The sequence below is a fragment of the Paenibacillus senegalimassiliensis genome (genome assembly GCF_001486585.1).
GTDB classification, from domain to species: domain Bacteria; phylum Bacillota; class Bacilli; order Paenibacillales; family Paenibacillaceae; genus Fontibacillus; species Fontibacillus senegalimassiliensis.
This window is the reverse complement of sequence record NZ_LN909044.1, coordinates 842,542-924,910: the sequence shown is the minus strand read 5'-3', so window position 1 is coordinate 924,910 and position 82,369 is coordinate 842,542. Positions and strand designations below refer to the sequence as shown.

General features: G+C 48.3%; 78 protein-coding genes, 1 tRNA gene and 1 pseudogene. 55 read left to right on the top strand and 25 right to left on the bottom strand.

All coding sequences use genetic code 11. From position 1 onward, the window contains the following. Positions 1-160 precede the first annotated feature (160 nt). Complete coding sequence (locus tag BN3279_RS10000; protein WP_198343571.1) at positions 161-1,477, top strand: IS4 family transposase; 1,317 nt, start codon at positions 161-163, stop codon at positions 1,475-1,477. A gap of 200 nt (positions 1,478-1,677) precedes the next feature. On the opposite strand, the gene gyrA is transcribed toward BN3279_RS10000, so the two are convergent. Next, positions 1,678-4,188, bottom strand: coding sequence for a DNA gyrase subunit A (gene gyrA / locus BN3279_RS09995; protein ID WP_059050458.1), 2,511 nt, complete (start codon positions 4,186-4,188; stop codon positions 1,678-1,680). Positions 4,189-4,522: 334 nt separating this feature from the next. Here gyrA and BN3279_RS09990 point away from each other — a divergent pair, with 334 nt between their 5' ends. Continuing rightward, on the top strand, positions 4,523-5,308 hold the full coding sequence (locus tag BN3279_RS09990) for a YheC/YheD family protein (RefSeq protein ID WP_059050457.1): 786 nt from the start codon (positions 4,523-4,525) through the stop codon (positions 5,306-5,308). Positions 5,309-5,400: 92 nt separating this feature from the next. Here BN3279_RS09990 and gyrB read toward each other — a convergent pair whose 3' ends face one another. The 9 genes from gyrB to gnd all read right to left on the bottom strand — a co-directional run bounded on the left by gyrB (position 5,401) and on the right by gnd (position 15,963). Beyond that, positions 5,401-7,305, bottom strand: coding sequence for a DNA topoisomerase (ATP-hydrolyzing) subunit B (gyrB, locus tag BN3279_RS09985; protein ID WP_059050456.1), 1,905 nt, complete (start codon positions 7,303-7,305; stop codon positions 5,401-5,403). Positions 7,306-7,368: 63 nt separating this feature from the next. Further along, positions 7,369-7,617 carry an extracellular matrix regulator RemB gene (remB, locus tag BN3279_RS09980; RefSeq protein ID WP_059050455.1) on the bottom strand — a complete coding sequence of 83 codons (249 nt, stop codon included), beginning with the start codon at positions 7,615-7,617 and terminating at the stop codon, positions 7,369-7,371. A gap of 16 nt (positions 7,618-7,633) precedes the next feature. Continuing rightward, entirely contained in the window at positions 7,634-8,746 is a 1,113-nt protein-coding gene (gene recF / locus BN3279_RS09975; protein ID WP_059050454.1) for a DNA replication/repair protein RecF, read from the bottom strand. Between the two features lie 38 nt (positions 8,747-8,784). Further along, positions 8,785-9,000, bottom strand: coding sequence for a S4 domain-containing protein YaaA (gene yaaA / locus BN3279_RS09970; RefSeq protein ID WP_059050453.1), 216 nt, complete (start codon positions 8,998-9,000; stop codon positions 8,785-8,787). 265 nt (positions 9,001-9,265) lie between these two features. Further along, complete coding sequence (gene dnaN / locus BN3279_RS09965; protein ID WP_059050452.1) at positions 9,266-10,408, bottom strand: DNA polymerase III subunit beta; 1,143 nt, start codon at positions 10,406-10,408, stop codon at positions 9,266-9,268. 452 nt (positions 10,409-10,860) lie between these two features. Then, entirely contained in the window at positions 10,861-12,207 is a 1,347-nt protein-coding gene (gene dnaA / locus BN3279_RS09960) for a chromosomal replication initiator protein DnaA (RefSeq protein WP_059050451.1), read from the bottom strand. A gap of 504 nt (positions 12,208-12,711) precedes the next feature. Next, a complete protein-coding gene (gene gntK, locus BN3279_RS09955; protein ID WP_059050520.1) occupies positions 12,712-14,241 on the bottom strand; it encodes a gluconokinase in 1,530 nt (509 codons plus the stop codon). Between the two features lie 32 nt (positions 14,242-14,273). Further along, on the bottom strand, positions 14,274-14,948 hold the full coding sequence (locus BN3279_RS09950; protein ID WP_059050450.1) for a GntR family transcriptional regulator: 675 nt from the start codon (positions 14,946-14,948) through the stop codon (positions 14,274-14,276). Between the two features lie 115 nt (positions 14,949-15,063). Beyond that, a complete protein-coding gene (gene gnd, locus BN3279_RS09945) occupies positions 15,064-15,963 on the bottom strand; it encodes a phosphogluconate dehydrogenase (NAD(+)-dependent, decarboxylating) (RefSeq protein WP_059050449.1) in 900 nt (299 codons plus the stop codon). A 363-nt stretch (positions 15,964-16,326) separates the two neighbouring features. Between gnd and rpmH the strand changes: the two genes are divergently transcribed. The 12 genes from rpmH to BN3279_RS09885 all read left to right on the top strand — a co-directional run bounded on the left by rpmH (position 16,327) and on the right by BN3279_RS09885 (position 28,516). Then, positions 16,327-16,461 (top strand): 50S ribosomal protein L34, encoded by a 135-nt coding sequence (gene rpmH / locus BN3279_RS09940; protein ID WP_009223341.1) that lies wholly within the window; start codon positions 16,327-16,329, stop codon positions 16,459-16,461. 391 nt (positions 16,462-16,852) lie between these two features. Further along, on the top strand, positions 16,853-17,203 hold the full coding sequence (gene rnpA / locus BN3279_RS09935) for a ribonuclease P protein component (protein WP_059050448.1): 351 nt from the start codon (positions 16,853-16,855) through the stop codon (positions 17,201-17,203). Positions 17,204-17,278: 75 nt separating this feature from the next. Then, positions 17,279-18,163, top strand: coding sequence for a YidC/Oxa1 family membrane protein insertase (locus BN3279_RS09930; protein WP_059050447.1), 885 nt, complete (start codon positions 17,279-17,281; stop codon positions 18,161-18,163). Next, on the top strand, positions 18,160-18,879 hold the full coding sequence (gene jag, locus BN3279_RS09925; RefSeq protein WP_059050446.1) for an RNA-binding cell elongation regulator Jag/EloR: 720 nt from the start codon (positions 18,160-18,162) through the stop codon (positions 18,877-18,879). Before BN3279_RS09930 ends, jag begins: the two co-directional genes overlap by 4 nt. Positions 18,880-19,845: 966 nt before the next feature. Continuing rightward, positions 19,846-21,225: a tRNA uridine-5-carboxymethylaminomethyl(34) synthesis GTPase MnmE gene (gene mnmE, locus BN3279_RS09920; RefSeq protein ID WP_059050445.1), complete on the top strand. Its 1,380-nt coding sequence runs from the start codon at positions 19,846-19,848 to the stop codon at positions 21,223-21,225. An 82-nt stretch (positions 21,226-21,307) separates the two neighbouring features. After that, positions 21,308-23,194 carry a tRNA uridine-5-carboxymethylaminomethyl(34) synthesis enzyme MnmG gene (gene mnmG, locus BN3279_RS09915; RefSeq protein WP_059050444.1) on the top strand — a complete coding sequence of 629 codons (1,887 nt, stop codon included), beginning with the start codon at positions 21,308-21,310 and terminating at the stop codon, positions 23,192-23,194. Positions 23,195-23,198: 4 nt separating this feature from the next. Continuing rightward, the gene (gene rsmG, locus BN3279_RS09910; protein WP_059050443.1) at positions 23,199-23,921 is read left to right on the top strand and encodes a 16S rRNA (guanine(527)-N(7))-methyltransferase RsmG; all 723 of its coding nucleotides are present in this window, start codon (positions 23,199-23,201) and stop codon (positions 23,919-23,921) included. 180 nt (positions 23,922-24,101) lie between these two features. Next, the gene (gene noc, locus BN3279_RS09905) at positions 24,102-24,926 is read left to right on the top strand and encodes a nucleoid occlusion protein (RefSeq protein WP_059050442.1); all 825 of its coding nucleotides are present in this window, start codon (positions 24,102-24,104) and stop codon (positions 24,924-24,926) included. Positions 24,927-25,117: 191 nt separating this feature from the next. Beyond that, positions 25,118-25,879 (top strand): ParA family protein, encoded by a 762-nt coding sequence (locus tag BN3279_RS09900; RefSeq protein WP_059050441.1) that lies wholly within the window; start codon positions 25,118-25,120, stop codon positions 25,877-25,879. After that, positions 25,872-26,711 (top strand): ParB/RepB/Spo0J family partition protein, encoded by an 840-nt coding sequence (locus BN3279_RS09895; RefSeq protein WP_059050440.1) that lies wholly within the window; start codon positions 25,872-25,874, stop codon positions 26,709-26,711. Before BN3279_RS09900 ends, BN3279_RS09895 begins: the two co-directional genes overlap by 8 nt. 120 nt (positions 26,712-26,831) lie before the next feature. Next, entirely contained in the window at positions 26,832-27,992 is a 1,161-nt protein-coding gene (locus tag BN3279_RS09890) for an aminotransferase class V-fold PLP-dependent enzyme (protein ID WP_059050439.1), read from the top strand. Between the two features lie 23 nt (positions 27,993-28,015). Then, positions 28,016-28,516 carry a DUF4446 family protein gene (locus BN3279_RS09885; RefSeq protein ID WP_059050438.1) on the top strand — a complete coding sequence of 167 codons (501 nt, stop codon included), beginning with the start codon at positions 28,016-28,018 and terminating at the stop codon, positions 28,514-28,516. Here the strand turns inward: BN3279_RS09885 and yyaC are convergent. Beyond that, positions 28,488-29,096, bottom strand: a complete 609-nt coding sequence (gene yyaC / locus BN3279_RS09880; protein WP_059050437.1) for a spore protease YyaC — start codon at positions 29,094-29,096, stop codon at positions 28,488-28,490. The two genes, BN3279_RS09885 and yyaC, sit on opposite strands and share 29 nt — an antisense overlap. A gap of 167 nt (positions 29,097-29,263) precedes the next feature. Here yyaC and BN3279_RS09875 point away from each other — a divergent pair, with 167 nt between their 5' ends. From BN3279_RS09875 to BN3279_RS09860, 4 genes are all read left to right on the top strand, one after another. After that, positions 29,264-29,497, top strand: coding sequence for a putative Se/S carrier protein (locus BN3279_RS09875; protein ID WP_059050519.1), 234 nt, complete (start codon positions 29,264-29,266; stop codon positions 29,495-29,497). A 132-nt stretch (positions 29,498-29,629) separates the two neighbouring features. After that, the gene (locus BN3279_RS09870) at positions 29,630-30,421 is read left to right on the top strand and encodes a mechanosensitive ion channel family protein (protein WP_232436803.1); all 792 of its coding nucleotides are present in this window, start codon (positions 29,630-29,632) and stop codon (positions 30,419-30,421) included. A gap of 104 nt (positions 30,422-30,525) precedes the next feature. Then, a complete protein-coding gene (locus tag BN3279_RS09865) occupies positions 30,526-30,756 on the top strand; it encodes a DUF951 domain-containing protein (protein ID WP_059050435.1) in 231 nt (76 codons plus the stop codon). Positions 30,757-30,824: 68 nt separating this feature from the next. Continuing rightward, positions 30,825-30,915 (top strand) — tRNA-Ser (locus BN3279_RS09860). 356 nt (positions 30,916-31,271) lie between these two features. Here BN3279_RS09860 and BN3279_RS09855 read toward each other — a convergent pair. Continuing rightward, positions 31,272-31,469: a YjzC family protein gene (locus BN3279_RS09855; RefSeq protein ID WP_059050434.1), complete on the bottom strand. Its 198-nt coding sequence runs from the start codon at positions 31,467-31,469 to the stop codon at positions 31,272-31,274. Positions 31,470-31,744: 275 nt separating this feature from the next. Between BN3279_RS09855 and rpsF the strand changes: the two genes are divergently transcribed. The 25 genes from rpsF to BN3279_RS09730 all read left to right on the top strand — a co-directional run bounded on the left by rpsF (position 31,745) and on the right by BN3279_RS09730 (position 59,782). Continuing rightward, positions 31,745-32,029 carry a 30S ribosomal protein S6 gene (gene rpsF, locus BN3279_RS09850; protein ID WP_059050433.1) on the top strand — a complete coding sequence of 95 codons (285 nt, stop codon included), beginning with the start codon at positions 31,745-31,747 and terminating at the stop codon, positions 32,027-32,029. Between the two features lie 39 nt (positions 32,030-32,068). Next, positions 32,069-32,557, top strand: a complete 489-nt coding sequence (gene ssb / locus BN3279_RS09845) for a single-stranded DNA-binding protein (protein ID WP_059050432.1) — start codon at positions 32,069-32,071, stop codon at positions 32,555-32,557. Positions 32,558-32,578: 21 nt separating this feature from the next. Next, positions 32,579-32,848 carry a 30S ribosomal protein S18 gene (gene rpsR / locus BN3279_RS09840; RefSeq protein WP_018750422.1) on the top strand — a complete coding sequence of 90 codons (270 nt, stop codon included), beginning with the start codon at positions 32,579-32,581 and terminating at the stop codon, positions 32,846-32,848. A gap of 572 nt (positions 32,849-33,420) precedes the next feature. Continuing rightward, positions 33,421-35,178, top strand: a complete 1,758-nt coding sequence (locus BN3279_RS09835) for an ABC transporter substrate-binding protein (protein WP_059050431.1) — start codon at positions 33,421-33,423, stop codon at positions 35,176-35,178. A gap of 81 nt (positions 35,179-35,259) precedes the next feature. Then, on the top strand, positions 35,260-36,222 hold the full coding sequence (locus BN3279_RS09830; RefSeq protein ID WP_059050430.1) for an ABC transporter permease: 963 nt from the start codon (positions 35,260-35,262) through the stop codon (positions 36,220-36,222). Positions 36,223-36,234: 12 nt separating this feature from the next. Then, positions 36,235-37,158 (top strand): oligopeptide ABC transporter permease, encoded by a 924-nt coding sequence (gene opp4C / locus BN3279_RS09825; protein WP_059050429.1) that lies wholly within the window; start codon positions 36,235-36,237, stop codon positions 37,156-37,158. 29 nt (positions 37,159-37,187) lie between these two features. Further along, positions 37,188-38,177 (top strand): ABC transporter ATP-binding protein, encoded by a 990-nt coding sequence (locus tag BN3279_RS09820; RefSeq protein WP_059050428.1) that lies wholly within the window; start codon positions 37,188-37,190, stop codon positions 38,175-38,177. Further along, positions 38,174-39,136: an ABC transporter ATP-binding protein gene (locus tag BN3279_RS09815; RefSeq protein WP_059050427.1), complete on the top strand. Its 963-nt coding sequence runs from the start codon at positions 38,174-38,176 to the stop codon at positions 39,134-39,136. Before BN3279_RS09820 ends, BN3279_RS09815 begins: the two co-directional genes overlap by 4 nt. A gap of 210 nt (positions 39,137-39,346) precedes the next feature. Then, complete coding sequence (locus BN3279_RS09810; protein WP_059050426.1) at positions 39,347-40,441, top strand: LCP family protein; 1,095 nt, start codon at positions 39,347-39,349, stop codon at positions 40,439-40,441. Positions 40,442-40,590: 149 nt separating this feature from the next. Further along, positions 40,591-41,016, top strand: coding sequence for a CBS domain-containing protein (locus tag BN3279_RS09805; protein WP_059050425.1), 426 nt, complete (start codon positions 40,591-40,593; stop codon positions 41,014-41,016). Positions 41,017-41,071: 55 nt separating this feature from the next. Further along, the gene (locus BN3279_RS09800; RefSeq protein WP_059050424.1) at positions 41,072-41,374 is read left to right on the top strand and encodes a MazG-like family protein; all 303 of its coding nucleotides are present in this window, start codon (positions 41,072-41,074) and stop codon (positions 41,372-41,374) included. Positions 41,375-41,380: 6 nt separating this feature from the next. Beyond that, positions 41,381-42,298, top strand: a complete 918-nt coding sequence (locus BN3279_RS09795) for a DUF2232 domain-containing protein (protein WP_059050423.1) — start codon at positions 41,381-41,383, stop codon at positions 42,296-42,298. An 11-nt stretch (positions 42,299-42,309) separates the two neighbouring features. Next, a complete protein-coding gene (locus BN3279_RS09790) occupies positions 42,310-44,286 on the top strand; it encodes a DHH family phosphoesterase (protein ID WP_059050422.1) in 1,977 nt (658 codons plus the stop codon). Beyond that, entirely contained in the window at positions 44,283-44,726 is a 444-nt protein-coding gene (gene rplI / locus BN3279_RS09785; RefSeq protein WP_059050421.1) for a 50S ribosomal protein L9, read from the top strand. The genes BN3279_RS09790 and rplI overlap by 4 nt, the downstream gene beginning before the upstream one ends. A 1-nt stretch (position 44,727) precedes the next feature. Then, positions 44,728-46,092, top strand: a complete 1,365-nt coding sequence (gene dnaB / locus BN3279_RS09780; RefSeq protein ID WP_059050420.1) for a replicative DNA helicase — start codon at positions 44,728-44,730, stop codon at positions 46,090-46,092. A gap of 321 nt (positions 46,093-46,413) precedes the next feature. Beyond that, positions 46,414-48,075, top strand: a complete 1,662-nt coding sequence (locus BN3279_RS09775; RefSeq protein ID WP_059050419.1) for a pyridoxal phosphate-dependent decarboxylase family protein — start codon at positions 46,414-46,416, stop codon at positions 48,073-48,075. A gap of 89 nt (positions 48,076-48,164) precedes the next feature. Continuing rightward, positions 48,165-49,832, top strand: a complete 1,668-nt coding sequence (locus tag BN3279_RS09770; protein WP_059050518.1) for a methyl-accepting chemotaxis protein — start codon at positions 48,165-48,167, stop codon at positions 49,830-49,832. Positions 49,833-50,149: 317 nt separating this feature from the next. After that, positions 50,150-51,436, top strand: coding sequence for an adenylosuccinate synthase (locus tag BN3279_RS09765; protein WP_059050418.1), 1,287 nt, complete (start codon positions 50,150-50,152; stop codon positions 51,434-51,436). A 174-nt stretch (positions 51,437-51,610) separates the two neighbouring features. Beyond that, positions 51,611-52,207, top strand: coding sequence for a hypothetical protein (locus tag BN3279_RS09760; RefSeq protein ID WP_059050417.1), 597 nt, complete (start codon positions 51,611-51,613; stop codon positions 52,205-52,207). A 209-nt stretch (positions 52,208-52,416) separates the two neighbouring features. Next, on the top strand, positions 52,417-53,976 hold the full coding sequence (locus tag BN3279_RS09755) for a M23 family metallopeptidase (RefSeq protein ID WP_059050416.1): 1,560 nt from the start codon (positions 52,417-52,419) through the stop codon (positions 53,974-53,976). 358 nt (positions 53,977-54,334) lie between these two features. After that, entirely contained in the window at positions 54,335-55,051 is a 717-nt protein-coding gene (yycF, locus tag BN3279_RS09750; RefSeq protein WP_059050415.1) for a response regulator YycF, read from the top strand. A 1-nt stretch (position 55,052) separates the two neighbouring features. After that, the gene (walK, locus tag BN3279_RS09745; RefSeq protein ID WP_059050414.1) at positions 55,053-56,879 is read left to right on the top strand and encodes a cell wall metabolism sensor histidine kinase WalK; all 1,827 of its coding nucleotides are present in this window, start codon (positions 55,053-55,055) and stop codon (positions 56,877-56,879) included. Then, entirely contained in the window at positions 56,876-58,189 is a 1,314-nt protein-coding gene (locus BN3279_RS09740) for a YycH family regulatory protein (protein ID WP_059050413.1), read from the top strand. Before walK ends, BN3279_RS09740 begins: the two co-directional genes overlap by 4 nt. Before the next feature lie 27 nt (positions 58,190-58,216). Continuing rightward, on the top strand, positions 58,217-58,966 hold the full coding sequence (gene yycI / locus BN3279_RS09735) for a two-component system regulatory protein YycI (RefSeq protein ID WP_059050412.1): 750 nt from the start codon (positions 58,217-58,219) through the stop codon (positions 58,964-58,966). A gap of 9 nt (positions 58,967-58,975) precedes the next feature. Then, positions 58,976-59,782 (top strand): MBL fold metallo-hydrolase, encoded by an 807-nt coding sequence (locus tag BN3279_RS09730; protein ID WP_059050411.1) that lies wholly within the window; start codon positions 58,976-58,978, stop codon positions 59,780-59,782. A 1-nt stretch (position 59,783) separates the two neighbouring features. Here the strand turns inward: BN3279_RS09730 and BN3279_RS09725 are convergent, their stop codons facing one another. Further along, on the bottom strand, positions 59,784-59,990 hold the full coding sequence (locus tag BN3279_RS09725) for a hypothetical protein (RefSeq protein WP_059050410.1): 207 nt from the start codon (positions 59,988-59,990) through the stop codon (positions 59,784-59,786). Positions 59,991-60,359: 369 nt separating this feature from the next. Here BN3279_RS09725 and BN3279_RS09720 point away from each other — a divergent pair, with 369 nt between their 5' ends. Together BN3279_RS09720 and BN3279_RS23385 are read left to right on the top strand one after the other, a co-directional pair. Next, a complete protein-coding gene (locus BN3279_RS09720; RefSeq protein WP_059050409.1) occupies positions 60,360-61,628 on the top strand; it encodes a S1C family serine protease in 1,269 nt (422 codons plus the stop codon). Between the two features lie 70 nt (positions 61,629-61,698). After that, positions 61,699-61,866 (top strand): CxxH/CxxC protein, encoded by a 168-nt coding sequence (locus BN3279_RS23385; protein WP_082673002.1) that lies wholly within the window; start codon positions 61,699-61,701, stop codon positions 61,864-61,866. A 110-nt stretch (positions 61,867-61,976) separates the two neighbouring features. On the opposite strand, the gene BN3279_RS09715 is transcribed toward BN3279_RS23385, so the two are convergent. Beyond that, positions 61,977-62,687, bottom strand: a complete 711-nt coding sequence (locus BN3279_RS09715; RefSeq protein ID WP_059050408.1) for an SDR family NAD(P)-dependent oxidoreductase — start codon at positions 62,685-62,687, stop codon at positions 61,977-61,979. 102 nt (positions 62,688-62,789) lie between these two features. On the opposite strand from BN3279_RS09715, the gene BN3279_RS09710 reads away from it, so the two are divergent. Then, a complete protein-coding gene (locus tag BN3279_RS09710) occupies positions 62,790-63,149 on the top strand; it encodes a MerR family transcriptional regulator (protein WP_059050407.1) in 360 nt (119 codons plus the stop codon). A gap of 265 nt (positions 63,150-63,414) precedes the next feature. After that, positions 63,415-65,160: an Imm51 family immunity protein gene (locus BN3279_RS09705; RefSeq protein ID WP_316245752.1), complete on the top strand. Its 1,746-nt coding sequence runs from the start codon at positions 63,415-63,417 to the stop codon at positions 65,158-65,160. A 150-nt stretch (positions 65,161-65,310) separates the two neighbouring features. On the opposite strand, the gene BN3279_RS09700 is transcribed toward BN3279_RS09705, so the two are convergent. Further along, positions 65,311-65,865 (bottom strand): hypothetical protein, encoded by a 555-nt coding sequence (locus BN3279_RS09700; protein ID WP_232436802.1) that lies wholly within the window; start codon positions 65,863-65,865, stop codon positions 65,311-65,313. A 262-nt stretch (positions 65,866-66,127) separates the two neighbouring features. Between BN3279_RS09700 and rlmH the strand changes: the two genes are divergently transcribed. Then, on the top strand, positions 66,128-66,607 hold the full coding sequence (gene rlmH, locus BN3279_RS24220) for a 23S rRNA (pseudouridine(1915)-N(3))-methyltransferase RlmH (protein WP_082673001.1): 480 nt from the start codon (positions 66,128-66,130) through the stop codon (positions 66,605-66,607). A 642-nt stretch (positions 66,608-67,249) separates the two neighbouring features. Here the strand turns inward: rlmH and BN3279_RS24215 are convergent. Together BN3279_RS24215 and BN3279_RS09690 are read right to left on the bottom strand one after the other, a co-directional pair. Continuing rightward, a pseudogene (locus BN3279_RS24215) lies at positions 67,250-68,290 on the bottom strand (recombinase family protein); the annotation flags it as partial. 6 nt (positions 68,291-68,296) lie between these two features. Continuing rightward, positions 68,297-68,971, bottom strand: coding sequence for a helix-turn-helix transcriptional regulator (locus BN3279_RS09690; RefSeq protein ID WP_148466824.1), 675 nt, complete (start codon positions 68,969-68,971; stop codon positions 68,297-68,299). A gap of 109 nt (positions 68,972-69,080) precedes the next feature. Between BN3279_RS09690 and BN3279_RS09685 the strand changes: the two genes are divergently transcribed. Continuing rightward, on the top strand, positions 69,081-69,263 hold the full coding sequence (locus tag BN3279_RS09685) for a hypothetical protein (protein WP_059050403.1): 183 nt from the start codon (positions 69,081-69,083) through the stop codon (positions 69,261-69,263). Between the two features lie 69 nt (positions 69,264-69,332). Then, the gene (locus BN3279_RS09680) at positions 69,333-70,412 is read left to right on the top strand and encodes a hypothetical protein (RefSeq protein ID WP_059050402.1); all 1,080 of its coding nucleotides are present in this window, start codon (positions 69,333-69,335) and stop codon (positions 70,410-70,412) included. 302 nt (positions 70,413-70,714) lie between these two features. Here BN3279_RS09680 and radC read toward each other — a convergent pair whose 3' ends face one another. The 5 genes from radC to BN3279_RS09655 form a co-directional block, all read right to left on the bottom strand. Continuing rightward, a complete protein-coding gene (radC, locus tag BN3279_RS09675) occupies positions 70,715-71,332 on the bottom strand; it encodes a RadC family protein (protein WP_059050401.1) in 618 nt (205 codons plus the stop codon). Between the two features lie 110 nt (positions 71,333-71,442). Continuing rightward, positions 71,443-71,622 (bottom strand): hypothetical protein, encoded by a 180-nt coding sequence (locus BN3279_RS09670; RefSeq protein WP_059050400.1) that lies wholly within the window; start codon positions 71,620-71,622, stop codon positions 71,443-71,445. Positions 71,623-71,731: 109 nt separating this feature from the next. Further along, positions 71,732-71,917 carry a hypothetical protein gene (locus BN3279_RS09665; RefSeq protein ID WP_059050399.1) on the bottom strand — a complete coding sequence of 62 codons (186 nt, stop codon included), beginning with the start codon at positions 71,915-71,917 and terminating at the stop codon, positions 71,732-71,734. 30 nt (positions 71,918-71,947) lie between these two features. Beyond that, entirely contained in the window at positions 71,948-72,166 is a 219-nt protein-coding gene (locus BN3279_RS09660; protein WP_059050398.1) for a hypothetical protein, read from the bottom strand. A 326-nt stretch (positions 72,167-72,492) separates the two neighbouring features. Continuing rightward, positions 72,493-72,852: a helix-turn-helix domain-containing protein gene (locus BN3279_RS09655; protein WP_059050397.1), complete on the bottom strand. Its 360-nt coding sequence runs from the start codon at positions 72,850-72,852 to the stop codon at positions 72,493-72,495. Between the two features lie 201 nt (positions 72,853-73,053). Between BN3279_RS09655 and BN3279_RS09650 the strand changes: the two genes are divergently transcribed. The 5 genes from BN3279_RS09650 to BN3279_RS09630 all read left to right on the top strand — a co-directional run bounded on the left by BN3279_RS09650 (position 73,054) and on the right by BN3279_RS09630 (position 80,092). Continuing rightward, a complete protein-coding gene (locus BN3279_RS09650) occupies positions 73,054-74,775 on the top strand; it encodes an S-layer homology domain-containing protein (protein WP_059050396.1) in 1,722 nt (573 codons plus the stop codon). 122 nt (positions 74,776-74,897) lie between these two features. Next, positions 74,898-75,089, top strand: a complete 192-nt coding sequence (locus BN3279_RS09645) for a hypothetical protein (protein WP_059050395.1) — start codon at positions 74,898-74,900, stop codon at positions 75,087-75,089. Positions 75,090-75,145: 56 nt separating this feature from the next. Then, a complete protein-coding gene (locus BN3279_RS09640) occupies positions 75,146-75,787 on the top strand; it encodes an ankyrin repeat domain-containing protein (protein ID WP_059050394.1) in 642 nt (213 codons plus the stop codon). A gap of 744 nt (positions 75,788-76,531) precedes the next feature. Then, the gene (locus BN3279_RS09635; protein WP_059050393.1) at positions 76,532-77,515 is read left to right on the top strand and encodes an AAA family ATPase; all 984 of its coding nucleotides are present in this window, start codon (positions 76,532-76,534) and stop codon (positions 77,513-77,515) included. A gap of 6 nt (positions 77,516-77,521) precedes the next feature. Beyond that, the gene (locus BN3279_RS09630; protein ID WP_059050392.1) at positions 77,522-80,092 is read left to right on the top strand and encodes a S8 family peptidase; all 2,571 of its coding nucleotides are present in this window, start codon (positions 77,522-77,524) and stop codon (positions 80,090-80,092) included. Positions 80,093-80,579: 487 nt separating this feature from the next. On the opposite strand, the gene BN3279_RS09625 is transcribed toward BN3279_RS09630, so the two are convergent. The 3 genes from BN3279_RS09625 to BN3279_RS09615 all read right to left on the bottom strand — a co-directional run bounded on the left by BN3279_RS09625 (position 80,580) and on the right by BN3279_RS09615 (position 82,039). Next, complete coding sequence (locus BN3279_RS09625; RefSeq protein ID WP_059050391.1) at positions 80,580-81,194, bottom strand: type II toxin-antitoxin system PemK/MazF family toxin; 615 nt, start codon at positions 81,192-81,194, stop codon at positions 80,580-80,582. A 130-nt stretch (positions 81,195-81,324) separates the two neighbouring features. Next, positions 81,325-81,726 (bottom strand): 23S rRNA (pseudouridine(1915)-N(3))-methyltransferase RlmH, encoded by a 402-nt coding sequence (locus BN3279_RS09620; protein ID WP_059050390.1) that lies wholly within the window; start codon positions 81,724-81,726, stop codon positions 81,325-81,327. 73 nt (positions 81,727-81,799) lie between these two features. After that, on the bottom strand, positions 81,800-82,039 hold the full coding sequence (locus BN3279_RS09615; protein WP_232436801.1) for a hypothetical protein: 240 nt from the start codon (positions 82,037-82,039) through the stop codon (positions 81,800-81,802). Positions 82,040-82,369: the final 330 nt, after the last annotated feature.

Genomic DNA, 82,369 nt, shown 5'->3' with positions numbered 1-82,369 from the left:
CAATGTCATTAAGTTAAGGAATGAGCCCAGAATCAAGAAAAAGAGCAGGTTATCGAAAAGATAGCCCGCTCTTTTTTTTGCGCCGACAACAAGGAAAAAGGCTTGACAAGTGGTCTGAAATGTGTGGCGAAGCCCCTTGAAAAACGAGGAGGTTTTGTCATTGAAAACATATGCGGACACGCTTAAAAAAACGCTGACCTCCCTGATACAAGAGATGTCAGCGGCACCCGAACCTTATGTTAAACATCCCGGTAAGGACTTTACCCGAACGAAAAAGCTACCGTTTGAAACGGTGATGCAGCTCCTGATTTCCATGGGCGGCAACAGCCTGTACAAGGAACTTTTGGAATTGCAGGGCTATGACGTGAACACGGCGACCACTTCTGCTTTTGTTCAGCAGCGAAATAAGATTCTTCCGTCTGCGGTGGAGGGCTTGTTTCACAAATTTACGCAATCGTACATGGATATCAAGGACTACCGCGGCTATCGATTACTGGCCATTGACGGCTCAGATTTACATATTGCCACGGATCCTTTAGACACGAATACCTACTTTCAAAGCCAGCCGGACACGAAGGGCTATAACCTTCTTCATTTGAACGCAGCTTATGACTTGTGCAACCGACTTTACGTGGATGCGATTGTTCAGCCGCGAAGGTTATGTCATGAAGGGAAGGCACTAGCCGACATGGTGGACCGTTCCTCTATCCAAGGAAAAACCATGGTTATTGCGGATCGGGGTTATGAAAGTTACAACAATTTCGCACATATTGAACGCAAAGGGTGGAACTATGTCATACGAGTAAGGGATTCTAGCGGCATGGTTAGAAGCTTGCCGTTGCCTACAGATGGAGAGTTTGATCTCCCGGTTCACCTGACACTCACCAAAAAACAAACCAACGAGATCAAGGCTCATCCCGAGATATACCGATTCGTCCCTGCTACTTCTACATTTGACTTTTTAGATCTGCGTGAGCACTTGTTTTACCCGATTTCCTTTCGGGTGCTTCGCCTCCACCTGCCTAACGGCGAATACGAAACGGTCATGACGAATCTTTCTGACGCTGACTTTCCGCCAGAGGAGATCAAATCTATCTATAATATGCGATGGGGCATTGAGACCTCGTTCAGGGCATTGAAATATACCGTCGGTTTGACGAACTTTCACGCGAAGAAACGGGAGTTCATCCTCCAAGAGATTTTCGCAAGAATGATCATGTACAACTTTGCTGAAATGATGACCTCGCACGTCTTCATTTCCCAAATGGATAAGCGGCACCCCTACCAAGTCAACTTCACGGTGGCCGTTTACGTTTGTAGACAATTTCTGCGCTCAAGAGATGATGATCCCCCGCCCGATGTTGAAGCACTGATTCGCAAGAACCTTTTGCCGATTCGGTCCCATCGCCCCGGGCAGACGAATACGCGCAAAGTCCGCTCGCAATCAGTCGTTAGCTTCGTTTATAGAGTAGCATAATTCAATAGGGATGAACATTTTTAAAGCGGACATTCCATCCGCTTTGTTTGCTGTACGCATTTCCAATTGTCTGCATAAAAAAACAAACGACACAGGATTTTCCTTATGCCGTTTGTTTCCCCATCACCAATTATCATTTTGTCTCTAGGCTTAACTTAATGACATTGCCGTCACCGGGAGTTCTTGAGTTGAGAGGAAGTTTATTCTTCCCCATCATTCGTTTCTGGACCTTCTACCTCGGCTGAATCTTCCGAGAGAAGCATTTCCTCGTTAAGTTCGTCTTCTTCTTCGCTCTTATCAGAGCGGCAAACGGTGGCTACCGAATCATCCTCGCGGATGTTGATCAGCTTGACGCCTTGCGTATTCCGACCCATGGTGGAGACTCCCTCCATGCTCGTACGAATCAACGTACCACTGGAGGTAATAATCATCAGGTCCTCTTCATCCTTCACAACCTTCAGACTTACTACTGTCCCGTTCTTGTCCGTTACGTTAATCGTCTTGATCCCCTTACCACCACGGGTTTGCTTACGGTATTCCGAGGCCGGAGTCCGCTTGCCGTAGCCCTTGGCAGTTACAATCAATACGTCTTGTTCAGGTACAACAACATCCATGGCAATTAGTTCGTCCTGGTCATCCAGTGTGATACCCTTAACACCAGTAGCCGCTCTACCCATGGAGCGCACGTCGCTCTCCTGGAAGCGAATAGACATCCCTTGAGCCGTGCCCATGATCACTTCCTGCTTGCCATCGGTGAGCTTCACATCAATCAGAGTATCATCGTCCCGTAGATTAACGGCAATCAAGCCGCCCCTGCGAATGTTAATGTAATCCTCGATTGGCGTTTTCTTCACGATGCCTCGCCGCGTAGCGAAGAATAAATATTTATCTTCGTCAAAGCGTTCAACCTCAATGACTGCGTTAACCGTCTCACCCTGCTCAATTTGAATCAGGTTGATAATAGGTGTCCCGCGCGCCGTCCGGCCAAGCTCAGGAATCTCGTAGGCTTTGAGCCTATAGGCCTTCCCACGGTCGGTGAAGAACATCAGATAATGGTGGGAGTTCGTTACGAATAGATGCTCCACAAAGTCATTATCCTTCGTATCCATCCCAACTACCCCACGTCCACCGCGTTTCTGGCTACGATAGGTCGTTACTGGCAAACGTTTGATGTAACCCGTATGCGTAATTGTAATGACCACTTCTTCTTGAGGAATCAAATCCTCATCGAGAATACTCTCTTCACCAACGGTGATTTCTGTACGGCGTGGATTATTATATTTGTCGCGGATCTCCTGCAATTCTTCATCAATGATGCTCAATACCAGATGTTCATTACCCAGGATCTCGTGGTACTCGGCGATTCTTTGTAACAGTTCGTTATATTCGCCTTCAATCTTCTCACGTTCCAAACCGGTCAACCGGCGAAGTCTCATGTCCAGAATAGCCTGGGCTTGTTCATAGCTCAGACCAAAACGGTTGATCAAGCCCTCACGAGCCTCCTCATCCGATTTGGAACCACGAATGAGCGCAATAACTTCGTCGATATAATCCAGCGCAATCCGCAAGCCTTCGAGAATATGAGCTCTGGCTTCGGCTTTCTTCAGGTCGAATTCCGTACGCCGGCGCACAACTTCAATCTGATGTTGCAAATAATGGCTAAGTGCTTCCTTGAGCGTCAGAATCTTCGGCTCATTGTTCACGATAGCCAGCATATTAATACCGAACGTGCTTTGCAGCGCCGTATGCTTGTACAAGTTGTTCAGCACCACGCTTGGATTCACGTCACGGCGAAGCTCAATGACCACGCGCATCCCGGTACGGTCAGATTCATCGCGCAAATCGGTAATCCCGTCGATTCTCTTCTCCCGTACCAGCTCGGCGATTTTCTCCACCAAGCGGGCTTTGTTAACTTGATAAGGCAGTTCCTCAACCACGATCCGCGCTTTGTTGTTATGCTCCTCGATGTTGGTTCTTGCCCGCATCGTCACAGAGCCGCGTCCTGTCGTATAAGCCTGACGGATACCAGACCGTCCCAAAATATAACCTGCAGTTGGGAAATCCGGACCTTTGATATAATCCATCAATTCCAGCGAGCTGATGTCCGGGTTCTTAATAATCGCTTGAACCCCTTCAACAACCTCACCCAGGTTATGCGGCGGAATATTAGTGGCCATCCCAACCGCTATCCCTGATACCCCGTTGACCAGCAGGTTAGGGAACCGGGAAGGCAAGACAACAGGCTCATGCTCTTCGCCATCATAGTTAGGCATGAAATCAACAGTTTCCTTGTTGATATCACGCAGCATTTCCATCGCAATCTTGGACAGCCGTGCTTCCGTATAACGCATGGCCGCAGCCATGTCGCCGTCAATGGAACCAAAGTTGCCATGACCGTCGACAAGCATATACCGCATTGAGAAGTCCTGAGCCATCCGTACCATTGTCTCATAAACAGCCGAGTCCCCGTGGGGATGGTACTTACCAATGACCTCACCAACGATTCTCGCCGATTTCTTGAACGGCTTATCGGGATGCATACCAAGTTCGTTCATAGCAAACAAAATACGGCGGTGTACCGGCTTCAGACCGTCCCGTACATCCGGCAACGCGCGGCTGACAATAATGCTCATAGCGTAATCCATAAAGGATTCGCGCATTTCCACATTAATGTCCCGATCTATGATTTGAGAGAATTTTTCTTCCGCCATGCTGGACCTCCTTCAATATCTATCCACGTGCCTCACTAGGGAAAAAGCCTGAAAAACCGCCACTTATATATATTTCTTTCACATAATGAGCTCAATTAAACCTGGCCGTTTTCCAGAGCACCATCCATATAGACAGCAAAAAATAGGGATGTGTCCACTCCCATCGATACGTGCGTTCATACACTACGGATATAGGCATTTTCTTTGAAATGCCGAAAAATCTTATAAAATCCCCATATCTTATTATTATACCATTGTTTATCTCTTCTGTCCTATGTTTTTCGCATGGAGAAACAGGGGCAAAAACACCATTCAAGAAAGGATGGAACCTATTTTGACGATTCAACGCATTGCGAGCAAATGGGAGAAAACCAAGGTCATTTACCGGCAAGAGTCGCTCCGTGCCTATATCCCCGATACCCGCAAATACTCTCTGGAGCAGCTCCGAAGTATGCTGGATACTTACGGCTACGTCTTCATCAAGCCCGACCACGGCACTTACGGCAACGGGGTCATGAGCATTGAGCAGTGGACCGATGATCTGGCCCCGGATAACCCGGTCCAATACAAGCTACGGTTCGGCATCGAGAGTAGGTTATTTGAGACCGTAGATGAACTCTATGCTGCTTTAAACGAAAAAATAGAAACCCGTCCTTATCTGATCCAGAAGGGTATTCATTTACTCACCCATCGGCGTCGCAGATTTGATATCCGTGCTCTGGTGCAGCAAACGCCGAACAAAAATTGGGAGACAACCGGTATTATTGGCCGGATTGCCGCCCAGCAGAAGGTCATTACTAACTATCACGGTGGCGGAGATGTCATGCTGATCGAGGATTTACTTGGTCCTTATATGGGGCCACGTGAATTTGCCCAGAAATACAAAGAAATCAAAATTCTGGGTGTCCAGGTGGCACGACAAATGACTCATAAGTTCCCCAAATTAAAAGAGATCGGTCTGGACATCGCCATCGATGAACAACATCAGCTTTGGATTCTGGAAGTGAATACAAAGCCTGCCCTCTTCCCCTTCAAGCTGCTTCACTCCAAGGAGGTCTATCAGAAAATACGCCGTTATGCCGTCGCTTACGGACGCTTGAAGGCCAAGAGCATAAAATAACAAAAGGCTGCGCCAAGCACCGGGCAACAAGGCCCTGCTTGGAACAGCCTTTCTCTTCTGCATGGCGTGGTATGAAATACCCCGGAATCAGATTAAATATCGAGATTTTTTACATGTCTTGCATGCTCATGGATGAAGTCACGCCGAGGTTCAACGTTATCCCCCATCAGGACATCAAAGATGGCATCAGCCTGAATGGCATCGGCAATCGATACCTGCTGCATAGTTCGACTTTCCGGGTCCATGGTCGTATCCCATAGCTGCTCCGGATTCATCTCGCCCAAACCTTTATAGCGCTGTACGTTTACTTTCACGCCTTCCCCAAATTCAGCGATAATATCATCGCGTTCCTTCTCGGAACCGGCATAGCGAACGACTTTGTTTCGCTCAATCTTGAACAGTGGTGGCTGAGCGATGTAGACGTAACCCGCTTCGATAATTCTCCGCATGTAACGGAAGAAGAAGGTCAACAGCAGCGTACGAATATGTGCACCGTCGACGTCGGCATCGGTCATAATGATGACCTTATGATAACGGGCCTTCGCAATATCGAATTCTTCACCAATCCCCGTACCCAGCGCCGTAATAATAGCTCGGATCTCGGCATTGCCGAGAATACGGTCGAGCCGTGCCTTCTCAACGTTCAGGATCTTCCCGCGCAGCGGAAGAATCGCTTGGAAGTGACGGTCACGCCCTTGCTTGGCGGATCCCCCTGCGGAGTCCCCTTCGACGATGTACAGCTCACTGATTGAGGCGTCCTTCGAAGAACAGTCTGCCAGCTTACCTGGCAGCGAGCTGACCTCCAGCGCACTCTTCCGCCGTGTCAGTTCCCGAGCCTTACGAGCGGCTTCTCTGGCTCGTGAGGCTTGCAAGGACTTCTCCAGCACCCGCCGCGCTACAGACGGGTTCTCCTCCATGAATTCCTGCAGCTTCTCGGCAAACAGGGAATCGACAATCCCGCGCACCTCACTGTTACCGAGCTTGGTTTTTGTTTGTCCTTCGAACTGAGGCTCTGGAATCTTCACGGAGATGATCGCGGTTAAGCCTTCCCGCACATCATCGCCGGTCAAGTTAGAGTCACTATCCTTGATCATGCCGCTTTTGCGGGCGTAGTCGTTAATGATCCGGGTTAAGGCACTCTTGAAGCCCGATTCATGCGTTCCGCCTTCATGCGTATGAATGTTGTTAGCGAAGGAAAATATATTCTCCGTATAGCTGTCATTGTATTGCAGCGAGATTTCTACCTGGATCATTTCTCGCTGGCCTTCCACGTAAATCGGAGTCTCGTGAAGCACCTCACGATTCTGATTCAAATATTTCACGTACTCCATGATGCCGCCCTCGTAATGGAACGACTCCCCGGTATCGGTCCGCTCATCAAGCAGGGACAAATTAATGCCCTTGTTCAAGAAAGCCAGTTCGCGAATCCGGGTCAGCAACGTGTTGTATTCATATTCGGTCGTTTCCGTGAAGATCTCTGCATCCGGCCAGAATGTCACGGTTGTTCCCGATTCCTCGGAGGTGCCAACAACCTTCAGGTCATACTGCGGTATACCCCGGCGATATTCCTGTTGATAGATCTGACCTTCCCGCTTGACCTGAATAATTAATTTCTCGGACAAAGCGTTAACTACCGAAACGCCTACCCCGTGAAGCCCACCAGATACTTTATATCCGCCGCCACCGAATTTACCTCCGGCATGAAGTACCGTCATGACGACTTCAACCGTTGACTTCTGCAGCTTCTCATTCATGCCGACCGGAATGCCCCGGCCATTATCGATAACCGTGACACTGTTATCCTGATGAACAATGACGTCGATTTTGTTGGCGTAACCGGCTAATGCCTCATCGATACTATTGTCCACGACCTCCCATACCAGGTGATGCAGACCGCGGGAGCTGGTTGAGCCGATGTACATTCCGGGCCGTTTACGTACCGCTTCCAGGCCTTCAAGCACCTGTATATTACTCTCGTCATATGTTTGTTCATTCATTGACAATGCCTTCACCTACTTCTCCATAATCAAACTGTTCAAGTGCGGAACATCTATGCAAGGCTATACCGCCAAGATCACATTCGCTTTCTTCTTGAGCGTCGCAGAGGAAATGGGTGAGTAATAAATCTCATCCTGTGTGACCACAATCGACTTGGCTTCCTCTTCGCCGATACGCACCACATTTTTCTCTTTCAGCGCATGCTGGATAAATTGCTTGGATATCTTGGAAGATTTCTCAATCGTAATATCAAAGATGGCGACCAATTCCGAAGATAAAATAACCTTCTCACCGCCCAAATGAATATACATGTTATCCCTCCGCCTATTAGACTTTGACTTGACCTTCCTGAACATGAAAAATGCTGGCGTCCTGTAGCCGGCCGGCATTAATGCTTTCGAGCCCTGTCGCCGTTATGAACGTCTGCACTTTGCTCTGAAAAGTCTCAATCAGTTGGGTTTGACGATAGGGGTCCAGTTCAGACAACACATCGTCCAGCAGCAAAATGGGATATTCTCCGATCTCTTCATGAATGAGCTCAATCTCCGCCAGCTTCAAAGATAATGCCGTCGTTCGCTGTTGTCCCTGGGAGCCGTATACCTGCGCTTCGTTCCCGTTGATATCAAAAGACATATCATCGCGATGCGGCCCGCACAACGTCATGCCCCGGCGGATTTCCTGATCCTTCATTTGTGATAACTTTATCATAAATTGCTCCAATAGGACAGCTTCATCTTCCTCACCAGCTTCGCCAAACGAAGGAAGGTAGGATAATTTCAGCGTTTCACCGCCCCCGGTGATGCCTTCATGAATGTGCTCGGCCCATTTTTGCAGTTTTCTTATAAATTGTTTCCTTTTTTTGACGATTTTAACACCATGCTCTGCCAATTGCTCATTCCAGATCTCCAACATGGCAGTAAGCTCAGGACCCGCATTCCAGGCTTGCTTCAGCAAATTGTTGCGCTGTAGCAGCACCTTCTGGTATTGCTGTAGATGGTAAAGGTAGCTTGGCTGCACCTGACCAATCTCCATATCGAGAAAACGGCGCCTGATGCCAGGTGTTCCCTTCACAATCTCCAGATCCTCAGGAGCGAACATCACGACGTTCATGGCTCCGATAAAATCACTCAGCTTACGCTGCTCAAGGCCATTAATCTTGGCCTTTTTGCCTTGGGTAGTCAACCGCAGTTCCAACTGAACGGTACCATACTTCTTCTCAACCTCGGCGGTGACTACCGCATGATCCTGATCGAAGTTGATCAGTTCTTTGTCTTTCCCCGTCCGATGGGACTTCGTCAAAGCCATGACAAACAAGGCCTCCAGCAGATTGGTTTTGCCTTGGGCATTACGTCCAATCAACAGGTTGACCGCGCCAAAGGAGCCTAGCGAAAGCGTGTCGTAATTGCGGTAGTTTTGCAGCGTTAATTGTTTTACAAACACGTTCTTTCAAGCCCCCTCATCATTCTGCCCACGAAGCTTTATTCCGCTGTCACCTGAAATGAGCCGCAGCCTTCCACCTCAACGATATCGCCCGCGTATAGCTTCCGCCCACGGCGTTCCTCGGGTTCCTGGTTGACCTTGACTGCACCTTCTTGCAGCATCGCTTTGGCCATGCCGCCTGTGGAGACGCAATCGGCCAGCTTCAAGAAAGAATCCAGTTTAATATATTCGCTCGAAATCGAGATTTTTTTCATGACGACTGATGTTCCTTTCGCAAAAAAATACTAATAGTGCTAGTGCGAGTTCAAAAAATCGGGTTTTTAGGACCAAGAAGGTTGGATGAAGCCAGGGACTGAGTAGCGGAGCGTAGACAGATCTACGTGAGCAACTAAAATGTTTCTGAAGGAAACATGCTACGGAAGCCTACGCTTGGCCCGGCTGAATTCAAGATTCGATGTCGAATTTCCTTCTCGAACTGCTTCGTTCTGGGAAGACGATTTTTTGAACTACCTCTAACCTTTAGTTCGTTGTCCGGTAAGGCAGAATCAAATACAAACTTTGGCTATCATCCACCGGTTTGATAATAATCGGACTCATAGCTCCAGTAAAGCCGATATGCAGTTGCTCACTTTCTACCACTTTCAGCACGTCCAGCATATATTTGGAGTTAAAGGAAATACGTAGCGGTTCTCCTGTGAACTTGGCAACATCCAATTGCTCTGTTACTTTCCCCAGTTCAGATGAGCTGGAGGAGATTTCGATGGTGCCATCCTCCATCGTTTGCAGGCGGACAATATTCGTCTTCTCCTCACGAGACAGCAAATAAGCGCGGTCGATGGAATCACTCAGCTTCTTCGTGTCCAGAACGAGTTCTGTTTTGTAAGTTGTCGGAATAATCTTGGAGGTATCGGGATAAGTTCCGTCCAAAATACGGGTGTAGAACAGCACACGGTCAATCTTAAACAACACCTGGTTGTCAGCAACCACGATTTCTACGCGCGTATTTTGCTCGGGAATGATTTTGCTCAGCTCATTCAGCGTTTTACCGGCGATGACAATATTGCTGAAACGAACGCCTTCGGCATCATCAAGTCCAGCAATGCGGCTGGCCAGACGGTGGCGGTCCGTTGCTACAAATTTGAATTGATTATCAGCCAAATTCCAAAGTACCCCGGTCAAAATAGGGGATGTCTCGTTCGTGGAGATAGAAAAGCCCGTTTGGCGAATCATGTTCTTCAGCAGGTCCCCGGGAATCGATACAATTTGGTTCTCTTCAATGCTTGGCAGCACAGGGAATTCCTCGGGATCAAGGCCCACCATCTGAATATCCGTCGAACCTGAGCGAATAAAGGTTTGAAATCCTTCTTTCACTTCCATCTCAATCTCTGGCGAAGGCAACTTCTTGATAATTTCGACAAAGAATTTGGCTGGCAGAACAACGCTACCCGGACGTTCAACCTGAACGATCTGCTTCTCCTGATCCTCAGCCGGAATATAGGCCTGGATGGAGATATCCGTATCGCTGGCGGTTAACGTCATACCTTGAAAATTAACATCTAGCTTAATCCCGGTCAGAATCGGAATCGTTGTACGGCTGGAAATGGCTTTGGCCACATGTTGGATGGATTCGTTCAGATCATGTTTCAGAATACGGATTTTCATAAATTCAACTCCTAAAAGTTTTATGAAGCATAAGCTTCTAAAGAGAATGACTTCGCAATAAAACTTACTTCGTAAGCATAAACTCAGTTTTATGAAGCATGGACTTCTTAGAGAATAACCTCGCAATAAACTACTTCGTAAGCATAACTCTACTGGTATGAAGCATATCTTCTAGAGAAAAGCTTCGGAATAAAAGATTGCCGTGATGCATAGCTTAATTCTATGTATCATCCGTCAGCAGGAAGCCTTGACTTCTTCTTGGTGGCAGGCAAGCACTTCGGGATTTGAAGTTGGGACCGAAAGTGTTTTGCGCTGCGTTATTAAGGATGTGTATATCTTTATATATTTTTAGAAGAAGTAGTAGGGGCCCTGAATATGTGGATAACAACAGAATGAATATGAAATGAAGCCTATCCACATGTGCATATCATGTGCATAGGCTTACCCCTTATTCAGGTCGCACTTTTTATTTTTTCGGTAATATTGTTCACGATTTTGAATAGCTCCTGATCAATCTTGAGCTGTTGGGTTATTTTCTCATGGGCATGGATGACGGTGGTGTGGTCTCGTCCGCCAAAAGCATCGCCGATCTTAGGCAGCGAGAAGTCGGTAAGTTCCCGGGCCAGGTACATAGCGATTTGCCTCGGGAAGGCGATGGCCTTCGTTCGTTTGCGCGCCTTGAAGTCATCGAGCTTCAAGTTATAGTAATCTCCAACCCGCTGCTGAATGTCCTGAATCGTGATCATCTTCGGACGACTGGAAGGAATGATGTCCTTGAGCGCTTCCGCGGCCAGATGGCTTGTCACATCTTGATTGATCAGCGAGGAGTAGGCAACAACGCGAATCAGCGCGCCTTCAAGCTCACGAATGTTGGTATCAATCTGGTTAGCGATATACATCATCGCTTCGTTCGGAATGTCCAGATTCTCGGCCTTGGCCTTCTTACGCAAGATCGCGATCCGCGTCTCCAGATCAGGGGGCTGGATATCGGTTATCAATCCCCATTCAAACCTGGAACGAAGCCGTTCTTCGAGCGTTGGAATTTCTTTTGGCGGGCGATCACTGGAAATAATAATCTGCTTGCGCTCTTCATGAAGGGCGTTGAAGGTATGGAAAAATTCCTCTTGCGTCGATTCCTTACCCGCCAAAAATTGAATATCGTCAATGAGCAGAATATCGATGTTACGGTATTTATTGCGGAAACTTTCCGCGCGGTTGTCCCGGATGGAGTTAATGAATTCGTTCGTAAATTTCTCGGAGGAAATATAGACGACCTTGCTGCTAGGGCTATGTTCCAAAATATAATGGCCAATGGCATGCATTAGATGCGTCTTGCCAAGTCCCACGCCGCCGTAGAGGAACAGTGGGTTATAGGCCCGCGCCGGTGCTTCGGCTACCGCCAGGGAAGCGGCATGGGCAAAACGGTTGCCAGAACCTATGACGAACGTATCAAAGGTGTATTTCGGATTCAGCATATGGGAAACGCTTTCCTCGATGGGGACGGGAGCGGGAGGCTCCTTCACCACCTGGGTTAGCTCCGGTGGGGCTGATTCTTCAATCACAAATGTTACATCCACCTGCTTGCCCAAATACTCCAGAACAGTAGTTGCGACGAGCTTGGTATAGCGGCTCTCCAGCCATTCTACGGCGAAGGTAGTTGGCGCGGAGATGATAATGGATTGATCCGTCAGCGATACGATTTTGGTTGCTTTAAACCAGGTATCGAAGCTGGGTTTGCTCAGTTTGGTATTGATAATAGATAAGATATGTTGCCATATTTCAGAAGTATGGCTGTCCACAGACTGTCACTCCTTTTAAATCTTCCAATTGTGGCTGAAGGCCATACAGAAAGAGGTCGAGAAAACATAAATAAAGGGGAAGTTTATCCCCAATGTTAAGTAGAATATAATGATTATAAACATGTAGAAAGTAAAAATTGTTCACAATGTTATCCACAGCCTGTTAATAATTTAGCAGGCAAACATAGATATTCACAACGAAAACAATATAATCATAGCAAAAGAAGCCCTGTTTTTCAATGTGCTCCACGCTTTTATCCACAAATTCAATAACTTGTGCATAATTTTCATTCACACCACTACATATTGTTTATAAATTGTTTAGAATTCGACAGGATGCAAGAAATTCAGAAAAAATTATACACAAGTTAATAAACAAGGAACGCGAAATATGTTGCTAGCAAATCGACCTTCCTAGTCGAATTGTAGTCAAAATAGAGTCGAAAATTCGGCCAAAAAAAATCTGTACTCAATTTGAGTACAGATTTTTTTCATAGAATTACGCTAATTTGAACTTATTTGACGCTGGAAAGCTGCTATTGCTTCGTATTCATCCTCTAATTTGGCAGATATGCGGGTGAAAATCGGCATCAACTGCTTATAAACTGCAGCATGCTCAGGTATTGGCTCATGCCGGTGCGTACCGCCTACCATTTCTTTGACGGCATCGAGCGATTCGATTTCGCCCAAGGCGTATAGACCAAGAACAACAGCTCCCAGGCAAGAGCTTTCATAACTCTCGGGAATTACGACTTCTTGATCAAAAATATCGGCCATCATTTGCCGCCAGAGTGGAGAACGGGCAAAACCGCCTGTAGCTTGAATTTTACGAGGCCGCCCGATCTGACCCTCAATAGCGATCAGTACGGAGTAGAGGTTATACAGAATTCCCTCCAGCACGGCGCGAATCATATGTTCTCGCTGATGATGCAACGTGAGTCCGAAGAAGGAGCCGCGAGCATTAGCGTTCCATAGAGGAGCCCGCTCTCCGGTCAGATACGGATGGAAAATCAAACCATCAGCCCCCGGCTGAACCCGCTCGGCAATTTGCGTCAGCAGATCATAGGGACTTAGGCCCAGGCGTTTGGCTGTCTCAGATTCGGCCGCCGCAAATTCATCCCGCAGCCAACGGAAGATGACGCCCCCATTGTTGACCGGTCCTCCAATGACCCAATGCTTATCCGTGAGCGCATAGCAGAATATCCGTCCTTCCGGGTCCGTTTGCGGCCGATCTACGACGGTACGGATGGCTCCACTGGTGCCGATAGTGACGGCAACGACGCCGGGATCTATCGCATCTACTCCGAGGTTGGATAACACACCATCGCTTGCACCTATAATGAAGCGAGTCGAGGGGAGGAGGCCCATCGTCTCGGCATAAACCGAGGCTACACCTTGCAACACATGGGTCGTCGGGACAATCCGGGAGAGGTGATCGGGCGTAATGCCAGCCAGCTCAAGAGCCTGCTCATCCCAATCCAGCTTCTCCAAATTGAACAGTCCGGTAGCTGAAGCTACAGAATAATCAATCACATATTGTCCGAACAGCTTATGGAATACATATTCTTTAATAGAAATAAATTTATCTGCTTGATTAAAAACATCCGTCTGCTCATGGCGTAGCCAAAGCAACTTGGTTAGCGGAGACATGGGATGTATGGGCGTACCGGTACGGCGATAAAGCTCGTGTCCACCTAGCTCTTTTTTTAACTTGTCGGCCCAGGCCGCACTACGATTATCCGCCCAGGTGAGGCAATTCATAAGTGGTTCACCTTCGGCATTGACCGGAATAATGCTATGCATAGCCGAACTGAAGGAGACTAACCCAATCTGCTCAGGTGCAATGCCACTCGATCGGGTGACCTGCCCAATGGCAGAAAGGACGGCCTCAAAAATTTCATCCGGATCTTGCTCCGCTACGAAAGGGGAAGGCGTGTAGAGCGGGTATTCCTGGTTGGCTGTAGCCAAGGGTTGCCCACTGCGTTCAAACAGGACGGCCTTCGTGCTAGTCGTGCCGATATCGAGACCGATCATATAGTTCAGCAACTTCAAATTCTCCTCTCTATCTATTCGTGAGGCATGCTCGAGTGCAGGGTTTCAAAGGAATCGGAGAAATATTCCTCGACATTGCGCTGAATTAACTCGCTATCCCGCGATTCTAGTCCTTGCAGCAGCTTGCGGTGCTTATCGACTACGTAACTAATTTTATCTTCATTTTGAGAAAGGATATTTTGGGTTGTTACGAGCATCACGGTCATCACAATTTGCCGAATACTGGTCCATAAATGCAGGATGCGCGTGTGCTTGGCTCCGTTAATGATGATTTCGTGGAAGCTGATATCCTGATAGGCAAACTCAACGACATCAAGATGCTTGCCGGCCAGTTCCATTTTGTCGATGCTTTGGGCCAGGGGAGCTATCAGTTCCTCCGGATGGGCCGCCAGATGCTTCCAAGCAAAGCTTTCAATCAAATAGCGCACATCATACAGTTCCTTCACATCGTTTAAACTGAGGCCATTCACCACGGCTCCCATACGTTGCAGGGTAATCAGTCCTTCACCGGAGAGCGTCTTGAGCGCTTCGCGGACCGGAGAACGGCTGGTGCCGAAGTCTCCAGCGATACGATTCTCTGACAACACCTCGCCAGGTTTGAGCGTACCGTTAATAATGCGCAGCCTGAGCTCAGCAGCGATGGACTCGCCGAGAGAACTGCCTGTTAACCACGTAGAAGGGTAATGCATGCTTTTTTGACTCCTATCCGGGAAACGAACCCACTATATTCATCCGTTATTGGGACTTAAATACCTTGATCATAGCACGAAATTCCCGGGATTGGGAAACCAGGCCGCTGGAGTATTAGTCCACGGTCTCGACGGCATGACCTCCAAATTCATTGCGCAAGGCAGCGACAACTTTACCGTGAAAAGTGTCCTCCTGGAGCGAACGATAGCGCATAAAGAGCGACATGGCGATGACCGGGGTATTAGCTTGCAAATCAAGGGCAGTTTCCACCGTCCATTTGCCTTCACCAGAGGAATTCATGACCCCGCGTAGCTTATCCAGCTTCGGGTCCTTGGAGAAGGCGCTTTGCGCAAGCTCCATCAGCCAACTGCGAATCACAGAGCCATGGGACCAGACCCCAGCCACTTGTTCGAAGTCGTAGTTATACGGACTTTTATCCAATAGCTCGAAGCCTTCCGCAATCGCCTGCATCATGCCGTATTCGATGCCGTTGTGCACCATTTTCAGAAAATGTCCGCTGCCCGCAGGGCCGGTGTACATATATCCGCTCTGAACAGCGATGTCCTGCAGAATGGGTTCAATATAATGAAAGGCGGTCTCGTCTCCACCAACCATGAAGCATCCGCCTTGCTCAGCACCCTCTACACCCCCGGAAGTCCCTATATCCATAAAATGAAGCTGATGCGCGGCCAGTTGCTGGGCGAGTTCTTGCGAATGCTGGTAATGAGAGTTACCTCCATCAATAATGATATCGCCCGCACCCAGCAGGGGGGTAAGTGATTCTACGACGGTGCGTAGAGGCGCGCCAGCGGGAACCATCACCCAGATCACTCGCGGCGTTTCCAGAGAGCGAACCAATTCCTCCAGACTAGTAGCGGGGAGGGCTCCTTTGGCGGCGGCCAAGCTCACCGACGACTCATTGGTGTCGTAGGCGACGACTTCATGTTGATGCTCCAACAGGTTGATGACCAGATGCAAACCCATTTTTCCGAGTCCAATCATACCTAATTTCATATAAATCCACCCCTTAATTTCAAACTGGTATACTTGTATACAACTTATTATCTTCAATAATACTCTATCTGAGGACACAAGGAAAGGCTAAAAAACTTTTCCACATGTGCATAACTCTATGCGCCGGGAAAGGGGAGAATGGGCTGTGGAAAACTAAATTTGTGAATTAACCCTGTGGATTGTGTATAATTAAGAAATATCGGTGACGGCATGGAGAGAAGGCCGGAAGTTAGGTTGACTTTTCATAGCTGGTATGATTAAATGTAAAAAGGCATTTTCTGTGGATATGAAAATGGTAAACATAGACGCTGGTTATGAGTTATTATTAAAGTTTAGATGATTTCCTGTGAGGGGGTGCAATAGATGAAACCGACTTTCAAACCAAATGTGAGCAAACGTAAAAAGGTTCACGGTTTCCGTAAAAGAATGAGCACGAAAAACGGCCGCAAGGTTCTCGCTGCTCGTCGTCTCAAAGGCAGAAAAGTTCTGAGTGCGTAAAGCGTGCGTAAAGACCACCGCGGTGGTCTTTTTTTTGTATTAAGCGATAGGTTGCTGCGATAGTTGGTCTATACTATAAACTGCGAGTTCAAAAAGTTGGGTTTACAGGACCGAGGCCTATGCTTTCGATGTGCGTTTTTTCAAAACGCTTGAGTTGGATGAAGCCAGGGACTGAGTAGCGGAGCTACACGTTTTCGGAGAAAACGACTTCGGAAGCATGGCTACGTGAGCAACTCAAATGTTTCTGAAGGAAACATACTACGGAAGCATATGCTAGGCCCGGCTGAATTCAAGATTCGATGTCGAATCTGCTCCTTGAACAACTCCGTTCTGGGAAGACGACTTTTTGAACAACCTCTATAACAGTAGCCGCGAATCAAGGAGATTATTTGTGCATAAACAACTTCGTTTGAGAAACCGTGCCGACTTCAACCGCATTTACCGGTTCGGCAAATCCTTCGCTAATCGCCAACTTGTTGTGTATTGGTCCAATAAATCGGATATTGAACGTTTTCGACTGGGGGTCTCAGCCAGTAAAAAAATCGGAAACGCTGTCGTGCGCAACCGGATGCGACGAATGTTGAAGGAAATTGTCCGGCTGCATGAGGCCGAGATTCGGGACCATGTCGATCTGATCTTGATCGTGCGTGCCGGAGCTGTTGGAATGGACTACAAAGACCTGGAAAAAAGCGTGCTTCATGTGTTGCGCAAAGCCATGCTGCTGCGGCCTTCCGGGCGTTAAGCAGCTTTGTTTCCTTGTCCCTTTAAATATGTTATGATTTACGTTGAACGGATAGGTTAAGAGAGGGGTTTTGAAGTGTCGCGATTGATGACTAACCGAAGAAGATGGCTTCTTCTCCTTCTGGCAGTCGGGCTGATTACTGTGCTTGCCGGCTGCGGAACACAAAATGCTCATTTAGCAACCACGACTGAAGACATGAAAGCAGGTTCGTGGTGGACCGCGAATGTGGTCTACTATTTCTCGTATGCGCTTGATACATTTGCCGAGTGGTTCAATGGCGAATATGGCCTTGCGATTTTAATTCTGGTGTTGATTGTCCGGACATTGATTTTACCGCTGACACTGAAGCAGGTGAAGAGCTCCAAGGCAATGCAGGCGATTCAGCCGCAATTGCAGAAGATTCGGGAGACATATAAGGATAATCCAGAGCAGCAGCAACAGGAAACGATGAAGCTGTTCCAGGAGCATAAGGTCAATCCAATGGCCGGTTGTTTCCCTCTGATTATTCAAATGCCAGTGTTCATTGCGTTATATAACTCCATATTTTACAACTCTGCCATTCGGGAGCATTCCTTCCTGTGGCTGCAGTTAGGTGAACCGGACAAGCTGTTTATTTTGCCGGCCATCGCTGCGATTACGACATTCATCCAAACGAAGATGATGTCGAACGTCAACCCTGCAGGTATGCAAGGGCCAATGGCGTTTATGATGTGGGTATATCCTGTTTTGATTTTTGTAATGGCCTATAACTTCGCTGCCGCATTGCCGTTGTATTGGGTATTCAGTAACTTGTACACGATTGGGCAGAACTTCTTCATCTATCGTAAGAAGGACCCGGTTGTCGCTGTGGCGGGAGTCGAGTCGGTTACTTCCTCTTCTAATAAGAAGCGTGGCGGTTCCAATCTAAAAGCCGGCCATCCCGGTGGCAGAGGTGCCAAGGAGGCAAAAAAATCGAAATGAATAAAATTGTGACGTCGGGAAAAACCGTTGAAGATGCTGTAAGACAAGGATTGGCCAAGCTCGGCACCACCGAGGATCAAGTCGCCGTGAATGTGTTGGAGCAGCCATCAAAAGGATTCCTGGGTCTGATCGGGGTCAAGGCAGCAAAGGTAGAGCTCACTTTGTTGGAACCTGCCCGAACGGTACCCTCTTCGCAAGGGAGTGATTCTAAGCTCCGTGTGCCTGAATCTGTACATCAGCAGGAGAAGACATTCGGTGATAAGAACCCCTATGAGGAAGCGGCGTCATTCGTACGGGACGTCGGCGAGAATATGGGCCTCGACGTGAAAGTCGAGATCGTCCAGGGCAAAGATAATACCGTACTGAACATTTCGGGACATGATTTGGGATTAATGATCGGGCGAAGAGGACAAACCCTCGATGCCCTGCAATACTTGGCGAATATTATCGCTAACCGTTATTCTGATAGCTTTATCCGTATTATCCTTGATGCCGAGAACTTCCGGGAGCGCCGGAAGAAGACGCTGGAGGAGCTTGCCGACAGATTGGCCGGGCGGGTTGTTCGCACACGCAAAGAAGTTACGCTGGAGCCAATGTCGCCGCAGGAGCGCAAAGTGATTCATTCCCAGCTTCAGGATCATCCGGAGGTCAAGACTTATAGCAAAGGCGATGAGCCTAACCGGCGAGTGGTGATTGCACTGAAGCACGGCAGATGAATGTGACGCAATGACGTTTGCTCGGCGTAAGCCGGGTGGGGGTCGTTGCGTTTATTTTATCTCAACCCTCCCCACCCCTCCCTTACTGTAAGGGAGGGCGCCCGAGGGCTTGCTGCCCTCTGGGCTCCCGCAAACTGGAGTAACGTGGGAGGGAGTGAGGCGCTCCTGCTCGCTGTCCCCTTTGGGGATGCGCTTTACTTTGGTGCATGGAACGCTTTTCCCCCTTCGGGTACGTCTTACTTTTGGCTCACCCGGGTTACCTGGCAAGGATGGTGGAGGCACTACTGCTTTCGGCGCTGCTTTGGATTTGGTGAGTAAGGAGTCGGCTTTTCGCCCTTTGGGGCCCGCCTTTACTGTGGTGACATTTTGTGGGTGCAGTCAGGTAAGAGGAGTAATGAGCGTTGTTAGAGCGTTGGGAGTGGCTGACGAGCAAGGAGGCGCTGTCCCTGCGGGATGCGCTAGGTGTGGAGCAGAGCGTGTGGGTGAACGCGGTGGAGCGGGAGTAATGAGCGTTGTTAGAGCGTTGGGAGTGGCTGACGAGTAAGGAGCGCTGTCCCTGCGGGATGCGCTAGGTGTGGAGCAGAGCGTGTGGGTGAATGCAGGGGAGCGGGAGTAATGAGATTGTATAGAGTGTTGGGAGTGGCTGACGAGTAAGAGCGCTGTCCCTGCGGGATGCGCTAGGCCGTAGAGCAGAGCGTGTAGGTGAACGCAGGGGAGCGAGCGTAGGAGATGCTTGAGCAGGTGTGCTCGGGGTGAGTGAGATGGATTAGTGGAGCGGGGCGTATGAATCTGGAGAAACGGAAGTGTTCGCCTTTGCCATGGGATTGTACCCTTGTAGTGTGCTATCAATTCAGACAATCCCATGGCAACAGCGATCGGAGGATCATACGACTTGCGGAACGGCTCCATTCACGAATTTGTATTGCTGCAACGATATTTACAACGAGAACTAGTGAGGTGAAATAGATGCTAACCGATACGATTGCGGCCATTTCCACGGCCGTGGGTGAGAGTGGGATTGCGGTGATTCGCGTGAGCGGGCCAGAGGCGGTTGACGAGGTGGGACGTTTGTTCCGCAGCAAGACGGCGTTGCCGGAGTCGGCGAGCCATACGGTACATTATGGCTTTATTGTTGATCCGGCCACGGAGGAGAAGCTGGAAGAGGTACTGGTGACGGTGTTCCGCGCGCCGCGATCGTTCACGACGGAGGATGTCGTGGAGGTGAGCACGCACGGCGGGATTATCTCGGTCAAGCGCGTGATGGATTTGCTGCTACAGCAGCGGGGGATTCGATTGGCGGAGCCGGGGGAATTCACGAAGCGCGCGTTCTTGAACGGGCGAATCGATCTGTCGCAGGCGGAGGCGGTCATCGACCTGATCCGCTCAAAGTCGGATCGGGCTTTCTCGGTGGCGCTGAAGCAGGTCGGTGGGGAGCTGTCGCGCAAGGTGTCTGAGCTGCGTTATACGTTGGTGGAGACGCTGGCGCATATTGAGGTCAACATCGATTATCCAGAGCATGATGTAGAGTCGATGACGATGGAGTTCATCAAGCAGAAATGCGCGGCGGTGTCGGAAGGCATTGATGTGCTGTTGAAAACGGCCAATCAAGGCAAGATTTTGAGAGAAGGTATTACGACGGCAATTGTAGGTCGTCCGAATGTAGGTAAGTCCTCGTTGATGAATGCGTTAGCCCGGGAGAATAAGGCGATTGTGACCGATATTCCAGGAACGACGCGGGATGTCATTGAGGAATATGTAACGATTAATCAAATTCCGCTCAAGCTGCTGGATACGGCCGGGATTCGTGAGACGATGGATGTGGTCGAGCAAATTGGGGTGGAGCGCTCCAGAGAAGCGTTCAGTGACGCGGATCTGATTCTGCTGGTGCTAAGCGGGGCGGAGCCGCTGCATGAGGATGAGATTGCCCTGATGGAGCAACTGAAGGGCAGAACGGCAATTGTTTTGCTGAATAAGATGGATTTACCGCAACAGTTGGATCGAGAGGTGGTACGGCGTTATTTTTCCGAGGAATCGGTGGTTGAGCTATCGGTGAAGACGGAACAAGGGCTGGATCATCTGGAGGAGGCCATTGCTACCTTGTTCTTCGGCGGGCAGTTGGAGTCAAATGATTTGACGTATGTCACGAATGTGCGGCATATTGCACTGTTCAAGCAGGCCAAGCAGTCGCTTGCTGATGCATATGAAGCGGCGGATAGCGGGATTCCTATTGATATATTGCAGATTGATGTAAGGCTCGCGTGGGAGCAATTGGGCGAAGTCATTGGTGATTCGGCACCGGATGCGCTGATTGACCAGATTTTTTCGCAATTTTGCTTGGGGAAATAATTGGAGGACGTATCATCGGAACCGGTTCATGGTATGATGTTACGGACAGAATGTGCAAGGGTAGGGCAAAGGGGGTAGATGGATGAGTTACGATGCTGGAAACTATGATGTAATCGTGGTCGGAGCAGGGCATGCAGGCTGTGAGGCGGCTTTGGCTGCTGCGCGGATGGGCTGTCGTACGCTGATGGTCACGATTAATTTGGATATGATTGCTTTTATGCCTTGTAACCCTTCAATAGGGGGGCCAGCCAAGGGCCATGTGGTGCGCGAGGTGGATGCCTTGGGCGGCGAGATGGGACGTAACATTGATAAGACGTTCATTCAAATGCGGATGCTGAATACCGGGAAAGGTCCGGCTGTTCATGCGCTGCGGGCGCAGGCGGATAAATTCCTGTATCAGCATACGATGAAGGAAACGATGGAGAAGGAATCCAACCTGACAATGCATCAGGGTATGGTGGAAGAATTGATCGTTGAGGAAGGTCGCTGCGTGGGTGTGGTGACGAAGACAGGAGCAGCCTACCGGGCTGATGCAGTGGTGCTGACGACCGGAACCTATCTGCGCGGCAAGATCATTATGGGTGAGCTGATGTATGAAAGTGGGCCTAATAACCAACAGCCTTCGGTGCGTTTGTCGCAGAATTTGAAGGAGCTTGGATTGGAATTGGTTCGCTTCAAGACAGGTACTCCGCCGCGGGTGCATAAGGATACGATTGATTTCTCGCAAACGGAAATTCAGCCGGGCGATGCGAAGCCGAAGTTCTTCTCATATGAGACGAAGTCTTCGGATAATGAGCAATTGCCATGCTGGTTGACTTATACGTCGGAGGATACCCACCGGATTATTAACGAGAACTTGCACCGTGCTCCAATGTTCTCGGGGGTTATTGAAGGGACGGGACCACGTTACTGTCCATCCATCGAGGACAAAATTGTTCGCTTTAGCGATAAGCCAAAGCATCAGATTTTCCTGGAGCCTGAGGGGAAGAATACGTCGGAATATTATGTGCAGGGCTTCTCTACCAGTATGCCGGAAGAGGTTCAGTTGAAGATGCTTCGTTCCGTGCCAGGTCTGCAAAATGTACAAATGATGCGCACCGGGTACGCCATCGAGTATGATGCGGTGGTTCCTACACAGCTGTGGCCTTCGCTGGAAACCAAGCGGTTGTCCGGCCTGTTCACAGCAGGACAGATCAACGGTACATCCGGTTATGAGGAAGCGGCGGGACAAGGTATTATGGCCGGTATTAATGCGGCACGTAAGGTACAAGGGAAGGAACCCGTAATTCTGGACCGCTCTCAGGGATATATCGGCGTGCTGATTGACGACTTGGTCACCAAAGGAACCAACGAGCCGTACCGACTTCTGACTTCCCGGGCAGAATATCGTCTATTGCTTCGTCATGATAATGCCGATTTGCGCTTAACGCCAATAGGTCATGAGATTGGCTTAATTTCTGAGGAACGCTACGCCCGCTTTATGGACAAAAAACATAAGGTAGAGCAGGAAATCGAACGCTTACGCGTGACGAAGGTACGTCCTTCAGAAATTAATGCGCTGCTGGAGTCGGTGGGCTCGGCGCCCATTCAGGATGGAAGCAATCTGTTAACGATCTTGCGCCGTCCGGAAGTTAGTTATGAAGGGATTAGTCAGGTCTCTCCTTCTGAGATTGAACTGGATGAGGACATGCAGGAGCAAGTTGAAATCCAGATCAAATATGCGGGTTATATAGAAAAGCAGTTACTGCATGTTGAAAAATTACAAAAAATGGAAAAGAAAAAAATACCTGAACGAATCAATTATGATGATATTCAAGGTTTGGCCATCGAGGCGCGTCAAAAACTGGCGAAAATCCGTCCAATCTCCATTGGGCAAGCTTCGCGGATTTCCGGAGTAACGCCTGCGGATATTTCCATTTTGCTTGTTTATCTGGAGCACTATAACAGGGTTACAGCGGCAGGAGGGTAAGAAGGTGGATTCTGTTCAATCCCAATTTTGCGCCCTGCTGCAAGAGCATGGAATAGAGCTTTCAGCGAGGCAACTACAGCAATTTGAGCGATACTATGAGGAGCTAGTCTCCTGGAATGAGAAGATGAATTTAACGGGCATTACGGACCGCGAGCAGGTATATATCAAGCATTTCTACGATTCGTTAAGTCTGGCATTTCATGTGTCGATAGATAAGATATCTTCCGTGGCCGATATTGGTTCAGGGGCGGGTTTTCCCGGCATTCCCTTAAAAATTTGTTATCCTCATTTGCAACTAACTATTGTAGATTCGCTGAATAAGCGAATACAGTTCTTGCAGCATGTGGTGGATGAACTAGGACTTGAGAACGTACAACTGCTCCATGGTCGTGCTGAGGATTTAGCTCGTCAGGCAGGACTGCGTGATTCCTTCGATTTGGTGACGGCTCGTGCTGTAGCCCGGATGGCCATATTGAATGAATTTTGCCTACCTTTCGTCAAGCCAGGTGGAATGTTTGTGGCGATGAAGGGGAGTGATCCCAAGGACGAGCTGCAAGAGGCGGCCTTTAGCTTATCTGAGCTGAAGGGGAAATGTGTAAAGACACCGCAATTTGTACTCCCTTTGGAGCAATCAGAACGGCATTTAGTTATTGTAAATAAGGTGGCAGCGACGCCTAAGAAATATCCCCGCAAGGCTGGTACACCTGCAAAAACACCATTAATATAGTGGATGTGAAGACATCCCCCTTAGCAAATTGTTCCACGTGAAACATGGGCTAAGGGGGATTCAACATTTAGCAAAATAAGATCATAGGATTATAGAGAAAAAAGTGGTAGAATAGATATATCTGGGATATCCGTAAGGCTTGTCCTTATGTCACTATGAAACTAGGTGGTAATTGACGGAATGAAAGAACAATTTTCTAAATTGTTCGGTTTAGCCGAACGAAGCAGCGGAGATGAAGTAAGACAAATTCCGGTGGGGGAAATTGTCGGTAGTCCTTATCAGCCGCGGACCATTTTTGACGACGATAAGATTGAGGAGCTTTGTCAAACTATTCGTACGCACGGTGTCATCCAGCCTATTGTAGTACGTTTTCGAAATGATAAGTATGAGATTATTGCTGGTGAACGTCGTTGGCGCGCGGTAAAGAAGCTAGGACTTGAATCCATTCCTGCCATTTTGCGTGATTTCAATGATTCGCAAGCAGCTTCAATCGCATTAATTGAGAATCTACAGCGAGAGGGATTGACCTCCATCGAAGAGGCTGTGGCTTATCAGAACTTGATTGATCTTCATCAATTAACTCAGGAGAGCCTCGCTCAGCGTTTGGGGAAAAGCCAATCTACGATTGCGAATAAAATCAGGTTGTTGCAGCTTCCTGAGGGTGTGAAGACGGCGCTAATGGAACGGAAAATTACAGAGCGTCACGCACGTGCCTTGTTATCGCTAGATACGGAAGAATTGCAATTGAAGGTGCTCGGTGAAATTGTTAGCAAAGAGCTTAATGTGAAGCAGGCGGAAGCACGGATTGCTTTCTACAAGGAAGTAGCCAAGAATAAGAAGTCTCCTTCCAAACGGATTTCCTTTACGAAAGATGTTCGGCTGGCATTAAACACAATTCGTCAATCGATTGATATGGTAACCGGTTCGGGCCTGCAAATCAAGACGGAAGAGAAAGACCACGAGGATCATTACGAGATCGTGATTCAAATTCCAAAACGTTCATAGTATGGATGCGCTGACCCTGACCGCCAGGTTTGCAGGTCAGCTTCTTTTTCGGCTATACGAAGATATTGAACGCGCAATCGACCGTCAGGTGATTCACCATGGATTGCTATTGGTCTTTTTGTAGCGGCAGCTTAGATTACAACCTTGAAGTTCTACAAAGAGATTCTTCTATTATATTGAGGTGAACTGGATTGACTAAAATTATAGCGATAGCTAACCAAAAGGGCGGCGTCGGTAAAACGACGACTTCCGTCAATTTGGGAGCAGGGCTCGCGGCAATTGGAAAAAAAGTGCTGCTTATCGATATTGACCCCCAGGGGAATACGACAAGTGGTGTTGGCATTAATAAAGCAGATGTAGCAAATTGTATTTATGATGTACTCATTAATGAAGTCAATCCGCGGGATGCCATCGCGCCTACGGAAATTGAGAACCTACATATTATTCCAGCCACCATTCAATTGGCAGGTGCGGAAATTGAGCTGGTTCCCACGATTTCTCGTGAAGTAAGATTGAAAAAATCACTGCAACCGATCCGTCACCTCTATGACTATATTTTGATCGATTGCCCACCATCTCTCGGAATTCTAACGATCAATTCATTGACTGCGGCAGATTCGGTGCTGATTCCTATCCAATGTGAATATTATGCCTTGGAAGGGTTAAGCCAATTATTGAATACGGTTCGCTTGGTACAGAAGCACTTAAATACTTCTTTGCAAATTGAAGGGGTGTTGCTGACCATGTTTGATGCCAGAACAAATTTGGGTATTCAGGTCATTGAAGAGGTTAAAAAGTATTTCCAACAGAAGGTTTATAGAACGGTTATTCCACGTAATGTGCGGCTTAGTGAAGCGCCATCCCATGGTCAATCTATCATTACTTACGATCCTCGCTCTAAGGGCGCGGAAGTTTATTTAGAGTTGGCAAAGGAAGTGGTCTCTTATGAATAAGCGGTTGGGTAAGGGATTAGATGCCTTAATTCCGGCATTGTCAATCCAGGATGATGATAAAGTGGTTGAGATACCACTGAATCAACTTCGGGCTAATCCGTATCAGCCACGTAAAACCTTTGATGAAGAGGCCATTCGAGAGTTGGCTGAATCGATTCGGCAACATGGGGTTATTCAACCTATCATTGTTCGCAGTGTGCTAAAGGGTTATGAAATCATAGCTGGTGAACGCCGATTCCGGGCTTCTCAATATTGTGGCAATGCAACCATACCTGCTGTCGTTCGTTCCTTCTCGGATCAGCAAGTCATGGAGATTGCCCTGATTGAGAACTTGCAACGTGAGAACCTGAATGCGATGGAGGTTGCCGTAGCTTATCAGGGGCTGATGGATCAATTTCAATTAACTCAGGAAGAATTATCCATGAAGGTGGGGAAATCACGATCTCATATCGCTAACTTCTTACGGTTGCTTTCGCTTCCGGAAGAAGTAAAGGAATATGTTTCACGTGGAACATTATCTATGGGACATGCTCGTGCCTTGGTTGGGTTAAAGGATGCTACCATGATCAAGCAGTTGGCACAACAGTGTATTGATCACGAATGGAGCGTTCGTGAACTTGAGGATGCAGTGCAGCAGATTGATCGCAAGAAAAAGGAAAAACCAAAAAGCACCAATAAAAAACGGGACCCTTATATCGAAGAGGTTGAAGAAAGTTTGCGTGAGCGATATAAAACAACCGTTAAGATTAAAGCGAATAAAGAAAAGGGCAAGATTGAAATCAACTATTACAGCCAACAGGATTTACAACGGCTGCTGGATATGCTGAACTAGGAACTTTCAATAAGAGAAGATCATGACATACCTTTCTTCCAGAGAAGAGGGGTATGTCATTTCTTGGTCTTAACGAGTATTGACTCAATATCGGGATGGATTGTCAGAGAGGAGCTTGTCATGCAAAACCATATTTATTTGGATCATGCAGCTACGTCGTGGCCAAAGCCTCCTGGTGTGGGAGCGGCCGTGCTGGAAGCCATTGATGGTGCCTCAGCTAATGCAGGACGTGGTAATCATGGGATGGCGTTGCAAGCGGGGAGAGCACTGTACAGAACGAGAGTTGCACTTGCTCGGCTATTTCATATTTCCAACCCCAATGATATCTCATTTACCTCTAATACGACGGCGGCACTGAATTTGGCTATTAAGGGTTGGCTTAAGCCGGGTGATCACGTTATTGCGACGATGGTCGAGCATAACTCAGTCAGGCGCCCTTTGGAGTTCTTAAAGCGAACCATCGGTATTGAAGTAGACTATGCTGAAGTCGATCAAGACGGGCAGTTGAAGCTGGAACAAATGAAGAAACTTTTTCGTACTCATACACGTTTAGTTGTATGTTCTCATAGCTCTAATCTGCTGGGAAGTATTTTGCCCGTACAAGAGATCGCTAGTCTGGCTCATCAGCATGGTGCTATCATGCTGGTGGATGCAGCTCAAACTGCGGGAGGATATCCCATCAACGTTCAGGAGATGGGGATTGATATGCTGGCTTTTCCTGGGCATAAGGGGCTACTGGGTCCACAAGGAACAGGAGGGTTATATATTAGCCCTCAGCTTCATCTGGAACCGCTGCTGCATGGAGGAACAGGCAGCCAATCCGAAGCAACAGAGCAACCGGAGGTGCGTCCAGACCGTTATGAAGCGGGAACGGCGAATACACCTGGTATTGCTGGATTGGGAGCAGGAGTGGCTTATGTCCTGGAGCAGGGGGTTGAACAGATCTATCGGCATGAGTGGGAGCTGACACAATACCTGATGGGGGCTCTGGAACAAATGCCGGGGATTAGAATTTTGGGACCCGCGAAGGGGCAACCTCGCACAGGGATTGTATCGTTCAACCTGGATCAGCGGGATGCTTCGGAGCTTGCCTTCAAGCTGGATCAAGAGTATGGAATTGCAGTACGTGCAGGGTATCATTGTACACCGCTTGGACACGAGACCGCAGGGACGTTGGATGGTGGCGCCGTACGTGCTAGCGTAGGGTATGCAACAACCAGACAAGAGATTGAAGCTCTGATTCATGCACTGACAACTATAAGCCAAGGGAACGGAAATTAGGCACAGAGGAGAAGACGAATAGCATGCAGGAATGGAATGATCTCATCTTTGAGCAGCTAGTCTGGATTGTTGGAGGAATTGCGGTACTAATGATCGGACTAATGATCTGGAATTTGGTTCAAGGCAGCAAGCTGCGCAAGATGAAGAAGAGATACGAACTGATGATGCAAGGCACCGGAATAGATCATCTGGAAGATGTGCTGATTGATCTCAAAATGCAGCAGGGCAAGATGGAGGATGTTCAGGAGGCAATAAATCGTAATCTGGCATCAGTCCAAGCCAAATTGCCTTTGCAGAAGGCGAATATTGGTATTAAGCGCTATAACGCATTTGGAGAAACGGGTAACGATTTAAGCTTCTCGATTGCAATCATTAACGAGCTTCAGGATGGAGTAGTGGTAACGGGAATCTATAATCGGGATGGCTCCTTCGTTTATGCCAAAGGGTTGGAACATGGAGAGTCTACCCACGCGTTGTCACCGGAAGAACGAGAGGCTATTGCCCTGGCCGGGACAAAGCAATAAACCCCCGATTCCATTCTTTGATGGCACTATGTAAGCTTGTGGAAATAATTTCTGAAAGCCGCATAACGAGACTTAATCGGGTATTCTGTAACACAAAGTATTCCATAAAACCGCCTACATTGACAATTCCTGTAAGATGGATATCGCCAACCGGCGGTAATTGTTTATTTACACCTGCACCTGGACGGAGGGGGCCTTGTACGACTTGAATGGAACCTATGCTGGCCGTTTGACCCAAGCAGGCATCAATACTAATAATGAACGGTTGCTTATAGGAATGCTGGATATGTTCCAGTGTTTCTTTTAAATTCATGGCATGAACCGGTTCTTCCAGAGTACCGTACAGGTGGAAGTAAGGGCTATTATATTTGGTCAGCGCTGTACCTACCAAGGGTCCCAAGCAATCGCCCGTGGAACGGTCCGTGCCGATGCAGATGACGACGATATCCTGGCCCGGTGCCACTTGGGCAAAATGCAATAGCAACCGATGGATGATGGCAGAATGAACCCCCGGCTCAGTATGCTGAATTTTCAAGTAGGGAATTTCCTGTTCCGGGACAGAGGGTTGCAATTGTGACATAGAATCTTCCTTTCCCTGCAGATATAAGTAGGTAGTTTAGCGTTTGCAGTTTACGAATTTAGTAGATAGTATATGGAAGAAGCGCGTATTATATACTCGTACTAAAGTCTTATAGTTTGAGTTCAGAAAGTTGGGGAGGGCTGGTGTTGGAGGAGGAATGGCTGGTCATGGCTTTTGATTCAACCCAGCAGGCGCTGCGAGCCGAGATGCTGCTGGAGTATGCCGAGATTGAAATCGATTTGTGTCCTACGCCCAAAGAGATTACCGCAGGCTGCGCCTTGTCGATCCGTTTCCCCGTAGAGGACTTGCCGAGTGTTAGGCAGATTGTTAAGTCTGAGACCGTGGAGATTCGGGGGATTTACTCCCGTACGGCGATCGGATATGATAGCATCAAGCTTTAGATTAGGGTGAAGAAACGGCTATTTCAAAAAGGAATGATATAGATGATGTTCTCAGCAGAACCGGGTAGGGTACAGACAGCTACGAAGAACGTGAATATATGGAAGGGAAAATTATGGGAATGGTTTACAAATATGGATATGTGGTCAGATGTGCTTATATCTGGCATCAAAATTGTGGTTATCTTCTTGCTGACGAGGCTATTCGTTAAAATTATATATCGTATCATTGACCGCTCCTTGCGCAAGCAAGAGAAGAGCCGATTGCAAATGAATCCGCGGAGATTGGTGACGGTGGGTGAGTTATTAAAGAATGTTACCTCGGTCACGAGCAATTTTATTATGATTATGCTGGTGCTGGGCGAGCTGGGCTTTCAGCTTGCACCGTTACTGGCGGGTGCAGGGGTACTGGGGCTGGCAATCGGCTTTGGGGCGCAAAGTCTGGTGAAGGATGTTATAACCGGCTTCTTCATTATATTGGAGGATCAATTTGCCGTAGGAGATGTTATTCAAACAGGGACGCTGAAGGGCACAGTGGAGATGATCGGCTTGCGCTCTACACGGCTGGTAAGCTGGACCGGTGAGGTACATATCATTCCTAATGGGATGATTACGAATGTGACCAATTATTCTGTAGGCACGGCTTTGGCCGTTGTTGATCTGACCTTTAGCAACTCCAGAAGGCTGGAGGAAACGGTGCAAATGCTGGAGTCGGCGATGCAACGCTTCAAGCAAGCAGGGGGGGCGCCGATTTCGGAGGTTCCCCATGTTCTGGGTATCCAGACGCTGTCGGCGGCTGAGTATGTGGTCCGGATTGCGGTCCAGTGTCCACCGGCAGCGCGAGCCGATGTTGAACGTCAAATTCAGACCTATGCGAAGGAAGCGCTGGAGGCGGTCGAATTAGGCGAGCAGGGTCAGCTTGGATAAATATGAGCGGAGAGTAGTAGATAGGCTTGAGAGCGGCTTTCTGTAAGCCTGGTCAAGCCTTCCTTGAATTCGTTAGGCTATTCAGATGAAGGGGGAGAACAACTGTGGAACGTAAATCATTCCAATTGGGTGATATTGTACAGATGAAAAAAAATCATCCCTGCGGCAGCAATGAGATGGAGATTATTCGCATGGGGATGGACATTCGTATTAAGTGCGTGGGCTGCAAGCATAGCGTACTGGTCCCACGTGCCAAATTCGAGAAGAATCTGCGCAAGGTGCTTCGCTCGGCCATTCCCATAGAACCGGAAGACGAGAACAACGGAGAAGCTTAGCATTTCATGGGGCGCAGGGCATTTCTATTGCAATGGGAATCAATTCATGGTACAATCATTCTTGCTGTGGAGAGGTACCCAAGAGGCCCAAGGGGGTTGACTCGAAATCAATTAGGCGTCGCAAGGCGTGCGTGGGTTCGAATCCCACCCTCTCCGCCACTTATCAATTCTATAACTTCGCCAGTAACTCTTTGCGTTTGTCGCAGGGGGTTATTTTATTGGGAAAAGTGAAACAGGACCCCTCACAGGGTCCTGTTTCTGGTTGACGGCGTACTGATTTTGGGAATTCTTCTCTCACCGTTGAAGAAACATTCTGATATATGCCTGAGCAAGCACGAATCCGAGAAGAGGGGTCTTCAACACATTCGTGATCTGACGCTTCTACAAAGCCTCGAACAAGATTTCCTTACGGTTTGTTTCTCGATGAAGCTTTTTAAGGCCCAACGGAACCACACCTCTCTTGCACGCCGTCGAGTGTATTATGTGCAGCTTATGAGCTTTTATGCATAAGATTTTTAATGAACGCGAGCTTTCTCTTCCTTTTTCCACTTACGGTTCTTGTTGGAGGTTTCGGGGAACTTTTCGCCCTTTTCAAGTGTGATGCGCTTGGGATCTTTGATCTCCGTATGAAAGCTGCGCCCTTCACCTACTTCTACGTATACACCTGGGTTGGGAGCGCGCATACCTTCCTCAAATTCCGTGATTTCACCCATGGCCAAAGGCCTCCTTCCCAAGACATATCTGTCTTGTAGTTAATTGATGTTTAAGTTCATGCCTATTGTGTGCCGGTAGGCGCAATTTCATGTAGGCATTTAGAAGCATGAATAGGGCAAAAGAAGGGTGGAAATGCAAGCCGCCACAGGAAATACATGTTTTTTGCTTGCAGGTGTCTTTTCAATTTGGTATATTATTATGGTGCGAGTTTACGCTCGCTCCTTGCTCCCAAGCGTAAGTATTGGGGGCCATAGTCCAAGAGGAGGTGAATTATATGCGCAAATATGAAGTGATGTACATTATTCGTCCTGACGTTGAACAAGAAGCTGTTCAAGCTTTAGTCGAAAAATTCCAAGGCATCATCCAAAACGGCGGTGAAATTACCAAACATGACGTGATGGGCAAACGCCGGCTTGCGTATGAGATTAACAAGATTCGTGACGGAATTTACGTACTCGTGAATTTCACAGCAACTCCTGAAGTTGTTGCTGAGCTTGAACGGATTTTGAAGATTTCCGACGAGGTTATCCGTTATCTCATTACGAAAGACGTAGCCTAATCAAGTTTGAGTAACCATTGCTTGAAGGAGGGGATTTGATTGTTGAACCGTGTCATTCTCATCGGACGTCTTACCCGCGATCCTGAATTGCGTTATACACCTGCTGGTGTGGCGGTAACTCAGTTCACGCTGGCCGTAGACAGACCGTTTACCTCCCAAGGGGGAGAACGTGAGGCAGATTTCATTCCGGTTGTAACCTGGAGACAGCTTGCCGAGACTTGTGCGAACTACTTGCGCAAAGGGCGGCTGACGGCTGTAGAAGGGCGGATTCAAGTTCGAAATTACGAGAATAACGAAGGTAAGCGTGTATACGTCACCGAAGTTATTGCCGATAATGTTCGTTTTCTTGAATCGAACCGTGATGGTGGATCAGGTGGCGGCGGTGCGCGGGAGGAAGCTCCATTCAGTGGAGGTAATAGCGGCGGCGGCAATAGCCGTGGCGGTGGATCCTCACGCAGCAATCAGAATGATCCTTTCTCCGACGACGGGAAACCGATCGATATTTCGGATGACGATTTGCCATTTTAATAAAGGAAAGGACTGAATAGCATGAGCTTCAAACAAAGAGAAGGCGGAGACGACAAGAGACCGGCACGCCGTGGCGGCCGCAACAAACGTCGTAAAGTATGTTTCTTCACTGTGAACAAAATTACTCACATTGATTATAAAGATACGGAACTGTTGAAGAAATTCATCAGCGAACGCGGTAAGATTTTGCCTCGTCGTGTGACAGGCACTAGCGCGAAATACCAACGCCTTTTGACGATTGCCATCAAACGCTCCCGTCAAATCGCATTGCTTCCTTACACAACGGAATAAAGTTAGATTATGCTGTAACGACAGCCGGACCTCAGGGTCCGGCTGTTTTTTTGTTTATTAGGGTAGATTTTGCTAAATTCTCGTCGAATTTTATCAAAAAATAGATGTAAATGCCGAAGGACAGAAAGATATTCCCAAATCTCATGTCGAAAAATACCAAAAAAACAAGAATTCCATCGAAAAACAGTTACTCATAAAGTTAAATGTAAGTAATTAAATATAACATGAGATTTTATAATGTTAATTTTATTTTGAAAAAAACTAAAAAAATGTGAAATAAAGGCGATTTTAAGTGGTAAAGAACAATTAAAAAAGATATTGACGTGAGGTATTTTCACATGTATGATGTACAATAATTCAAATGTTATTTTTCTCCTTCTGTTTAAGGAATTGACAAAGCTCTTATTAACCATCGGTTTATACTGCAGCTCTAACGTTTAATTCCAATCCAGTTAACACTGTGCGCACGGTAAGGGGAGAGAAAGGTACAACACTTTTTGCTACTTCTATGAATCTACATAACTTCGCAGAATCGTATGGAATCGACGAATAATCATGAGGAGGAGTAAAAAATGAGAAAAAAGTGGTGGGGGTTTATCATTCTAACATTGTCGTTTGCTTTAATGCTGGGGGCTTGCTCTAGTGGCAATAACTCGGCGGAGCCGCCAGCGACAAATAATGGGGAGAATACGAATACGACAGACCCGGCAGAAACGCCAACCGAGTCGGATACCGAGGCCACAGAAGGATTCATCGAAGCTACGGATATGTCACTTAATCCGGTCGCTGCGGTAAACCGGACGGATACCGTCATTGTAGGTACTACTGATCCGAAGGGCGTGTTTAACCCGCTATTCATGGAGACGGCTTATGATTATTACATTAATTACACCTTATTCGATTCTTTTACTGAAGTGCAGGCAGACGGTACATATACGAATAGTCTGGCTGAGAAGGTTGATGTGTCTGAAGATGGACTTAAATATACCTATCATTTGAAGCCGGGCGTTACCTTTGGTGATGGAACCCCGCTAACGGTGAAGGATTACTACTTCACATTGAAGCTCTACATGGATGCAAGCTATGACGGGCAGTCTGATCCGCTGAGCTGGCATATCGTCGGAGCTAACGAATATAACGAAGGCAAATCCAGTGATATCTCCGGGGTGAAGATTATTGATGATCAGACAGTGGAGATTAGCTTGACTGAATATACGGCCCTGACTCCGGTGGAACTGGGGGGAATCTATATCTTGCCAGAGCATTATTATGGTAAAGATTACAAGCAGGGCAATCTGGACAGTGTAAAGAAGCTGAATGACAAGCCGCTGGGCAGCGGACAATATAAGCTGGTGAGTTATAGCCCAGGGCAAGAGGTTGTCCTGGAATCCAATGAGAGTTACTTCCGCGGTACTCCCAACGTGAAGAATGTCATCTTCAGAACAACGTCGGAAACGACGAATATGCCGATGCTCCAGCAAGGGGAGACGGATATGCAGGATGGCATAAGCGTTACTGAGGATAATGTGGAAGCGCTGAAAGCGATGGGTTTTGTTAATATCAGCTTACTCCCGAACAATGGGTACGGCTATATCGCCTTCAATCATAAGCTGCCGAAGTTCAGCGATGTCAAAGTGCGTCAAGCACTCGTATTCGGTTTAAACCGTAAGGAAATTGTGGAAGGAATTTATGGCCCTTATGGTAACGTCATTAATATTCCGCAATCCAATGTGTCTTGGGCTTACACGGAAGAGAACATTGAGACTTACGAATTTGATCTGGAGAAGGCTGGACAATTGTTGGATGAAGCTGGCTGGACATTGAACAGCAAGGGCTTGCGCGAGAAGGATGGCGAGGTATTTAAGGTCAACTTCTCCGCTACTGCTGACAATCCGGTCGTGGATGCCTTGTTGCCGATTATGACGCAGAATTATAAGGAATTGGGAATCGAGATCGTGGCAGAGACATTGGACTTCAACGCCATTATGGACAAATCAAATACCGGGGAATATGAAATGTACTTTGCGGCCTGGGGACTTACGCCTGACCCAGACAATACCGTATACATCACCAATGGCTCACAGAATGATTATGGCTATTCTAATCCTAAGGTTGATGAGCTAATGGCCAAAGGGAAGAAGACACTGGACGTTGAGGAACGCAGAGCGATTTATACGGAAATGTATCAGGAATTGAACAAGGATGTGCCTGTCATTCTGATGTACCAAAGAAAGAACATGGTTGCGGTGAACGGCCGGCTTGACGGGTTCGACATCTCTCCATACAAGGATTTCCCATTCAGCTTATACCAAGTGCAAATTGCCCAATAAGTTGATCTAGTCAGGAAAAGGGCGAACGTACCCGGCTGCGAAGCCGGGTATGCTCGCATCTACTAATCAGGGGGAAATCCGATGAGAACGTACATTATCCGAAGATTGCTGCAAATGATCCCTACGTTAATCGGCATATCTATTATTGTATATGCGATTTCTGCCATGATTCCCGGCGATTACATTACGGCCCTGAATAATCCGAATATGACGGATGAAAGAGCGGAGCAATTAAGAGCCATATATGGCCTTGATCAGCCCCAATATCTGCGCTATTTCACCTGGGCCAAAAGTATGCTGACTGGCGATATGGGCGACTCATTTCAGCATAAGAAACCTGTTATGGAGGTAGTCAATCAGTACATATGGAACTCGTTCATTATCGCTTTTGCCAGCTTGGTCCTTAGCTGGATTATTGCTATATTCGCCGGTGTCTTCTCGGCCAAGTTCCAGTACTCGTTGCTCGATAAGCTAATTACTCTATTCGTATTTATATGTATGTCGTTGCCATCCTTCTTCCTCGGCCTACTACTTATACGTATCTTTGCGCTGTCCTTTGGTTGGCTTCCGGTAGGAGGTATGACGACAGCAGGCTCCAAGGCCGTGGGATGGGAATATATTATGGATGTGCTGAAGCATGGAGCACTTCCAATTACCGTACTGACCATGTTAAGCACGGGAAGCCTGACTCGTTATTTCCGGACCAGTATGCTGGAGGTGATTCGGCAGGATTATATCCGAACTGCCCGTGCTAAAGGGCTCAAGGAGCGGACGGTCATTTTCAAGCATGCGCTGCGTAATGCCATGATTCCGGCGATTACGTTGTTAGGCTTCGAATTGCCCGCCTTGTTCGGGGGGGCTATCATCACGGAGAAAATCTTTGTCTGGCCCGGCATTGGGAATGTTTATTTAAATGCCATTCAAATACGAGACTATCCATTTATGCTTGGGTTTACCATATTGGTTGCCGTTCTGACGCTTATCGGTAATTTGTTATCTGATGTTCTATATGGAATAGCCGATCCGCGAATTCGCTTGAAATAGGGAGGAGATTAGATGGCCACGGAAGTCACGACAATGACCCGGAAGACCGTACCCTCGGCCACCGTACCGGAATCGCCCTGGCGAATAGCGATACGACGGTTCAGCCGTAACAAGTTGGCTTTGGGCGGACTTATTATTTTGATTATTATGTTTCTAGTTTGTTTTATTGGTCCTTTCTTCTCGCCATACAACTTATATGATTATTCGCTTGCCAGCAAGAATAAGCCACCTTCAGCCGCCCACTGGCTGGGAACAGATAAATTGGGCCGGGATATTCTGCTGCGGGTTATGCTTGCCGGACGAATCTCCTTGTTAGTAGGGGTGGTAGCTACAGCTATTACGGTCATTATCGGAGGCACCCTTGGGGCGATAGCGGGCTTCTACCGCAAGCAGGTAGATACTGCAATTATGAGAATTACCGATATTTTTATGTCCTTACCGTCGCTGCCGATCCTGATTATTTTGGGGGCGGTGATGTCCGATTTGAAGGTGCCGCCACCTACGCGGATTTATTATTTAATGTTCATTATTGGTCTTTTAAGCTGGACATCGCTCGCCCGTCTGGTTCGTGGTCAAATTCTTACCTTACGTGAGCAGGAATTCATGCTAGCTACAGAAGCGCTGGGTCTCAAGGATCGGCGGAAAATATTTCGGCATCTGCTACCCAATACGGTACCGATTATTATCGTGGCTGCGACGTTAAGTGTAGCGAGCGCTATTCTCTATGAATCTTCCTTGAGCTATCTAGGTCTTGGTGTAATTCCGCCAACGCCTTCCTGGGGTAATCTAATCGCTGATGCTAACAATCTGATTGATTTTCGCAAGCGGCCTTGGTTATGGATCCCACCGGGGATATGCATTCTGGTCACGACGGTAGCTATCAACCTCATAGGGGACGGACTGCGTGATGCACTTGATCCCAAGATGAAGAGATAAGCTCATACGCCAAAGAAGGAGATGCAAATATGGCTAAAGATCTTGTGCAATTCCGCAATCTGGAGACTCATTTTCATACCTCGGCGGGCGTGGTCAAGGCCGTGGACAAGGTTAGCTTCTCCATACGCGAGGGGGAAACAATCGGCGTCGTTGGGGAATCCGGCTGCGGCAAGAGCGTGACTGCGATGTCACTGATGCGATTGGTAGAAGGCCCTCACGGGGTAATCGCCGGCGGGGAGATTATTTACGAAGACAAGGATCTATTAAAGCTTAGCAAGCGGGATATGGGGCGAATTCGGGGTAAGGAAATATCAATTATATTCCAGGAGCCGATGTCTTCGCTCAATCCGGTGCTCACGATTGGGCATCAAATTACCGAACCGTTAATGATGCACCTCCTGCTGGACCGCAAGCAAGCGAAGAAACGGGCGATCGAGCTAATTGAGCTGGTAGGAATCCCCCGGGCGGAGCAAATCTTCTACGCCTACCCCCATGAACTCAGCGGCGGGATGCGCCAGCGGATTATGATTGCTATTGCGCTAAGTTGCAATCCTAAGCTGTTGATTGCCGATGAACCTACGACGGCCCTGGATGTTACGATTCAGGCTCAAATTCTGGATTTGATGCGAGAGATCAAGCAAAAGCTGGGCACAGCTATTATGCTCATTACTCATGACCTTGGGGTTGTTGCCGAGATGGCAGATTACGTGATCGTCATGTATGCGGGCAAGATCATTGAGGAGGCTCCGGTTCTGGAATTATTTAAGGACCCGCAGCATCCTTATACCAAAGGCTTGCTCAAGGCCAAACCTGTGATTGGTCAAACCTCGGAACGGCTTTACTCCATTCCCGGGCAAGTACCCAATCCGATTGAATTGGAAGATAATTGTCATTTTCATGATAGATGTGAATTTTGCATGGAAATTTGCAAGCAACAGCAGCCTCCGTTCCGCGCCCATGGCGATAGTACGCATAAGACAGCCTGCTGGTTGTATGAGGAAGCGAGGGGAGCCGAGTGAGTGCACTTATTGAGGTCGAGGGACTGAAGAAGTATTTCCCGATTACGGGCGGGATTTTTCAACGAACGGTTGGACATGTCAAGGCCGTGGATGGTGTGTCTTTCCATATTAATCGAGGCGAGTCGTTTGGCTTGGTAGGGGAGTCCGGTTGTGGCAAGAGTACGATTGGGCGGACCTTGCTCCGTCTCCATGACAAGACCAAAGGACGCGTGGCCTATCAGGGTCAAGAGCTGTATGATCTGTCCAAGGAAGACCTTCGTAAATTGCGTCCGAAGATGCAAATCGTCTTCCAGGACCCGTTCAGCTCACTGAACCCCCGTATTAAGGTGGGTGAAGCTATCGGGGAAGCGCTGTTTGATCACGGACTAACCGATCGGGTAGAGATCAAGCGACGGGTCATTGAAACGATGGAGATTTGTGGCCTGGCCAGTTATCACTATGACCGTTATCCCCATGAATTCTCAGGAGGACAGCGGCAACGGATCGGGATTGCCCGGGCCCTGATTCTGAACCCGGACTTTATCGTAGCAGACGAACCGGTGTCGGCCTTGGATGTGTCTATTCAGGCCCAGATTATTAATCTCTTAAGCGATCTGCAAAAGGAAAAGCAAATCACGTATTTGTTTATTTCCCATGATCTGAGCGTGGTAGAGTATCTATGTAACCGGGTCGGGGTGATGTATTTAGGCTCCATGGTCGAGATGGCGGACACGGCTGAATTGTTCCGTAATCCGCTTCATCCGTACACGAAGGCACTCATGTCGGCCATCCCGGTTCCTGATCCTACATTGAAGAGGGAGCGAATTGTGCTGCAAGGGGATATTCCCAGCCCGGCAAATCCACCTTCCGGCTGTAAGTTCCATACGCGTTGCCCTATTGCTTCGGAATTGTGCAAGCAGCAGGTCCCCGAGTATGTAAATAAAGGCAATGATCATTTCGTCGCTTGCCATTATGCTTAAAAAAGTTGTATCTTATTAAGCCATTCAATCGTCTAGATTAATGAAAGAGAGATCTTGGAGAGGGCAAGTCCTTCTCAAGGGTCTCTCTTTGCTAATGTTGAACCCGAATTCCTTGGTGTGTTATATTACGAAGCGGTAGAGTTATTTGGTTGAGGATAACCTTTGGGTTGAGAGAATAGGGAGAACTATGGCAAGTGGAGGCGCATCAACATGATAGAACGTAAGCAAAAACGCCAGAGGACAGGTGGACGATCGGTGAAGAAATGGTGGATTATTGTCGCAGTTCTGCTCGTTGTGGGAACATCGGCATATCTGTTCCGTAAGCCGCTAGCCGTCATGGCCTTTGATCTGTTCCTCTCCGGCAAGGTCGAACAGACTTTGGAGAAGTCCTATTCCCCAATTGAGGGGGAAGAGGCTAAGCCAGTTCGGCAAGAGGAAGAGAAGAAGCAGAAGCTGGAGCCATTCGCTGCGCTGCTGCTTGGCGTAGATCAGCGGGATAGCGAAGCAGCCCGTTCAGATACGATTATCTATGCGGTAGTCAGACCGGAGGATGCCAAGGTGCTGCTGGTCTCCATCCCACGGGACACCTACACGGAAATCGTAGGCAGAGACAGAGAAGACAAGATTAATCATGCGTACGCCTTTGGTGGCGAGAAGATGGCGAAGGAGACGGTGGAGCATTTCCTGGGAGCTTCCGTCGACTATTATGCGGCGATTAATTTTGATGGCGTAAAGGAAATTGTAGATGCCCTTGGCGGCATCGAGCTGCCGATTACGAAGGATATCGTGAACAAGCAAGCGGACCATGAGAAATTTACGATCAAGGCGAACAAACCGATTTACGATGGACAGGAAGCGTTGAACTACGTGCGGTATCGTGAAGATGGTGGATATAATCGCAATATGCGGCATCAGGTCTTCCTGCATGCGATGGTGGACCGGATGCTTAAGCTTGATCAGGTGACCAAGATTCCCGAACTTATCAGTATGATGGGAGCTAACTTCAAGACGGATCTGCCGCCGGCCCAGATCATTGAGTTGTCCAAGAAGGTGCTGCTTGCCGGACAATCTCCGCAAATTAGCGGGTTTACCATTACGGGCAAAGGTACACGCATTAATGGCATTTATTATGATAAAGTCAATGAAGAGGATTTGGAGTTCGCCCAGACTATGATTGAGGATTGGCTCAACCCCGATACGGAATCGGCCAATCTGATTACCCCGGAATCCCGTGACGCCGAGCAAGCCGAGAGCGAGCAAATGGTAACCGGAGAAGAAGGCGGAGTATCCGCTAGCGGGCAATAATGAACGTAATGAACGCATACGATAGGAATGTACCCCTCGGCAGCCTGGCTTAATGGCTGCCGATTTCACGCGTTAGGCGGAACATCCGCTGGTTTGAAACGTAGAAATTTAGGGGAGTCTGAAAGAAGGATGAGGAGGATTTTGCTCTCATGAATATTGCATTTTTTCTGCTTCCAAAAAATGATGTAGTCACCGTCACCCTGGATTCCACCTTGCGCCAGACCTTGGAGAGGATGGAATTCCACCGTTATACGGCAGTTCCGATTCTGGATCATGACGGAGCGTACGTGGGAACGGTAACGGAAGGAGATCTGCTATGGCATATGAAGAACTCGGACGGCAGAATTACGTTTGAGACGGCTTCAAAATTTTTGCTCAAGGATGTTCCATTGAAGATGCATATCAAGCCGGTCCGAATTGACGCGGATATGGAGGATTTGATCAATTTGGCGAAGGTGCAGAACTTTGTACCGGTCGTAGATGACCGTGGACGGTTTATCGGCATCGTTCGGCGTAGCCAAATTATCGAATATTGCGAGAAATTCGTGACCCGGGATTCGGCAAGTGCGCAATAAAATTGTGCTATAATGAACAATAAAGCTTTTTTCGGGAGGGTGGAAGCTGTCCGTCATGCAAAGGGAAATGGATGTGGCCAAACGCGCCAAGGTGATTGAATGGCTCAAAACCGAAGTAGTCGATCACGTATCCCGCTTGTTCAAGGCACTGTGGGAAGGCAGCACATCGCGGGTAACGGACAGTCTTGCCAGTCTGATCGTTAGCAGCTACATTCTGGGACGGAGACTGGGAGTCTCTTACCAGCAGTTGGATGATGACATTCTGGATAAGCTGAAGAAGCATAAGCAAGAGGGCCACCAACTCGAGGACTGGTATCAGGATATTTCAACTTTGGAAGAACATATGCGTAAGAGGTGAATCTATTTGAAGCTGTGGACATCGGTGGCCTGGAGTGTCGTTTACTTACTTCTCCTGCTGTCACTGGCTACCCCGCTTACGGTCATTACCGCTTTTTTTCTGATCGTACCGGGTATTTTGTTGTATACAACGTTGTCAACCCGAGGTTTCTTGCTACATATAGCGATCGTATGGCTGGTAGCTTCGCTGATTGTGGGACCGATCATTTTGCTGCAAGCCGTGTACTTCATCCTTCCATCTATTGCGATGGGGGTTGTGTATAAGAGAAAAGGACCTGCGTTTCGTGCGGTCATGCTGGGAGCCGGAACCATTATATTGGACTTCTTGCTCATCCTGTTGATTAGTACGGTCTTCTTCGACTTCAACCTGACGATTGCGATTCAGGACATGGTGAATGTTGTCATGGCCCCGTTCCAAAATGTAGCGGATACTCCGCTGGCTGGCAGTATTGCTTGGTCGCCGGAGCTTAGCGAGCAATTCTCCACACTGACGGTGCGCATGATTCCTTCGACGATGGTCGTTTGTGCGCTGCTCATGGCCTCGATCGCTCACGCGATTGCGCGGCCCACGCTCTCAAGTATGGGTCATGCCTTGCCGAAGCTGGCGCCACTTCGCGACTGGAGATTACCGCGTTCCTTGATTTGGTATTACTTGCTCTGTACGTTATTGCAGTTATTTGGAGGAGAGGCGATTCACGAAGGCTTCATGGGTACGATCCTGGTGAACCTGATTCCACTGCTGCAATTCTTGTTTATGGTGCAGACGGCAAGCTTCTTCTTCTTCGTAGCGTACCACCGGAAGTGGAATCCTGTATTTCCTATCCTGGCCATTGTGGCCTTGCTGTTCATTCCGCCATTGTGGATTGTAGGGATGCTCGATATTGCTTTTCCGCTGCGTGATGCGATGACTAGAACAAGACGATAGGGTGAGAAGGCATGCCAAATTCACTGCAAAAACGTTGGTACGGTTACCAGACCGTGTGGATGTTCATGCTTCAATTGCTGCTTGTCATCTTCGTCTCTTATATGAACTGGATTTTGGGGCTGATCTGTCTCTGTCTGGTGGGCGTGTTGACTTTCAGTATGTTTCGGGCGGAGCGACAGTTCCGCCAAGAATTAGTGCGTTATGTGACGGATTTGAACTACCGCATCAAGCGGGTGGAAGGGGAAGCGGTCAGTAAGCTGCCCTTCGGGATTCTGCTGTACAGCGAGGAGCGCTCGGTGGAATGGCATAACGAGTTCATAGCCGGGATGTACGGCAAGGAATCCGTTGTGGGTGAGCCGCTCCACGCCTTACTGCCACAGTTGCCGCCCCCTCAGAAGAAAGATGGCGGGGACGGGCGAGTGACACTGGAATCCACGGTGAACGACCGTGTGTATGAGCTGATCATCGACACGGTAGAGCGCATGATCTATATTCATGATATGACCGAGTTATCCTTGCTTCGCACCCGTTATGAGGATGAACGGGCGGCGCTGGGCATCATTCTGCTGGATAACCTGGATGAAGCCACGCAGGGAATGGATGATCAGCAGCGGACAGCCCTGATCGCCCGCGTAGCGACGACGATCACGGAATGGGCCAAGCAATACCGCGTGTATTTGCGGCGGCTGTCTTCCGAGCGATATCTGATGATCCTGAATCAGAAATCGCTGAACGAGCTGGAGCAAAGCCGGTTCGTGATTCTGGATGAGGTGCGCGAGATGACCGCGGACCTCAAGGTGCCGATTACGCTGAGCATCGGCCTCGCCTTTGGTGCCGAGCGGTTCAGCGAACTGGGCGAGCTAGCGCAGTCCAGTCTCGACATGGCGCTCGGCCGTGGGGGTGACCAGGCCGCGGTGAAGGCCGGTCAGCGGTTGTCCTTCTATGGCGGCAAGTCGGGCGCCATAGAGAAGCGGACGCGGGTCCGCGCCCGCGTGATCGCGCATGCATTGCGCGATCTGATGCAGGAGAGCGACCGCGTGATCATCATGGGCCATCGCGTGCCGGACCTCGATGTGATTGGTGCCTCCATCGGCGTGCTCAAGGCCGCCGATATGTACAAGGTCGAGGCTCACATCGTGCTGGATGGCAGCAACCCTGGCATCGAGCGCCTGATGGAGCGCATCGGCAAGGAAGAAGCGCTCTCGAAGCGCTTCATCACGCCGGAGCAAGCTATGGGCATGATGACCGAGCACACGCTGCTGGTGTTAGTCGATACGCATAAGGCTTCCATTACGATGGAGCCACGGCTTGTCGAAGCAGCCAGCCGGGTTGTGGTGGTCGATCACCATCGGCGGGGCGAGGAATTCGTCAACGATGCCGTTCTGGTCTACCTGGAGCCGTATGCTTCATCGGCCTGTGAACTGGTGACGGAACTGCTGCAATACATCCACGAGAAGGTTGAGCTCAGTCCGCTGGAAGCGACAACGCTGCTGGCGGGAATTACCGTGGATACGAAGCACTTCGCACTGCATACCGGCTCCCGGACGTTCGAAGCGGCAGCGTTCCTCCGCCGCAATGGAGCGGATACGGTGCTGGTGCAGCGAATGCTTAAGGAGGATCTGCAAGAGTATATTGCCAAGGCGGATATCATCAAGCATGCTCGCATGATTCATGGGAATATTGCCTTGGCGGTAACCGAGCAAAATCGCAAGATTCCGCAGCTCTTGATCGCCCAGGTGGCGGACACGCTGCTGAACATGACGGGGGTGCTGGCCTCCTTCGTCATTAGCGAACGGCCCGATGGCCTCATTGGCATCAGCGCCCGTTCCTTGGGCAGTATGAACGTACAGGTAGTTATGGAGCGGCTGGGCGGCGGCGGACATTTGACCAACGCTGCGGTGCAATTGGAAGGAACCCAGGCGGAAGCGGAGAAGAAGCTGCTGGACGTGCTGGATGAAATAGAGAAGGAAGAGGGGTTATTCGAATGAAGGTTATCTTTCTGCAGGATGTCAAAGGACAAGGTAAAAAAGGCGAGGTTAAGAATGTATCCGAGGGCTATGCGCAAAATTTCTTGCTGCCACGCGGGCTGGTGCGTCCAGCTACTGATGGCAATGTGAAGACGCTGGAGCAGCAAACTGCGGCAGAGCAGAAGCGCAAGCTGCAGGAGAAGGAAGAAGCGGCTCAGCTTGGCAAGAAGCTGGAGGAAATGACGATTGAGCTGAAGGCGAAAGCGGGCGAAGGCGGCCGCTTGTTCGGCGCCATCACCAGCAAGCAGGTGGCTGAGGCACTGGCGAAGAATGGCGTGAAGATTGACAAGCGGAAGATCGAGATGAGCGATCCGATCCGGACCTTGGGCGTAACTCAAGTACCGGTGAAGCTTCATCCGGAAGTAAAATCGACGTTGAAGGTTCACGTTACGGAGGAATAAGATGAGCGGAGATCTGTTTTTTGACCGGATCCCCCCGCAAAATCTCGAAGCTGAGCAAGCGGTGCTCGGGGCGGTGCTGCTACAGTCAGAGGCGCTTATTACCGCCATGGAGCGGGTGCGCACGGAAGACTTCTATGACAAGCCCCATCAATTAATCTTTGAAGCTATGGTTCAATTAGGCGAGGATGGTAAGCCGATCGATCTCGTGACGCTTACTGCCAAGTTGAAGGATCGGGGCGAACTGGAAGACATCGGCGGGGTTAGCTATTTAGCTAAGCTTGCTCATGGTGTTCCTACCGCAGCCAACGTGGACTATTACGCCCGGATCATCGAAGAGAAATCGATGCTGCGGCGTTTGATTCGTACGGCGACGCAAATCGTTAGCGATGGATATACCGGTGGTGAAGATGTAGCCGGCATGCTGAGTGATGCTGAACGACGTATCCTCGAAATCTCTAACAGTCGCTCGGGCAGCGGATTTATTGCAATCCGCGATGTGCTGATGGAAGTATTCGACCGGGTAGAGCTACTGCATCAGAATCGGGGGAGTACGACGGGTATCCCGTCGGGATTCGTGGATCTGGACAAGATGACGGCAGGGTTTCAACGCAATGATCTTATTATCGTAGCTGCCCGTCCTTCAGTAGGTAAGACGGCCTTTGCCTTGAACATTGCCCAGAATGTGGCGGTTCGGGCCAAGGAGACGGTAGCGATTTTTAGTCTGGAAATGTCGGCGGCCCAGCTTGTGCAACGGATGATCTGCGCTGAGGCGAATCTGGATGCCAGCGTCATGCGTACAGGGGACTTCAAGAGTGATGATGATTGGTCCAAGCTAACGATGGGGATTGCTGCCCTGTCAGAAGCCGAGATTTATATTGATGATACACCAGGTGTTACTGTAGCCGATATTCGTGCCAAATGCCGCCGCTTGAAGAAAGAACGCGGCCTGGGCATGATTGTCATCGACTACCTGCAACTGATTCATGGCCGGGGCAAGGCTGGCGAGAACCGCCAGCAAGAGGTATCTGAGATCTCTCGGACGCTGAAGCAGATTGCCCGTGAGCTGGAGGTGCCAGTCATTGCACTGTCTCAGTTAAGCCGGGGGGTTGAGCAACGGCAGGACAAGCGCCCGATGATGTCTGACCTTCGGGAATCGGGTTCCATTGAGCAAGATGCTGATATCGTGGCTTTCTTGTATCGGGATGATTATTATAATCAGGAGACCGAGAAGAAGAATATTATCGAAATTATCATTGCCAAGCAGCGGAACGGTCCAGTAGGAACCGTCGAACTTGTATTTTTGAAAAATTTCAACAAATTTGCAAACTACGAACGAATGCATGGAGATGCTTTTGCAGCCGGATAATTAATTTAAATTTTAAATACCTTGTGAAAGCGCAACTTCCTAGGCAGGAAGGGCTAGACCAACGATATTATCGTTGGTCTTTTTTTGCTTTATTTAGTTCTAAAGTCCCATAAACAGGTTCCATTTCATGGGATATATTCCTTTTTACGTTCTGTACGATATTTGGATAAATGGTACAATTTAGCCTTGTAAGGAAATGAAAAGGGTGAAAGGGGTTCATTAATAAGCTTACATCTGCCGATATATATAGAGTAAATAGAGAGGCTTCTTCAACGGCTGAGATGAAAAAAACCTCAAATCGGAGCATAGGAGAGAATGCAGATGGAAATGAACGGTAGGCCGGATGTCAGAGAATGGTTCCCGAGCGAAGATGGAAATCCGGTCCAGCGTAAAATGCTGATGGAATTGATCGAGCAACTTGTTAGCGGCGTGGATGAATTGAAGAATCCTGAGGGCGTTAACCTCAAGGGGGAAAAGGTGCGTAATGCTGATTTCTACGGTCAGTTGACAGCAGAGAGCGCTATTCCTCATGAAGGTGCTGCCATGCAGGAGGTTAATGGAGAGTTGTTAAAGCTGCTGCACGGTCATCCGTACCATACGAAATACTTTTTTACGAATATTTTGCCGATGGCTTCCATTCCAGGCATGCTGGGTATGCTGACGGCCATGCTCGTGAACGGAAATAACCTGTGGGATGTCTATGGACCTGCCGGTGCAGAGGCCGAGGTTCGAGTGACGGCGATGATGTCCAAGCTTGTCGGCTACGATGCCGAGAAGAGTGGAGGTTACACGACATGGGGCGGTCAAGGAGCGGTGTTCTCCGGGCTCCGTATAGCGATTGCCAAATATGCTCCTGATGCGCTTCGGCGAGGGGTTCCGAACAATCTGTACGCCTTCTGTTCAGAAGCAGCGCATTACAGTCTCTTGAAGTCGATGGAGGCAACGGGGATCGGCAGTGATCACTTGATAAAAATCAAGACTTTGCCTGATAGCTCGATGGATGTGGCTGATTTGAAACGTAATTTGGAGAAGGTCGGCTTGCTTGGCGGTGTACCTATCTATATTGTGGCTACCACGGGAACAACAGATGCCATCGGCATTGATGATATTGGCGAAATTCGGGCCGTTGCTGAGGAGACGGCAAAACGGTTCAACCTGCCATGCCCCCATATCCACGCAGATTCGGCGTTGGGCGGATTTTTTGCGTTCTTTAATGAGTATTCCCTGGAAGACAATTCGCTGGGGCTGACTCCAGAGGTGCTGGACATGCTAGCTCCCATTCAGCGCAAGATGCGCCTGTTATCCCTGGCTGATTCATTATGTTTTGACTTTCAAAAGCTGGGTCAAGCTCCTTATGTATCTAGCTTGTTCTTGCTCAAAAATGCCAATGACCTGCGCTTGATGGACTTGGAAGCGGACGAAACACCTTATGTTGGGCATCGGGGTTATGGAGATTACCATACCGGCTATACGCTGGAATGCTCCCGTATGGCTAGCTCCATTAGCATGTATAGTCTGCTGCTGGCTTTCGGCGTGGAAGGTTATAGGCGGTTGCTGGCACAGTTCCTGGAAGTGACCTCGGAATTCAGACGGCAGATGACGGCAGAGATTCCGCAGGCGGACATCGCCAATCCGGACAATTCGGGCATGTCTACCTTAATCCGTATCTATCCCTCTGGGAGTCCAAGGTTTGCTGATGAGATTAAGGGAACTTGCTCCGCGGAGGCTATTGAACGCAGCAATCGGTTGAATGAACGCTTGTTCGAGAAGTTGGGTGAGCGCCGGGATGAAATGTTCTTCGGCGATACGAAGAAGCATGTGCTGGTCAATACGACTGAAGGCAAGCTGATTCCGTTGTATGTCAGCAAGTTCTTCGTCATCTCGCCGCATACAAAGCCTGAGCATATCACTGAAATCGTCCAATATTTAAAGCAATGTGTCTCTGAAGTCTGCGATAACTTTAACGTAACGTCGGTGAACTGACCCCCTTATTAAACTAACAAGCAGGAGTTGAACTTGCAGTGAAGCAAAAGTTAAAAAAATTATTTCTAGGCAGCATCTCGGCGAAAATTATGCTGGGTACGATGCAAATGGTTCTTATTACGATTATTTGTTTTGTAGGTTTATTGATTGTGGTGAATTCCACCTTAAGCGGACAGTTGATGGATGAACTTGATCTACGTCTGCAAAGTAACATCCATGTGGTGGAGACCGAGCTTGAGCGCATTGAGGGCAACAAGCTGGACATCTCGGGCACAGACGCCCTGGTCTATCAGGCAACGCGCCAGGCGATGGACAGACTGAAGCAAGAATACAATCTGGAGAATGTATTTATTCTCTCTAACGACGGCGGAACGGAGCGTATCATCGCCTTGTCGGATACCGATGGAGATTTCAATCTCGACTATCCTTTCTCTGACGATATGAAACAGACGATTGCCCAAGGTAAGGAAACAAAAAGTGACATCTATAAGGATGAGTATGGAGTCCACAAGTCGATCTTTATCCCATTGCAAAAGGGAGACGGCACTACGGCTGGTCTGCTGGGGATTGACCTGGACGCTTCCGCTATTCCAGCTACCACGGCCAAGGTCGTGTTGTATAGTGTGCTGATTACCGTGTTTGTGCTTCTGCTTGGTATGGGGTTGTCCTTTGCCACAGGTCGCATCATTTCCAAGCCAATCAAGCAGCTGATGAATACTACGGAACGCTTCGCTACCGGTGATTTAACGGTAGAAGTTGAAGTTACAGGCACGGATGAGACCGGCCGCTTGGCGGAATCCTTCCATACGATGAGTACGAATATGAAGCAATTGATTAGTCATATCTCCACATCCTCCCGCGAGGTAGCAGACACTAGCTCCCAATTGCTGCACGTGACCAAGGAATCCAGTGAGAGTGCGCAGCAAGTAGCAATATCGATGAATAGCATGAGCGAGGGCATCAATGAAGTGGTAGAATCGATCACCCATAGCTCGACTTCGGTTGTGGAAATTCAGGATCAATTAACCGGCGTTGTATCTGAAGTGAATGAGATGCAGTCCATTGCTGAACAGGTCAGCAAGCAGTCCGCAGATGGACAGAACATGGTCGACGAAACCCTGCGCCATATGAACAAGATTGAAGAGGTTATGCGTCACTCGGAAGCTTCCGCAGGTCAATTGGAGGAACGCTCCAAGGAGATTGGCGAAGTGGTGGGTATGATTACCGACATCGCTCAGCAGACGAACCTGCTTGCACTGAATGCTTCGATTGAAGCGGCGCGGGTTGGTGAACTGGGTCGCGGCTTTGCCGTCGTAGCCGGAGAGGTTCGCAAGCTGGCGGAGCAAGCCACCGGTGCAGCTTCTTCCATCACGGAGTTGGTAGTTGGTACCCAAGAGAACAGCCGTCTTGTTATTGAGAGCATTGGCGAAGGTAGCCAGGCCATCGAAGAAGGCCAGGAATGGATGACCAAGACACATCGTAACTTCCAGGATATCTTCCAAGGCATTAGCAATTTCTCGTCACGGACCGATCAATTGCTGCAAACCCTGCTTCTGGTCGAAGGTTCTTATCAGACCATCTCGGCATCGGTACAGCAAATCTCCGGTGTAACGCAGGAGCAGGCTGCTTCCTCCGAAGAGGTCGCTGCCGCATCCGAGCAGCAAAGTGCGGCTATGGAGCAGATTGCTACGGCCATTCGCCAGCTCTCCGAGCTGTCTACGGAACTGCAAAAGGCCGTTACGATCTTCAAGCTGTAGCAGGGCGTAGAACCGACTCAACAGTCAGAGGGATCTTCGTACCCGGCCTTCTAAGGAGCGGGGGCATGAAGATTCCTCTTTTTATCCGAATAAATCCGTTTCAATTCCGAACAATTGTAAAATGTAAAGCTGAAATCGTTCGTTTTTGGATTTGACTTTAAAAAAGGAGACTGTTAAACTGGTATTGCTGCGTTAAAGCGGCAACATTACAGTGGTAGCATCGGCCGAGGACTTGCGGGAAGCGAACCTCAGGCTGACTTTTGCAATGCTCAAATACTCAAATATAGGTGCCTGACGCACCGTGCGGGGGAATGTACATGTCAACGGTAGTCGTTGTGGGAACACAATGGGGAGACGAAGGTAAAGGTAAAATCACGGATTTTCTGGCGGACAGCGCAGATGTGGTGGCCCGTTATCAAGGCGGTAATAATGCCGGTCACACCATTCTTATCGATGGCAAGAAGTACAAGCTTACCTTGATTCCGTCAGGTATCTTCAATAAAGATAAACGCTGCATCATCGGCAATGGGGTGGTCGTTAATCCGGCTGCCTTGATTGAAGAGATCAAATATGTGGAAGAGAACGGCTTCAGCGCGAAGAATTTGCTAATCAGCGACCGTGCGCATGTGATCCTGCCCTATCATCTGGTACTGGATGCCTTGGAGGAAGATCGCAAGGGTGACAATAAGATTGGTACAACTCGTAAAGGGATTGGCCCGGCGTATATGGACAAGGCTGCTCGTAGCGGCATCCGGATCGCTGACCTGATGGACCCTGAGGAATTCGAAATGAAGCTTCGCCACATTATGAAAGAAAAGAATCACCTTATTGAGCAGGTCTATGGCGGGGAACCGCTGGACGTAGAGCTTGTGCTGAAGCAGTATTTGGAATATGCCGAATTTATTCGCCCTTATGTGGCCGATACTTCGGTAGTTCTGAACGAGGCGATTGATGCCAATGAAAAGGTACTATTCGAGGGAGCACAAGGCGTGATGCTCGATATCGACCAAGGCACTTATCCGTTCGTTACCTCTTCCAATCCGTCTGCTGGCGGGGTATGTAATGGGTCCGGCGTGGGACCGACGAAGATTCACCAGATTATCGGTGTTGCCAAGGCCTATACGACTCGTGTTGGTGATGGACCGTTCCCGACAGAATTGAACGACGAAATCGGCGATCTGATTCGGGAAACAGGCCATGAATATGGCACGGTTACAGGACGTCCACGGCGGGTAGGTTGGTTCGACAGTGTTGTGGTGCGCCATACGCGCCGGGTCAGCGGTCTGACCGGCTTGTCGCTGAACTCGCTGGATGTGCTGACTGGCTTGAAGACGGTCAAGATTTGCACCGGCTACAAATATCGCGGCGAGATCATCACACATTACCCGGCTAGCCTGAAAATGCTTGCTGAATGTGAAGCCGTCTATGAAGAAATGCCCGGCTGGAGCGAGGATATCTCCGAAGTCAAGACGCTGGAGGATCTGCCAGCTACGACCCGCTATTACGTGGAACGGGTAGCTGAGCTGACGGGCGTACCGATTGCCATCTTCTCCGTGGGCCGCAACCGCAGTCAAACCAATCCGGTGCTGCCTATCTACGAATAAATTTACCCTAGTTATATAGAAACTATTGATTACCGCCTCGGCAGGATGGGAACATTCCGCTTGGGGCGGTTTTTTTGGCGCTACTTCTGCAGTCAAGGTTGAAATCATGCATCTCCGTCCATACTGAGGAGAGATAGAGTACGTGATAGTGACAAGGCAGAAGGAGGCATCATGATGCGATTTATGAAATGGATCGGCTGGCTATTAAAATTGGGTGCGACAGTGGTTGCAGTCAGTGTATTAACTATGGCGACGACAGGGTATGTGGTCAATTCGTATGTTCAGTCCTTGCTAGGCAGCTATAATCTACCGATAACTGGGCAGGCTCCTAGCCTAGGCAGTATGATGAAGGGCATGCTGGGCCTGGGCGGGGGGCAGTCGGCCCCGGATAACGAGTCTGCTGTTACCGATGACTCTCATGAAGGTGAGAATACCGAGCCGCAGACGGACGAGACGAATGGAACCGCACCGGATGGAGCCTTACCGGTCATGGGTGAACTGGAGGCAGGAGGAGATGCGCTCGCTCAGGATAACCAAGTGGTGGTGACTCCGGATGACTTGGTGGCGAAGAAGGATGACTTGCCTGACCAGGAGAAGGAAGAGATCTTTGCGATCCTCATGTCCAAGCTGCCGCAGGAAGACATGCAGCAGTTGACCAATGCGCTGGAGGATGGCCTGACGGAGACAGAAATGATTAACATTGAACAAATTCTGTCCAAGCATCTGGATAAGGCGGAATATGCGAAAGTTATCGAGATGTTAAAAGAATAGGGAAGCCATTCACACAACTGTAAATTTTTTCTCTGTTTGCGCCAAGGGGAAAAAACAGCGCTGAACCCGCATGGTTATGCGGGTTTTTAGTATTTTTACCAGTGGTTGAAATCGGTTGTCCGCCTATGGTAAAGTTAAATAGCGATTAAAGGTTAAAATTTTGAAACTATTTGATGTCGAATAGAGTCGAGTAGGAAAAGGAGATCGGTATGAAAGGTTTTACGGGAAAAGGTTGGCGCTTATGGCGTAAAAACGATGTTTCTGCACAAGGAAAACATGGCCGCTCCGAGAACGGTTCAGAGATGATGTCCAAATTCAAAGAACGGGTGAACATGACTTCGTTCTTCAAATATCGTAAGGTTATGATTGCCGGGGCCGCTGTTGTATTGATTGCGGGCACGGTGTATCTGGGTGGTCAGCAGTATGTGAAGGCGAATACGGTATCTTATTATCGGGTATACCTGGGTGGCCAGGATGTGGGCACTATCATGAGCGAATCACAACTGCAAGCCGTCATAGAACGCAAGGAGCAGGAATACAAGGAGAAGTATCCCGACGTGAATATGGTGGTGAACACCGAGGTTATTACTACGCAACTGGAGGAAGCCTACAAGGCGGAGATTGATGCCGAGACGACCATGAATACCCTGTACAGCAAATTAACTGGCTATGCCAAGGGCATGGAGTTGAAAGTTAACGGTGAGGTTGTAGCTGTCGTCAAGGACCCGGCTGCGGTGCAAGAGGTATTGCAGCAGGTGAAGGGTAATTATATTCCTTATTTGCAGGATAGCAGCAATACGCTGGCCGCAAAGGTTCAACGTACGGGAGGCAAGGCGGTTAATAGCAATAATAATGTCAAGTCGACCGGAGCCGAACTGGAATCGGCGGTAATTACCGAAGAAGTTAAGCAGGCAGCCGTCAAGGTCAGCCCTGACCGGGTCTTGAGTCCTGAAGAAGCGGCGCAGCTTATTCTTGAGGGTGGCGAGAAGGCGGTACAATATGAGGTGCATGAAGGGGATACGATCTCGTCGATCGCAGCCCGCTTTGACGTGTCCCAAGCCGACCTGTTCGCAGCCAATCCGGGTATACAGGAACGGACGTTGCAAATCGGGACGGTCTTGAATGTGAAGGCCGTACAACCGGCACTTACGGTGCGTTCCGTTGAGCGAATTACGGAAGAGATCATCACGGAACCTCAGGTCGTTGTACAGACGAATCCCGAGATGCGTGCTGGCGAGACTAAGGTTATTTCCCTTGGAACAAGCGGGCTCAAGATGATGGAGTACCGGGTGACCAAGGAGAACGGCTTGCTGGTGGACGAGGAGTGGCTAGGACAAGAAGTGATCGAGCCCTCGTCACCGAAAATTGTGATGAAGGGAACCAAGGTTGTATTGGGCGAAGGCAGCGGACAGTTTGCCTGGCCGGTACTCAGCGCCAAGATGACGAGCAGTTACGGGCAACGTTGGGGCCGGACTCATAAAGGAATCGACTTGGTATCTTCGAATAAGAGTATTTTGGCAGCCGATGATGGTGTTGTATCCTATGTAGGTACCAAATCCGGATACGGTAATGTAATTATTATAGACCACAAGAACGGCTATGAAACATTATATGGCCATCTTAAAGAGTACAATGTGGAAAAGGGACAGGTCGTTGAGAAGGGCGAGAAGATTGGTGTTATGGGCAATACCGGACGCTCTACCGGCACCCACTTGCACTTTGAGATTCATGAGAATGGCAGTGTACAGAATCCATTGAAATATCTATAAGTTTGGAATGACTAAGCTTGGCTCAGCACCTCCGCATCCTATGGGAACGGAATAGCTGGGTCGGGCTTTTTTTCTTCTAGTCTGTGTTCAAAAAGTCGGGTTTTCAGGACCAAGAAGGTTGGATGAAGCAGGGACTGAGGAGCGGAGCGTACGTAGTGGGTACGTGAGCACCGGAAGTCCCGGGTGAATTCAAGATTCGATGCCGAATTCACTCCTTGAACAACTTCGTCTTGGGAAGACGACTTTTTGAACTACCTCTACTAGGGATTAGGATGGCTTGGATAGCTGATGCCGCTCCGATTATGGTAAGATAGAGGGATAACAAGCCCATGGCTGAAAGTTTGGGGTGAACTGGATCATGCAAGGTAAAATTTTAGTAGTGGATGATGAGAAACCTATTGCGGATATATTGAAATTTAACCTGGAAAAAGAGGGCTACGAGGTTGTACTTGCCTTTGACGGCATTGAGGCTGTGGAATTGGCTTTCTCCGAGCAACCGGACTTGATCCTGCTAGATTTGATGTTGCCTGGCAAGGACGGAATGGATGTGTGCCGCGAGGTGCGTGCCAAGCTGCAAACCCCAATTATCATGCTGACAGCCAAGGATGGGGAGATCGACAAAGTGCTGGGTCTTGAGCTGGGGGCCGATGATTATGTGACCAAGCCGTTCAGCACGCGTGAGCTGCTGGCCCGGGTTAAGGCGCATTTGCGTCGTCAGCAGAAGCAGACGGAAATGGAAGGTACGGAAGAAGCGAGACAGGGCATCAGCCTGTTCGAGTTGTTCATAGATACGGATATGTATACGGTTCACAAGAATGGGGAGCCGCTGGATTTGACGCACCGGGAATTTGAGTTGGTGCATTATCTCGTCAAGAATGCGGGCAAGGTGATGACCCGCGAGCATTTGCTTCAGGCCGTATGGGGGTTTGAGTATTTCGGTGATGTTCGTACTGTGGATGTCACGATTCGTCGCCTGCGGGAGAAGATTGAGGACGATCCGAGCAAGCCGGAGTATATTCTTACCCGGCGCGGCTTGGGGTATATGATGCGTAGCTCCAAGGCGGGTGTATTCTAGCATGAATTTCTTGTCCTCCTTCGTTCGAACCATCCAGGCCAAGCTGATTATCGTGTACGTGCTGCTCATCCTGATTGCGATGCAGTTGATCGGGGTTTATTTTGTGAGCGCGATGAAGACTTCGTTAACCAGCAATTTTACGAAGGAGTTGCAGGAACGGGCGGAGTTACTTTCGGTCCTGGCTGCACAGAACCTGGGTGTCACGGGAGATTCGGCGGAGGAATCGCTGGAGAATTTGCGCGTGCTGGTGAACAATTTGTTCAATATCAATGGTGCTGAGATTCAGGTGCTGGACGCCAGCGGCAAGGTGCTGACGACCTCCAAGCCATCCCATGCGGACTATGTGGGAACGAAGAACACGCAGACCGTGGTCAGTCGGGCGCTGCAAGGAATTCGTGATAACGAGGAATATATTATCGATGAGGACAACGTGCGCAAGAAGGTGGTAGCCAAGCCGGTTACCAGCGGCGGAAAAATCGTCGGTGCCATCTACATAGCGGCCTCCATGAGCGATTTGTACAGTACGATGGAGCGGATTAATAATATCTTTATTTCCGGTATCCTGCTGGCGTTGGGCCTGACGGCGGTGCTGGGCGTCATTCTAGCCCATACGATTACGTCGCCGATCAAGGAGTTGACCCGGCGGGCAACAGCGGTTGCGGAAGGGGAGTTCCAGCAGAAGATGCCTGTGCTGGGCAATGATGAGATCGGGCAGCTTAGCAAGGCCTTCAACTATATGACCAGCCGATTGCGGGATGCGCTGGCTCAGAATGAGGAAGAGAAGGAGAAGTTGGCTTCGATTCTGACCAATATGAGCGATGGTGTAATCGCTACGGACGAGCATGGCCGGGTCATACTGATGAATCGGCGCGCGGGTGAAATCCTACGGGTAGATGATCAGCCAGCTATTGGAACGGACATTATTTCGCTACTGCACTTGCCTGAGGAAGAGCGCAGTGTGCTGGAGCAAGGCACGATGCATTCGGCGTTGCTGGAGAACGATGCGCCTGATGGCGGATTGCTGCTGATCCGCGTGACCTTCACGCCGATTCATCGGCGGGAGTTCGGCATCATTGGGACCATTGCCGTGCTTCAGGACGTCACCGAGCAGGAGAAGCTGGAAGCCTCGCGGCGGGAATTCGTGGCGAACGTATCGCATGAGCTGCGCACTCCGCTGACGACGATCAAGAGCTACACGGAGGCGCTAGAAGATGGTGCGATGGAAGATACGGAGCTGGGACCACGCTTCGTATCGGTCATCCAGAATCAGACGGAGCGGATGATTCGTCTGGTTACCGATCTGCTGCATCTGTCGCGTCTTGATTCGCAAGAAGCGGAACTGCGCAAGCAGCCGGCCAATATTATGGAGATGCTGGAGGAAGTGGCGGATCGGTTTTCTTTTCAAATGCAGGAGAAGGATATCAAGCCTACGCTCTTTGTCGCCAGTGACGTGGAGGCGGTCCTTATGGACCGTGATCAGATTGACCAGGTGCTGGACAACCTGATCTCCAATGCAATGAAGTACACACCGGAAGGCGGTACGATTGCCTTGGAGGCACGTATGACCGAGGATCGCCAATTGGCTATTTCTGTCCAGGATAACGGCATCGGCATTCCGAAGAAGGACCTGGACCGGATATTTGAACGCTTCTACCGGGTGGACAAGGCTCGTTCGCGCAATATGGGCGGCACCGGATTAGGCCTGTCGATTGCCCGGGAAATTGTGAAGGCTCATGGCGGCACCATTTCCCTGCAATCCGACTTCGGTAAGGGTACGCGGGTAACCTTCACGCTGCCGATGCAGAAGCAAGGGGGCGAGACGCGATGAAGGAGAAGATTAAATCGCTGGCGCTGGCTTTGCTGGTCGTGTGCAGCCTGGTACAAAGTTATTTTCTGATCTATCAGCTCCCTGGGAGCAATCCGGTGGTCAAGACAGAAAGTGATTACATTCGTACGGAGAATATGGGGGCCTCGCTGGAGGCGGAGACGATGCTGTTCCCGGCGCAAATTGCGGTGCACATGGGCGAGGGGAAGCACACGTTATTTTATCCCGATTCTACCTTCTACAATTTAATATACTCGCGGCTGAAAGGGCGTCAGTTCGACGGGTTCCAACGTTATGCGGTGGATAATGTCAATTGGACGGAAATCCGCAGCGAGCATATTGGCGTAGAGTTGGAGTTCGGTGGCGGTGTTCCGATTGGATTGCTACAGCGCGTGATGCAGATCGCTTCTGATCCGCTATTTGATGCGGAGAGCATCAACCGGCTTCTGATCTACAATACAGGAACCGAGGATCAGGTGCGGGTGTTCTTCTTCAGCTCGCGCGGCGATGTGGTGTATGAGGCGACCAAGGCTGACCTGACGATGCAGGATGTGCAGCAACAGGTAGACTTCGGCAAGGATTGGGTGCCGTATACGCTGGAGGAAGGGTATTACCTTCCCGAGCAAGCGGTGGATATGGTGCAGGTGGGCCTGGGTATCGGGCTATACTCGACGGAGCAGATGCAGCGCAGCTTGTTTTTTGACCCAAGTATCACCCGTTATATCCGTGAGAAGGACGGCTCCGAGATTTATACGGATGGCAAGCGTAGTCTTCAGGTCAGACAGGACCGGAACTGGATTAACTACACCGATCCGGCGGCGCCTTCGGCGGGAGAGAATTCTCCAAGTAAAAACGTGCTATCGGCCGTTGATTTTGTTAATCAGCATGGGGGATGGAACGGCAAATACCGCCTGGAGCAGATGAATGATGGAGCCGGAGGGAATCAGCAGCGCGTGGTGTTCCAGCAGTATTATGGCACAGGTCCTTCGGGCGCTTTTCCCATCCTGGACTTGGCGGCATTCCATTACGGAGTCATTTCTCTGGAGGTGCGTCAAGGCACAATTACTGGCTATGAGCGGTCGTTGATCTATGATGCGGGCGACGGCTGGGAGAAGCAGGTGGTCTCCTTGCCAGGTGGCGAACCGCTGCGGGAACAGCTAACCAAGCTCAAGGAGGAGGCGCGTATCGCTCGGCTGTATCCGGCGTATGTACCATCTCTCACCGAACAGGGCTTGTTGCTGAAGCCGATGTGGGTAGTGGAACTGGGCAATGGGGCAACAAGGGTGCTACCGCAGAGCTCAGTTGAATCTTAGAACGAATATGAAGAAAGGGGACGGATTATGGATTGGGGTCGGGCAAAAAATGTGTTGATCTATGCTTTTCTGCTGCTGAATCTGGTGCTGGGCTATCAGTTATGGAATGATCTGCGCGAACAGGCCGACTCCAGTCTGGACATTACGGCCCTGGAGAATAACACGCAGAGGGCGATGGACGAGAAGCAGATTCGGGTGCTGGCGAAGATTCCCAATGAGGCGCCGGAGCTACCCAAGATTGCTTATCGGTTCATCAATGGCGGGCAGCAGGGCAATCTGACGGATCTGCCCACGCCGGTGGATAGCAAGCTGATCTTCTCCCCGCGCGACTTGACGGCGGCGCTGAAGGATAGCTTACCTGGAATTGAGGGCTATCGGTACGATGAAGTGGCGAGTAGTTCGGAGGTGTTCGTGCTCCATCCATTGGTTGATGGCAAATGGCCGTTGTTCAAGATTGAGCTGAAGCTGTTCAACAGCAATCAGAAGATGATCTCGTATCAGCTTCAGGAGATTGAAATCACCTATCCGGAGGAGGAGAAGCCCCAGCGGGTACTGTCAGCCTCCAAGGCACTGGGCAACCTGGTGGAAAACTTCCTGCCGGAAGGCTCGGTGGTGACCGAGGTGGAGCTAGGTTATTACGGCGAGCTATTTGACTCGGATGCGCATTTGCCGGCGGCGCCCGCCTGGCGCTTCATGCTGGAGAACGGGACGGAGTATTATGTGCAGGGCATCAGCGGGGACGTGATTAGTCCGAACACAGAGAAGACGAAGGAGTAATGGGAGAACATGGGAATACGGTTTTCGGTACTGTCGAGTGGTTCGACAGGGAATGCGACACTGGTGAACAATGGGGAGACGACCTTAATGATCGATGCGGGCTTCAGCGCTAAGCGTATCGACGAGCTGATGCAGGAGCGGGGAATGACCGGACAACAGTTGGACGGCATTCTGATTACGCATGAGCATTCCGACCATATCAAGGGTCTTGGGGCGGTAGCACGGAAATACCAGCTTCCGGTGTATGCGAACGAGAAGACCTGGATGGCGATGGAGAAGGCAGTTGGGGCACTCGCCGACGAGCAGCGCTGTGTGCTGGGCACGGGGGAGGTCCGTGATTTTGGCTCCTTGCGGGTAGAATCCTTTGCAATCTCTCACGATGCTGCCGAACCCGTAGGCTATAACTTCTACGACGGCAAGGAGAAGCTTAGCGTATGCACCGATCTCGGTTATGCGAGTGATAAAGTGAAGGAATCAATCGGCGATGCCGATGTCCTAGTGCTGGAGGCCAATCACGATATTGAGATGCTTCGCATGGGACGTTACCCGTGGAACATCAAGCGCCGGATTCTTGGGGATCTGGGCCATTTGTCCAACGAGGCTACGGGGGAACTGATGAGCGAGATATTGAATGGCCGATTGAAGCGGGTGTACCTGGCGCATCTCAGCCGCGAGCATAATATTCTGGATCTGGCCAAGATGTCCGTGCGTGGAGCCATGGAGGATCGGGGTTGCTTCTATAAGGATAGCGAGTTCAAGCTCTGCGAGACCTATTACGACCGTCCGACGGCTTGGGATGTGTTGAATGAGCGCTAGCTCAGACCGTAGGGTAGGGCGGAGGTGTTAAGAACCCGTCGATTTCCCGCGCCTTCTTATCTATTTCCTCACGGGTCAAAATCCCCTTCTCCACCAGCAGCTCCATCATGGCGCTCAGGGTTAGCCACTGGTGGTAATGCTCTTCCTTCATGTCCGCCAGTTTGGCGAGCAAATTAACCTCGTTCATGGGTGTGGAATAGTAATCCATGGTTGACCTCCTAAGGGGGCTTTTTTTGATTAGCGTACAGGGAGAAATTCCCGAAATTTCTCTGCTTGAAAAATGATTCGAATTCACCGAAATATGGTAAGATAAATCTATCAATCTATCGCATTAATATTAGTGTAGTCCGTAATCAAGTCAAACATTCCAATGTTCGGAAAAAAAGCTGCAAAACTTCCCGGCAAGATGGCAACATCTACGCGGTTCATGGCGTTATAAGCATTAAGTGAAAAAACGCGTGAATATGGCTTTGCCATACCGACATACAGTTGAAGGGGACCTTTGCTTTCAGGGATGTGACCTACGAAGGATGGTCGCCGGATATTTGGGGTAGAGTTATGGAGGGAGAGTGTAGAGATGGGATTGTTTGACGATGATTTTTATTCCACCAAGGTACCTGGACGGCGCGTGCGCATGTCCGAGGGCGGCGGCCGGCGACGCTGGCTGAGCGGGGCTCCGAGGCACAGGCCAAGACGGGGGCTGTCCACGTTGCAAATCTCCTTGATCTCTTCCCTTTTGAGTGCGGTGGTTGCCGTGCTGTTATTTAGCCTGATTACGGGAGTTCCTTCCTCTACTCCAAGACATAATGCGTCTTCAGACGGTTCTGCGGGTGTCGATCCTTATGAACGGATTAGTTCGGCAGCGGCCAAGGTGGCTCCGTCCGTGGTTAGTATTCTGAATCATAACGAGCTGTCCATTAGCGACCCGACGCAAGCGGCGCTTGGCTCCGGCGTGATCTTCAAGAAGGAGAAGGGTAAGGCGTATATCATTACCAACACCCATGTCATCAGTGGCTCCGATGATCTGGAGATCGTGACCAGCGACGGAAGCTCTCGGGATGCCAAGGTGAGCGGTGAGGATGCCATTAACGATATTGCTGTGCTGGAAGTCGATGATCATGGAATTAATACGGTGATCGAGTTGGGCGACTCCGGGAAGCTTCGGGCGGGAGAGACGGTGATTGCCGTCGGTAATCCGCTGGGGCTGGGAGGGACGTTGACCTCGGGCATTGTAAGTTATACCAACCGCATGATTCCGGTGTCCATTAATCAGGACGGCGTCTACGACTGGGAGCAGGAGGTTATCCAGACCGATGCAGCCATTAACGAAGGCAACAGTGGCGGTGCATTGGTTGATCTGAACGGCAAGCTCATCGGGATTAATACGATGAAGATTTCAGATACCGGTGTAGAAGGACTTGGCTTCGCCATTCCTGTCAATGATGTTATGAGAACGGTTGACGATCTGCTCTTGCATGGCAAGGTCGTGCGACCTTATGTCGGGGTGTATACGCTGGATTTGAACAATCCGTATTCTCCGCTCAGCGAAGAGCAACGGGACGATATGAAGCTGCCAAGCCACGTTACCTCGGGAGTCATTGTGCTTGAGGCTCATGGCCCGGCGAAGGATGCGGGGCTGAAGCTGAATGATGTGATTACGCAGCTTGATAAGCAGCCGATCAAATCGACAAGGGAATTGCGTCGTTACCTGTACGAACACAAGAAGATCGGCGAGGAACTGGAAGTGACGTATTATCGGGACGGCGAAGCGCAGAAGGTGACGATGAAGCTGTCCGATAAGCCATCGGATCAAGAAATTGATGATGGGCTGGATGAGGATAGGTAACCATCTGTCCGTTATCATATAGATGAATGGCCATGCCTTGGTTTGGTAAATAGAAAGGATGCTTGAAGGTATGTATGTGGTATGCAAGGATCATGTAGAACTGGCGATCGATATGTTCGTGGACGAATTTGAAGAGGCCCCGGATGTAGTTGATCTAGAGCACACGAAGTTTATTGACTGGGAGCCCCCGGTGAAATGTCAGGAATGCCAGTGCGAGGCGCGGTTTCTGGTAGTGTAGGAACCGGGTTGAAGCAGGAATGAACGGAGCGGAACCCGGCAGGGCGTATAGTGGTAAAAGGAGCGGACCGATGATTGTCATCGGTCCGCTTTGATTTAGGGGCATTATTTTTACCAAGGGTAAACGCCGTGCTCATTCAGGAATTCACCGTTATGTCGTTGGCCATCTATAGCGTAGCCCACGATAATAGCCGCCGCCGCTTGCTTGGACTTGCCACCTGGGGCGTTTCCATTCAGGTCTGTCGTGGTAAAGCCTGGCGTAACGGCAAACACTTGAGCGCCTGTATTTCTTACTTCATAAGCCATAGAGAGAGTCATGGCGTTGTTGGCTACTTTTGAGGAGTTATAATCAAAAGCATTAAGGGTAAATTCGGCATTTTGCAAATGGTCCAGAGAAGCCATGTCCGTGGATACATTCACTATGGTGCCTTCATTTTGCTTGATGACAGGAAATAAACGCTGATTCAGACGGAAAGTACCGAAGAAATTAACCTCAAAGGCATTGCGTAAATCCTCTTCCCGGGTCTTCGTAAAGGAGCTGGAGAATGCACCCGGCATACCGGCGTTGTTGATTAATAGCGCCAAGTCAGAATAGTTGTTGATGATTTTGTCTGATGCTGATTCAATACTCTTCGCATCTGCCATATCGATTTGAATCCATTCCACGTTCTGGCCTTGGGCCGTTAATTCAGAAGCCGCCGCTTCGCCTCGCTCGGCGCTACGGGAGCCAAGAATCACTTTCCACCCAGCTTCCCCTAGTTGCTTCACTATTTCATATCCGATTCCTTTATTCGCACCTGTGACAAAGGCGGTTTTGGTCATTTAAATCCCTCTTTCTATATTATTTGTTTTTATGATTTATAAGTTACTATGCTACACTTAGTATAGGTCAACACTAAATTTTGCTATGGATGAGGAGTTCGAATGTTAACGATTGGGGAAATAGCTAAAGAAGTCGGATTGAACATTGGAGCCATTCGTTTTTATGAAAGAAAAGGATTGCTGGAGCCGGCGGCCCGAAGCAAACAAAATAATCGTCTTTACACGGAGCATGAGCTGAACTGGCTCGTATTTATAAAGTGTCTTCGTGAGACGGGCATGAGTGTGGAGCATATCAAGAACTATTATGATAAAGTTCAGGCAGGTACTTCAACGCTCCCCGAAAGAATCCAGTTAATCGAACAACAGAAGCAAAAATTGCAGGATGATATCAAGGAAAAGCAGGCCCAGCTTGTTCATTTGGAGGAAAAGCTAGAACGTTATTATCGCGGGGAGAATTATTAGAAATAAAACAGCAGCATTCAGGACTTTATTTTCCGTGTCCATGTGTGTTGCTGTTTCTTTTTGTAATCCTTCTATTCGGTTAGTTGGTGGGCCATAATAACTGCTCGCTGCTGCTGTTTGGCAGGACCAGGGGGATGGCTGGAGGGCACAGGAGTAGATCAAATTACTCAATTTATGGGGGGAGTGGGGGATTGCGCTGGTTCGCAGATGTATTATGCAGGGTGGGTCTGGTAAGATGGAGAAAATGTCTTTATTCAGGAGGTAGATGAAAGTGGATCAAGCGTTGCGGGAGCAGTTGGAACAGTGGTACGAGGTGGATGAACATCAGAATATTGTAGACGCTTTGGAAGCTATCCCTGTTGCGAATAGAGATTATGAAATGGTCGGACAGTTGGGAAGGGCTTATAACAATGTAGGACGTTACGAGGATGCTTTGGCACAATTTGCCCATGTTGCTGAGCAGGGGAAAGACGATTCGGCGTGGCATTACCGGTCAGGGTATTCTTATTATTTTCTGGGGAGATTTGAGGAAGGCGCGCAGGCATTTGCGAAAGCACTGGAGCTCAATCCCGGAGATGAGCACTCGCGAGAACTCCTTGGGTGGTGTCAGGGCCGTCTTGATCGTCAGCAGCAAAACAGCATGATTCGGGAGCAGGCCTTGCGGGAAAAAGAACAGACTCCAGCGAAGCCGTTCTTCGAGGGTCTGGATTTGTCTGAATTTTGGGATAACGGCAGCTATGCCGAGAGTACATATACGATGGACCCACCTAGTGATGCGTTGATTGCCAGTGTGGAGGAGGAGCTGGGCTACAAGTTGCCTGCCTCCTATATTGCTTTGATGAAACAGCGTAATGGGGGGATTCCTCAGAACACCTGTTTTCCTACGAAAATAGCTACCTCCTGGGCGGACGACCATGTTGCGATCTCGTCGATTATGGGAATTGGGCGGGATAAGGATGAGTCGCTGTGCGGGGATATGGGCAGCCGATTTATGATTGAGGACTGGGGATACCCGGACATCGGGATCGTTATCTGTGACTGTCCTTCGGCAGGCCATGATGTGATTATGCTGGATTACCGCCACTGTGGCAAGGATGGGGAGCCCGAGGTGATTCATGTGGATCAGGAGTCGGAGTATGAGATTACTTTCCTGGCGCCGGATTTTGAGACCTTTATTCGTGGCTTGGTAAATGAGGAGGAATACGATACCGCTGCCGAGGATAAAGCCAACGATTTGCGCAAAGTAGCTGAGGGGCAGTTCTCGCCTCTGCTGGAGGAGCTGTGTAACAAGGCGGAAGCGGTGGATGCCGAGCAGCTTGAATCGCAGATTCGGGCGGTGTGTACACGCATTGTGGAGGAGAAAGGACACTTCTCCTTCCACGCCGATGAGTTGTCGCTGCTGATGTACGATGTGCAGTTCTGGCTGTATACGAATGCTAATCCACGGCCCACGCGGGAGGAATACCTTGATATTTATCCGAAAATGATTGCGTTTGGCGGGGAATTTAGCCAAGGCGGCTATGCGCCTTCCTGGATCACCGATTGGCTGGATAAACGAATGCAAGCAGGCTGGATTAAGAAGGACCATGGAACGCTGAGCTTGACGGAGGAGGCGCGTAAGGAGATCATCGCTCGGCTGGAGATGGAAGCCGGAGGGGATGCGGTGGAAGACGAGCATACGGATATAGCTCCGTTCAAGCTGGTGGATCAAGGTGAGCGGGGAATGTCCGTCATTTTGCCGGTTGGATCGTATTTGACGGAGCTGTTTGCGTCGCGGGCTGACGAGGGCTTTGAGGGCAGCGGTTATGACTGGACGTCTCTGGCCTTTGTGTATCTAGCCGAGCAGATGCCTGACCTGGAGGGCATTGTCCGCTTCGATCCGGAAGGGTCGATGTTCTGCGCCTATTCCTCCGATCGGGAGGCTCTTAAGGCTTTTGCGGTTGGCTTCAAGCAGGCTTGTGAGAATGAGGCGTTGATTCGGGATTTATTCTCGCGGGCGGAGTTGGATTAACTGGAATAGCGTACCTACGGTACAGGGCGAAGTGAAAAAACTAAAATAGTGAAAAAGGAAACAGCAAGCGTCAGGGCCGGGAGGAATTCTCCGCGGTGTCTCCTGACACTTGCTGTTTTTTGTAGTGGCGGGTGCTTTAGAACAACCCCTTTATTGGAGCGTAATTTCCTGCTCCCAGGTAAGTTCCTGATTCTCTTCGTTCACGAATACGAAGGTGGCCTTGCCTGCTTCCCCCTTCATTTCCTCGGGATAAAAGAAGCCCATAAACTGCCCGTCACCGCTGATATAGAAGCCGTCTTCGCCCGTTTGTCCATGCTCGATGGCCTCTTCGAATGTATTGACGGTGTTGTTACTCTCGGATGACCACTGCATCTCCTGAAGTCGGTAGCCCTCGGGGAGCTGCTTCACTTGAAAATCAAAGCTGCCTTTGTTCTCAATCGGCTTGGGTGTCTGATCAATATCAATGAGGATCTCCTCACTAGGGTTATTATTCTCTGGCGTAGAGTCGACAGGGTCTGTGAGTTCGTTGTTGGATGAGTCTGAGTTGTTATTGTCGGCAGTTCCAGTCTGATTCTGATTCGTCGCATTGGCTTCAGGCTGATTCCCAGGGTCGGTTGTGCCTGCTTGCGAGTTGTTTCCGCAGGCGCTCATTAGTAATACGGCGCTTAAAGCGGCCATTAATAGGATTGGTTTGTGTTTCGTCATGTGGTTTCCTCCAGTTGTATGTGGGTGTGATTCTTAGATAAAGACAAGACTATGGCAGAACGATGTATCCTGGTAGGGCGTAACGTGGAAGCGGGTGAATATCAGGAAAAAGGGACGATATATGTTATTTACCGCCAGGAGGAAAAACTAAACATGAGGTGTTAGGGTGAACTATACTCCATGTAGAAAACAGGGTCTTTTGTGATATGCTGGTGGTATATGCGGTGTGAATACATAATGAACATGATGGTGGTGCAAATCATTGAACATACAAATTATTGCAGTAGGCAAACTGAAAGAGAAGTATTTGACCCAGGGGATTGCGGAATACGCGAAAAGGCTCACCCCCTACATCAAACTGACGTTAATAGAAGTTCCTGATGAAAAAGCACCCGAGCAGTTAAGCGCCAGTGAGGAAGAGCAAGTGAAACGTAGGGAGGGGGAGCGAATCCTCGCCCACCTAAAGCCCGATACGTACGTCGTGGCAACGGCCATTGAGGGCGAACTCTGGACCTCGGACAAGCTGGCCCAGCATATAGAAGAACTAGCCACCTATGGCCGCAGCCAGATCGCCTTTGTCATCGGCGGGAGCCTAGGGCTGGCAGATGAAGTGCTTCAACGCGCCAACCTGAAGATCTCGTTTGGCCGATTTACGTATCCGCACCAGCTCCTGCGGCTGGTGCTGGTGGAGCAGGTGTATCGGGTGGTGAAGATTATGAGGGGGGAACCGTATCGACTTTAAGGGTAAAATAGAAAGGGACTCCATGATGGAATCCCCCCGATTTTCACCGGATAAGCTGTTTCCTGAATCCAACATCCACGCTTCAACAGGAGCGATGTAGTTGTATGACTCGTCCGCCGCAAGGCGGGTAAGCAGGTTGAAGGAATCATGGTTGATGCGATCAATCGTAAAGTCGAAATGCAAATGGATGGCCTTGACCTGACGTCCCCTGCCCCGGGGTGCTTCAGGGGTGATCTGGATGCTCTCGACCATCAGCCGCAACAGGGCTTTCTGTTCTTCGGCATCCACCGCCATCAGCTTGTCTTTTATGTGCATCAGTAAATGATGCAGAGCATTTGCGTCAACAGGTGTGCTGTTATCCTCGGCGATCTTTGCTTCGATAGCTTCGAGATTCTCTTGAAGCTGTTCATGTTGCGTATGAGCCTTCATAAGCTCAGGTTTGAGAATCGGGACAAGATCGGGGTCATTCATCAGATTGTCCTTAAGCTTTTGCAGCTTCCTGCCCACGTTGTTCATCTCATCCAGTATAGCCTTCTTCTCTGCCTGTAACGGGGCTTCTGCACCCAAGCGAAGCTTGTTGATGTTGTCTGCCAGTTGCCGGGCAATATCCGGTCTGGAGGCGACACGTACAAGCTCCTCAAGCAACTGCTCCTCGGCTACATCCGCACGGATGCTATTGGAGCGGCACACCGTTTTTCCCTTGTTATGAAATTGTCCGCATGTATAATAGCGGTATGATTGACCTTTGGCTCCTTTGGAACGAGCCGGAACCATCCCGTGACCGCATACCGGGCATTTCAGCAGTCCGCTGAGAATGTAGGGCTGATGGGAGCGGGCTGGCTTGTAGGAGCGTTCACCAAGCTTGTTGTGGACGCTATTCCACAACTCAAGTGGGATCAGCGGCTCGTGTATGCCATCCACCAGCAGGAAATCCGGGTTCTTCCCCTTACGGCGTTTCTCTGCCCAATCGACAACCTGATTGTACCTGATTTTCCCGATGTACATAGGGTTGCTGAGGATGGTCTTAATGCTGTTTGTACTGAAGGGTTTGCCTGTTTTCGAGCGATATCCCTCTTCGTTGAGCCGCCGGGTAATAGCTTTGAAGCCCATTCCCTGATCGGCATACTCAAAGATTTTGCGGACGATGACGGCCTCGTTGTCGTTGATGACGAGTTCCTTGTTCACACTGTTGTAGCCCAGCGTTTTTCCTCCGTTGTAACGTCCTTCCTTGGCCCGTTGCTCCATCCCCATCTTCACACGACCAATTATTGTGTTACGCTCCAGTTCGGCAAAGGAGCCGAGAAACTGGAATGATGCCTTTCCGAATGGGGTCGTTGTATCAATCTGCTCACTTAAACTCACCAGTCTGACATTGTTCCGCTCCAAGGTGTCACTAATCTCCAGAGCATCCTTCAGCTTGCGGGCTAGACGATCAATCTTGTAGATGACCAATACATCAAATTTGTTTTGTCCAGCGTTCGTGAGTAACTTCCGCATTTGCGGACGGCCTGAAATGCTTTTTCCGCTTTTGCCTTCATCAACATACTCACTCACGATTTCAATATCATTGCGTTCGCAATACTTTCTGATCTCGTCAATCTGTGCGGTGATGCTGAATCCTTCCTTGGCTTGTTCCTCAGTGCTTACCCGTGCGTACAGAGCGGCTCTGATTGTAGGGGTCATAGGGCGTTAGCTCCTTTCATTGTCTCCTTTGGGTTGGTAGGTTGCGATAAGTTCATTCCGTGCTTTTGTCCAAGCCTCTTCTGGGATGGAAGGATAAGCTTGGGGGTAGATCGCCAAAGCGTTGTACAGCTCGGAAGCCACGATAACGGGATGTGGCTGAGTGTATAGCTTCTCAACCGTTTCCGTTGCCTGAAATTCACCGATGAGCCGGGCAAGAGCCGAGATAAACTCTGGCTTGTCCAGCGGCCTGTAGGAGCGAAGATCATGAATGAGTCTAACGGTGTTATCACTGCGATACTCATACAGTACAGCACCGATAACGGAGGTTCGTGCAATTTCTTTTCCGGCTTCCGTTATATTCTCATCATTGTTCGCAGGCTCACCGATGGCGATAGAGCGGAAGGGGCCTTCATAAAAGTCGTCAGTCAAGGCGTCAAATGGCAGACCAAGGTCTTGTGTGATTTTGTATATCAATTGGTAAGCAGGCTTCTTGGAGTCGCCACGTTCAATGGAAATGATCGTCTGGTGTTTGACACCAATGCGATCACTGATTGCAACGGCGGTGAAGGTTTTGACTGTATGAAGCTTGCCAGCTTCTTTTCTGTACCAGCGGAGGCGACTGCCAAGATCATATGACCTCAGAAGCTCGAACTCCTCTGGTGTTAATGTACGACGCGGCATAACCGAATCAGTCCTTTCAGTCAGGGTAATATTTACAGACAGTATAAACCATGATATATTGCTTGTAAATAAATATAAATACTTAAATATAAACATTTCGGAGGCCGTCATGGATTATATAAAACCTGTAGAAATTGATCTGAATGTGATAGATGATGAACCGTTCCAACTCTATTATGAGAAACAAGCTAAAAAGGAACAGTTCACCAGACAGCTTGCTCTTCTGTTGAGTAAAACGATGGACGTTAGAGCGTCGAATGATGAATCTCTAACAACAGGTGTACAAGAATGACAACAAAGGGGACGTAATCCCTTGTCCCATAAGGCTTCAAGCACTCTTGATATTTGAGGTGAAATCCGCATGTTTCTGTACAATAAGCAGAGGGCGGCGAAGTTACTGAACACCGTCCCGATCATCCACAGCATTCAATCTGCAAGTAAGGTGAGACACTTTGAATGTCCTTATGACAAATTGATTGTCTGCTCGTACAAATTGCCGACTCCGCAATTTATTGACTTGATTCGCCCCGCCAGATTCGAGACTGACGATGATGAAACCTTTTACCATTACAGATTGGTGCATGAGCTGTTCAGCGTACAATGGATGCAGATGAACCCGCAGGCACCTGCAACCACTATTATGCTGAATCCCTGGAAGCACCAGCTTTCTCCTGAGGATGTACTTGCATTGATCGACTTCATTGTCGGCAGTCACCTCGATGCTCGGGTAGCTCATAACGATGATAAGCTGGATTGGCTTAAGCTACTGTCATCGAAGGACTTGGCAAAACAACTTTACGTCGGTTATCAGAAAAAGCCGCCGCGAAATTATGACAATCTTGACCAGACCTTTATGTTTGGCAGTAAAAAAGGCGGGCAGGTCATCATCTATGATAAGGCGAAGGAACAAGGCTATAATGCTGAAAACTGGACTCGACTTGAAAAAAGCAGAAAACGTAGGGACAAGCATATAAGACCAACAGTGTCACAATTTCTGCTCAACCACCGGAACGATGCACTAAAGAATGTGATTATTGTTGATACAGATAAATTCAGCGGCAAAGACAAGATCATGCGTCGAATCGGCAAATACGGTACATTTCAGGAAGCGTATATGTCGCTGACCAAAGAGGAAAAACGGAAACTGAGGCGACATGCCGCATTCCAGTCACCTTTTGTTGATGTCTCTGACCTGTTTAAACAGGAGCTTGACCAATGGCTATCCCTTTCTCCACGTCTGCATGTTATGAGCAAGATTTACTCAGTTCTTCAGGAGAGTTGGAGTGGAAAGGAGAAGCTGAGTAATAGAGCAGTTGCTCCTTTGCAGACAGGACTGGATACCATGTCCTTTGTTCCATCTGTTGCGTCCCTTGAAGCCTTTGCTTACGGCAACAGCAAGTACCAGTTACGCAATGATTATTTTGCAGATGTGCTGAATTGATCTATGGTGGATCCAGTACAATTATTACTTGCAAAGAGCCATAGGAAGCCGTCAAGGCCGAGGCGAAGCCGAGCTTGTTTTAGCCTTGACAAGCGTCTCCTACAGCAACACTGAATCTACTTCCTTGGCGTTAGCCAAGGAACGCCACGCGGCGAGTGACGGGAGGTGAAGGAGGGCAGTCGTCCTCCTTCGGCCCTCAGGGCAGTGGGTGGTCTGTTGCATTGCACGCATGATGTCTGGCCGCTCACGGCCCCATCACTGCATTGTACATCGCGTAGTACAATGAGTTAGCACATATAGATTTACATGGCTCCACGTTCCTTCAAACTGGTGAATGTTCCGTCTCCGATTATAAGGTGATCAAGTACATCACAAGCTAAGATGCCTCCGCTCTCCACCAAGCGTTTGGTTAGCTGGATATCCTCAGTTGATGGAGTGGGATCACCGCTGGGGTGATTATGACAAACCAGTACAGAAGCCGCAGAACGCTTCACAGCGGCACGAAATACCATATGAGGCGTGACGATTGCGGCATTGAGCGAACCAATGGAGAGTGTCTCTGGCTGTCCGATCAGGTGATTCTTAGTATTCAGGAACAGTACGACGAAATGCTCCTGTTGCAGATACCGCATCTCCGGCATCAACAGGTCAACCGCATCCTGTGGACTGCGAATGATTTGTGGTTTGCTGTCGGCTGGTCTGCTCAATCTACGAGCCAACTGCAACGCGGCGGTGATTTGGCGAGCCTTTATTTTGCCAATACCTTTAATTGATAACAACTCAAACTCAGTAACGTTCATCAGTTCCTGTACGGTGGGAAAGCGATCAAAGAGTTCGTCAACAATATAGGAGCCGGGCTTTTCAGCGAGTGCATCACCCAGCAGTGACTTGATTGTAGATAGTTCGTTGATAGATTTCATTCAAAGTTCCTCCTGTAAACGCAAACAGGAGAAGCCAGATTCGACTTCTCCTGTTGCGTGAATGTATTATTGTTTGTATGATGACTACAAGGTATTTTTATTGAGTCGCCTCATTTGTGGGCGGCTTCTTTTTCTATTTCTTCAATTTGCATGTTAATCAGGACGAGCCTTACAAGAACCTGAGCGTACCTCCTGCCCTCCTCTGAATCGAAATGAGTATTTGTATCCATCATCTCCATTGGGGCCTGTAGCCGGGCTTTCTGAGTGAATAAGTGCTTGAGCTTCTCCATGTTGTTCACCTCCCTTCATGGCAATAAAAAATAGCCTGCGGCCATCCACATGATTTCTATATACAATGATTAAGCATAGGTACAATCAGTTGCCAAAGTACCGCTTGTATTAGACCTCCATTCGCATAATACTTGGCTGGGCAGTGAATTGAATCAACATGGTTACTTGCCCATTGTGCAATGCAACAACAGCATGTCTACCTTCATTTAACTGCACACTGTAGATGAAGCCCTTCTGCTCACAAAATCCTAAATACTCCTTGGAACTGTTGTTCTTAAAAGCCCGATAGCTCATGATTCGATCTTCCTCTCTAAATGTAATGGGTCATACCTTGACGATGCGATCTTGATGCCGTTGTAGCTGTTGTGGAAACTCACGGCGAAAATATGCTGTCATCCAACGAGCGGCGGTGTCCTCGTCCACTTGGTACATTCGACGGCAATACACATACAACACCGTTCCAGCCATGCGGATGCCTCCGTTCATGACCAGTTGCCTCAACAACTCCTCCATCTCTGAAGACAGCCCTTTCTTAACAACCATCTGTATACATCTCCTTTGTCCGGCGTTGTCTCACAGCCGATGATTTTGTCTCTGTCAGGCAACGACAAATAGCCCACTCAGCGTTGAGTAGGCTTCTTTGCATATGTTGCTGTTCGCGGCAATAATCCGTTCAAGTGATCTCCAGCGATTAAAGCCAGCAACAGCATTACATGTGAAATCAAAAAAAGGACTGCAACTACTGTATCAACAGCAGAAGCAGTCCATATGGAGAGGGGTAGGGCATGAAACGGCAGGCCCGCCCCTTTGTTATTTTAGGCGTGGTATCTCGGGGAAATTTGTATAGTTTTCTGGACTAATAGCGAAAATTACTGTTTCACTCCATCCACCGTTTTAATGAACTCGCGTGTCATGGTAACAATGTAGCTCACTTCTTCAGGCCGTCGATCAGACAATAATGAACGTAAAATCTCAATCATCATATTTTTATCATCAGCCGCATGGATGCTTTCGACATCTTTAAAATTGAACATTTCACTTGGAAGTACGTTCAATGCAGTAATTAGCTTATCCAGCGATTCAAGTGTCAGATTCCTACTTCCTCGTTCAATGTCGGAAATATAGGAAAAACTTAATCCGCACTTTTCGGCTAATTGTTCCTGTGTTAATCCTCTTGCCTTGCGGATTAACCTTAATTGTTCACCAACAAGGCGAAGCAAACTATCCATCTCATCAGCCTCCTAATTCAAGACTAGAGACGGAAATTGAATAGAGACATACCTATATGGTTTAAAAATATATAGAAATTACGCTGTTAGTTATAGTAAAATGGTCGCATTAAGCTCTGTTAGTGGATAAACCCATGACTGAGGAGTTAACCGAGCTTATACCAGTTCATCTAAGTATGTTCAAATTGGAGGTCACAACAGATGATTAGAAAAATGCTCATGAGTACACTGGTGGGTGCTGCTATAGTTTCTAATAGTTTAAGCACTGCATCCGCCGCACTGCCAACCTACGGCGAAGAATGGCAGAACGCAGAAGTAACGCAATCAACCGTCAGCTTCACCGATCTTCCATCCACCCATTGGGCCAATAGCTACATAGCCGAGATGGTAAACCGCAAAGTCATCAGCGGTTATCCCGACGGCAAGTTCAGGCCGAATAACACCATTACCCGGGCTGAGTTCGCCAAGATCATGATTACTGCCTCTGGCATTACACCCAAGAAGGTGAATTATTCTTCCTTCTCTGACATCGAGTCAACAAACTGGGCTTCGCCATTCGTGGAATCTGTGAAGGACTACATGACTGGCTATCGTACCGCAGACGGTAAGTACATCTTCAACCCATCTGCACCAGCAACCCGTGAAGATGTGGCTGTCGCTCTCGTCAAGCTCAAAGGCTATGACGCCAACCGTCTGCCCGATCAAAGCACCATTGAGGCAATGTTCAAAGACTACGCTGGCATATCTGAATCCGCAAAGAGTTATGTTGCATTGTCAGTAGAGAATGGCCTTGTATCTGGCTTTCAGGACGAGACATTCCGTCCGCAGGCAACAATCACCCGTGCAGAAGCAACGGTTATGCTTTGGCGTGCCTATCAGTATGGCAATGACAACAAAGAGATTGGCGGTGGACAGACTACGACGAGTCCAACACCAACTCCATCTACGTCGGATACATCTACACCAACCACACCTGTAGATCAACCGTCTGCATCCACACCATCCGCAAAGTTTACGGTGGAAACACTGGTTGGCGGATCAGGTGCTGGTGATGTGGATGGTCCTGTGCGGACAGCGAAGATCAATCAAGTTGACAGCATGGTCGCGGACAAGAATAACAATGTCTACTTCCTCGACAGTCAAAAGATGAAGATACGCAAATTCAATAGCTCTAACGGCACTGTAGAGACATTCAAGACGATCAGTCAGGACTTCAATTGGGATTACAAGGATGCGGATGGAAATGCGAAGCACTACGACTACAAAAATCTCACGCCGCTGAAACTGGCTTACAATGCGGCCAGCAACAGGCTATATCTTGCGGCGAAGGTATCTGCCAGAACAATCGTCTACGACATCACAGGGGGAGTCAGCGTAGCGGCCTATGACTTTTACCATGAAGAAGCTCGATTCGTGGATTTTATTGCTTTTCCTGATGCGGAGGGCATCCTGTATGGCGTTACTGGCAGTCATGAGTCCCATGTCTATGAAGGTAAACTGAATCAATCTCAAGTGGAGCGAATCGCCAGCAGTACAAGCTATGCCGCTTTGGATTTGTCCGATTACTATGGCTATGCTCCTGTCGCCGCCGCTCACGCAACAGCAGACAATCTATATGTGTTTGGTCGAAGCAAAATGTACAGTCTGCAACTGTTTCCTGTGAAGGTAGATAAGGTTGCTGAATATGAGAATACCCGATTAGATAGTGCAACTGCATACAACGGGAAACTGTATATGAGTATCGCAGGAACTGTCTACGAAATGGGTGAAGCCGGAAGCATGACTATCTTCATCAACGAAAATGACTTGATCTACAAGGATGGAATGCAGATTCGACAAATGAAGCAGATGGGCTTCGATAACAACGGCAATGTCATCTTCTATGATGACAACAGCAAGTCCATCCGCAGAATCAATCTGTAATTATCCGAGGGCGGAGTCGAAGCAGTTGATCGGCTTCGCTCTCTTCATTAAGAACGGTACGGCAATGGGGAGCAGGATAGATTTCATTACAACAGCACAAGGAGAAAGGACTGGATAAACATATGGAAACAACTGCATTGATGCTGAAGATCGTCGGAGCCATTATACAGATTACCAGCATTGCCTATACAATCACCGCAATAGCGAAGAAGAAACGTAAACACATCTGGATCGGCATAGCTTTGTTCGTTGTTGCATTCCTGTTGCTGAATCAGGCAACGCATATGGAAGACCGTCTTCGTGGCGGCTATTGAATCAGAAATGAAATGACTCTGCGGATAACCGGAGTTGATCTGGAGGTGAAATGAAGATGCGGAGGATATATGCAATTGGACTCCTGTTGCTTTGCCTGATGGCTCTGACAGGATGCTCCATTATAGAGCGTGTGCTGACTTCTCAGCAGTCTGAGCAAGCAAGAACGGATGGCATGTTCACGGAGTTAAACACCGCAATCAGAGAGGGCAATCTGATTGCGGTACAACGATTGCTGGATGAGGGAGCTTCACCCAACATCGCGGCTGATTATGGAACTGGTGCGGATGCGATTTCTGTAGGCAACTTGTCGTTGGCGGTCAACTTCAATGAAGACCCGGTGCCGATGGTGAAGATATTGCTGGAAGCGGGGGCTGATCCATCAGAAGACTTTCCGGCTATGCACGATGCCATAGAGAAGGGCAATCTGGAGGTTGTGGAGTTACTCGCTCAATATGGAGCGGATGTAGACAGTGGTCTGCAATCGGCGGTCATGTTCGATCAGATTGCTATTGTACGTATGCTGCTGGATCATGGTGCTGATCCGAATAAGGGACTGCCGCTGGCGAGGACGACCTATAATGCAGATATGCTGAAACTGCTTGAAGAGGCCGGAGCTACCATCGACAACAGGCCAAGGTATGAAACGCATCCAGAGGACTACAAGACGGAGGACGGCGTGAGGGTGCGGATACGTTGATGAGGATGAACAACATAAATAGCGGAGAGGAAGCAGTTGTCCTTTCCGCTGTTTGCTGTTTATAGTCTATCGCCGCGAGGTTGGGTATCCCGAGTACAATATCTCATTTGCATGTTACAAAATCGTGCTTTGTGGAATACATAGAATAGGGAATGACTAGCGACAACTGATTTACCTCGTAAAAAGGCTAAAATCATAGAAAAAAAGGAACTTTGTATAGGTGTCTACGGAAAGTTAGAGCTGGTTATACAATGAACGCCCAATAATAATAAGCCTCATTCTACTGAATCAATGAACATAGTTGGCTGCACTCAACTGAGCGAATCACAGCAAAATGCCTAATTGATTCAAGTACTTTTAATCTAATGGAAGTGGATTGAAACATTTCTAATTGATTAATGCAGTGTTTACGTTCAATCTTAATTTTCTGAAATGACGTGGTCTTCTAGACCTATTTCTAGTGGGTTTTATATAACTAACATGGTACAATATTCCTGACAAATAACGACCCCTTCTTTAAAATTTATGTACCAAACCAATGTTTGTCGTTCGTGTTTTAGCCCAAGAGTGGTATGAGTAGTTTTTAATTTTAGTAATGAGTGCTAATGGAATCTGTAACTTTGGAGTCGTTTAATCTAAAATGATAGGAGGGATGTAACCAGTGAAAAGAATAGGCTCTTTAGTATGAGTTGGCATTCTCCATCCCACAATATGTAATGGATTCAATGAAGGGATGTGTAGATAATGGCAAGGGCTGATTTGCTATTAAACTTAGTTACTGCAGGTAGTACGGGAGATACAAAGCTATTCCAAAGAACTGTTGAGGCCATCATCGCTGAGGAAAGAGGCAAGCAGCATCATATTTTAGCAGATAGGTTAGCTGAGAGTTTAAGGGCGATCACTTCACCCAAGCAAAATGCCTCATTGACAAATACGACTGATGGGATAAGGAATTTTGTCCACGAGATTTCCCCAAATAAGCATCTTAGTGATCTGATAATATCACATGATGTCCTTAACGCTTGTGAGGAGTTACTTGAGGAACAGTATAGAGGGGAGTTATTGCGTTCATATAACCTTGAGCCACGAAATCGAATTTTATTAACTGGCCCCCCAGGAAACGGTAAAACTTCACTTGCTGAAGCAATAGCAACATCGTTAATGGTCCCTTTATACATCATTAGGTATGAGGGAATTATCGGAAGTTATTTGGGTGAGACAGCATCAAGATTAAACAAAATGTTTGAATTCATTCGATCAAGAAGATGCGTGTTGTTTTTTGACGAATTTGATGCGATCGGTAAAGAAAGAGGAGACCAGCATGAGACAGGTGAGATTAAACGTGTTGTTAGTTCCTTATTGTTGCAGCTAGATGATTTACCCAGTCATGTAGTTATAATTGTAGCAACAAATCATCCTGAATTACTTGACCGGGCAGTATGGAGGAGATTCCAACTAAGACTCCTACTAAGTAAACCTGAAAAGATGCAGATTGAAGAATGGTTTAAGAGATTTCAAAAGAGATTTGAGTATCCACTTGGTCATTCGCCTAAAACATTGAGTGATAAACTATTAGGACTAAGTTTTGCTGAGATCGAGGAGTTTGGTCTAGATGTTCAAAGACGCTATGTATTATCATTGCCTGCTTCTGATTTGAAAACTATCATCCGAGATCGACTAAAACAATGGGAAGCAAAATATACGTTAATGTCAGATGAGTCGGAGTGATGAAAAATGGTTGAGCGACCGCTATTAATATTACCTCGTGTAAGTAAAGCAGAAAGAGAAAAAAGAAGCAATAAGTTTAGGCCACCTCAAAGACATGTTCCAACAATAGAAAGACAAAAAGAAAGATTGGAACCTAGATTTCTAAGGGTGGAGCAAGCTTTTGATAAAAAGAGAGCAACGATACAAAAAAATATTGCGGGTGCTTTACCTGAACAAGCATTAGTTTTAGAAACAGTTAATACTATAGAGGACTTCATAAAAGCAGTTCAAAAAATTGATGGGCTTGAGTGGCTATCTGAATGGGAAACAGATATTGCTCCAGATGATGATTTCTTTTTTCAAGATGATGATGGAAATTTGATGGATAAAACATTAGGCGGTCGTCTTTTTTTAGTTATGTCTGACCAACAGGCAATGAAGGAGCTTCGGTCTCTGTGGGGGATGTATCAGAAGCAAGATACCTTCCCACGTGGTAAAACAAAGTGGCGAGATTTATTTAAACAGTTAAAAGAAATTCGTCCATGGAGTATAAGCGACCGTTTCCAAGATACAGGTTTTCTAGAAGATTGGGAGGAACGTGTGTCTGCGGCCCAGGAGACCATTAAGTTTGAGATTGAACTTTGGTATAGGTCAAGTGCAGAGAAGAGAAAAGAGGCCTCCCAAAGTATTAAATCACTCATTAATGATGTTGGGGGTAATCTAATTACAGAGTCGGAGATTCCCGAAATTGCATATCATGCAATACTAGCTGAAACACCTATTGATTTATTTAGTGATCTCAGTGAAAGTACGGAAGTACAGTTTATCCGTTCCGATTATGTTATGTTTTTTCGACCTGTAGGACAAGCAATGATGACTATTCCTGATGGGGAAATTTCTTCTGAGCCACTAGAGGATAGGACGGACTCAGTTAATGAGCAGCCAATTATCGCCTTGTTTGATGGGCTACCATTAGAGAATCATAGTCTATTACGTGGTAGATTAATAATTGATGATCCTGACAATTTTACGAGCCAATATCGCACTCATGAGCGGGTGCATGGAACGGCAATGGCATCATTAATACTTCATGGAGAGTTAGACAGAGGCGGTGAGCCTCTTTCATATCCTTTGTATGTTCGTCCTATAATGGCACCGGATAGTAGGGACTGGAGGGACACAAGAGTCGAGTGTGTCCCATTAGATGAATTACCTGTTGATTTAATCCACAGAGCAGTAAGAAGATTATTTGAGCCTACCGGTGGTCAGGCTCCGGTTGCACCGACCGTCAAGATTATTAATTTATCTATAGGTGATGGAGCGAGACCTTTTGATTTTGCAGTGAGTCCATGGGCAAAATTGTTGGACTGGCTTTCCTATAAATACAAAGTTTTATTTGTTGTTAGTGCAGGAAATTTTGTGGACGGAATCACCATTGATGTAACTAATGAGGAATTATCCAAGTTAAAGCCTCATCAGTTATCAGATCATGTAGTGAAATCAATTTTTAGAAACTCTCATGAGCGGCGAATTTTGACTCCATCAGAATCCATAAATTGTATTACAGTTGGAGCTATTCACGATGACGCGTCTTCAATTACCTATATGGGTAATAGAAAAGATTTACTTGTCTCCCGTCCTATTTTAAGTCCGGCTAGTAGGGTGGGACTAGGGCATCGCAGGTCAGTCAAACCAGAAATAGTTATGGACGGCGGAAGACAACTGTATATGGAGGATATAAGGGGCGAAAGTCACTATGTTCCTAATACTTCAACGCTCGCCCCCGGACATAAAGTTGCTCATCCAGGTAAACAAGGTGACCTTTCATCTACGATATATATGCGTGGAACAAGTAATGCGACTGCCCTTGCCACTAGAACTTCAGCACAAATCTACAACATGATTTCTACTTTAACAAATGCTCAGGTCAGTAACGAACTGGTCTCTGATGGATTGGTGGCAGTATTAATGAAATCCTTATTAGTACATGGGGCTAGTTGGGGGAGTATGTATCAGACACTTGAGCGAATTCTAGGGACGGAGAGTAGTAGGATTAAAGACAGAGTTATTCCAAGGTTAATCGGGTATGGATCTGTTGATGTTGCAAGGGTTATGGAGTGTACCGCTCAGAGGGTTACTTTATTTGGTTGTAATCATTTGAAGAAGGATGAGGCACATATTTATACTATACCTCTTCCACCATCATTGGAAAGTAAAAAGGTTTGGAGAAGATTGACTATAACTTTGGGATGGATGTCACCTATAAATGCAAATTCTCAAAAGTATAGACAAGCACATTTGTGGTTCGATCCACCAAGAACACAACTGAATGTTGACAGGTTTGAAGCTGATGCAACGTCTGTTAAGAGAGGGACTATTCAGCATGAGATTCTTGTTGGTGATCAGGCAGCACCATTTATTGATGGTAGCGACTTGGAAATAAAGGTGAACTGTAGACAAGATGCTGGTGGGTTAGTTTTAGAAGTTCCATACAGTTTAGTGGTATCTTTAGAGGTTGCTGATGGAGTAGATATTCAAATATATGACGAAGTCAAAAGTAAGATTCGTCCACATATTCCGGTGCAAAACCCAAGTTAGAATAATACAAAGAGGAAGCCGAGCCAAGGCTTCCTCTTTGTATAGTGCTTTTAAACTTTCTATTGACAAAAAGAATGGAGTTGAGTAAAATGGTTTTGCAGGTAAACACGGAGTCGTTTTTTTTCTTAAAAAAAACGACTCCGTGTTTACCTGCAAAGAGATATACTGAGATATGAAAAGAAAAACGAAGATAAGTATAGTAAATATAATGTTTTTCATGAATTTTGGGTGTTTTTGATCATTGAGCAAAAGTTTGTTCTACAGTAATATGAGGTTACCAGAAATAATGTAGCATTTAAGCTACCAGTGACCTGATTTACCGACCGCCCTTGGCATTGTGCCAAGGGCGGTCCTGTTTATAAATTTAAGTTTTAGTCAACACTAATGGGGGTACTGCATATACTAAGAGTACCAGACATACTGTGGGAGCAATCCCACCAGATGCCAGAAACACTGAGGAGACGCATTTATGCGTCTCCTCCTGCCATTAAAGAGCGATTGTAGTCTTTATTTTTTCGCTAATAGAGGTTAAATATTCATCTGGGACGGTCTTTTTATCAAAATATAATTTGTCTTTCAGAATTCTTCTCTTGTCCAGTCCTCCGATATTGCGTATATCAGCTACACTTGCCTTAACACATCTGAACTGTTTAAATGGTTTTGGTGTGGTTGGATCGTTTAAAACAAGTTCTACTTCATAGGCGTGTCTTAAATAATGCATTTTACTTTTTTTATCAAAGGCCATATTAGTAATAGGTACTCCAATAAAAGTTTCTTTGTGTTCTGCTAATACAATATAAGGGTGTATAAATCTCTGTTCCCGCCCTAACCGCGAGGCTCCTGGGTTAACATTCACAACTCTTCCTCGTGTTAAGGTATCACGTTCTTCAGGTAAAGTTTTTTCTTCTCCTTGAATCCAAACATCTTTTTCTAGTAACCATGTTGAGGTGAATTCAGCATTCTGATTATCAACAACATTTTTATATTTTCCAATAATTAAATTAATGTCTGTTAAAAAGGGCTCGCTTGAATTCCTATTTGTATAACAAGTTGGCCTATCATACAAGAGCCTCATATGATTTTCACGATCAATGTATCCCATTAAATCTTCCTCATTTCTACCTAAAAATGAAACCTATATGGAAACAGTAACTTATTAAATATCAAGTAATATGTAATAATAACTATACTATCACAAATACACCCTATTGTTTAAGTTTGGTTTAAATTGATTATTTATGGTATGGATGATTATTAATGATCCGATATGCTCGATAAATTTGCTCAAATAGAACGGTCGTCTGCAACCCGAAGTTCATCTCCATCTGACTCAGTGTCAGAGTTTCATTATATTCGAATGGACAGGCACCGACAACAATGGAGATGTCAGAGATGCCGGACAATGCGTTTTGATCGAGCTTAACCGCTAGTTCTTCAGAAGAGATGCTCTTCCCCAATGTTGTGATAGCTATAACAAATGAGCTTGGACTTAATTTCTTTTGCAAATCACTTTCCTTCTTCAAGTGAATAAGCTTAATGCTACAGTAACGGCTCAGTCGCTTCTCATATTCTTTAATAGCTTCAAGATAGAATTTTTCCATCTTGTCGCCGACAGCATACACACTGATCTTCATGTAAAAGTACCTCGCGTTCTAAAAATAGTAAGAAGAGTCAGCCATCATCTGACTGACTCCTTATCCAACAAATTCAGTTTTGTTCTCTTAGAGTAACCAGTTCAGCCTTAGTCATCCCGGATGCTTTGGCTATTATAGATATGTCCACTCCAAGCTTGAGAAGCTCCAGAGCTATCTGGACGGCTTTGCGTTTCTCGCCGTGAGCTTGAGCTTCGGCTAACGTTCCTTTAATTAGAGAAGCTCTGTCATGCAGATACTTCTGTCTGTCCTCTTTCAATCTACGGGCTTTGGCATCCAGTTTGAGAAACTCCAATGTGTCCAGTGTCAGTCCCCCTATTGCCTGTGTAGAGGTCTAAGTAATATTCTTAGTATATCATGCTCACTGGTTCTGAGACACACACACAAAGCAGACACGCAAAAGTGACTTCGCGTGCCTGTATTAACCGTTGTATGTTAATGTAACAGAGTATTCGATTCATCCGAGTTTACCCTAAAAACCGATACGGTGAACCGTATCATAAGTAGGGGCAAGTTTTATACGAAAAACTTGCAGGAGCCTGTATTTACAGCATGAGGGCCATAGGAGCAGAGTAGGTCACACTCCGGTCGCAACGCTGCGTAAACGGGCTTCTGCGAGTTTATT

Excerpts from the sequence above, each read along its gene's own strand:
- gyrA (WP_059050458.1), bottom strand. The coding sequence starts at position 4,188 with ATGGCGGAAGAAAAATTCTCTCAAATCATAGATCGGGACATTAATGTG.
- gyrB (WP_059050456.1), bottom strand. The coding sequence starts at position 7,305 with ATGAATGAACAAACATATGACGAGAGTAATATACAGGTGCTTGAAGGC.
- remB (WP_059050455.1), bottom strand. The coding sequence starts at position 7,617 with ATGTATATTCATTTGGGCGGTGAGAAGGTTATTTTATCTTCGGAATTG.
- yaaA (WP_059050453.1), bottom strand. The coding sequence starts at position 9,000 with ATGAAAAAAATCTCGATTTCGAGCGAATATATTAAACTGGATTCTTTC.
- dnaN (WP_059050452.1), bottom strand. The coding sequence starts at position 10,408 with ATGAAAATCCGTATTCTGAAACATGATCTGAACGAATCCATCCAACAT.
- gntK (WP_059050520.1), bottom strand. The coding sequence starts at position 14,241 with ATGATCGGTCTCGATATCGGCACGACTAGCACGAAGGCCGTCCTGTTT.
- BN3279_RS09950 (WP_059050450.1), bottom strand. The coding sequence starts at position 14,948 with ATGCATTACCCTTCTACGTGGTTAACAGGCAGTTCTCTCGGCGAGTCC.
- gnd (WP_059050449.1), bottom strand. The coding sequence starts at position 15,963 with ATGAAATTAGGTATGATTGGACTCGGAAAAATGGGTTTGCATCTGGTC.
- rpmH (WP_009223341.1), top strand. The coding sequence starts at position 16,327 with ATGAAACCGACTTTCAAACCAAATGTGAGCAAACGTAAAAAGGTTCAC.
- jag (WP_059050446.1), top strand. The coding sequence starts at position 18,160 with ATGAATAAAATTGTGACGTCGGGAAAAACCGTTGAAGATGCTGTAAGA.
- mnmE (WP_059050445.1), top strand. The coding sequence starts at position 19,846 with ATGCTAACCGATACGATTGCGGCCATTTCCACGGCCGTGGGTGAGAGT.
- mnmG (WP_059050444.1), top strand. The coding sequence starts at position 21,308 with ATGAGTTACGATGCTGGAAACTATGATGTAATCGTGGTCGGAGCAGGG.
- noc (WP_059050442.1), top strand. The coding sequence starts at position 24,102 with ATGAAAGAACAATTTTCTAAATTGTTCGGTTTAGCCGAACGAAGCAGC.
- BN3279_RS09895 (WP_059050440.1), top strand. The coding sequence starts at position 25,872 with ATGAATAAGCGGTTGGGTAAGGGATTAGATGCCTTAATTCCGGCATTG.
- BN3279_RS09890 (WP_059050439.1), top strand. The coding sequence starts at position 26,832 with ATGCAAAACCATATTTATTTGGATCATGCAGCTACGTCGTGGCCAAAG.
- BN3279_RS09885 (WP_059050438.1), top strand. The coding sequence starts at position 28,016 with ATGCAGGAATGGAATGATCTCATCTTTGAGCAGCTAGTCTGGATTGTT.
- yyaC (WP_059050437.1), bottom strand. The coding sequence starts at position 29,096 with ATGTCACAATTGCAACCCTCTGTCCCGGAACAGGAAATTCCCTACTTG.
- BN3279_RS09875 (WP_059050519.1), top strand. The coding sequence starts at position 29,264 with ATGGCTTTTGATTCAACCCAGCAGGCGCTGCGAGCCGAGATGCTGCTG.
- BN3279_RS09870 (WP_232436803.1), top strand. The coding sequence starts at position 29,630 with ATGGATATGTGGTCAGATGTGCTTATATCTGGCATCAAAATTGTGGTT.
- BN3279_RS09855 (WP_059050434.1), bottom strand. The coding sequence starts at position 31,469 with ATGGGTGAAATCACGGAATTTGAGGAAGGTATGCGCGCTCCCAACCCA.
- rpsF (WP_059050433.1), top strand. The coding sequence starts at position 31,745 with ATGCGCAAATATGAAGTGATGTACATTATTCGTCCTGACGTTGAACAA.
- rpsR (WP_018750422.1), top strand. The coding sequence starts at position 32,579 with ATGAGCTTCAAACAAAGAGAAGGCGGAGACGACAAGAGACCGGCACGC.
- BN3279_RS09835 (WP_059050431.1), top strand. The coding sequence starts at position 33,421 with ATGAGAAAAAAGTGGTGGGGGTTTATCATTCTAACATTGTCGTTTGCT.
- BN3279_RS09830 (WP_059050430.1), top strand. The coding sequence starts at position 35,260 with ATGAGAACGTACATTATCCGAAGATTGCTGCAAATGATCCCTACGTTA.
- opp4C (WP_059050429.1), top strand. The coding sequence starts at position 36,235 with ATGGCCACGGAAGTCACGACAATGACCCGGAAGACCGTACCCTCGGCC.
- BN3279_RS09820 (WP_059050428.1), top strand. The coding sequence starts at position 37,188 with ATGGCTAAAGATCTTGTGCAATTCCGCAATCTGGAGACTCATTTTCAT.
- BN3279_RS09810 (WP_059050426.1), top strand. The coding sequence starts at position 39,347 with ATGATAGAACGTAAGCAAAAACGCCAGAGGACAGGTGGACGATCGGTG.
- BN3279_RS09805 (WP_059050425.1), top strand. The coding sequence starts at position 40,591 with ATGAATATTGCATTTTTTCTGCTTCCAAAAAATGATGTAGTCACCGTC.
- BN3279_RS09800 (WP_059050424.1), top strand. The coding sequence starts at position 41,072 with ATGCAAAGGGAAATGGATGTGGCCAAACGCGCCAAGGTGATTGAATGG.
- BN3279_RS09790 (WP_059050422.1), top strand. The coding sequence starts at position 42,310 with ATGCCAAATTCACTGCAAAAACGTTGGTACGGTTACCAGACCGTGTGG.
- rplI (WP_059050421.1), top strand. The coding sequence starts at position 44,283 with ATGAAGGTTATCTTTCTGCAGGATGTCAAAGGACAAGGTAAAAAAGGC.
- dnaB (WP_059050420.1), top strand. The coding sequence starts at position 44,728 with ATGAGCGGAGATCTGTTTTTTGACCGGATCCCCCCGCAAAATCTCGAA.
- BN3279_RS09775 (WP_059050419.1), top strand. The coding sequence starts at position 46,414 with ATGGAAATGAACGGTAGGCCGGATGTCAGAGAATGGTTCCCGAGCGAA.
- BN3279_RS09770 (WP_059050518.1), top strand. The coding sequence starts at position 48,165 with ATGCTGGGTACGATGCAAATGGTTCTTATTACGATTATTTGTTTTGTA.
- BN3279_RS09765 (WP_059050418.1), top strand. The coding sequence starts at position 50,150 with ATGTCAACGGTAGTCGTTGTGGGAACACAATGGGGAGACGAAGGTAAA.
- BN3279_RS09760 (WP_059050417.1), top strand. The coding sequence starts at position 51,611 with ATGCGATTTATGAAATGGATCGGCTGGCTATTAAAATTGGGTGCGACA.
- BN3279_RS09755 (WP_059050416.1), top strand. The coding sequence starts at position 52,417 with ATGAAAGGTTTTACGGGAAAAGGTTGGCGCTTATGGCGTAAAAACGAT.
- yycF (WP_059050415.1), top strand. The coding sequence starts at position 54,335 with ATGCAAGGTAAAATTTTAGTAGTGGATGATGAGAAACCTATTGCGGAT.
- walK (WP_059050414.1), top strand. The coding sequence starts at position 55,053 with ATGAATTTCTTGTCCTCCTTCGTTCGAACCATCCAGGCCAAGCTGATT.
- BN3279_RS09740 (WP_059050413.1), top strand. The coding sequence starts at position 56,876 with ATGAAGGAGAAGATTAAATCGCTGGCGCTGGCTTTGCTGGTCGTGTGC.
- yycI (WP_059050412.1), top strand. The coding sequence starts at position 58,217 with ATGGATTGGGGTCGGGCAAAAAATGTGTTGATCTATGCTTTTCTGCTG.
- BN3279_RS09730 (WP_059050411.1), top strand. The coding sequence starts at position 58,976 with ATGGGAATACGGTTTTCGGTACTGTCGAGTGGTTCGACAGGGAATGCG.
- BN3279_RS09725 (WP_059050410.1), bottom strand. The coding sequence starts at position 59,990 with ATGGATTACTATTCCACACCCATGAACGAGGTTAATTTGCTCGCCAAA.
- BN3279_RS09720 (WP_059050409.1), top strand. The coding sequence starts at position 60,360 with ATGGGATTGTTTGACGATGATTTTTATTCCACCAAGGTACCTGGACGG.
- BN3279_RS23385 (WP_082673002.1), top strand. The coding sequence starts at position 61,699 with ATGTATGTGGTATGCAAGGATCATGTAGAACTGGCGATCGATATGTTC.
- BN3279_RS09715 (WP_059050408.1), bottom strand. The coding sequence starts at position 62,687 with ATGACCAAAACCGCCTTTGTCACAGGTGCGAATAAAGGAATCGGATAT.
- BN3279_RS09710 (WP_059050407.1), top strand. The coding sequence starts at position 62,790 with ATGTTAACGATTGGGGAAATAGCTAAAGAAGTCGGATTGAACATTGGA.
- BN3279_RS09705 (WP_316245752.1), top strand. The coding sequence starts at position 63,415 with ATGAAAGTGGATCAAGCGTTGCGGGAGCAGTTGGAACAGTGGTACGAG.
- BN3279_RS09700 (WP_232436802.1), bottom strand. The coding sequence starts at position 65,865 with ATGACGAAACACAAACCAATCCTATTAATGGCCGCTTTAAGCGCCGTA.
- BN3279_RS09690 (WP_148466824.1), bottom strand. The coding sequence starts at position 68,971 with ATGCCGCGTCGTACATTAACACCAGAGGAGTTCGAGCTTCTGAGGTCA.
- BN3279_RS09685 (WP_059050403.1), top strand. The coding sequence starts at position 69,081 with ATGGATTATATAAAACCTGTAGAAATTGATCTGAATGTGATAGATGAT.
- BN3279_RS09680 (WP_059050402.1), top strand. The coding sequence starts at position 69,333 with ATGTTTCTGTACAATAAGCAGAGGGCGGCGAAGTTACTGAACACCGTC.
- radC (WP_059050401.1), bottom strand. The coding sequence starts at position 71,332 with ATGAAATCTATCAACGAACTATCTACAATCAAGTCACTGCTGGGTGAT.
- BN3279_RS09670 (WP_059050400.1), bottom strand. The coding sequence starts at position 71,622 with ATGGAGAAGCTCAAGCACTTATTCACTCAGAAAGCCCGGCTACAGGCC.
- BN3279_RS09665 (WP_059050399.1), bottom strand. The coding sequence starts at position 71,917 with ATGAGCTATCGGGCTTTTAAGAACAACAGTTCCAAGGAGTATTTAGGA.
- BN3279_RS09660 (WP_059050398.1), bottom strand. The coding sequence starts at position 72,166 with ATGGTTGTTAAGAAAGGGCTGTCTTCAGAGATGGAGGAGTTGTTGAGG.
- BN3279_RS09655 (WP_059050397.1), bottom strand. The coding sequence starts at position 72,852 with ATGGATAGTTTGCTTCGCCTTGTTGGTGAACAATTAAGGTTAATCCGC.
- BN3279_RS09650 (WP_059050396.1), top strand. The coding sequence starts at position 73,054 with ATGATTAGAAAAATGCTCATGAGTACACTGGTGGGTGCTGCTATAGTT.
- BN3279_RS09645 (WP_059050395.1), top strand. The coding sequence starts at position 74,898 with ATGGAAACAACTGCATTGATGCTGAAGATCGTCGGAGCCATTATACAG.
- BN3279_RS09640 (WP_059050394.1), top strand. The coding sequence starts at position 75,146 with ATGCGGAGGATATATGCAATTGGACTCCTGTTGCTTTGCCTGATGGCT.
- BN3279_RS09635 (WP_059050393.1), top strand. The coding sequence starts at position 76,532 with ATGGCAAGGGCTGATTTGCTATTAAACTTAGTTACTGCAGGTAGTACG.
- BN3279_RS09630 (WP_059050392.1), top strand. The coding sequence starts at position 77,522 with ATGGTTGAGCGACCGCTATTAATATTACCTCGTGTAAGTAAAGCAGAA.
- BN3279_RS09625 (WP_059050391.1), bottom strand. The coding sequence starts at position 81,194 with ATGGGATACATTGATCGTGAAAATCATATGAGGCTCTTGTATGATAGG.
- BN3279_RS09620 (WP_059050390.1), bottom strand. The coding sequence starts at position 81,726 with ATGAAGATCAGTGTGTATGCTGTCGGCGACAAGATGGAAAAATTCTAT.